This window comes from Streptomyces sp. NPDC001787 (assembly GCF_040297465.1).
GTDB lineage: Bacteria > Actinomycetota > Actinomycetes > Streptomycetales > Streptomycetaceae > Streptomyces.
Map to the genome: position 1 here is coordinate 1 of NZ_JBEOZE010000033.1, position 91238 is coordinate 91238.

Genomic DNA, 91238 nt, shown 5'->3' on the forward strand with positions numbered 1-91238 from the left:
TGCGCCCCGCGCGGTTCTATCTGTTGGCGGGGGCGCGGGTGGCGGCGGTGCGCCCCGCGCCAATCGTGGGGGCCGCGCTTTCTGTTTTCCCGACCCCGCGGGGGGGGGGGGGCCCCCGCGCCCCCCCCCGCCCCCGGGCGTGTGGTGGTTTTCCCGGCCGGACGTTCCCTCGGACCGAGGGAACGTCCGGCTCCGGGCCGATCAGGTCGGGTTGAGTCCGTGGCTGCGGAGCCACGCCAGCGGGTCGATCGCCGAGCCGCCGCCGGGCCGGACCTCGAAGTGCAGGTGCGCCCCGGTCGAGTTGCCCGAGTCCCCGGCGTACCCGATGACGTCACCGGCCTTCACCGGGCCCGAGCGGATCCTGGTGCTGCTGAGGTGGCAGTACCAGGTCTCGGTGCCATCGGCCATGGTCACGATCACCATGTTGCCGTAGGCGCTGTTCAACTGGGTGCGCACGGTGCCGTCGGTCGCGGCCATCACCGGAGTGCCGTACCCGACGGGGAAGTCGATGCCCGTGTGGACGGACATCCAGTTGACGCCCGCCTGGCCGTAGTAGGCGCTGAGTCCGTGCTGCTTGACCGGCAGGACGAACTTGGGGCGCAGCGCCTCACGGCGTGCCGCCTCCTCCGCGCGTTTCTTCTTCTCGGCGGCCTGCCGCTCCTTCAGGTCGATGCGTTCCTGGGTGCGGCTGGCGCGGTCCCGGAAGTCGTCGGCATCGGCGCTGAGCCGGGCGAGCTGGGTGTCCAGCTTGTTGTTCGCGGCGACGGGCTTGACGGTGCTGGGGTCGGCGACCGCCATCGAGATGGTGTCGTCCTGCCGCTCCTCGGTCTCGCCGAGTCCGCCGACGGAGGCGGCCGCGATGCCCGCGACGCTCATCACGCAGGCGGAGGGGACGGCGACGGTGAGGAGCGCGGACCGCTTGGCGGGGGAACGGCGCCGCGCGCGGCTGCGCGAAGCGGAGCGGGCCACCGGCCGGGGGGAGTCGACGGCGCGCTCCATGGTGACGGTGCCGAGCTTGTCGATGCCGGGACCGGGGTCGGGGGCGTCCGCCCGGTACTCGTCCGGCCCGTACTCGGCCGCCTCGTACTCCTCCGCCCGGTATCCGCCGGTGCCGGACCCGCCGGCCGCGGACTCCGGCGCCTCGGACTCCAGGACGGCGAACTCCGCCGTCGCCGGCGCCTCGGTCGGTGCCTCCGGCGGCGCTCCGGCCGTCTCGGTGGAGGCCGTCCGCTGTTCGTACAGGGGGTAGGACGTCTGTTCCGGCTCGTACGGCGCGCTCCCGGGCGTGGCGCCGGAGTTCCAGGCGGTGGCGTCGTAGGCGCCGGAGTCGTACGTCCCGGTGCCGTAGGCCGTCGTCGTCGCGTAGGAACCCGTGTCGTAGGTCCCGGTGTCGTAGGAACCCGTGCCGTACGAAGCGGTCGCGTAGGCGCCCGTGTCGTGCGTGCCCGTGTCGTGCGCGCGGAGGTCGTAGGAACCCGTCTCGTACGACGCGGTGCTGAAGGTCGTGGTGGGGAACGCGCCCGTGTCGGTCGCGGCCCACTGGCCGGTCTGCTGCCCGCCGGTCTGCTGCCAGGCGGTGCTGTCCCACTGGCCCGAGACATCCGGGGCACCCGCCTGCGCCGGGATTCCCGGCTCGGAGGTCCAGGAGGCCGAAGCGTCGTACGGCTGCTGGGGCTGCGCCTGGGGGGGGTAGGCGTCGTACGGAGCGGTCTGCTGCGCGCCCGTGGCCCACTGGGTGGCGTCGTACTGGCCGCTGTGCCCCGGTGCCCCGGTGGCGTACGCGGTGTCGTAGCCGCTGTACCCGGTCGCGTAGCCCGTCTGGTAACTGCTGTCTTGACCGTCGGGAAGTACACCGAAGAGCGGATCGGTGTCGAAGCTGCCGGTTGACTCACCGTCGTGTCCGACGTGTCCGGCGTGGGGGTGCTGGTCGTTCACCAACTTCTCTCTCGCCTCGGCAGCAGGGCCTGCTCGGGGTCAGGTGGAGAGACCCCAGGGGGAAAGCAGTGGCCGCGACTGTACCCGGCGGTACGTGACGACGACAATCTTCGGCAGGTTTTGGGCCCCAGGAAACGGGCAATCAGCCGCCTTTCGGTGGACCGCCTACGGAGCCTTGGCGCTTTGTTCGAGGAGTGTTCTATTCGGCGGAGTGCGAGCACGGGCGGCCGTGCCGCGCGAGGGTCCGGCGCGGGGGTGCGAGGGGGGTGTGGTGGTGCGAGGACGGCGCGGGGGCGGCGCCGGCTGCGCCGGAGGGTACGAGAGGGCGCGGTGATGACGCGGGCGGTGCGGAGATGAGGCGGGCGGCGCGGCGGGGGCAGTGGCTGCCGATGGGCCGTACCACCGTGCCGCGCGGCTGGCGGCGCGGTGGTACGGCGACCTCGTAGCGGCACCACTCGCGTCCGTACCCGTGCGGTGGGGGTGTCCAGGGGTGCGGGGAACGGCGCGTGACGAACATGTCTCCCATGTGATTTCCCCCTCCCCGTCCACCGCGAAACGGCGGCTTGCGGGATGCTGTGGATAACGTTCGTTCACATCCCCGGCCCTTCAGGCGCGGGAGACCATGTGGAGGCAGTGATGGGTGTGACCGGTCCGATTCGTGTGGTGGTGGCCAAGCCGGGACTCGACGGCCACGACCGTGGAGCCAAGGTGATCGCGCGGGCGCTGCGGGATGCCGGTATGGAGGTCATCTATACCGGGCTGCACCAGACCCCCGAGCAGATCGTGGACACGGCGATCCAGGAGGACGCCGACGCGATCGGTCTCTCGATCCTTTCCGGGGCGCACAACACGCTCTTCGCGAAGGTGATCGAACTGTTGAAGGAGCGCGAAGCGGAGGACATCAAGGTGTTCGGCGGCGGCATCATCCCCGAGGCGGACATCGCGCCGCTGAAGGAGCAGGGCGTCGCGGAGATCTTCACTCCCGGCGCGACGACGGCCTCGATCGTCACCTGGGTGAACGCCAACGTCCGTCAGCCCGCGGAAGCCTGAACCGGCCCGGCGGACGCCCGCCGGACTGGCTGCTCAGGCCAGTTCGGCATCCATCGCGGCCCGCAGGCGCAGCGTGGAGACCAGCCGCTGGAAGGCCTCCGACCAGTAGCCGCCCGCCCCCGGTGACGCGCCTTCCGGCTCGTCCTGGGTGGCCGTGAGGACCTCCAGGCGATCCGCCTCCACCGGGTCCAGACAGCGCTCGGCGAGCCCCATCACTCCGCTGAAGCTCCAGGGGTAACTCCCGGCGTCCCGGGCGATGTCGAGCGCGTCGACCACCGAACGGCCGAGGGGCCCGGCCCAGGGCACCGCGCAGACCCCGAGCAGCTGGAAGGCCTCGGACAGTCCGTGCGCGGCGATGAAATCCGCGACCCATCCCGCGCGTTCGGCGCCGGGCAGGGTGACCAGGAGCTTCGAGCGCTCGGCGAGCGAGGCCGTCCCGGGAGCGTTGGACGGGGGTGTCGAGGGGGCGCCGAGCAGCGCTCGGGCCCACTCCGCGTTCCTCTGCCGCACCGCTGCCCGGCACCAGGCCGCGTGCAGTTCCCCGGCCCAGTCGTCGGCGACGGGCAGGGCCACGATCTCGTGCGCCGTACGCCCCGCGAACTGCTGGTGCCAGACAGCCAGCGGGGCCGCCTCCACCAGCTGGCCGAGCCACCAGGACCGTTCCCCGCGGCCGGCCGGCGGGACCGGCACCACACCGTCGCGCTGCATCCCGCTGTCGCACTCGTGCGGGGCCTCCACGGCGATGGAGGCCCCGCCGCCCGTACGGTCGGGATTCACGCACGAGGTCGCTCGGGCAGCCATCCGCCCGGCCAGCGCGGAAGCGGGCAGCGCGGACAGGAGTTCGGCGGCGGTCGAGCGGACATTGCGGCCGCGGTCGGACAGCGCCTGTTCCAGGAAGGGTTCGTCCGCGCCGGACAGGCCCGTCCGCAGCGAGTCGAGGAACATCAGCCGGTCCTCGGCCCGCTCGGTGGACCAGGTGGTGGCCAGCAGGGTGAGCCCGGCGCCGGGGTCCTGCGCCCGTACGGCGTCCAGCAGCGCGACCCGCTCCGCGAACAGGCCCTCCTCCCACAGCCGGCGCACCGCCCGCGGGTCCGTGGTGTCGGGGCGCGGAGAGCCGCCGGAGGAGCTGCGCAGGGCGAACTTCCACTCCGGATTCAGCCCGGCCAGCCACAGGCCGAGGGGCCCGGCGAAGGTGAGCGCCTGCGGGCGCAGGTCCGTGCGGGCCCGCGCCGCGTCCAGCAACGGCGGCAGCAGCGCGGCCGGGGCCCGGAAACCGCGCAGATTGGCAATGGCCAGCCACTGCGGGATGAGTTCGGTGAGGTCGGGCGTCGTGCCGCGCCGTCCGCCGCCGGACGGTGCGGCACGGTCGGCGAGCAGCTGGGCGAGCCTGCGCCGGGCCGCCGCGGGCAGCGGCGGACGCGTGTCGCCGGCCGCGGGGACGGGCCGGGCGCCCGGACGCGCGGGCAGCAGTCCGGCCCTGCGTCGCACGGTGTGCAGCGCGGCGGCGTCCAGCAGCGCGGCCGGAGCGGTCGCCGCGCTGTCCGCCGGAGCGGGGCCGCCCCCGGGGAAGGCCGGGGGCCGGCGGTCGGTCCCCAGCAGTGCCGAGGTGACCAGGTCCTCCCACGCCGTGTGCGCGGCTGCGGACGCGGTCGTGTCCGCCGGCGCGGACCTGTCCGTGTCCGGGTCCGTACTCATGTCGGTGCCGGTGTCGGTGTTCGTACGGGGCATCGGTCCCCCTCCGTGTTCGGTGGTCGCAGGAGTGCAAGAACGCGCGGGCGGCGAGAGGTTCACTGAGGCGGGGCGGGGGCGGGGTGGCCCGGGGGCGGGGGCGGGGGCGGGTTGGGGGAGGGGGCCGTGGACCGGGTCAGATGAGCGGTACGGGTTCCTCGCCGCTCCCGCTCCCGCCTCCGACGCCCGGGGTCCAGGCCGCGAGCGGGTCGAAGCCCCGGTGGCCGACCTCACCGAACACGGTGACCGGGCCGCCGCCGGAGAGCGCGACCAGCTTCCACAGGCCGGGCCGGGACAGCGCGGCCGGTGCCACGGGCACGGCGGACTCGGCCCGCGCGTCGGCCAGCTGCCAACCGTCCCCCGACGGCACGGGTATGACATCGCGCAGGGTGACGGGGCAGGCCTCCAGCCAGGGATCGTGCCGCAGGGCGTCCCCGTACGCGGCGAGCGCGGCGGCCGTGCCGGCGCCCGGCGGAGGGGTCCCCGACGGTGTCGGTGCGCCGAACTGACGGCCCAGCTCCGCCCTCGGCTGCCCGGACCCCGGATACGGCGTGAGCTCCGCCTCCAGCGTGACGCCCACGGGCAGGGCCTGGCCGGGAGGGCGCCCCGGTGCCCCGAAGGAGAGCAGCAGCGCGGTGCGGCCCGACTCCCGCCCGTACAGCCAGATCCGGCGGGCGACGATCTTGCCGTCCGGGATGTCGTGCTGCGCCAGGACCAGCCAGTGGTCACGGACCGGGGGACCCTCGGCGGCGGCGGGCAGCCCCACTCTCGTCCGCACGGTCGCGGCCAGGCCGTCGGGCAGCCGGTCCAGGCCCAGCCAGGCCGTGTCCAGCAGATGGAGCAGCGCGCACTCCTCCAGCAGCCGTACCGGCCAGCCGGGACCGGACGCGGGGATCGCCCCCAACTCCCGCACCCGGGCCGCCAGTCCCGGGGCCTGGGCGTCGACCATGCGGGCCGCGGTCTCCTCCCAGAGCCCGTACCCCGCCCGGTCGGCCGACGCGAGGCCCCCTCGCAGCACATCGGCGAGGCGCTGCTCCAACTCCTCGGCGCCGCCGGTTATCCGCTCGGCCCGGCGCTCCGCACGCTTCCTGACGGCCTCCGGATCGGCCGGTCCCGGTGCCGCGTCCGACGCCGAAGGGCCCTTCTCCGCCGCGCGCACGCGACGTCCCTGGAGCCACTCACCGGCCCACTCGGCGGCCTCCCCCGGCCCGATCGCCGCATCGCCGCCCGCCCAGAGCAGCAGCAGCCCCAGCGCGTGCTTGCACGGGAACTTGCGGCTCGGGCAACTGCATCTGTACGCCGGGCCGGTGGTGTCGACCACCGTCCGATACGGCTTGCCCCCGCTCCCCTTGCACAGCCCCCACACCGCACCCGAACCGTCGAAACCGCCGTCCGACCACGGCCCCGCCGAACCGAGCCTGCTCCCCGCCTTGCGCGAGGCGTCGTCAGGAGCCAGGGCCAATACCTGCTCCACCGTCCAGCGCGCCACCGGGCCGTCGGCGCGCGAGGGTTCTCCCCCGTGAGATCGCAGCATGGGAACGACGGTAGGGCGCCCCACTGACAATCGCCCGTGACCTGCGAACTTGGCGGGACTGGCTCAACTTGACTTTGCTTTTCCTTTGCGTTTCTCTGCGAGCTCCGGCATTCGGACATCCGATCCAGGGGGGATCCCAGAATGAACCGCTCCATCAGCACCACCCGTATGTCCCGCACCGCCCGTACCGCAGCCGGCGCGGTCGCGGTCGCCGGTCTCGTGTTCGGTCTCGGCGCCTGCTCCTCCGAGACGGTCGACAAGGCCGTCGACAAGGCGGTCGACAAGACCGTGACCGAGAAGTACGAGGTCACCTACGAGGTCACCGGCACGGGCGTCGACGAGATCCAGTTCCACGGCGGCGAGGGCGAGGCCATGGAGCCGAAGCTCGAAACGGTCAAGGCGCCCACGCTGCCGTGGAAGAAGACCGTGACGCTGACCGGCATCATGCCGCCCGCCGTCATGCCGTTCGCGCTGGAGGCCGGGGGCGCCGACGTCACCTGCACCATCACGTACAAGGGCAAGGTCATCAAGGAGGCCAAGGGCGAGGGCATGCTCACGGCCGGCGGCTGCGTCGCCGTGTCCCCGATCGTCGGCTGACCCTTCCTCAACTGCCGTCATATCGGCCCCGACCCGCGGTCGGGGCCGATTGTCAGTGGCATGGTGCACGGTGGGAACCACATCAGGTCGACCGATCTGGAGGGGGAGCCATGACCGTGCCCGAGAACACCGGAACCACCGCGGCCGAGGTCCTGCGGCCGCACGCCGAGGACGCGTTCGCCGACGAGCTCAAGGCCCTGGCCGCTGCCGACGACCGGCCCCGGCCCGTCCGCTGGCGCCTCTCGCCGTGGGCCGTCGCCACCTATCTGCTGGGCGGGACACTGCCCGACGGGACGGTGATCACGCCGAAGTACGTGGGCCCGCGCCGCCTCGTGGAAGTCGCCGTGACCACGCTCGCCACCGACCGTGCCCTGCTGCTGCTCGGTGTCCCCGGCACCGCCAAGACCTGGGTGTCCGAGCACCTGGCCGCAGCCGTCAGCGGCGATTCGACCCTGCTCGTCCAGGGCACCGCCGGGACACCCGAGGAAGCCGTCCGCTACGGCTGGAACTACGCGCAGTTGCTCGCCCACGGCCCCAGCCGGGAGGCGCTGGTGCCCAGCCCGCTCATGCGGGCCATGTCCACGGGCATGACCGCCCGGGTCGAGGAGCTGACCCGTATCCCCGCCGATGTGCAGGACGCGCTCATCACGATCCTGTCCGAGAAGACCCTCCCCGTCCCCGAACTGGGCCAGGAGGTACAGGCGGTCCGGGGCTTCAACCTCATCGCCACGGCCAACGACCGGGACCGCGGGGTCAACGAGCTCTCCAGCGCGCTGCGCCGCCGGTTCAACACCGTCGTCCTGCCCCTGCCCGCGACACCCGACGCCGAGGTCGACATCGTGTCCCGCCGCGTCGACCAGATCGGCCGCTCGCTCGACCTTCCGGCGGCTCCCGAGGGCATGGCCGAGATCCGGCGTGTGGTGACGGTCTTCCGCGAACTGCGCGACGGCGTCACCACCGATGGGCGCACCAAGGTCAAGTCCCCCTCCGGGACGCTCTCCACGGCCGAGGCCATCTCCGTCGTGACGAACGGTCTCGCCCTCGCCGCCCACTTCGGCGACGGCATCCTGCGCCCCGGCGACGTCGCCTCCGGAATCCTCGGCGCGGTCGTCCGGGACCCGGCGGCCGACCGCGTGGTCTGGCAGGAGTATCTGGAGACCGTGGTCCGCGAGCGGGACGGCTGGAAGGACTTCTACCGCGCCTGCCGCGAGGTCTCCGTATGACCGCGCGTACCGCGGCCACCGGGCCGCTGCTGCTGGGGGTGCGCCATCACGGCCCCGGATCGGCCCGCGCGGTTCTCGCCGCGCTGGACGCGGCCCGGCCGGGTGCCGTGCTCATCGAAGGGCCGCCGGAGGGCGACGCTCTGCTGCCGCTCGCCGCCGATCCGCAGACGCGTCCGCCGGTCGCGCTGCTCGCCCACGCCGTGGACGACCCGGGGCTGGCGGCGTTCTGGCCGATGGCGGAGTTCTCGCCCGAGTGGGTGGCGATCCGCTGGGCGCTGGCCCACGACGTCCCGGTGCGCTTCATCGACCTGCCCGCGGCGCACTCGCTGGCACTGAAGGAGACCGCGGCGGGTCCCCCCGGCCCCGGCCCCGGTCCCGCCGCCGACCACTCCGACCACGCCGGGGACACCGGGGACACCGTGCGCGGTGAGGACGGCGACAGCCGCGACGGCGACGGCGACGGCGCGGGGGACCTCCTGGGGCCGCTCCCGCCCGCCGTCGACCCGATCGGTGTCCTCGCCCGGACCGCCGGATACGACGACCCGGAGCGCTGGTGGGAGGACGTCGTCGAGCACCGCGCGTCGGACGGCGCCCCCGCCGATCCACGGGCCCCGTTCGCCGTGCTCGCCGAGGCCATGACCGCGCTGCGCGAGGTGTACGGGGACGGTGGCCACCCCCGCGACGCCGTACGCGAAGCCTGCATGCGGATCCAGCTGCGCGCCGCCCGCAAGGAGTTCGGGGACGACATCGCGGTCGTCTGCGGCGCCTGGCACGTGCCCGCGCTCGCCGCCCGGTCCACCGTCACCGCCGACCGGGCCCTGCTCAAGGGACTCCCGAAGGTCAAGGTCGAACTGACCTGGGTGCCCTGGACCCACCGCCGGCTCGCCCGGCACAGCGGATACGGGGCCGGAATCGACTCACCCGGCTGGTACGGCCATCTCTTCGGCGCGGCCGACCGGCCGGTCGAGCGCTGGATGACCAAGGTCGCCGGGCTGCTGCGCGACGAGGACCGGTTCGTCTCGACCGCCCATGTCATCGAGGCGGTCAGACTCGCCGAGACCCTCGCGGCCATGCGGGGCCGGCCGCTCCCCGGGCTCGGCGAGGTCACCGACGCCGTCCGGGCCGTGATGTGCGAGGGCTCCGATGTGCCGCTCGCTCTCGTGCGGGACCGGCTCATCGTCGGCGAGACCCTCGGCGAAGTCCCCGACAGCGCCCCCGCCGTCCCGCTGCAACGCGACCTGACACGACAGCGGCGCACCCTCCGGCTCAAACCGGAAGCGGTGGAACGGGAGGTGGACCTCGACCTCCGCAAGGACACGGACGCCGCCCGCAGCCGGCTGCTGCACCGCCTCCGCCTGCTCGCCGTCGGATGGGGCGAGACGACCACCGGCCGGGGCAGCACCGGTACGTTCCGGGAGAGCTGGCGGCTGCGCTGGGAGCCCGAGCTGCATGTCCGGGTCGCGGAGGCCGGGGTGTGGGGCACCACCGTGCTCTCCGCGGCCACGGCGAAGGCCGAGTCCGAAGCCCTGTCGGCCACCGCGCTGTCGGAGGTGACCGCCCTCGCCGAGCGCTGCCTGCTGGCCGGGCTGCCCGAGGCACTGCCCGTCGTGATGAGGGCCCTCGCCGACCGGGCCGCACTCGACGCGGACGTCGGCCACCTCGCCGACGCGCTGCCCGCACTCGCCCGTTCCCTGCGGTACGGGGACGTCCGGTCCACGGACACGGCCGCGCTCGGCGAGGTCGCCGCCGGGCTCGCCGAGCGGATCTGTGTCGGCCTGCCGCCCGCCTGCACAGGACTCGACGCGGACGGTGCCGAAGCGCTGCGCCGGCAGATGGACGGGGTGCACACCGCGATCGGGCTGCTCGCCGGTGCCGTGCCCGCCGGGGGACTGCGGGAGCGCTGGTCCGCCGTGCTGCGCAAGCTGGCCGGCCGGGACACCGTCGCCGGTGTCATCCGCGGACGCGCCACCCGCCTGCTGCTCGACGAGGGACGGCTGGCCGAGGACGAGGCGGCGCTCCTCATGGGCCTCGCCCTCTCGCCCGGCACCCCGCCGCCCGACGCGGCGGCCTGGATCGAGGGCTTCGTCGGCGGAGCGGCGGGCGGCGGCATGCTGCTCGTCCATGACGAGCGGCTGCTCGGCCTGGTCGACGCCTGGCTCACCGGTGTCCCCGCGGACACCTTCACCGATGTGCTGCCGCTGCTGCGCCGCACGTTCTCCGCCTATGAGCCGGGCGTACGGCGCACCCTGGGCGAGCTGGTCCGCCGGGGGCCGACAGCCCCCGAAGGGCACCGGCAAGGCGGCGCGGACCCCGCCGCGCCGGGCTTCGGCCCCGGCCTCGACGGGACCAGAGCGGACGCGGTGGTTCCGGTGCTGCGGCTGCTGCTCGGCCTCGCCGCCGGGCCCGCCGTACCGGACGGGACGAACGCCGGAGAGCTGGAGGCGAGCGCATGACGGCGGACACGACAGGGGCGGGCACGACCGGGGCGGACACGACAGGGGCGGGCACCGTGCGGGAAACGGAAGGGGCGAGCGGGATGACGGCGCGGACGGCGGAGGTCCCTGCCGACGGCGAACGGCTGCGCCGCTGGCGGATGGTGCTCGGCGCGGACAGCGCCGAGAGCACCGGGTGCACGCTCACCGGCAGGGACGCCGCGATGGACAGCGCGCTGGGCGCGCTCTACGGCGGCGGGGAGAAGAAGCCCGGCAGCCGCGGCGGGAGCGAGCGCTCGGCGGGACTCGGCGCCTCCGCCCCGTCCGTCGCCCGCTGGCTCGGTGACATCCGTACGTACTTCCCCAGCTCCGTCGTCCAGGTCATGCAGCGGGACGCGATCGACCGCCTCGGCCTGTCGGCGCTGCTGCTGGAGCCGGAGATGCTGGAGGCCGTCGAGGCCGACGTCCACCTCGTCGGCACCCTGCTCTCGCTCCACAAGGCCATGCCGGAGACGACGAAGGAGACCGCGCGGGCCGTCGTACGGAAAGTCGTCGAGGACCTGGAGAAGCGCCTCGCGGGGCGTACCCGGACCACCCTCACCGGAGCGCTGGACCGTTCGGCGAGGATCAGCCGGCCGCGTCACCGGGACATCGACTGGGACCGCACCATCCGGGCCAATCTCAAGAACTACCTCACCGTTCCGGGCACGGACGGGGCCGGCACCGTCGTACCCGAACGCCTCATCGGCTACGGACGCGCCGCCCGGTCCGTGGAGAAGGACGTCATCCTGTGCGTCGACCAGTCGGGTTCGATGGCCGCGTCCGTCGTCCACGCCTCCGTGTTCGGCGCCGTCCTCGCCTCCATGCGCACCCTGGCGACCCGGCTCGTCGTCTTCGACACGGCGGTGGTCGACCTCACCGACCAGCTCGACGACCCGGTCGACGTCCTCTTCGGCACCCAGCTCGGCGGCGGTACGGACATCAACCGGGCGCTCGCCTACTGCCAGTCCCGGATCACCCGCCCCGCCGACACGGTCGTCGTCCTCATCAGCGACCTCTACGAAGGCGGGATACGGGACGAGATGCTCAAGCGGGTCGCCGCGATGAAGGCGTCGGGGGTGCAGTTCGTGACGCTGCTCGCACTCTCCGACGAGGGCGCGCCCGCGTACGACAGGGAGCACGCGGCGGCGCTCGGTGCGCTCGGCACGCCCGCGTTCGCCTGCACGCCGGATCTGTTCCCGGACATCATGGCGGCGGCGATCGAGAAGAGGCCGCTGCCCGTACCGGACAGGGAAAACCCTCGGTGACCCCTGCCGACGTGCGGTTTCGCCCCCGGCGACGCGGCCACCGGCGCGACCTGTGACCGTAATCACCGCTCAGGTGTGATCTGCGATTTAGGGTCCTGTGGAGCGCGGGGATAACCTGCCGGATGGACATGCCGCGTACTCGGACACCGTGTGCGCATTCCTGGTGACAGCGCAGTCACGATGCCCTTCGCGGCACGCCCACGCAGAAAACCAACCGCGAGACCACTAAAAGGGACGGACGCGCGTGGACCTGTTCGAGTACCAGGCGAGGGACCTCTTCGCCAAGCACGGTGTACCGGTGCTGGCCGGTGAAGTCATTGACACGCCTGAGGCAGCCCGCGAGGCGACCGAGCGGCTGGGCGGCAAGTCTGTCGTCAAGGCGCAGGTGAAGGTCGGTGGCCGAGGCAAGGCCGGCGGCGTCAAGCTGGCCGCCACCCCCGACGAGGCGGTCGCGCGTGCGACCGACATTCTCGGCATGGACATCAAGGGCCACACGGTCCACAAGGTGATGATCGCCGAGACCGCGCCGGAGATCCTTGAGGAGTACTACGTCTCGTACCTCCTCGACCGCACCAACCGCACCTTCCTGGCCATGGCCTCGGTGCAGGGCGGCATGGACATCGAGGAGGTCGCGGAGAAGACCCCCGAGGCCCTCGCGAAGGTCCCGGTCGACTCCAACTCCGGCGTCACCATCGAGAAGGCCCGCGAGATCGTGGCCCAGGCGAAGTTCCCGGCCGAGGTGGCCGAGAAGGTCGCCGAGGTCCTGGTCACGCTCTGGGACACCTTCGTCGCCGAGGACGCGCTCCTCGTCGAGGTGAACCCGCTGGCCAAGGTCGCCTCCGGCGACATCATCGCGCTGGACGGCAAGGTCTCGCTCGACGAGAACGCCGACTTCCGCCAGCCCGGCCACGAGGCCCTGGAGGACAAGGCCGCGGCCAACCCGCTCGAGGCCGCCGCCAAGGCCAAGAACCTCAACTACGTCAAGCTCGACGGCGAGGTCGGCATCATCGGGAACGGTGCCGGTCTGGTCATGTCGACCCTGGACGTCGTCGCGTACGCCGGTGAGAACCACGGCAACGTGAAGCCCGCCAACTTCCTCGACATCGGTGGCGGCGCCTCCGCAGAGGTCATGGCGAACGGCCTGGAGATCATCCTCGGCGACTCGGACGTCAAGTCCGTCTTCGTCAACGTCTTCGGCGGCATCACCGCCTGCGACGAGGTCGCCAACGGCATCGTCCAGGCTCTGGCGCTGCTCGAGTCCAAGGGCGAGAAGGTCGAGAAGCCGCTGGTCGTGCGTCTCGACGGCAACAACGCGGAGCTGGGTCGCAAGATCCTTTCCGACGCCAACCACCCGCTCGTGCAGCGTGTGGACACCATGGACGGCGCGGCCGACAAGGCCGCCGAGCTCGCCGCGGCTGCGAAGTAAGGGACGAGGGACTCCAACACCATGGCTATCTTCCTCACCAAGGACAGCAAGGTCATCGTCCAGGGGATGACCGGCGCCACGGGCATGAAGCACACCAAGCTCATGCTGGCTGACGGCACCAACATCGTCGGCGGCGTGAACCCGCGCAAGGCCGGCACGACCGTCGACTTCGACGGCACCGAGGTCCCGGTCTTCGGTTCCGTCAAGGAAGCGATGGAGAAGACGGGCGCGGACGTCTCCGTCCTCTTCGTGCCGCCGGCCTTCGCCAAGGCCGCCGTCGTCGAGGCGATCGACGCCGAGATCCCCCTCGCGGTCGTCATCACCGAGGGCATCGCCGTCCACGACTCCGCCGCCTTCTGGGCGCACGCGGGCGCCAAGGGCAACAAGACCCGGATCATCGGCCCGAACTGCCCGGGTCTCATCACCCCCGGCCAGTCCAACGCCGGCATCATCCCGGGCGACATCACCAAGCCCGGCCGCATCGGTCTCGTGTCCAAGTCCGGCACGCTGACCTACCAGATGATGTACGAGCTCCGTGACATCGGCTTCTCCTCCGCCGTCGGCATCGGTGGCGACCCGGTCATCGGTACGACGCACATCGACGCCCTCGCGGCGTTCGAGGCCGACCCCGAGACCGACCTCATCGTGATGATCGGCGAGATCGGTGGCGACGCCGAGGAGCGTGCCGCCGACTTCATCGCGAAGAACGTCAAGAAGCCGGTCGTCGGTTACGTCGCGGGCTTCACCGCCCCCGAGGGCAAGACCATGGGCCACGCGGGCGCCATCGTCTCCGGCTCCTCCGGCACCGCCCAGGCGAAGAAGGAGGCCCTTGAGGCCGCCGGCGTGAAGGTCGGCAAGACGCCGACCGAGACCGCCAAGCTGGCGCGCGAGATCCTCGGCGCCTGATCGCGTGCCGCGGCGGCCCGGCCGCCCCGGCACCGCGTCGCACCGCACGGACGGCGCGGGCCCGTACCCCGGACAAGGGGTACGGGCCCGCGCCGTTTCCGTTCCGCCCGGTCGGGTAGATGCGCGCGGTCCGCGAATCCGCGCTCGCCGGGAATCCGCCGGTCAGGGAATCCGCCGGTCAGGGAATCCGCGGCACCAGCCGTTCCGGGCCGTTGGCGAACTGCTCGCGCAGGGTCCTCTGGAGTTCCAGGTCCTGGGAGGTGAGCTTCTGAGGGCCGCCGCGCGGTGGAACGCCGCCGACCCGTTCCGGGGGCGCCAGCGGTTGCTCGTACCGCGTGGGGGCCGTGTGCAGGGTGAAGCCCGTCGCGCCGATGAGCAGCGCGGCGAAGGCGATGGCCGCCCGGGTCCAGAGCTGGGCCTTGCGTTCGCTTCCGGTGCGCACGGTACGTGCGGGCGGCAGGGCGGGCAGCTGCCCGGCGAGGGCGAGCGCCCCCAGTCTCTCGTGCAGCAGCGCGGACTGCTCCGTCGGTGACGCGGAGCCCGCCAGCTCGGGCAGCCGTTCGGCGACGGCGGCCCGCGCGTTCATCAGCCGGCCCGCCGCCGCCGGGGTGCTGGCCTCGGTCTCGGCCGCGGTCTCCGGCAGATCCAGGCCCACGCCGTCGTAGAGCAGCAGCGTGCGGCGGTACGAGGGGGGCAGGTCGAGCAGCGCGTCGCGCAGGGCCCGCCGGTCCGGCTCGGCGGGTGGTGGGTCGGGGTGACGGTGGGCGCGCCGCAGCCGGTGCCAGGGCGACATCGCGTACTCGTACGCGGCGGCCCGCACCCAGCCCGCCGGGTCACGGTCCACGGCGACCTCGGGCCAGCGGTGCCAGGCCAGCTGGAACGCGCGCTCGACGGACTCGACGGAGAGGTTGCGGCGGCCCGTCAGCAGATACGTCTGGCGGACGAGCCCCTGGGCGCAGCCGCTGTACAGGGCATCGAACGCCTCGGTCGGCGAGAGCCCGGTCAGGGCGGGCGCGGGAGGCGAGGGGGAGGCGGGGGGCGCGGGGGGCGTACTGGATGCGGCGGGGGCGGCGGGCGCGGGGGACTCCGGACGGAGGGCCGGGGCGGCGGGCGTAGGCCGGGAAGCGCCCGGCTCCGACGGCTCGGCGGTCCCCGCCGGCCCTGACGCCGCCGTAGCCTCCACGGGCCCCGAAGCCGCCGTAGCCGCTGAAGCCTCCGGGGCCGCCGGGGCCTTCGGGGCCGGCGAGGTTGACGGCGGTCGGGTCCCGCCCTCGGCGGCTGGATTCGCCCCGGTGTTCGAGGTGGTCAATGTGGGGCGGGGGGCCCGAGCGGTCGGTGCGGCGTTCTCGGCGGAGGAGCCGATGAGCCTGGCGTAGACCGTGCGCTTGCGCCCGCGCGGGCTCGTGCGCCCCGTCTCCCAGGAGCGGACGGTGGCACGCGTGACGCCGACCGCCGCCGCGACCTGCTCCTCGGTCAGCGATTTCGCCTCACGCAGCCTGCGGCGCTCCTTGGGGGAGGGCAGGGGGTCGGCAGCGGCCGTGTCGGTCGTGCTCCGAGTCATGGGTGACCCCCGGCGGTGCTGCGCTGGGTGAAAAAGTACATAAACGTATATTGAGCGACACAGCGGCCGTTCGCCCGTTACACGGAATAAGCGCGTGTCGTTGGCAGCATGGCGGCGTGACCCAAGTGACCGAGCGCAGCCCGATGTTGTCGGCCGAGCGGGGCAGGCCCGCCGCGCTGGCCTCCGCTTTTCTGCGCGGGGTGATCGCGGCGGGGCTCGGGCTCGGCTCGCTCGCCGTGCTTGTCATGGTGCTGTGGATCAGCTCTCCGTACCCGGACAGCGGACCCGGCGGAGCCCTCCAGGTCGCGGCGGGGCTCTGGCTGCTCGCGCATGGCGCCGAACTCGTCAGAACCGACACCCTCAGCGGCATCCCGGCCCCCGTGGCGACCGTTCCGCTGCTGCTCTCCCTGCTGCCGGTCTGGCTGGCGCACCGGGCCGCCCGGGGCGCGGCGGACCCCGACGAGGGGCGCCCCAGACCGTCCCCGGCCGGTGCCTTCGGCGCGGTCACGACCGGGTATCTGCTGGTCGCGGCTGCTGCCGTGGCCTATGCGCGGGACGGTTCGCTGAGCGCGGACCCGGACACACTGGCGTTCCCGCTCGCCGTTGTGGTGGCCGGTGCCGCGGCGGCCGGGGTGTGGACGGCGGGCGGGCGGGCGCTGGGCTCGCTGCCGTTCTGGGCGCCGCTGTGGATTCAGGAGGCGGTCGCGCGCACCCTGTTCCGGACCCGGGCCGAGGCGGTGTGCCGGTCCGCCGCGGCCGGGGTGATGGTGCTGCTCGGCGGTGGCGCGCTGGTGGTCGCCGCAGGGCTGGTGTGGCACGTGGAGGAGGCCCAGCGGACCTTCCTCGCGCTCTCGGGCGACTGGGCGGGGCGGTTCGCCGTGCTCCTGCTGGCCCTGGCGCTCGTGCCGAACGCCGCGCTGTGGGGTGCCTCGTACGGGCTGGGGCCGGGGTTCGCGCTCGGTACGGGGGCCACGGTCACCCCGATGGCCTTCGGCGGGAGCCCGGCCCTGCCCGAGTTCCCGCTGCTGGCGGCGCTGCCGGACCAGGGGCCGGGTTCGCCCGCCAACTGGGCGGCCGGGGCCGTGCCCCTCGCGGCCGGGCTGGCGGTCGCCTGGTTCACCGTACGCAGGGCGGTGCCCGAACCGGCGGTACGGGACGGGGCCTGGAGCGCGGGGGAGACGGTGCTGGTGACGGGGCTCGCCGCAGGGGGGTGCGGGGCCGGTACGGCGGTGCTCACGGCGATGGCCGGGGGGCCGCTCGGCACCGGGGCACTGGCGGAGTTCGGGCCCGTGTGGTGGCTGACGGGCCCGGCCGCCCTGGCGTGGACGGCCGTCATCGGCGTACCGCTGGTGCTGCTGCTCCGGATGTGGCGGCTGCGGGAGCCCGGGTGGGCATGGCGACGTCGGAGCGGGCCGGAGGCGGCGGAGGAGCGGACCGGCGCGGTGGCGCCCGGCGCACGACAGCCGACGCCTGCCCCCGGGAGCGAGGGCGGCCGGAGCGGCGTGCGCGACGGCGCACGCGGCACCGTGCGCGACGCGAACGGCGGGAGCGACGAGGCCGCTCCGGAGGCCACCGGGCGGCGCCGGTGGCGGCGGAGGCGCAGGGCCGGGGACGGGGCGGAGGGGACGGGAGGAGCCGGCGGCGCGGCCCCGCCCGGTCCCGTGTCCGCGTCCGGCCCGGCGGACCCCGCACCCGGGGCGGACGCGGGGTTCGAGCCGTACGACTTCCTGCCGACCGATCCCTGGCACGACGGGAAGGAGGCCGGACAGGCCCGGTGGGCTTCCCTCCGGCAGGGCCCCGGAGGGCTCATGGCCGACTTCCGGCCGGAGCTTCCCGCGGACCGGCCGGAGCTTCCCGCGGGCCCGCCGGAGCTCCTGGCTGACCCGCCGGAGCCTCCGGCGCCGCCGCGGGCGCCCTCGGCGGCCCCGGAGTCCGGCCGAGGGGTTACTTCTTGACGCCGAAGAAGGGCTCCAGCGGCTTCGGCAGCAGATCGTTGCAGGCCAGCGCGCCGGACTTGGTCAGGGCGTCGTTCACGCACGTGTAGTAGTCGCGGTAGACCAGCTGGACCGTGAACGACGTCGCGACGATCGAGAGTGCGAGCAGGGCGGTCACCAGGCCGCTGACCGCCGCCGTGGTCTGCGGCCGGTTGCCGCCGCTCCGGCCGGCCGTCGCGGGCGGCGTGGCCCCGTCGCCCGCGCCCGCCCCTGCCCCCGCCGGGCCGGTCGCCGCAGGGGCGCCCGCGCCGGTCGCCGCCGCCGTGCCCTCCGTCGCGGACGGGCTCCGGGGCTTGGCGCGCAGGGCGCTGATGGCCCAGTAGACGGAGAGCGCGCCCAGGAGCAGGGCGATCTCCGGGAAGTCGAAGAGGGCGAAGAAGAACGCCCACATGCCGCCGAGCACCGCGTAGCGGGCGCGCCGCTGGGCGGGGTCGGTCGGGTCCCAGCGCAGTCCGCCCGGGTTGCCCTCGGGGCCGCCCTTGCCACCGCCCGCGCCGCTGCCGGGGCGGCTGCCGAAGCCGCCGGTGCCCCGGCCGGGCTGCTGGTCGCTCCACTGACTGCCCCAGGCCGGGCGGTCGCCGGACCCGCCGTTGCCGGAGCCGTCACCCTTGCCGTCGCCGTCGCCGTCGCCGTTCGTGGGCGAGGACGGATGGCGCGGCTGCCAGGGCTGGTCGGGCCGGTCCGCCGGCGGCGGCGCGAACGGATTGTCGTCGGTGGGCCCGGCCGGACCCGGACCGCCGGAGGAACCCGGCGTACCCGAGGGGCCGGACGGCCCGGAGGAACCCGGCGTACCGGAGGAACGAGAGAGGCGGAAGGCGGTGCGGCGGCGTCGGTCCGGCATGTGGTGAACGTCTTCCCCATCTCGTCATGTCCGCCCCGAGGACGGTTCGTCCGCCCGGTGGGCGGTTCGCTGTCCCCTGACGCTACCTCCCGGTCACGCCCCCGTCCCGTGGGGGCCGCCGGGTGTGCCGGTATCGTTGCTGACGGTCGGCTCGTTCGTAGAGTTCCCCGTATCGAGGGGCGAGATTCTTTCGTACGACCGTACAAAGAGCACCGCACGCACATCGCACCTGCCTTACCACGCGAGAAAGGGCCCAGCTGTGGCCTCCCCGCCCCCCTCCGCCGCTCCGGCCCGCCTGGTCGTGCTGGTCTCCGGCTCCGGTACGAATCTCCAGGCCCTGCTCGACGCCATCGGTGACGATCCCGAGGGCTACGGCGCCCAGGTCGTCGCGGTCGGCGCGGACCGTGACGACATCGTCGGTCTGGAGCGTGCCGAGCGTGCCGGACTGCCCACTTTCGTGTGCAAGGTCAAGGACCATGCCACCCGTGAGGAGTGGGACGCGGCGCTCACGGCCGCCACGGCCGCGCACCGCCCGGACCTCGTCGTCTCCGCGGGATTCATGAAGATCGTGGGCAGGACGTTCCTCGCCGCGTTCGGCGGCCGGTTCATCAACACGCACCCCGCCCTGCTCCCCAGCTTTCCCGGTGCCCATGGGGTGCGTGACGCGCTCGCGTACGGCGTGAAGGTCACCGGCTGCACCGTCCACTTCGTCGACGACGGCGTCGACACCGGTCCGATCATCGCGCAGGGCGTGGTCGAGGTGACCGAAGAGGACACGCCGGAGGGCGAAGCCGCTCTCCATGAACGCATCAAGGAAGTCGAGCGCAAGCTGCTCGTCGAGGCCGTGGGGCGACTCGCCCGTGACGGCCATCGCATTGAGGGACGAAAGGTTCATCTCGGTCATGTCGGTGAATAAGCCCATCCGCCGCGCCCTGGTCAGTGTCTACGACAAGACGGGGCTCGAAGACCTCGCCCGCGGTCTGCACGAGGCGGGCGTCGAGCTCGTCTCCACCGGCTCCACCGCCGGGAGGATCGCCGCCGCCGGAGTGCCGGTCACCAAGGTCGAGGAGCTCACCGGTTTCCCCGAGTGCCTCGACGGCCGCGTGAAGACACTGCACCCCCGCGTGCACGCCGGCATCCTGGCCGACCTGCGCCTGGACACCCACCGTGAGCAGCTCGCCGAGCTCGGCGTGGAGCCGTTCGATCTCGTGGTCGTCAACCTGTACCCGTTCAAGGAGACCGTCGCCTCCGGCGCCTCGGACGACGAGTGCGTGGAGCAGATCGACATCGGCGGCCCCTCGATGGTCCGCGCCGCCGCCAAGAACCACCCGTCCGTGGCCGTCGTGACGAGCCCCGAGCGGTACGCCGACGTCCTCGCCGCCGTCGCGGCGGGCGGCTTCGACCTGAGCGCCCGCAAGCGCCTGGCCGCGGAGGCCTTCCAGCACACCGCCGCGTACGACGTGGCCGTGGCCTCCTGGTTCGCGGCCGACTACGCCGCCGCCGACGACTCGGGCTTCCCCGACTTCTTCGGCACGACGTACGAGCGCGGCAACGTCCTGCGCTACGGCGAGAACCCGCACCAGCCCGCCGCCCTCTACACCTCGGGCGCCGGCGGCCTGGCCGAGGCGGAGCAGCTGCACGGCAAGGAGATGTCGTACAACAACTACACGGACACCGACGCCGCGCGCCGGGCCGCGTACGACCACGCCGAGCCCTGTGTCGCGATCATCAAGCACGCCAACCCGTGCGGGATCGCGATCGCCGACGATGTCGCGCAGGCGCACCGCAACGCGCACGCCTGTGACCCGCTGTCCGCCTTCGGCGGGGTCATCGCCGTCAACCGGCCGGTGACCGTCGCCATGGCCGAGCAGGTCGCGGAGATCTTCACCGAGGTCATCGTCGCCCCGGCGTACGAGGACGGCGCCGTCGAGGTGCTGGCCCGCAAGAAGAACATCCGCGTGCTGCGCTGCCCCGACGGCCCGGCCGCCCCGGTCGAGGTCAAGCCCATCGACGGCGGCGCGCTGCTCCAGGTCACCGACCGGCTCCAGGCCGAGGGCGACGACCCGGCCAACTGGACCCTCGCCACCGGTGAGGCCCTCTCCGCCGACGAGCTGAAGGAGCTCGCCTTCGCGTGGAAGGCCTGTCGCGCGGTCAAGTCCAACGCGATCCTGCTCGCCAAGGACGGCGCCTCGGTCGGCGTCGGCATGGGCCAGGTCAACCGCGTCGACTCCGCCAAGCTCGCCGTCGAGCGGGCGGGCGAGGAGCGGGCGCGCGGGGCGTACGCCGCCTCCGACGCGTTCTTCCCGTTCCCCGACGGCCTGGAGATCCTCACCGCGGCCGGCATCAGGGCCGTGGCCCAGCCCGGTGGGTCGGTCCGCGACGAACTGGTCATCGAGGCCGCGAAGAAGGCGGGCGTGACCATGTACTTCACCGGTACGCGCCACTTCTTCCACTGAGCCGCCGCCGAGCCCCGGCCGCACCCCGCTCCCGGGGTGCGGCCCCCGGCCCGCGCCGTGTCCGGGAAATCCCGGAATTCAGGTCTTGGTCGCGCCTCTGTTCTAATAAACCGCCGTGGAAATCCGTTGCGGGGGCGTCGTGCTTGATCTGAACAAGAGGAAGACGGGCCGGTCCGCCGTACCGGCACCGGGCGGTCCGCCGGACGAGGTCCCGGCCTCCGCCACGGACCGGGTCCCCCTGCGCCCGTATCTGATCGCCGCCGCGGTGCTGTGCGGGCTGTACTTCCTGTACTCGCACCTCCAGTACAGCCACTTCGGCTCGCCCTCCTGGGACCTGGGGATCTTCGAGCAGGAGGTACGGGCGTACGCCGGCCTGAACGCTCCCGTCGTCGACATCAAGGGCCCCGGCTATCTGATACTCGGCGACCACTTCAGCCCCGTCGTGGCCCTGCTCGCCCCGCTGTACTGGATCTGGCCGTCCGCCGAGGCCCTGCTGTTCGCGCAGGCCGCGCTCTTCGCCGCCTCCGCCGTCGTCGTCGGCCGCACCGCGCAGCAGATCCTGGGCGGCCGTTCGGGCATGTGCGTCACCGTCGCGTACGGGCTGTCCTGGGGACTCCAGGAAGCGGTGAAGTCCGACTTCCACGAAATCGCCTTCGCCGTACCGCTGCTCGCGCTCGTCTGCCGGGCCCTGCTCACCCGGCGGTGGACGGCCGCCGTCCTGTGGGCCCTGCCGCTGGTCCTGGTCAAGGAGGACCTGGGCGCCACGGTCGCCGTCGTCGGCCTTCTGCTCTTCCTGTACGGCCGCCGCCTCCAGGGCGCACTGCTGGCGGCCTTCGGCGTGCTGGCCTTCGCCGTCACCGTCCTCGTCCTGATACCGGCGGCCAGCAGCGAGGGAACGTACGACTACTGGACGAAGATCGACAAGAACGGGGAGCAGGACGTCTCCCTGTTCGACTCCGTCCTCGGCGTCCTCAACTCCTCGGTCAAGATCGAGATGCTGGTCTTCCTGGTCGGCATCACCGCCTTCATGGCGCTGCGCTCGCCCCTGATCCTGCTCGTCCTGCCCACGCTCGGCTGGCGCCTGCTGTCCCAGGACTCCCACCACTGGGGCATGGTCTGGCACTACAGCGCCATCCTCATGCCCGTGGTGTTCCTGGCCATGACCGACGGAATCCGTCGCAGCCGCGACTCCGCGCGGCCGTGGCTCGCCTCGTACGCGAAGGTCGCCGTACCCGTCGCCACCGCGATCGCCGTGGCCCTCACCCAGCATCTGCCGCTGCGCGACGTGCTGCGTCCGGAGACCTACCGCACCGACGCCCGCGTCCACGCGGCCCGGGAGGCGCTGGAGGCCATTCCCGCCGGGGCGCGGGTCGAGACGGACATCACGCTGATGGCGCACCTCACGGGCGACCGCACCGTCTACTGGATCGGCGGGGCCCCGGGCACGGCCCCCGACATCGTCGCCGTCAACCTGGACTTCGGCTGGTCGCGGCCGATCACCGACCCGGTGGCGTACGCCGAGCAGCTCCACCCCGAGGCGCAGTACCGGCTCAAGCACCGGGCCGGGAGCTTCGTGGTCATGGAGCGCACGACACCGGCCCCGTCGGACATCCCCGGCCGCTGAGCCCGGCCGGCCACCGTCGGCTCCGGCCGCTCCCGTCCGGGACGGCCGTTCCCGTGGGACGACCGCTCCTGCCGCTCGTGCCGACAGGGCACGGGAAACGCGCGGAGGCCGCGACCCGTTGAACGGGTCGCGGCCTCCGGTGCGAGCGGGTCGGGGCGGGGTCAGCCGGCCTTGACGACCACCGACGAGCAGACTTTGTCCGCGAACGTCTGCTTCTTCGAGTCCCACAGCGGCCACAGCCAGCCGATGTAGCAGGCGGCGCTGTCCAGGAAGTGGGCCAGGCGGCGCACGAAGGCCATGCCGAAGCCGAGCGGACGGCCGTCGGCCTCGCGCAGCAGGCGGATGCCCACGGCCTTCTTGCCGATGGTCTGGCCGGTGGAGCCCTCCAGGTACAGCAGCCAGATGGCGACGCCTATCAGGCCGAGGAAGCCGATGATGGCCAGGATGCCCCCCGCGCCGTCGCCCATGGCGCCGCCCACGGCCACCACGGCGTACGGGATCGCGAGGATCAGCCCGTCGATGATGAGCCCGCCCAGGCGCAGGCCCCAGTGGGCCAGCTCGGGCATGCCGCCGTAGCCGGCCTGCTGCGGGTAACCGCCGCCGTAGGGCTGGCCGGGCTGCTGCTGGGGGTAGCCGTAACCCTGCTGCGGGACACCCTGGGGAGCCTGCTGCGGGTAGCCGTAACCGGGCTGCTGGCCCTGGGGCGGCTGGCCGGGCTGCTGCCCGTACGGGTTGTTCGGGTCTCCGAAGCTCATGGGGTGTTCCTTCAACAGACGTGCGGGGACGGATACGGCCACACGGAGGAAGGAACAGGTCAGCGGTCCGCCCCCCGTACTACCGCGGCACTGCGAATATCATCGTTATAAGCCGCACGTAAGTTTGTCCAGTCCGGCCCTTCAGGTGTTGTGCAAGTGCAACCTTGTGTCCATGGGGGACCCGCAATTGGTATGCGGGCGGGGTCATCCGCGAGGATGGGAACATGACTGCCCAGATTCTCGATGGCAAGGCCACCGCTGCCGCGATCAAATCCGATCTGACCGTCCGTGTGGCGGCCCTCAAGGCGCAGGGCATCGTCCCCGGCCTGGGAACCCTGCTCGTCGGGGACGACCCGGGCAGCCGCTGGTACGTGAACGGCAAGCACCGCGACTGCGCGCAGGTCGGCATCGGCTCCATCCAGCGCGAACTCCCCGACACCGCCACCCAGGAGGAGATCGAGGCGGTCGTACGGGAGCTCAACGCCAACCCCGAATGCACGGGCTACATCGTTCAGCTCCCGCTCCCCAAGGGCATCGACACCAACCGGGTCCTGGAACTGATGGACCCGGCCAAGGACGCCGACGGCCTGCACCCGATGAGCCTCGGCCGGCTGGTCCTCAACGAGACCGGCCCGCTGCCCTGCACCCCGCAGGGTGTCGTCCAGCTGCTCCGTGCCCACGGTGTGGAGATCAACGGCGCGCATGTCGTGGTCGTCGGACGCGGTGTCACCATCGGCCGCTCGATCCCGCTGCTGCTGACCCGTAAGACCGAGAACGCCACCGTCACCCAGTGCCACACCGGTACGCGTGATCTCTCCGCCCACCTCCGGCAGGCCGACATCATCGTGGCCGCCGCCGGGGTGCCCCACCTGATCAAGCCCGAGGACGTGAAGCCGGGCGCCGCCGTGCTCGACGTCGGCGTCAGCCGCGACGAGAACGGCAAGATCGTCGGCGATGTGCACCCCGGAGTCGCCGAGGTGGCCGCCTGGGTCGCCCCGAACCCCGGTGGTGTCGGCCCGATGACCCGCGCCCAGCTGCTGGTCAACGTGGTCGAGGCAGCCGAGCGGACGGCCGCCGAGGCCGCCGACGCCGCCGCGACCGCGGGCTGACCCGAACCGGAAGGAACCCCATGGGTGCTGGTACGAGTCCGGCCGGGGCCGATCCGGCTCCCGCTCCCGACACCGCCTCCGCGTCCGTCCCCGGGGACGGGGGCCCCGGGGAGCGGGGCGAGCAGCTGCGCGAGCCCGGAGAGCAGGGCCGGCCGGGAGAGCGGAACGAGTCGGGAGAGCGGAAAGAGTCCGGAGGGCCGATCGAATCGGGAGAGCCGGGCGAATCGGGCGGTGCGGCGGCCGAGGAGTCCGGTGCGGGGAGCACCGCCCCCCGCCGGACGCGGCGCTTTCCGTCGCTGACCCGCGACACCGCGCGTCCCGAGGGCGGTGGCCGGGCGGCATCGGGCGACGCGCCCGCCCCGGCCCGGCAGTGGCCGCTGCTCACCGTGCTCTGCACGGCCGGGGCCGGGCTGCTGATCGTCGCCGCCGACCCGTTCGCCGAGGCGTTCCGGATCGGCACGATACTGATCGGCGCCGCGCTCCTCACAGGGGCCGCGCTGCGCTGGGCGGTCCCCTCGGTCGGCATGCTCGCCGTACGGTCCCGGTTCACCGACCTGGTGACGTACGGGCTGATGGGCACCCTGATCGTGCTGCTCGCGCTGATGGCCCAGCCCAAGCCGTGGCTGGACATTCCGGTGCTGGAGGACGCGGTCCACTTCACGATCCGCTGAGGTGCGGTGACGGTCCGGCCCGCGTGGTGACGGGGTGTCCGTCCCTTCCCCCGTGAAGGGACGGACACCCCCCGGACGGGACTCCTGCGGAAGTCGGGAAACTCCGGTATGCGGTGGCTTGAGCGGCCTTGCCCCGTCCTGCCTCCAGCGTCATTGACGGCGGACGCGGGTTCAAGGGATCACTGGGGCCTGTGGCACGGAAGTGACCATTCCGGCACGGTGTGATCGTTGCGCAACGGCGGCGGACCGGCCCGGCGCGTGGGGGCGGCGCGGGTACGGCATGGGTACGGCGTTGGGCAGGGCACGAGTGCGGGGCGGGGCGCCCGTGCCTGCGGTGCGTGACCGGTTGTGTGCCGTGCCACAGGGGGGCGGGCGGCCGGGGCGGCCCGGGTCGGATAGCCTGATCGCTGGATATCTCTTCACATCAAGATTCAGAGGTGTCCAGCACCAGGGGCCCGGCACCAGGGGTCGGGGACCGCCACCGCCAGCTGTCTAACGGAGATCGCCATGACCCGCACTCCCGTGAATGTCACCGTGACCGGCGCAGCCGGCCAGATCGGCTACGCGCTGCTCTTCCGCATCGCTTCCGGCCACCTGCTCGGCCCGGACGTGCCGGTCAACCTGCGCCTCCTGGAGATCCCGCAGGGCCTCAAGGCCGCCGAGGGCACCGCGATGGAGCTCGACGACTGCGCCTTCCCGCTGCTGCGCAACATCGAGATCACCGACGACGCCAACGTCGGCTTCGCCGGTGCGAACGTCGCCCTGCTCGTCGGCGCCCGCCCGCGCACCAAGGGCATGGAGCGCGGCGACCTGCTCTCCGCCAACGGCGGCATCTTCAAGCCGCAGGGCAAGGCCATCAACGACAACGCCGCGGACGACATCAAGGTCCTCGTCGTGGGCAACCCGGCCAACACCAACGCGCTCATCGCGCAGGCCGCGGCCCCGGACGTACCGGCCGAGCGCTTCACCGCGATGACCCGCCTGGACCACAACCGCGCGATCTCGCAGCTGGCCGCCAAGACCGGTGCCGCCGTCTCCGACATCAAGAAGCTGACGATCTGGGGCAACCACTCGGCGACCCAGTACCCCGACATCTTCCACGCGGAGGTGGCCGGCAAGAACGCCGCCGACGTCGTCAACGACGAGAAGTGGCTGGCCGACACCTTCATCCCGACCGTCGCCAAGCGCGGCGCCGCGATCATCGAGGCCCGTGGCGCGTCCTCCGCCGCCTCGGCCGCCAACGCCGCCATCGACCACGTGCACACCTGGATCAACGGCACCGCCGAGGGCGACTGGACCTCGATGGGTATCCCGTCGGACGGCTCCTACGGCGTGCCCGAGGGCATCATCTCGTCCTTCCCGGTCACCACGAGGAACGGCACGTACGAGATCGTCCAGGGCCTGGACATCAACGAGTTCTCCCGCGCGCGCATCGACGCCTCGGTGAAGGAGCTCACCGAGGAGCGCGACGCGGTGCGCGAGCTCGGCCTGATCTGAGGTCCCGGTCCCGGCCCCGCCGGAACCGCCGCCGTACGCCGAAGCGCCCCCGCAGCATTCCGCTGCCGGGGCGCTTCGGCGTTCCGCCGGTCCCGCACCCGATGGACGCACGACCGGGCGAAGATCACCCGTGGTGATGCCATGGCCTCAAAAAGTCTCCACGAGGCTGCGGAGTGCGGGTATGGTGTCCCCTTTCCATCACCAACGCACGCCGCCGGAGCGTGAGTTGTGGTCAGCTAGGGGGAACCGGTGACCGGGATTACCGTGCCGCAACCGTCGCGGAACCAGGACGACCTGCTCGGGAAACCGCCCGTGCACCCGGCCACGAGCGAGGCCTGCAGACTGCTCTGCGCCGGGGTCTATCTGCACGACGGCTACCGCGACGCCGTGATCGACCAGCTGTACGTGCAGGAGGAGCGGATCGCCGCCCCGTCGACGGGCTTCGACGCCGCCCGGGTGCTGGCCCACGCCCTGCGGGCACGCCGCTCCGAACTCCGGTGGGCCGCGGGCATCCTGGTCACCTGGCTGCTGGGCGCCGTGCTCACCCGCGGCGCCGTCGCGGTCCTCGTGATGCCGTGCGTCCTGCTCGCCCTCGCGCCCTTGATCAGGGGGTCGGCGCGCAACCCACCGGTCTACCGCCGGATCCCGGCGTTCCTGATGCGCTGGTACGGGCGGATCCTCCTGTTCCTCGCGGTGCTCTGGACGGTCGGCAGCGCCTTCGCCGGTCTCTTCGACGACGGCGACGATTCCGGGAGTTACGACTCCTCGTACGACTCCTCCTACGGCTCCTCGTACGACTCCTCCGACGGGCTGTCCGACGCGATCCCGGACGGGGCCGACCTCGGTCTCGCCGTGCTGAACCGAGGCTTCTCCTCGGGCGGGGCCGGCTCGGGCGCGGCCTGGGGAGCGATCGCCTTCTTCGCCCTGATCGCCACCCTGGTGGGGCTCCGGCGCGGCCAGTTCGCCCGGGTCATGGCCGGTGAACTGGCCAGGAAGAACTTCCCCGACCTGACCGCCGACCCGGCCGAACGGACCGTCAGCCGCCGCTTCCATCGGCTCCAGCAGCGGATCAGGCTGGAGCAGCACGCTCCGCTGATCATGTACAGCGCGGGCGATCCGTTCTGCGGCTCCGGGCTCCCCTACCACCCGTGGAACCTGGCCGTCGAGCTCCGGCCGAGCGAGGACGGCCCGACGGAACCGATCGACAACGCGCGGATCCTCCGCCGGATCGTGCCGCTGCTCCAGGAGCTTCGGGTGCCGTCTCCGCACGGCTCGCCGGCGGCGGCCGCCGCCGTACGGGACCGGTTGCGCGAGCTCCAGATCGACGAGTGCGTGTTCCTGCCGGTGCTCGGCATGCGGCGCCGCGAGGACGCCCCGTACGGCCGCGAGGGGTTCGAGACCCACCGGCTGGGCGCCGTCGAGGAGGGCGGGGAGAGCCGCAGGCACTTCCTGCGCATCCGTGTCGGCGGATGGAGCGAGGAGGTCGTCGTCACCGTCTTCGTCCGGGTCCACACCCAGGGCGGGATGCTGATGCTGGAGCTCGCGCCGCACGTCCTGATGCCGGTGCACCCGTTGTTCCAGGAGGCCGACCGCATCGCCCACCGGCACCGCAACAACAACTGGTTCGGGAAGACCGCCTGGGCGGTGGCCCGCACCCCGGGTTCGCTGGTGCGCTCGGTCGTCACCCTGGGACGCGGCGCGGTCAGCGGGTGGACGGTTCTCACCGCCGGGAACAGCGGTGCGCTGACGGACGGACCGGCGATGTCCGTCCGGCAGCTGGGCGCGGACGACGAGGCCTCGCTCTTCCAGGACATGGACATCAACCGGTATCTGAAGAGCATCCAGGACCGGGTGACGGGTGGTGTGCGGCTGGCTCTGCGCGAAGCGGGCTGGCAGACCGACGAGTTCGAGCAGAAGATCGTGAACATCGGCGCGGGCGGGGTCTTCATCGAGTCCGCGAAGGACAGCGCGATCGGCATCGGGGACCACAACAACATCTCGTACGGAAACGCCGGCCACCGGTCCACCGCGGACCCGAAGCGGGCCCCGGGGGCGAAACAGGGGCCCGGCGCGCAGAAGCCCCCGCCGAAACCGTCCGGCCCCGGCACCGCGCCGCGGCCGGACCAGCACCCGAACACCGGAGGTAAGTGACCATGGAGACGCCCGACGGACAGCAGCCGGTACAGCGGACCGTCCACGTGGGGTCGGTGACCGGCAGCGCCTTCGCCATCGGCGACCACAACACCGTCACACAGCACCAGCACGCCGCTCCCGCCGACGAGACCCAGGCCGAACTGCTCCGTGCCGTGCGGGAGCTGCGCGCCGACCTCGAACGGTTCGTCGCCTCGGACGCCACGGAGATCCTCGACGCCGAACTGGTCTCGGTGACGGAGGAGATCGAGGGCACCGGTGCGGCGACTCCCGGAAGGCTGGCCCGGCTCCGGGACGCGCTGACGGCGGCCGGTGCCCTCACCGGGACGCTGGCCTCCGGCGTCGCCGTGGGGCAGGCGCTCGCCGCGCTGCTGGGGAGCTGAGCGGTGAACGGGGGCGGCGGAGCGCGCTGGAACGACGAGACACAGAGCTGGGAGACCGAGGAGCGGCGCGGCTACACCCCGCCGCCCCCGCCGCCGCCCTCGGTACCGCCGGTGGTTCCGGTGGCCCCCGTGGCACAGGAGCCGCCGGGGCCGCAGGGGCCCTGGGGTCCGGCCGGTCCGCCGGGCCCGGCGGGGCCGCCCGCGCCGCCGGGGACGTACAACAACATCACCGGGACCTTCGAGACCACCGGGACCGGCGGGGCGGGCGGCGGCAGGTCCTTCCGGGAGCGGGTCACCCCGCTGACCGCCGGGGTCGCGGTGGGCGTGCTCGCGGTGGGTGCGGCGGCGCTGTGGTTCACGCTCGGCGGCGACAACGGCGACGGTCACGACGGCGCGCGGGGGGCGAGCGCCACCTCCACCGCGCCGGAGAACCCGGCCGACGGGGCGAGTGGCAGTGAGGACACCGGGGGGACCGACGGGGCCCTTCCCGATGCCTCCACGTCGGAGACCGCCCCGGAATCCGCGTCGCCGTCCGGTGCGCTGCCTCCCGAATACGCCGATACGGACGACCGCGAAGGCTTCCGGATCGCCGTCCCCCGGGAGTGGGACGTCCGCACCGAGGACAAGGGCGCGGTGTTCTACAAGTCGGCCGACGGCGTGGAACTGATCCAGATCTTCCGGATCGCCGAGTCCATCACCGCCGTGGACGCCGTCGGCCGTGCGTCCGAGGAGCTCAGCTCCAACCCGGGCTTCGAGGAGATCAGCCGCGGCCCCGTGGAGAACCCCGGGGGCGGCGAGGCGGCCGAGCTGGTCTACGCGTACGACAGCGAGGAGACCGGCGGCCGGCGCCAGGTCATCGAGCGCGTCTTCACGGCCTCGGACGGCCGGCTGTACGCGGTGCTGGTCGGCGCCTCCGACAGCGAGTGGCCACGGCAGCAGGAGGTCCTGGACGTGGCCGTGACGCACTTCGACCCGTACGGCAGTCCGTTCTGACCGCCCGTTCCGCCCCCCCGGTGGCCTCGCCCCCGAAGCGGTTCAGTGCCTGACGCCGTTCAGCGCTTGACGCTGTTCAGTGCTTGATGTCGCCGGGGGTGTAGTGACCGGGGACCTGGCGGGTGGACACGCCGAAGCGGTTCCAGGCGTTGATGACCGTGATGGCGGAGATCAGCTGCGCGAGCTCCGCCTCCTCGAAGTGCTCGGCGGCCCTCGCGTACACCTCGTCCGGGACGAAGCCGTCGGTCAGCACGGTGATGGCCTCGGTCAGCTCGATCGCCGCCACCTCCTTCTCCGTGTAGAAGTGCCGCGACTCGTCCCAGGCGCTGAGCTGGATGATCCGCTCGGCGGACTCGCCCGCCGCGAGCGCGTCCTTGGAGTGCATGTCCAGGCAGAAGGCGCAGCGGTTGAGCTGCGAGGCCCGCACCTTCACCAGTTCGACCAGGACCGGGTCCAGACCCTTCCTGGAGGCGGCGTCCAGCCGGACCATCGCCTTGTAGACATCGGGGGCGAGCTGGGACCAAGCCAGGCGGGCCGGGTGCTCGGGGGCGTACGCGGAAGTGGTGTGGTCGTGCGTGTGTGTCGTCATGCCTACGACGCTACGGCCTGGGTGGCGCAGCGGTATGGTCCATTCCCATGACGGATTCCTGGGCCACTTTCGGTGCCGATCTGCATATCGAACCGCACGGCGGGGGGCTGCGCAGCGGACTGATGGAGGCCCTGCGGGAGGCTGTGCGCACCGGGCGGCTGACTCCTGGGACCCGGCTGCCGTCCTCCCGCACGCTCGCCGCCGACCTGGGCGTCGCCCGGAACACCGTGGCCGACGCCTACGCCGAACTGGTCGCCGAGGGCTGGCTCACCGCCCGGCAGGGTTCGGGGACCCGGGTCGCGCCGAGGTCCGTGCCGCGCCGGGCGGACCCGGCCGCGCCACCGTCCCCCGCGGTGCGGTCCGGGCCCGTCCACAATCTGAAGCCCGGTTCGCCGGATCTGGCCGCCTTCCCGCGCGCGGAGTGGCTCAAGGCGTCCCGCAGGGCGCTGACCGCCGCCCCCAACGAGGCGTTCGGGTACGGCGATCCGCGCGGACGGGTCGAACTGCGCGCCGTACTGGCCGAGTATCTGGCGCGGGCCCGCGGGGTGTACGCGGCACCGGAGCGGATCGTGATCTGTGCCGGCTTCGTCCACGGGCTGATGCTGCTGGCCAAGGTGCTCCGGGCACGGCGGGTGCGGGAGACCGCCGTCGAGTCGTACGGGCTCGACGCGCACCGGAACCTGCTGAGGGAGGCCGGACTGCGTACCCCGTGCCTGCCGTTGGACGGCCTCGGGTCCCGTACGGGGGAGCTGGCCGGGATGCGCGGCGTCGGGGCGGTCCTGATGACGCCCGCGCACCAGTTCCCCACGGGCGTCCCGCTGCACCCCGACCGGCGGGCCGCCGCGGTCGACTGGGCCCGGTCCACGGCGGGGCTGATCCTGGAGGACGACTACGACGGGGAGTTCCGGTACGACAGACAGCCGGTGGGGGCGCTCCAGGGGCTCGATCCGGAGCGCGTCGTCTACCTGGGAACCGCCAGCAAGTCCCTCGCGCCCGGTCTGCGCCTCGCCTGGATGGTGCTGCCGCGGGAGCTGGTGACGGAGGTGGGGCGGGCCAAGGGGGAGTTCGACTGGACACCGGGGGCGCCGGATCAGCTGACGCTCGCGGAGTTCATCGACTCGGGGGCGTACGACCGCCATGTGCGCTCGATGCGGCTGCGCTACCGGCGCCGCCGCGACCAGCTCGTCGCCGCGCTCGCCGAACGCGCGCCGGACATCAGGGTCGGCGGGATCGCGGCCGGGCTGCACGCGGTCCTCGAACTCCCCGAAGGCACCGAGCGCGCGGTGATCCAGGCCGCCGCCTGGCAGGGGCTGGCCCTGGAGGGCCTCGCGCGCTTCCGGCACCGCGACGCGCCGCCCGGCCGTGACGCGCTGGTGATCGGCTACGGCTCCCCGCCCGACAGCGCCTGGGCGGGGGCGCTGGACGCACTGTGCCGGGTGCTGCCGTAGGGCGCGGAGCGCGGGGGCGGCCGGCCGCGGAACCGGGCACGCAGATCATCCCGAAGAACGCATAGGGACTCTACTGGCGCGTGGTTGACGCACCGGGTTCCGATCGAGTGGTCCGGCCATCTAATCTGACGAGCGGTCTGAAGGTGGACCGAACAGGACAGGACGCGACAGCGCAGGACAACGGGGGAGCGGAAAATGGCCAAGCGCAGACTGAGATCGAGCACTGTGGTGCTCGGCGGTATGGGAGTGCTCGCGGCGACGATCACCTCCTGCGGTTCGGATCCGGACCGGCGGTGCGTCGACCCGCTGACCCAGGACAAGCTGCCGAGCTACGAGTGCGCGGGCGGCAGCGGCAGCAGCAGCGGCGGCAGCGGCTCGTACTACTACGGTGGCACCAGCAGGAACGGCAAGGTGACCGGAGGCAGCTTCGACAAGGCGGCGGTCGACCGCGGCGGGTTCGGCTGCTCCGGGACGGGCGGCGGCTGACGCGCATGCGACGCCGCACGATCGAACCGCGCCCCGGCTGGCAGGCGACCGTCGAGGAACAGGGCCTGGTCTACCCGCTCACCCGCTACCCGGACGGCTCGCTGCGCCCCTACTGGGACGAGAGCGCCTACTACGTCTTCACGCTGCCCGAGGTCGAGGCGCTCGAAGAGGTCGTCGAGGAGCTGCACACGATGTGCCTGGCCGCGGCGGCGCACATCGTCGAGCGGGACCGGTTCGCCGATCTCGGCATCACCGACCGCCGGCTGGCCGCGCTGATCGCCGACTCCTGGCGGCGCCGCGCCGAACTGCCCTCCCTGTACGGCAGGTTCGACCTCCGATACGACGGCACCGGCCCGGCGAAGATGCTGGAGTACAACGCCGACACCCCGACCTCGCTGGTGGAGGCCGCGAGCCCGCAGTGGTTCTGGATGGAGGACCGGTTCCCCGGCGCGGACCAGTGGAACTCCCTCCACGAGCGCCTCGTCGACGCCTGGAAGCGGCAGGCGCCCCTGCTGCCGCCGGGGCCGCTGCACTTCGCGCATTCGGAGGGCGACGAGCTCGGCGAGGACCTGATGACGGTCGCGTATCTGCGCGAGACCGCCCAGCAGGCCGGGATCGACACCGAGGCGCTGTCCGTCGAACAGATCGGCTGGGACCGGCTGAGCGGGCGCTTCGTCGACGAGCGGCTCCGCTTCATCCGGAGCTGCTTCAAGCTCTACCCCTGGGAGTGGCTGGCGACGGACCGCTTCGGACCGCATGTGCTGGACACGCTCGACAACGGCGGCGGCACCGGCACCACCTGCTGGATCGAACCCGCCTGGAAGATGCTCCTCTCCAACAAGGCGCTGCTGGCGATCCTGTGGGAGCTGTACCCGGGGCATCCGAACCTTCTGCCGTCCTACCTCGACGGCCCCCGCGGCCTCGCCGGACCCGGCGGCGCCGGATACGCCGCCAAGCCCCTGCTCGGCCGCGAGGGCGCCGGGGTCACCCTCCACGGGCCGGGAAGCGCGGCGGAGGTACGGGACGAGCCCTGCTGCTACCAGGAGCTCGCCCCGCTGCCCGACTTCGACGGCAACCGGGTGGTGCTGGGCGCGTGGGTCGTCGAGGACGAGGCCGCCGGACTCGGCATCAGGGAATCGGCGGGTCCTGTCACGGACGAGTACGCCCGCTTCCTGCCCCACGTCATCCTCTAGCCGGCCCCAGCCCGCGGGCCGGGGCCGCGCACCCGCGCGCCCGGCCCGCTCGCCCGGACGCCCGCCCGTGCGCCGTTTCCGGCCGTGCGCCCGCGCCGCCGGGGCACCCGCCCGTACGCCGTTCCCGCCCGCGCCCGCGCCGCCCGGGCACCCGCCCGCGCGCCCGCGCCGCCCGGCCGTGTCAGGCGCCGAGCACCGCCCGCAGCTGGTGCAGGCCCCAGTCGAGGTCCTCCTTGGAGATCACCAGCGGCGGCGCGATCCGGATCGTCGAGCCGTGGGTGTCCTTGACCAGCACCCCGCGGCCCATCAGCCGCTCGGAGATCTCCCGGCCCGTGCCCAGGGCCGGGGCGATGTCGACGCCCGCCCACAGCCCGCGCCCCCGGACGGCCTCCACCGAGCCGCCGCCCGTCAGCAGCCCCAGCTCCCGGTGCAGGTGGTCGCCCAGTTCCGCCGCCCGCTGCTGGTACTCGCCCGTCCGCAGCATCGCGATCACCTCCAGCGCGACCGCGCACGCCAGCGGATTCCCCCCGAAGGTCGAGCCGTGCTCACCCGGCCGGTACACACCCAGTACCGCGGCCGACGAGACCACGGCGGACACCGGTACGATCCCGCCGCCCAGCGCCTTGCCGAGCAGATACACGTCGGGCACGACACCCTCGTGCTCACAGGCGAAGGTCTTCCCCGTCCTGCCCAGGCCCGACTGGATCTCATCCGCGATGAACAGCACGTTCCGCTCGCGGGTCAGCTCCCGGACCCCGGGCAGATAGCCGGGCGGCGGCATCAGCACCCCGGCCTCGCCCTGGATGGGCTCCATCAGCACCGCCACGGTGTTCTCCGTCATCGCCGCACGGAGCGCGGTCAGGTCCCCGTACGGCACGATCTCGAACCCCGGGGTGTACGGGCCGAAGTCGTCCCGTGCCTCGTGGTCCGTGGAGAAGCTGATGATCGTGGTCGTCCTGCCGTGGAAGTTGTCCGCGGCGACGATGATCTTCGCCATGCCGTCCGGGACGCCCTTGACCCGGTAGCCCCACTTGCGGGCCGTCTTCACCGCGGTCTCCACCGCCTCGGCACCGGTGTTCATGGGCAGGACCATCTCCATGCCGCACAGCTCGGCGAGCTCCGTACAGAACGCGGCGAAGCGGTCGTGATGGAAGGCCCGGGAGGTGAGGGTCACCCGTTCCAGCTGAGCCTTGGCCGCCTCGATCAGGCGACGGTTGCCGTGACCGAAGTTCAGCGCGGAGTAGGCGGCGAGCATGTCCAGATAGCGCCGCCCCTCGACATCGGTCACCCAGGCGCCTTCCGCCGAGGCGACCACGAGCGGCAACGGGTGGTAGTTGTGCGCGCTGTGCGCCTCGGCGGAGGCGATGGCAGTTTCCGTGGTCGACACGGGATCTCCGTTCGTCGTGCGGCGTGGGCGGGGGTCGTGCCCACTTTGTATCGTCGGTCCGATCCGGCGCGAGGAAACCTTCACGGCGCGGCGCGCCTCGCGCGCCGGTCCGTGCGGGGCGCGTCCTCGTGTGCGCGGGGGCGCGGTACCGCACGTGCGGGGGCACGGTGCCGCACATGAGGGGGCGCGCCGATTTGCGCCGTACACCGGCTGCCGGAGAACGGTTCCGCACCTGAGACAATGGATCCCATGGCCTCTGATCGTCCTCGCGTGCTCTCCGGAATCCAGCCCACCGCAGGCTCGTTCCACCTCGGCAACTACCTCGGTGCGGTCCGCCAGTGGGTGGCGTTGCAGGAGTCCCACGACGCCTTTTACATGATCGTGGACCTGCATGCGATCACCGTTCCGCAGGACCCCGCGGAGCTGCGCGCGAACACCCGGCTCGCCGCCGCCCAGCTGCTGGCGGCCGGCCTGGACCCCGACCGCTGCACGCTCTTCGTGCAGAGCCATGTCCCCGAGCACGCCCAGCTCGGCTGGGTCATGAACTGCCTCACCGGCTTCGGCGAGGCGTCGCGGATGACGCAGTTCAAGGACAAGTCCGCCAAGCAGGGTGCCGACCGGGCGACCGTGGGCCTTTTCACCTACCCGGTCCTCCAGGTCGCGGACATCCTGCTCTACCAGGCCAACCAGGTCCCGGTCGGCGAGGACCAGCGCCAGCACATCGAGCTCACCCGTGACCTCGCCGAGCGGTTCAACGGCCGGTTCGGGCAGACGTTCACCATTCCGGAGCCGTACATCCTCAAGGAGACGGGGAAGATCTACGACCTCCAGGACCCGTCGGTCAAGATGAGCAAGTCGGCGTCCACGCCGAAGGGCCTCATCAACCTGCTGGACGAGCCGAAGGTCACGGCGAAGAAGGTCAGGAGCGCCGTCACCGACACCGACACGGTCATCCGCTACGACACGGAGAACAAGCCGGGCGTCAGCAACCTCCTGAGCGTGTACTCCACCCTCACCGGAACCGGAATCGCGGATCTGGAGCAGAAGTACGAGGGCAAGGGCTACGGTGCGCTCAAGACCGACCTCGCCGAGGTCATGGTGGAGTTCGTCACCCCGTTCCGGAGCCGTACGCAGGAATATCTGGACGACCCGGAGACGCTGGACTCCATCCTGGCCAAGGGTGCGGAGAAGGCCAGGACCGTCGCCGCGGAGACCCTGGCGCAGACCTACGACCGCATGGGCCTTCTGCCCGCCAAGCACTGAGCCCAACGGCCCTGGCGAGAACGCCGCCGCAGGCTGCACACTTGCGGCGGCGGGACCGAGAACCAGCCATCGGCGGACCGACCGACGACTATTGAGGAGAACGACGTGGGGACCGTAACGCTCGGCGTTTCGATCGCGGTCCCGGAGCCCTACGGCAGCCTGCTCCAGGAGCGGCGCGCGAGCTTCGGGGACCCTGCCGCCTACGGCATTCCCACCCACGTCACCCTGCTTCCGCCGACCGCGGCGGAGGCGGCCGACCTGCCGGCGGTCGAGGCGCATCTCGCCCGGATCGCCACGGCAGGCCGGCCCTTCCCGATGCGGCTGTCCGGCACCGGGACCTTCCGGCCGCTCTCACCGGTCGTCTTCGTCCAGGTCGTCGAGGGCGCCTCGGCCTGCTCCTGGCTGCAGAAGCGGGTCCGGGACGCGTCCGGTCCCCTGGTGCGCGATCTCCAGTTCCCGTACCACCCGCATGTCACCGTGGCGCACGACATCTCCGAAGAGGCGATGGACCGGGCCTACGAGGAGCTCTCCTCCTACGAGGCGGCCTGGACCTGCGGTTCCTTCGCGCTCTACGAACAGGGCGCGGACGCCGTCTGGCGCAAGATCAACGAATTCCCGTTCGGGGGCGGCATCGCGCCCGCCGTGCCCGCGCAGGGCGGCTCCTCCGTGCACGAGCCGTCGCTGCACCCCTGAGCGGCGGGCCGCCGGACAGCCCTCAGAGGGGCAGCCGCCGGAACAGCGGGCGCGGTACGTGGCGCAGCGCCGACATCACCACCCGTAGCGCCCCGGGCACCCACACCGTCCCGGTGCCCCGCCTCAGCCCGGTCACGACCGCTTCCGCGACGGCCTCGGGGGTGGTCATGAGCCGTCGGCGCACGAGCTCCGCGGGATCCACGACACCTGTCACCTCCGCCGCCCTGGCCGCCCCGTCCGCCCCGTCCGTGCCGTCCGTCCCGGTCCCGTCGCCGCGCACGGAGCCCGAGTGCGCGGGACCCGGGTGTACGGGACCGGGGCGGACGATCATCACCCGCACCCCCGTGCCGTGCAGCGCGTCTCCCAGCCCCTGCGCGAACGCGTCCAGGCCCGCCTTGCTCGACCCGTAGATGAAGTCCGCGCGGCGTACGCGCTCGCCGGACACGGAGGAGAGCACGACCAGCGACCCATGACCCTGCGCCTGGAGCGCGCCCGCGCACACCAGCCCGGCGGAGACCGCCCCCGTGTAGTTGGTCCGGGCGACCCGGACCGCCCGCAGCGGCTCCTCCTCGTCGCGCGTCTGGTCGCCGGGGATGCCGAACGCCATGAGCACCAGGTCGATGTCGCCCTCCGCGAAGACCTTTCCGAGCACCGTCTCGTGGGACTCCGGGTCGAGGGCGTCGAAGGCGACGGTACGGACCTCGGCTCCGCGCGCGCGGAGCCCGGCGGCGGCGGTGTCCAGGGCGGGGGAGGGGCGGCCGGCCAGCCACACCGTGCGGGTGCGCAGCGCGATCAGCCGGCGCGCGGTGGCCAGCGCGATCTGTGAGGTGCCGCCGAGGACGAGCAGGGACTGCGGGGCACCGAAGGCGTCCTTCACGAAATCACTCCTGGTGGGAACGGGATACGGACGGGAGGCTCACAGCGAGAGCCGGCGGGAGAGGTCGGACCGGAACGCTCCGTCCGGGTCCAGCTCCGCCCGCAGCGCCCGGAACTCGGGCAGTCGCGGATACATCGCGGCCAGCACCCCGGGCCGCATCCGGGCGTCCTTCGCCAGGCAGACCCGGCCGCCGGCCGCCGCCACCTCCTCGTCGAGCCCGTCCAGGAACCGCCCCAGACCGGGCAGGCCGGCGGGCAGATCGAGCGCGAGGGACCAGCCGGGAGCCGGGAACGACAGCCAGCCCGGGTCGGCCCGGCCGAACCGTTTGAGCACGGCGAGGAACGAGGGACAGCGGCGCGTGGAGAGGCGCCGCACGATGCGGTGCAGCGTCTCCTCCTGTCCGTACGGGACGACGAACTGGTACCGCACGAAGCCGCCGCGGCCGTGCAGCCTGTTCCAGTGCGGTACGCCGTCCAGGGCGTGGAAGAACGTCGGGATCCGCTGGAGCTCACCGGTGCGGGACCTGGGGGCGCCGCGGTAGCGGAGTTCGTTGTACAGAGCGGCCGAGGTCCGGCCGAGCAGCCCCTCCGGGACGAAGGAGGGGGCGGCCGGCAACTGCGCCGGGCGGAACGCGAGCGGGGTGCGCCGCGCGCGTGCCGGGAGCGTGTGCAGGGGCGCGTGCTCCCCACGGGTGATGACACCGCGCCCTGTCGCGCCGCCCCGTGCCAGCAGATCGAGCCAGGCGGACGCGTAGCGATGGCGGTCCCCACCGGCCGTGAACCGGGCCAGCAGGTCGTCCAGACCGGTCGCCCGCTCCGTGTCGACCGACATCAGCGAGGAGGCGACCGGCTGGAACCGCAGTGTGGCGGCGAGCACGACGCCGGTCAGCCCCAGTCCGCCGGCGGTCGCGTCGAAGAGCGCCGTGCCGGGCAGCACCGTACGCACCTCGCCGTCCGCGGTGAGCAGTTCCAGTGAGCCGACATGCCGGGAGAAGGAACCGGAGAGGCGGTGGTCGCGGCCCTGGACGTCGGAGCCGATCGCGCCGCCGACCGTGATGTGGCGGGTCGAGGGGGTGACCGGAACGAACCGCCCCAGCGGCAGCAGCACCTCCATCAGCTGGTGCAGACTCACCCCCGCGTCGCACACCACGGTGCCCGTACGGGTGTCGATGGTGTGGACGCGGTTCAGCGCGGTCATGTCGAGGACGGAGCCGCCCGCGTTCTGCGCCGCGTCGCCGTGCGCGCGGCCGAGCCCGCGGGCGAGGACACCGCGGGGGCCACGCCCGCGCACGACGGCCGCCGCCTCCTCGTGACTGCGGGGGCGGAACCGCAGCGCGGTCGTCGGGGCGGTGCGGCCCCAGCCGGTCAAGGACACCGTGTCGACAGACATGACGGTGACCGTATCGCCAGACAAAACCCCTTTGCGGCATTTGTTACGGTGCTCACCGGAATGGGTGATTGATTGGGCGTCAGAGGGCCGCCCGCGCCGGTTCTTCCGGGCCTGGAGGGTACGCGTACGTCATGGACTGGCTGAAGAAACTCCCCGTCGTCGGGCCGCTCGTGTCCCGGCTGATGGAGACGCACGCCTGGCGCTCCTACGAGACGCTGGACCGGGTCCACTGGGCCAGGCTGGCCGCCGCCATCACCTTCATCAGCTTCCTGGCGCTCTTCCCGCTGATCGCGGTCGGCGCGGCGATCGGTGCCGCGCTGCTCTCCGACAAGCAGCTGGACAAGATCGAGGACTGGCTCGCCGATCAGGTGCCGGGCATCTCCGACCAGCTCGGCATCGACAATCTGGTGGCCCACGCGGGCACGGTCGGTGTGGTGGCCGGTGCGCTGCTGCTGTTCACCGGTATCGGCTGGGTCGGCTCGCTGCGGGACTGTCTGCGCGCGGTCTGGGAGATGGACGGCGTCGAGGAGGGCAACCCGGTCGTCCGCAAGCTCAAGGACGCCGGGCTGCTGCTGGGCCTGGGCGGCGCGGCGCTCGCGACGCTGGCGGTCTCCGCGGCCGGTTCGACGGCCGTCGGCCGGACCGCCGATCTGCTGGGCCTCACCGAGCACGGTGCGGGTGGTGTGCTGTTGCAGGTGGCCGCACTGGTGGTGGCCGTTCTCGCCGACTTCCTGCTGCTGCTCTATCTGCTGACGCTGCTGCCCGGGGTGGAGCCGCCGAGGCGCCGGCTGCTGGTCGCCGGGCTGCTCGGCGCGGTCGGCTTCGAACTGCTCAAGCTGCTGCTCGGCAGCTATATGAAGGGCGTCGCCTCCAAGAGCATGTACGGCGCCTTCGGCGTGCCCGTCGCCCTGCTCCTGTGGATCAACTTCACCGCGAAGCTGCTGCTGTTCTGCGCCGCCTGGACGGCGACGCGGAGCAAGGGCGAGATCGCGGCGGAGACAGAGACAGCAGAGGCAGAGACAGAGGCAGAGGGAGAGAAGGAGGCAGAGGGAGAGAAGGAGGCAGAGGGAGAGAAGGAGCGGGCGGAGGGCGACGGGACCCGGGGGGCGGTCAGCGACGGGGAAGGCGGCGGACCAGGTCGGGCAGCGGCCAGCGCCGGTTGACCAGGAACACCCCGGCCGCCAGCACGACGAGCACTCCGCCGATGATCGCCAGCGCGATCCCGACCCCGCTGGAGCCCTCGGAGGCGACCGCGGTCTTCTTCTTCGCGGACGTCTCCCCGTCCTGCCCGGACTTGTTCGCCCCGGCGGCCGGCTCGGCGCCCTTGCCGGTCCCGGTCTCCGCGGACTTCGGCGGCACCAGCTCGCCGACCGGCGTCACCTTGCCGCTCGCGCTGAAGCCCCAGTCGAGCAGGCTCGCGGCCTCCTTGTACACGGCGTGGCTCTCGTCGGAGGACGGGTTCATGACGGTGACCAGCAGCACCCGGCCGTCGCGCTCGGCGACACCGGTGAAGGTGTTGCCCGCGTGGGTGGTGTAGCCGTTCTTGACCCCCGCGATGCCCTTGTAGGGCTCCACACCGATGTCCCCGGTGATCAGCCGGTTGGTGTTCTGGATCTCGAAGCTCTCGCGCTTCTTGCCCTTCTTCTCCTCGCCGGGGAAGTCGGCCGAGGCCGTCGCGCAGTACTCGCGGAAGTCCTTCTTCTGCAGCCCGCTGCGGGCGAACAGGGTGAGGTCGTACGCGCTGGAGACCTGGTTCGGCGCGTCGTACCCGTCCGGCGAGACCACCGTCGTATCGAGGGCCTGCAACTCCTCGGCGTGGCTCTGCATCGCCTCGACCGTCTTGGGCACGCCGCCGAACATCGAGGCCAGCACGTGCACCGCGTCGTTGCCGGAGCGCAGGAACACCCCGAGCCACAGGTCGTGGACCGTATAGGTGTGGTCCTCCTTGACGCCCACCAGGCTGCTGCCCGCGCCGACACCGGCGAGCTCGGCGTCCGTCACCTTGTGGGTGAGGCTCTTGGGCTGGAGCGCCGGCAGGACCGTGTCCGCGAAGAGCATCTTCAGGGTGGAGGCCGGCGGCAGCCGCCAGTGGGAGTTGTGCGCCGCCAGCACCTGGCCGTTCTCCGCGTCCGCGACGATCCACGACCGGCCCGTGAGGTCCTTGGGCAGGACCGGGGCGCCGGGCCCCAGATTGACCTGGGTCCCGACCTTGGCGAGCTGCTCACCGCCGACGTTCGACATGGGGTGCGTCGGCTTCGGCTGCTTGTCGTCGGTCTTGTCCTTGTCGGCCGCAGAGGCGGGACTGAGGACAAAACCGGACAGCAACGCGGCGGAGAGGACCGTCAACACGGTCTTTTTCAGAGCATGCACGGTCGGAAACGTACAGGGCGAAGATGTGCTTGGGGACCCGGACCGCCGGACCCGCCGCAGGTAACGCCAGGACAGCCCACCCCGCACCCCGCCGTACCCCCCACCCCGGGCGATCCGGCCGGAGGCGGGCGGTGATACTGAATCCATGAAGCTCAGCCGCCCCGTCTCCTGGTTCCTGCTCGCGTTCGGGGTGTGGAGCTGGTTCATCTGGATCACTTTCGTCAAGAACCTGTGGAAGGACGGCAGCGGGCTCGCGTTCGACGACGCGGGCGACCCGACCGCCTACTTCTGGGTGCACCTGCTGCTCGCCATCACGTCCTTTCTTCTGGGGACGGCGGTCGGGGTGATCGGGTTCCGTGGTGTCAGGGCTTTGCGCCGTGAGCGCACCTGATCCTCGTGGTACGAACCGGCAGGGGGAGCGGTCCGGCGGCCGGTCCGAGCACAGGCAAACGGGGGTGCGCACATGGCAGTGGTCTTCGTCCTGGTGGCGGTCGGGGTGCTGGCGCTGCTCGCCGCCGTGCACCGCTACGTATGGCGGCGTCTGGTCGGTGACACGACGGCGCCGGGCAGCGCGATGCGCCGGGCGGGCACGGCCGCCGCGTTCGTCCTGCCCCTCCTGAGCGTCGGCGCCCTCGTCTCCGGCCGCGCAGGATTCCCCTTCCGGCTCCAGCAGGTGCTCGCCTGGCCGGGCTATCTGTGGCTGGCCGCACTCCTGTATCTGACGCTGGCCCTGCTCGTCGGCGAGGTCGTACGCCCGCTCCTGCGCCGGGTGCTCGCCCGCCGGGACACCCCGGCGGAGGCGGGCGCCCACCCGCGTGACGAGGCGATGGCCCTGTCCGGAGCACCTGCCGATCCCACCACGCCCTCCGCCGGCTCTTCGTCCACGCCGGACGCGCGGGACGCGAAGGGCGCCGCGCCCGCGCCCGACGCCAAGGCGGCGGATGCGGCGGACACGGCGGACACGCCCGCGCCCGGAGCGCCCCCGGCCGCGGCGGCCGGGCCCTCGCGGCGGCTGTTCGTCGCCAGGGCTGTCGGTGGTGCCGCCGCCGTAGCCGGGCTCGGCACCGTCGGGTACGGCACCCACGGGGTGCTGCGCGGCCCCCGTACGAAGCGGATCACCGTTCCCCTCACTCGACTGCCCCGCTCGGCGCACGGGTTCCGGATCGCCGTCGTCAGCGATGTCCACCTCGGCCCCATCCTCGGCCGCGCCCACACCCGGCGCATCGTCGACGCGGTGAACGCGACCCGGCCCGATCTGATCGCCGTCGTCGGCGACCTCGTCGACGGGTCCGTCGCGGACCTGGGCACGGCCGCGGAGCCGCTGGCCGGGCTCGAAGCACGGCACGGCAGCTTCTTCGTCACCGGGAACCACGAGTACTTCTCCGGCGCGGCGGCATGGGTCGACCACGTACGGGAGCTGGGACTGCACCCGCTGGAGAACGCCCGTGTGGAGATCGACGGCTTCGACCTCGCCGGGGTCAACGACGTCGCCGGGGAGAGTGAGGGCCAGGGCCCCGACTTCGTACGGGCCCTCGGCGACCGGGACCGCTCCCGCGCCGCCGTCCTGCTGGCACATCAGCCCGTCGTGATCCACGACGCCGTCGAGCACGGGGTCGACCTCCAGCTCTCCGGCCACACCCACGGCGGACAGCTCTGGCCCGGCAGTCTCATCGCCGGACTGGCCAACCCCACCGTCGCCGGACTCGAACGCTACGGGGACACCCAGCTCTACGTCTCGCGCGGCGCGGGAGCCTGGGGGCCGCCCGTGCGGGTGGGGGCGCCGTCGGACATCACGGTGGTGGAGCTGGCCTCCCGGCAGGCCTGAGCGCCGCCCCGCGGACCGCCTTCCGCGGCGATCGCGATGCTCCCGGAATCCGGACCGAAGCGTCACCGTCTGCTACGAAAAAAGACCAAGTGGAAGGCGTAAACGCGCTTATCGGACGTGTCGTGTTTCAGGCGGCGAACAAATCGCTGTGAGTCCCCTATTTACTCTTCCAGTTGTGAAAATCGTGTGATTGGGTAAGCGCGAGCATGCGGCAATGTGCGTGTCTGAGCACATAGTCGAGGTGGGGCTGGTAAGGGAGAGCACGGCAATGCGGTCGATCCGGATACGGATTCTCGCGATTTTCGCGGTACTGATCATCGCGGGCGTCGGCGCCTGGCAACTACTTCCCTCGGACGGGAAGAAGACTGATCCGGTCACAGTGGGCACGACCGACGCCGTGACCTCGCTGGACCCCGCCGGTGCGTACGACGCCGGTTCCTGGGCGATCTACAGCAATCTCTACCAGTCGCTCATGACGTTCAGGGCCGGGGCGATCGTGCCCGAACCGGACGCCGCCGAGAGCTGCGGATTCATCGGGCAGAAGCTCCAGACGTACCAGTGCAAGCTGCGGAACGACCTCACCTTCTCCAACGGCCGCAAGATCACCGCCGCCGATGTCGAGTACTCCTTCGAGCGGATGCTCAGGATCAAGACCGACGTCGGCCCCTCGGTGCTGTTCCCGAGCCTGAAGAACGTCGTGACCGAAGGCCGCACCATCACCTTCAACCTGTCCTCGCGCGACGCGACCTTCCCGCAGAAGCTCGCCACCGGCGCGGGCTCGATCGTGGACTCCACCCAGTACCCGGAGGGCAAGCTCCGCAGCGGGAACAAGGTCGACGGTTCCGGACCGTACGTCCTCAAGTCCTACGAGCCGGGCGTCCGCGCCGAACTGGTGCCCAACCTCAAGTACCGGGGCGCGCTCAAGAAGACCGGCGAAGCGGTCGAGATCCGCTACTACAAGGGCTCCGAGGACCTTCTGACGGGCTGGAAGAGCGGTGACCTCGATGTCACGCACCGTCAGCTGCCGCCCGCCCGGCTCGCCGAGCTGAACCCGGGCGACCCGGACCTGCGCGTCACCGAGGCGGAGAGCGCCGAGATCCGCAACCTCGTCTTCAACGTCCGCGAGGGCTCCCCGTTCGCGGACAAGAAGGTCCGCCAGGCCGTCGCGGCGGTCATCGACCGCGGTCCGCTGGTGGGCGAGGTCTACCGGAGCACGGTCGAACCTCTCTACTCGCTGATCCCGCAGGGCTACATCGGCCACAGCACCCCGTTCTTCGACAAGTACCCCTCGCCCGACCCCGACCGCGCCAAGAAGCTGATGGAAGAAGCCGGCGTGGAGACTCCGCTGCGCATCAACTTCGCCTACAAGGCCGACGAGGCGTACACGGCGGAGACGGCCGAGCTGCGGCGCCAGCTGGAGAAGGACGGACTGTTCAAGGTCTCGGTGAAGGCCGTGAAGTGGACGGACTTCCAGAAGGGCTACGCGGAGGGCGCGTACGACGCGTACACCGTCGGCTGGCTCCCCGACTACCCGGACCCCGACACCTTCAGCCAGCCGCTCGTCGGCCGCGACAACAGCCTCCACAACGGCTACGAGAGCAAGCAGATGGACGAGCTGATCACGGCCACGCTCCAGTACAGCGACCGCGGCAGGACCTCGGCCGACTTCAAGAAGCTCCAGCAGCTGGTCGGCGAGGACGTTCCGCTGGTCCCGCTGTGGCAGAAGAAGGACTACGTCGTCGCCAAGACGGACATCTCCGGATCGCAGTACCTCTCCAACGGCACCGGCATCTGGCGCCTGTGGGAGCTCGGCCGGATCTGACGCCGCCGGACCTCCTCACCCCGACGTCCCGCCACGCCCACCCGGGCGTACGGCGGGACTTCGCGGTTCCCGCGCGAGCCCTCAGCCCCGTGCCATCAGGCCCTCTTGCGGGCGGTGGCCGTCTCGGCCATCCCCGGCAGGAAGTCGGTGAACAGCTCGTGCACCTCGTGGACGAGCGGACGCAGCACGCGGAAACGGGCGAGCGCCACGCCCCGGGTGGTGAGCCGGGCGCCGCGCCCCGCGAGCCGGCGGCTGCGCTCGCGCTCCGGCGAACGGTCGAACACCCAGTACAGGACGAGTCCCATCTGGGAGAGCCACATCAGCTCGGGCAGGATGTCCACGAGCTCCGCGGGGATCTTGGCCTTGGAGCCCGCCAGTACCTCACGGTGGATGGCGATGGACGCCTCGCGGGCGGGCTCCGACTCGACGGAGAAGGGGCTGAGCGGGCTCTCCGGGTCGGCGGCGTTCTTGAAGAACTGGGCCGCGAACTCGTGGTACGGCGCGGCGATGTCCAGCCAGCACGTCAGGACCCCGGCCAGCCGGGTCTCCAGATCCGTCTCCTTGTCCAGGACCTCCCGGACCGCCGCGGCGTGTTCGGCGCCGATCCGGTCGTAGAAGCCCTGGACGAGGTGCTCCTTGCTGGCGAAGTAGTAGTAGGCGTTGCCGACGGAGACCCCGGCCTCCTGGGCGATGGCTCGCATGGTCGTCTTGTCGAAACCGCGCTCCTGGAAGAGCCGGAGCGCGGTTTCGAGGATGAGCGTGCGGGTCTGCTCGCTCTTGGGGGCCTTGGCCGGCTTGACATCCTTCACGCCCGGATCGCCCTTCACACCTTGCTCGTCCTGCTTGTCGCTCGCCACGGTCCCCAGGCTATCCGCCCGTTTCGGCACCCATGACCGGGACTTCGCAGGCCCCGCCGCCCCCGCCGCACGAGGGTGCGGTCACCGAGCGGTACTTCGCCGCGGCCAGTACGGTCGCACGGGCGAACGGGCGGCCCGCCGGGGTGGTCAGCCAGTGGGCCTTGGGCCGGTGCTCGGACAGTGCCCAGAGGCAGACGATCCAGGCGGCGGTCCCCTGGTAGATCTGCCCCCGGTCGCCGATCACCGTGATCTCGTCGAGCGTCTTCGCGTGGTCGAGGCCGGGGAAGCGCCGGCGCGCCTCCTCGGAGGCGGCCGGCACGAAGTCCAGCGGGATGAGCTGATGCTGCCTCATCAGCCAGTGCCGCACATGGACGCAGAGCGAGCACTGCGCGTCGTAGAGCACGGTGAGCCGTGCGACCGGGGTACGGGGTCCGGAGTGGGCCATCCGGTTCACCGTCCGGCGGCGGGGGCGGTCCACGGGCCCTGCGGGGTGGGACCGGCCCAGCCCTGCGGCGGCACCGGCGGGGTCTGCTCGCGCTCCATCATGCCGCGCCGCCGGATCTTGTTCAGTACGTAGACGTTTCCGAGGTGCATGCCGCCGAGCACCAGCAGCACCACGCCGACCTTGGTCGACAGGGCGTCGAAGAGCTCGCGGGCGTTGGCCACGCTGTCGGCGTTCTTCAGATAGAGGGTCACGAAGCCGAGGTTGACCAGGTAGAAGCCGACCACCAGCAGATGGTTCACGGCGTCGGCGAGCTTCTCGTTCCCGTGCAGCACATCCGCGAGGAACACCTTGCCGTTGCGGCTGAGGGTACGGGCCACCCAGACGGTGAGAGCGACGCTGATCAGCAGATAGATGACGTACGCGACAACTGTGAGGTCCATGCCCCGAGACTCCCTTGAACGTGTTCAAAAGCTCTTGTCATGGACTGTAGACCTGTTCTTGAACATGTTCAAGACGGGTTCGGGTGGCGCTGGGTGCGGGAGTGAGGGTGCGTCAAGAGAAGTGCCGGTCAACCGGCTCGGCCGCCGCGCACGAGGGCGCCACCGGCGCCGCGCGGGCATCGAGGTGCCTCGCGCGCGGGGGCGGTGCGTGGGGGCGCGGTGCCGGAAGGGGAGGGCGCCGGGCACAGAGGGGGCGCCGGGCGGGCCCTACCGTCAACGGGAGCGCGAGCCGGCCGGGGGCGGGAGCCGGCCGGGGGTGACAGCGGGCCGGGGGCGGGAGCCGGCGAGGGGAACGAGGCTCAGCCGGGGGCGGGACCGGGCTCCCGGGGGTGAGAGCCTGCCGGGACGAGGCCAAGCCAGGGGCGACAGCCGGCCGGGCCGAGGCTCAGCCGTGGGTGGGGGACGGCCGGCAGGGGGGACCGGGCAACCGGACGTGGGAGACGACGGCCGGGAGTGAGCCGGACGCCACAGCGGCCGGCCACCCGCGCGGTCTCAGGCGCTCATCGAGCGGGCCGTGTTGAGCTGGGCCATGACCATCGGGAAGGTCTCGGGGCCCATCGCCGGGATCATCGTCGAGTGGTGCCGGCCCCCGCTGGTGACCGTGACCTGGATGAAGCCGGTGGTCTTTTTCTCCTTCATCAGGAGGAAGAGCAGACCGATCAGGCACAGCAGGGCGAAGACGATCGCCAGCACGATCGCGACCGGCGGGATCTTCTCCTCCGTGCGCGACATGTCGGTCGCCGTCCACACGGCGCCCTTGAGGGGCATCGTCCCGGACGGGGTCACGATCGAGTCGTTCATGACGGTGATGTCGCCGAAGGACAGCATCGGCACCCCGCCGCCCGGCATGCCCTGCTGCGCGGGGAGGTTGTAGCCGGGCGCCGGCTGTCCGGGCCCCGGATACCCGTATCCCGGGCCCGGCTGGGTCGCCGAGTCCGGCAGCGGCTGCGGATAGCCGTACGCGGGAGCGGCGCCCGGCGCCGGGTAGCCGTAACCCTGCCCGTCCGCCACGGTGGGCGGGTGGCCCGGCTGCTGGGGCGGGCCCCACTTGTATGAGTCGTCCGCGTACGGATTGGGCTCGGTCACAAGATCCCCGTTCTCTTCGGTCTTCAGCTCCGCATGACCGTACCGCCCGTGCCCGCGGGGCGCAGCAAGAGGCCCCGCTTCCCACAGCAAGGCTGCGGGAAGCGGGGCCTCTTGACGTGCGCCCGGCGTACCGGAGGGTCAGAAACGGCGCGTGATCAGCGCGCGCTTCACTTCCTGGATGGCCTTGGTGACCTCGATGCCACGCGGGCAGGCGTCCGTGCAGTTGAACGTGGTGCGGCAACGCCACACACCGTCACGGTCGTTGAGGATCTCCAGCCGCTGCTCGCCGCCCTCGTCGCGCGAGTCGAAGATGAAGCGGTGCGCGTTGACGATCGCGGCCGGGCCGAAGTACTGCCCGTCGTTCCAGAACACGGGGCAGGACGACGTGCACGCCGCGCACAGGATGCACTTGGTGGTGTCGTCGAAGCGCTCGCGGTCCTCGGCGGACTGAAGACGCTCGCGGGTCGGCTCGTTCCCCTTGGTGATGAGGAAGGGCATGACATCGCGGAACGCCTGGAAGAACGGCTCCATGTCGACCACGAGGTCCTTGAGGACCGTGAGGCCCTTGATGGCCTCGACCGTGATCGGCTTCTCCGGGTTGATGTCCTTGATCAGCGTCTTGCAGGCGAGCCTGTTCTTGCCGTTGATCCGCATCGCGTCGGAGCCGCAGATGCCGTGCGCGCAGGAGCGCCGGAAGGTCAGCGTGCCGTCGACATCCCACTTGATCTTGTGAAGGGCGTCGAGCACACGCTCCTTCGGGTCGATCTCGATCTGGAAGTCCTGCCACTGCGCCTCGTCCGACACCTCGGGGTTGAAGCGGCGGATCCGGAAGGTGGCCGTGATGTACGGGGAGTCGGCGAAGCCCGCCTCGGGCTTGTCGGCCGGGCCGGTCTTTTCCAGTGTCGGGGTAGCCATCAGTACTTACGCTCCATCGGCTGGTAGCGGGTCGTCACGACGGGCTTGTAGTCGAGCCGGATCGACTCGGTGCCGTCGTCCGCGACCTCGCGGTACGCCATGGTGTGGCGCATGAAGTTGACGTCGTCGCGGTTCGGGTAGTCCTCGCGGTAGTGGCCGCCGCGGGATTCCTTGCGGGCCAGCGCGGAGGTCGCCATGACCTCGGCCAGGTCGAGCAGGTTGCCCAGCTCGATGGCCTCCAGCAGGTCGGTGTTGAACCGCTTGCCCTTGTCCTGGATGGACACGTTCAGATAGCGCTCGCGCAGCTCGGCGATCTTGTCGACCGCCGTCTTGATCGTCTGCTCGGTGCGGAACACCATCACGTTGGCGTCCATGCACTCCTGCAGCTCCAGGCGGAGCACGGACACCCGCTCGGTGCCGTTGGAGTTGCGCAGCCGCTCGACCTGGTCGACGACCTGCTGGGCCGGGTTCTCGGGAAGCTCGACGAAGTCGTTCTTCGCGGAGTACTCGGCGGCGGCGATGCCCGACCGGCGTCCGAAGACGTTGATGTCGAGCAGCGAGTTGGTGCCCAGGCGGTTGGCGCCGTGCACGGAGACACAGGCGACCTCGCCGGCGGCGTACAGGCCCGGGACGACGGTGGTGTTGTCGGCCAGCACCTCGCCCTCGACGTTGGTCGGGATGCCGCCCATGGCGTAGTGCGCGGTCGGCTGGATCGGGATCGGGTCCGTGTAGGGCTCGATGCCCAGGTACGTACGCGCGAACTCGGTGATGTCCGGGAGCTTCGCGTCCAGCTGCTCCGGCGGCAGGTGGGTGAGGTCCAGGTAGACGTGGTCGCCCGCCGGACCGCAGCCGCGGCCTTCGCGGATCTCCGTGTAGATGGAGCGGGACACGACGTCACGGGACGCGAGGTCCTTCATGACGGGCGCGTACTTCTCCATGAAGCGCTCGCCGTCCTTGTTGCGGAGGATGCCGCCCTCACCGCGGGCGCCCTCCGTCAGCAGGATGCCCATGCGCCAGATGCCCGTCGGGTGGAACTGGAAGAACTCCATGTCCTCCAGCGGCAGACCGCGGCGGTACGCGGCGGCCTGGCCGTCACCGGTGAGGGTGTGGGCGTTCGACGTCACCTTGAAGAACTTGCCGGTGCCGCCGGAGGCGAAGATGACGGACTTCGCCTGGAAGACGTGGATCTCGCCGGTGGCCAGCTCGTAGGCGACGACACCCGCGGACTTCTTGACCCCGTCCACGTCCTGGAGCAGCAGGTCCAGGACGTAGAACTCGTTGAAGAACTCCACACCCTCCTTGACGCAGTTCTGGTACAGCGTCTGGAGGATCATGTGGCCGGTGCGGTCCGAGGCGTAGCAGGACCGGCGGACGGGGGCCTCGCCGTGGTTGCGGCTGTGACCGCCGAAGCGGCGCTGGTCGATCCGGCCCTCGGGCGTGCGGTTGAACGGCAGGCCCATCTTCTCCAGGTCGAGGACCGAGTCGATGGCCTCCTTCGCCAGGATCTCGGCGGCGTCCTGGTCGACCAGGTAGTCGCCGCCCTTGATCGTGTCGAAGGTGTGCCACTCCCAGTTGTCCTCCTCCACGTTGGCGAGCGCGGCGGCCATGCCGCCCTGCGCCGCGCCCGTGTGGGAGCGGGTCGGGTAGAGCTTCGTCAGCACGGCGGTACGGCTGCGCTTGGTCGACTCGATGGCCGCGCGCATGCCGGCGCCGCCGGCGCCGACGATGACGGTGTCGTACTTGTGGATCTGCATGGTTTTCCTCTGGTCCCTCTGTCCCGGCGCCTAGCGGATGTTCGGGTCGAAGGTGAAGATCACCAGCGTGCCCAGCAGGACGGTGAACACCGTGGCGGTGTACAGCAGCATCTTCAGCCAGAAGCGGGTGTTGTCCCGTTCGGCGTAGTCGTTGATGACCGTACGGAGGCCGTTGGCGCCGTGGAGCATGGCGAGCCACAGCATCGTGAGGTCCCAGACCTGCCAGAACGGCGAGGCCCAGCGGCCCGCCACGAAGGCGAATCCGATCTTGGAGACACCGCCGTCGAGCACCAGCTGGATCAGCAGGTGGCCGATGACCAGGACGACCAGGACGATGCCCGACAGGCGCATGAAGAGCCAGGCGTACATCTCGAAATTGGTGCGCGAGCCCTTGGGCGTCTTGCCCGTCCGCTTGCGCGGGGGCTCGATCACGGGGGCCGGGTGGTCGACGTCGTAGAGGCTCACGCCTTCGACGTCCCCGATCGCGGAAGAGGTCTCGGTGGACATGGGCCTCAGCTCCCGAAGATGTCGCGTACGGCGTGGCCGAGGACGGGGTACAGGGCCCCGACCATCAGCACGATCCAGATGCCCAGAACGGTCCAGAGCATCTGCTTCTGGAAGCGCGGGCCCTTGGCCCAGAAGTCCACGGCGACGATACGGAGACCGTTCAGCGCATGAAAGAGAATGGCGGCCACGAGGCCGTATTCGAGCAGCGCGACAGGCCATGTCTTGTACGTGGCCACGACCTCGTCGTAGGCCTCGGGGGAGACGCGGACGAGAGCGGTGTCCAGGACGTGTACGAACAGGAAGAAGAAAATGAGGACACCGGTGACTCGATGAGCCACCCAGGACCACATGCCTTCCCGGCCGCGGTACAGCGTTCCAGCCGGCACGGAAGAACCCTCCGGGAGCGGGGATTGGGGTCGGCCGGCTTGACTGTCGGTCTGACCCGGCCGGGTACGGTCCACCGGCCCCGGCCATCGTAGCGACGCTTTGTCGGTTCGCTCGCGCCGGGGCCTCTGGTGTGATCAAAGTGGCAATCAAACAGGCACGGACGGGCTAGAGCGGGCGAAAGGTCCCTTATCCCGTATCGGGCCGCCGGGCACCGGCCCGAGCGGGGCTCCGGCACCGGTACGGGCCCGGAAGCGGCCGACGGGAGAGCCGCCGGAACGGACCCCTGCGGGTCGGCCCCTCAGCGCGGATCCTGGAGCGGGCCGCCGTCCGGGCCGGCGGCCGTCACCAGTTCGACGATGCGGACCCGGGCGAGTCGTCGCATCTCCTCCGCCGTGACGGCCCGCTCCTCGTCCCGGTCGTGGGCCAGCCGGGTCCGGAGGCCGGCCAGCACCTGGTCCACCTGCTGCGAGGGCCGGGTCGCGTCCAGGCAGATCACGAACACATGGCCGAAGCGGCTCTCGTACTCGGCGTGCGCGGCCCGGAGCGCGAGGTGGGCGGCGTACGGCGCGTCATGGCGCAGTCGGGGTGCGCTCTCCCCGGCGAGCGCCTCGGCGATGTCCGCGGGGGCCAGGTCGTACCCCGCCTCGTCGGAGGCGGCGAGCAGCGCGCCGAGATCCGGGAACGGGCGGTGGGCGGCCATCCGCCGGGCCCAGCGGACGCTGGCACAGCACTCCAGCAGGGCCGCTTCGGCGGCGGCGCGCGGCGCGGCGTTGAGCCGGGCGAGACCGGCCGGCCGGCCACCCGGCGCGGCCGGTGCGGGTACGGGTGCCCCGGCGCGTCCGCGGCACTGGACGGGTACGGCCGTCAGCCCCGCCGGCTGCGGTGATCGCTTCGGCAGGCCGGCGTGGGACTCGCTGGACCTGGACAGCGTGGACTCCTCGAATCAATGACTTCTGTGCCCCTGGATAGAGGGAGCTGAGAGCAACGAGGTTGCACGGAGTAGGAGTGAAAGGAGCGACGGATGTGTCGTCACGCTAGCGAGATCGGGCTACGGCCGTCCGGAAGACGCCGGAAAGATCACCCGGACGGGAGAGTTTCGGAACGTGTGATGGACGACGGGCCGCTGCCCGCCCGGCCGTCTTTCGATGCACTATGAGCGATGAGCGCATAGTTGAGAGAAATGCCCTCATTGTGACCGTCCCGTATCGGTCCGCTCCCGACGGGCCTGCCTGCCCCCCACCCCCGATCCGGAGGATTCTGACCGATGTCGCCCTCACGCGGTGCCCTCGTGGCCGGTGCGGCCGTCACGGCCGCCGCCGCCGTCGCTCTCACCGTCGCGGTCTGGCCGGACGGCTCCGGCTCCGGGCCCACCGGCGGCGCGGCATCGTCACGCGCCCCCTCCTCGCCCTCGGCCGCGCCGACGCCCACCCGCAGCTACCCGCTGTCCAGCGCACCCCGCACCATCCCCGCCGTACGCGAGCACACCCCCGCCCGGGGACCCGGCTGGCAGCCGGGACGCGACAGCACGGTCGTCGTCGCCAAGGGCGGCGAACGGCTGGCCGACGAGGCGCGGCTGCTCGCCGGGGAGCTGAAGATCCGCTACCGGGGCGTCGCGGCGGCCCGTGCCGGGGACGTCGAGCTGGCACTCGGCACGGCGGGGGGCGCCCCCGAGTCGTACACCCTCACCACCCGGGACCGGCGGGTCAGGATCAGCGGGCCCGACGAGGCCGGGGTCTTCTACGGGACCCGCACCCTGAAACAGTCGCTGCGCGCCGCCGGCACCATGCCGGAGGGCGTCGTGAAGGACACCCCCGACCGGCCGCAGCGCGGACTCAACCTCGACATCGCGCGCAAGCACTACACCGCGTCGTGGATCGAGGACCGGGTACGCGAGATGGCCGACCTCAAGCTCAACCAGCTCGGCCTGCACTTCTCCGACGACCAGGCCTTCCGGATCGAGTCCGAGTCCCACCCCGAGGTCGTCTCGCCCGAACATCTGACCCGGGCCGAGGTCCGCCGTATCGTCGGCCTCGCCACGAGCCTGCACATCGAGGTCGTCCCGGAGATCGACTCCCCGGGCCACCTGGGTGCCGTACTGCGCGCCCACCCGGACCTCCAGTTGCGCAACGCGCAGGGCACGGCGTCGACCGGGTCCCTCGACATCTCCGAGCCGGGTTCGGCGGAACTCATCGACGAACTGCTCGACGAGTACACCGAGCTGTTCCCCGGCGCCTACTGGCACCTGGGCGCGGACGAGTACCGCGCGCTGACGGTGCGCGACCCCGCGGCCTCGTACCCCCAGCTGCTCCGGGCCGCCCGGGAGAAGTACGGCGAACGGGCCACGATCGAGGACCTGGCCACCGGGTGGCTCAACGACCGCGCGGCGGTGGTCCAGGCCGAGGGCCGTACGGCCAAGGCGTGGAACGACGGCTTCTTCCGCGGCGGCACCGTTCACGCACGGAAGGACATCGAGGTCGAGTACTGGACGGGCAAGGAGATCGGCGCCCGGCCGCCGCAGGAGTATCTGAGCGAGGGGCGCCGGGTGGTCAACCTCAACGACGAGTTCCTCTATTACGTACTCGGTCAGCCCAACGAGTTCGTCTATCCGACCGGCAAACGGATCTACGAGCAGTGGACCCCGCTCGTCCTGCGGGGCACCCAGCCGGTTCCCTCGCGCTACTCGAAGCAGATCCTGGGCGGCCGGTTCGCGGTCTGGGGCGACCTCCCGCAGGCGCAGACCGCGCAGCAGGTGGCCCAGGGGATCCGGATGCCGCTGAAGGCGACGGCCCAGAAGCTCTGGGTCCCGGGGAAGCCCGCGCTGACCTGGGCACAGTTCCAGCAGCTGGCCGGCCGGATCGACGCGACGGGCTGAGCGTCCGGGCCACCCTCGTCGTGGCGTCCGGCGTCCTGGGCAGCGTGGCCGCGGTGCTCGCCGTCGTCTTCGTGCGCAAGCTGACCCGGATGCAGGGCGAACGGGCCCCGCCCGGCACCGAGCCGATGTCCGCGTCGATGGCGAGGGGTGGCGCACACCTGGCCTGAGGTCCCCCGTACTGTGTCGCCGCAACTGACGATTTTCAGCCACCCGGCGCAGTACGCGGTACGACCGAGGGAGACGTCGAATGAGTCTGCTGGAACTGATCGCCGTTGCCGACGAAAGGGCGCTGGCCGCCGGCGCGCTCGCCTGCCTGGACCGCTGTCTGCCGCCGCTCGGCGGGGCCGCGGAACCGGAACCGCTGCGCCCGCTCTGGGCGAGCTGCGAGGACGGGCGGGAATGGGCCACCCGGCTCACGGCCGCCCGCACGGCGCCGACCGGCGAGGGCCTCGCCGACGGCCCGGCCGCACCACTGCGCGGGCTGCTCGCCGCCGCCCCCTCGGACTTCGCCGCGGCTCCGCTGCGGGAATGGGCCGACGCCTGCTCGCTCGCCGCCCTGGAGGTCCACCTGCGCCACGACGCGTACGGGGACCGGGAGGCGCTGCGGCGCTGCCGCACCGGCGAGGAGAACGGCATCGGCCCGCTCGTCGCCGGGGAGCTGCGCCGCCAGACGCAGATCCTGGAGATCCTCGCGGAGAGCGCCGGTACGCCGGGCAGCGGCGCCGGACTGCGACGGGCGCTCGACCTGTCGACGGAGGGCCGGCGGGTACTGCGCGCGGTGATGTCACGGCAGGCCCGGGGGCAGAGCTGAGGGACCGCCACCCGGGCGGCACCTGGGCCGTCACCGGGCGGCGGTACGGGAATCGCCGGGACGGAGGTCCGGCCGAGGGACGACGACCGGGGCCGCCACCCCCCACAGGAGAGGCCCCGGTCGTCTTCCACGGGGTCGCAGCACGACCCCGTACTCCTCTCAGCGCCGCGGCCGCGTTTTCTGTCACACCGCGCTGTGTCAGTGAACTGTTGCGGGTTGTACAAGCCATGGACGCGACACCCGCCGAGCACGTAGCGTGCTGAGTCGCGCAGAGTGGCGCAGCAGTGGTGACCAGCTGCGATTCAGGACATCAGGGCGGGTTGAGGGAGTGCTGGGGGACGACGCGGAGCTGACTGCCGCGGTGCTCGCGGCACAGGACGGGGACGAGGACGCCTTCCGTGCTGTGTACCGCGCGGTGCAGCCGCGGCTGTTGGGCTACATACGGACACTGGTGGGGGAGCCGGACGCGGAGGACGTGGCGTCCGAGTCGTGGCTGCAGATAGCCAGGGACCTCGGCCGGTTCAGCGGTGACGCCGACCGGTTCCGCGGATGGGCGGCCCGGATCGCGCGCAACCGCTCCCTGGACCATCTGCGGATGCGCAGCAGGCGCCCCGCCATCGGCGGCGACGAGTCCGAACTGACCGGCAGACCGGGCGACTCGGACACCGCGGGCGATGCCATCGAGGCGCTGGACACCGACCGCACCATGTCGCTCATCGCCCAGCTGCCGCAGGACCAGGCCGAGGCCGTCGTGCTGCGGGTGGTGGTCGGCCTGGACGCGAAGAGCGCGGCGCAGACCCTGGGCAAGCGGCCCGGTGCCGTACGTACCGCCGCGCACCGTGGCCTGAAACGGCTGGCGGAGCTGCTCGGCGCGGACCCGTCGCAGGAGCCGGGGGACCGGACACCGGAACCGGACGGGACCCTCGGCCGGGCGGCGGAGCAGGGGCCGGACGACGGCGCAGGTCAGGGCGGAGCCGGGGGAGCGGAACTGAGCGCTCTGCCCGCGCAGCGCCCCGGACGCCATGGTTCGGCGGCACCCGCCGGTGTTACTCCCGGTGTGACGCATTCACGCCCGTGGACGCAGAAGGACATGTGATGGCCGACGAGCACTACGAGTGGCTTGACAAGGACGCGGCGGAGAAATTGCTCCGCGGCGAACCGGTCGTACCCGTCGGCGATCACGCCCGCACCGACGCCCTGCGGCTCACCCGGGCGCTGGGCGAGGCCCGGTCCGCCGCCCGCCCGCGCGGCGGTGAACTGCCGGGTGAGGACAGGGTGCTCGCCGCCTTCCGGCAGGCGGGCCACGGGGCCGGGACGAACGCCCGCGCCGCGAGGAGACCCGCCGCCGCGGCGTACGGACAGCCCGGACTGCTGGACTCCGTACGGATCGGGGGCGCGGGCCCCGTACCGCCCCGCCGCCCGCGCTGGAGCCGCCCCGTGCGGTTCGGCCTGGTCGTCTCGCTCGCGGGCTGTGCGCTCGGCGGGGTGGCAGTCGCGGCCGGAACCGGAATCATCACCGGGCCGTTCGGCGGCCGGGACACCCCGGCGCCGGCGGCCTCCGTCTCGGCCGCCGCCTCGCCCGGGGAAGTGGGCTCCGGGCTGCCGGACGACGACGGACCGTCCGTCGGCACGTCCGCTCCCGCCGACCCCGGCGCCACACCCGACGCCTCCCACTCGCCCGGGGACGGGCGGACCGGGGTGGACGGCACCGACCGCAGACGCACCGACGACGGCACGGGGACCGGGACCGCCACGGGCAGCGGCGGCGGCACGCACCGGCCGGACGGCGCCGGACCCACCGGTGGATCGGGGGACGACGCCGACGCCGAGGACCTGCCCGACGGCTCCGGCGACGCCGCGTCCGGCAAGTGGTACGAGAAGTCGGTCAAGGCCTGCCGGGACTACCGCGACGGCAAGCTCGACGAGACCAGCAGGCGCCGCCTCATCCGGCTGGCGAAGGGTGAGAAGAACCTGGAACGGTTCTGCGAGCGGCTCCTGGACGAGGCCGACGGGGACGGCCAGGGCGGCGACGGCGGGAACGGCGACGGCGAACCGGGGGAGGGCGGCGGCAACGGCGGTTCGCTCCCGGCGATCTCCTTCCGCACGCAGCCCGCGGGAGCCGGTACGGGCCCGGGTGCCGGAGCGGCCCCGGGCGCGGGGACGGGCTCGTTCGCCGGGCCGGCCGGTGGTCAGGAAGGCGCCGCCGCCTCGTCGGCGGCCCCGCAGTCCCTGGCACCGAACGCCTCGGCCACCCGCTGACCTGCGCTTTTCGCTTCGCCCGGAAGGGCCCTGCCCACAAGGTGTGACGTTTTTCGGCGGCGGGGCGCAGTACAGAGTGAGCCGACTGGTCATCGGCGGCGCCATGAGCCGGGGTTCCCCCCGTACCTACGGCTCGGCGCATCGGCGCGGGCGGGACATGTTCCCCCGGTCCCGTCCGCGCCCCCTTTCCCCCGGCCGCCGGCGGCGCCCGCTACCAGTAGATGACGACCTTGTCGCCGTTCTTCACCTGCGCGTACAGCGCGGCGATCTTCCCCTCGTCCCGGACGTTCACACAGCCGTGCGACGCGCCGCTGTAGCCGCGGGCCGCGAAGTCCGAGGAGTAGTGCACCGCCTGACCGCCGCTGAAGAACATCGCGTACGGCATCGGCGAGTCGTAGAGCGTCGAGACATGGTGCCGGGACTTCCAGTACACGGCGAACGTCCCCTCGCGGGTGGGTGTGTACTGCGAGCCGAAGCGCACATCCATCGAGGAGACGACCCGGCCGTCGATCATCCATGACAGGGTCCGGCTGTTCTTGCTGATGCACAGGACCCGCCCCGTCATGCACCGCTCGTCCGGCTCGGTCGCCGGCCGCTCGGTCGGCGGGTCCAGCTCCGCGGCCGTCGGCGTCCGGGTCATGCCGAGCAGTTTCTGCCAGGTGACGGCGTCGGTGCTGCCGGTGCGGTCGAGACCCCGCTTGCCCTGGAAGGACTGGACGGCCGTGACGGTGACGCTGCCGTAGTAGCCGGTGGGGGTGCGGTCGAAGTGGCCGATCTGGCGGAGCCGGGCCTGGAGTTCCCGTACCTGCTTGCCCTGTGACCCGGTCTTCATCAGGGCCGCCGGCCGCGGCGTGGGCGGCGCGGTGCTCGGCTGCGGCACGGGTGCGGTCGCCGAGGGCGTCGCGGTGGGGCCGCCGCCCGGCTCGGCGTCGTCGGAGGGAGTGGCGAAGGGGCGCGGGGTGGGGCTCGCCGTCGGGCCGCCGGAGGCCGGGGCCGGCGGTGGCACCGGCTCCGTACCCTGGGCGGCCTGGGCCCTGCAACCCGCCGCCAGCGCGGTGACGGCGAGCACACCGACCGCCGCCCGCGTCGCGGAGGAGCGCCTCCCGCGGCGCCGTCGCCCGCCCGGACCGACGCCGCTCACCCCGCTCACCCCGCCCGTACCGCCGTCGCGGATCGCGCCGCTTCCCCTGCTTCCACCGTCTGCGCTGCCTGTCATCCTCGGTCCCCCTGCTCGCCCGGTGTTCCGGTGTCCCGCCCGGTGGTTCCGGTGTCTCCTTGGACGGATTCCCGCCCTGCCCGGTTGCCGAATCCTGCGCATGATGGGAACGGCGCGTCCAGACCGGTACGGGGTCCTGTGAGCAAGGTCCCAGCCGGTGGCCCTCCACCGGTCGCGCGGGCGCCGCTACAGTCCGTCGCGAGATTTGTTACCAATAGGTAGCTTGAAGGGGAGGCACATCAGATGACGCGAGAGTCCGAGTCGGGACTGCCCATCGAGCCGGTGTACGGGCCGGACGCGCTCGACGGCTGGCGGGCGGACCGGAAGCTCGGCGAGCCCGGCGCGTACCCCTTCACCCGCGGTGTCTACCCGACGATGTACACCGGGCGGCCCTGGACGATGCGCCAGTACGCCGGTTTCGGCACCGCCACCGAGTCGAACGCCCGCTATCAGCAGCTCATCGCCAACGGCACCATGGGCCTGTCGGTCGCCTTCGACCTGCCCACCCAGATGGGCCACGACTCCGACGCCCCGATCGCCTCGGGCGAGGTCGGCAAGGTCGGGGTGGCGATCGACTCGCTCGACGACATGCGCGTCCTGTTCGGCGGGATTCCGCTGGACAAGGTCTCCACCTCCATGACCATCAACGCCCCCGCCGCACTCCTGCTGCTGCTCTACCAACTGGTCGGCGAGGAGCAGGGCGTCCCCGCGGACCGGCTCACCGGAACCATCCAGAACGATGTGCTCAAGGAGTACATCGCCCGCGGCACCTACATCTTCCCGCCGTCGCCCTCGCTCCGGCTGATCGCGGACATCTTCAAGTACTGCCAGGCCGAGATCCCCAGGTGGAACACCATCTCCATCTCCGGCTACCACATGGCCGAGGCCGGGGCCTCGCCCGCGCAGGAGATCGCCTTCACCCTCGCGGACGGCATCGAGTACGTCCGTACGGCGGTGGCGGCGGGCATGGACGTCGACGACTTCGCCCCACGCCTCTCCTTCTTCTTCGTCGCCCGCACCACGATCCTCGAAGAGGTCGCCAAATTCCGGGCCGCCCGCCGGATCTGGGCCCGGGTGATGAAGGAGGAGTTCGGCGCGAAGAACCCCAAGTCGCTGATGCTGCGCTTCCACACCCAGACCGCGGGCGTCCAGCTCACCGCCCAGCAGCCCGAGGTCAACCTCGTCCGCGTCGCCGTGCAGGGCCTGGGCGCGGTCCTCGGCGGCACCCAGTCGCTGCACACCAACTCCTTCGACGAGGCCATCGCCCTGCCCACCGACAAGTCCGCCCGCCTCGCGCTGCGCACCCAGCAGGTCCTCGCGTACGAGACGGACGTCACGGCCACCGTCGACCCGTTCGCCGGGTCGTACGTCGTCGAGAGCATGACGGACGACGTGGAGGAGGCCGCCCTCGGGCTGATGCGCAAGGTCGAGGACATGGGCGGTGCGGTCAGCGCGATCGAGCGCGGTTTCCAGAAGGGCGAGATCGAGCGCAGCGCGTACCGCATCGCGCAGGAGACCGACAGCGGCGAGCGCGTCGTCGTCGGCGTCAACCGCTTCCGGCTCGACGAGGAGGAGCCGTACGAGCCGCTGCGCGTGGACCCGGAGATCGAGGCCCAGCAGGCCCGGCGGCTGGCCGCGCTGCGTGCCGGACGGGACCAGGAGGCGGTCGACGCCGCGCTGGCACGGCTGAAGACGGCGGCGGGGGGAACGGACAACGTGCTGTACCCGATGAAGGACGCGCTCAAGGCACGGGCGACGGTGGGCGAGGTCTGCGACGCGCTGCGGGAGGTCTGGGGGACGTACGTGCCCACGGACGCCTTCTGACGTCTCCCCGGCGTCTGGGGGTCACTTCCCGGCGTCTGCCGGCGGCTGCCGGTCTCTTCCCGGCGTCTGCCGGCGGGTTGCCGGTGTCCCCCGGCGCGCCCCCTGCTGTCTCCCGCTGTCTCCCGCAGTGAAACGCCTGGACGGAGTGTCGTACCTCCGTGCGACACTCCGTCCATGCTGGGTGTCACCGATCTTCCGACCTATCTCGCCGGCCTGGTGCTGATCGTCCTTCTGCCGGGGCCGAATTCGCTGTACGTGCTCTCCGTCGCCGCCCGGCGCGGTGTACGGACCGGCTATGTGGCCGCAGCCGGTGTCTGGACCGGGGACACGGTCCTGATGACGCTCTCCGCGCTGGGCGCCGCCTCCCTGCTCCAGACCACTCCGCTGCTGTTCACGCTCGTCAAGTACGCGGGAGCGGGTTATCTGACCTGGCTGGCCATCGGGATGCTGAGGGCGGCGGTGTCGCTGTGGCGCGAGCGGCACCGGCGGGTGGCCGAGCTGACGGACGAGGCCGGGGCGCCGCAGGCGGCGGCCGAGATGGAGCGGCCCTACCGGCGGGCGCTGGTGGTCAGCCTGTTCAACCCGAAGGCGATCCTGTTCGTGATCTCCTTCTTCGTGCAGTTCGTCGATCCCGGCTACGCCTATCCGGCCCTGTCCTTCCTCCTGCTGGGCACGCTGCTCCAGTTCGCCAGCTTCCTGTACCTCTCGATGCTCATATTCGGGGGCACCCGCCTGGCCTCCGCGTTCCGCCGCCGCAAGCGGCTCTCGGCGGGGGCCACTTCGGCGGCGGGCGTGCTGTTCCTCGGATTCGCGGCGAAGCTCTCGATCAGCAGCGTCTGACCGGCGGGTCCCGGCAGTCCGGCGGTATCCGGCAGTCCGGCGGTATCCGGCCGACGGGACCGGCCGGATACCGGCCGTCCGCCGGTTTCAGTGGTGCCAGGCCTGCCCGCCGACGTTGTGGATCATCCGCTGGAGGACCTTGAGCGCGGCCACGAACTCCTCGGGCGGGATGCCGTCGTGGATGTCCGCGCCGGCCCGCGTCACGCCGGCCAGCGCCCGTTCGCGCAGTGCGTGCCCCTCGGCGGTCAGCCGCAGCCGGGTGTCCGGTGCCTGGGTGACCAGACCCTGCGCGATCAGGGCGTCGACCTCGGGCTCCAGGCTGTCCCCGACGTCCAGGTAGCCCTTCAGCATCGTCACCAGCTCCTCGCGGACCCGGCCCTCCCCGTCCGCTTCGCCGAGCTGGTTGAGGACCCACCACGGGGGCTGGGTCAGACCGTGCTCCGCGAGCGCGGCCCGGATGTGTGTCACGGCCGCCTTGTGCGCGGCCCAGGCCCAGTAACCGATCGGCTGGCGGGCAAGACCCGCGTCATCGTGTGAGTAGTCCATGGCCCGAACGTAGGACCTCAACCATTCTTGAGGTCAAGGGGTGTCCGGGAGAGGGCGCCCCGCAGCAGCGGGGTGAACCGCCGCTCCACGAACCGGTGCAGCAGCCAGGCCAGCGCCAGCATCGCCGCCACCGTCAGCGCGAACGTCCCCCAGGCCGGTACGCCCAGGCCCCGGTGCAGGGCTCCCACGACCACCCAGCCGAGGTGCTCGTGCACCAGGTAGAAGGGGTACGTCAGCGCCCCGGCGACCGTCAGCCACTGCCAGTCGATCCGGTTCGGGGCCCCCAGAGCGATGGCCGCGACCGCGACGAAGCCCGCCGTCACGACCAGGACGATCACCGTGGACGAACGGTAGGAGAAGGCGTCCGGGCCGGCCGGGTGCCACAGGTCCGCCACCGCGTAGTGCTGGCCCAGCAGCCAGCTCACCCCGACGATGCCCCAGGCCGGCGCGTCCCGGCGGTCCCGGTGCACGAGATAGAGCCCGATACCGCCGATGAAGTACGGGGCGTACTCCGGCATCAGCAGCACATCGAGGAACGGCTCGCCCGAGGCCTTCGCCAGTGCCGCCGCCAGCGTCCACACGGCGCAGAACAGCACCACCCGCCGCCGGTTCGCCCCGGGCAGCACGACGCACAGCGCGAACAGGGCGTAGAACCGCACCTCCGCCCAGAGCGTCCAGCACACCCCCAGCACCCGGTCCACGCCCAACGGCTGCTGGAGCAGCGTCATGTTGACCAGCGCGTCACTGGGCGACACCGCCTCGTACGCCACCCAGGGCAGCGCGAAGACGAGGGTCACCAGGACGAGCGCCACCCAGTACGCGGGCATCAGCCGGGAGACCCGCGAGGCGAAGAACGCGTTCAGCGAACGGCCCCAGCCGCTCATGCAGATCACGAAACCGCTGATCACGAAGAAGATCTGCACCCCGAGACAGCCATAGGCGAACCAGCTGTGGGCGGTCGGGAACTGCACCGCCGCGGAACTGCCCCACGCCTCGGTGATGTCGCCGCCCCGGCCGCCGTAGTGGTAGCCCGCGACCATCAGCGCGGCCAGCAGCCGCAGTCCGTCCAGGGCGCGCATCCGGACCTTCGGCCGCGCGGGCGACGGGTCCCGCGGCAGGGCTCCGGACGATGTCTCCGGGGTGCCGCGCGGGGTGCTCAGGGGATCGGAGAGCGGGAGCGTGGCGGCGCGGGCCGCCGTGCCCGCGTCCTGCGGTGTGATGGTCAAGGCCACTCCATTTCAGCCGGTGCGCCGCGTCAGCGTAGGGCGCGGAGAGGGGCCAAAACGCCCGGGAAGCAGGCAGTTTCCCGGGTCGACAGGGCGAGTTCATCCAAGGGCCGTCCAGGTTTCCTACGGTGACGCGAAACCGAAACCCGCTCTGCGGACTCCCGCCCCGCTCCGTTCCTCCGGAGACGGGCGGCACGGACGTCCGTGACCGCCGTACGCAACCCACGCCCCCATTCCCCCACGGGCACAGACGCTTGGAGCGCCATGACGAAAGCCCGCACCCGCCGGTTACGGCAACGTGACGCGGAGGTCCCGGCCCGTCCCGAGGGCGATACGTCAGCGGCAGCCGACGTCACCCCCACCGATCTGGAGACCTGCCTGCGCGCCTGTGCCGCGCACAGCGGCAAGCTGGTCGCGGGTCTGGACCGGCGCCGTACGGCACTCGCGGAGGCGCTGCGTCAGCTGCTCGCCGCCCACGCCGCCTCGGCCCCGGTCGCTCCGGCACCCGCGCTGTCACTGCTCCGGCGGCCCGGCAAGGAGCCGGCGGGCGCGGGTGCCGTCCTCGGCGACCATCTGATCGACCCGCTGCTCGCCGTCGGCAACAAGGCGCTGGACTGCGAGTACGAGGACGAGACCAAGCTCGCCCTCCTCGTCGCGGACACCCTGCTCACCCAGCGCAGGCGCTCCCGGGGCGGCTGGCGGCTGCGGGCCCGCATCCTGGAGTCGATGGGCGCGGAGAGCGCCGCCGTCGCCGCGTACGAGCGCTACCTCGCGCTCACCGAGGACGACGGGTTCGGTGTGGCCGCCAAGGTCGCCGGACTGCGGGAGGGCGCCCGGCTCCAGGCCGAACTGCTGTACCGGCTGGCCGAAGGCTGCCCCGAGGCCCGGGAGTTCGCCGAGCGGCCCGTCACCGAGTCCTGGGCCGAGGGCCTGGAGCGGCGGGCGCGCGGCGACCGGCCCGGCGCCAGGGCCCGGCTGATCGGCGCGCTGCTGGCCCAGAGCCGTGACGGCACGCCCGTCACCGAGGTGCAGGAGACGGTGTCGCAGTACCTCGGCCTGGCGCGCGAGGCCGCCGGGATGCCCGGCAGCGGTGGCGGTACGTACGCGGGGACCTGCGGTCCCGGCGCCGCAAGGCGGACCGACCCCGCCGACCCCGCCGCTCCCTCCGAACTCGCCGCTCTCTCCGAACTCACCGCCCTGTACGCCGAACAGCGCAGGATCCGGATGCGCGGCCCGCTGGACGACCCCTCCTTCGGCGGCGTCCAGTGGCTCACGCTCGGTGAGTTCCGCAACCGCATCGCGGGCAAGTCGATCTGTCTGATCGCCAACTCGCAGCGGGTCGGCATGAGTTCGCTCGGGGACGAGATCGACGCCTACGACTTGGTCGTCCGCTTCAACTCGTACCGGATCGACCCCGTGGCCACCGGCCGGCGCACCGACATCCACGCCGGCATCCACAAGCACGGGTTCAACTGGGACCAGCGGGTGGACACCCGGCTGATCTTCGGCGGCGTCTCCGGCGACTGGAAGCACTCGCTGCGCAACCGGCTGGTGCCCGGCGCGCAGACCTGCCTGGGCGACGAGACGCTGCGCTGGCCGATGCGCGACATCGGACGGGTCGGCACGGAGGACTGGCCGGCGATACCCACCACCGGGTTCAACATGCTGTGGCTGCTGGACTTCCTGGACGTCAGCCCGCGACTGGACCTGATCGGCTTCGACTTCTACGAGAGCGGCGCCTACCGGCTGCCCGGGGCGATGAAGATGCCCATCACCGCCGTGCACGAGTACACCAGCGAGAAGGCGTGGGTCATGGAACGCGCCCAGAGCGTCACCGATACGAGGATACGACTGCGATGACGGCTCCCACCCCCGCGAACGCGCTCCCCGGGTCCCCCGCGAACGCGCTCGGCGGAACCCCCGCCAACGCGCTCACCGGCAAGCGCCGCGTCGCCTTCGCGAGCTTCGTCGACGAGAACTACCTGCCCGGCTTCCTGACCCTGCTCCGCAGCCTCGCCCTTTCCAACCCGCAGGTCTGCGAGGACTTCCTCGTCCTGCACGACGGGCTGCGCCCCGCCTCGGTCGCGAAGATCCGCGCCCTGCACCCGCGCGTCGACTTCCGGCGCGTGGACGCCGACCACTACGACACGTACGCCAAGGGCGACCAGGACAACTACCTGGTGCGCAAGGCCTACTTCATCCTCGATGTGTTCCGGGTGCGTGACTACGACACCGTGATCACGCTGGACACCGACATGGTGGTCCTGGACGACCTGGGCGAACTGCTCCAGCTGCGCGACGGCCTCGCCGCCGTCCCGCAGTTCTTCTACGGGCAGCACAAGCTCAACAGCGGGCTGCTGGTCATCCAGCGCGAGTATCTGAGCGACGCGTTCTGCGCCGAGCTGGACGAGGTCGGCCGGGCCGGTACGTACGAGCTGGACAAGCACGACCAGGGCATCCTGAACGCCGTGCTGGACGGTGACTTCCTCCACCTCGACGCCCGCTACAACTTCGTCAAGCGGCGGCTCTCGGGCGACCTCCCGGTCCCCGAGGGCACCGCGATCCTGCACTTCACGGGGCGGCACAAGCCCTGGCAGGGCGGCGAGGCGGGGTACGGGGAGGCCGAGGCCCGCTGGCACGCGTACGAGCTGTCCGATGCCGACTTCCACGCCGCGTACCTGGCCGCCAACACGCCCAAGCACCACGACCTGCTGGTCCACTACGGCACCCCGCACGTCCTGCGCACCGGCGATGTGGAGAGCGCCCGCAGGGTCGCCGCCGCCCATATCGGCGCGGGGGAGTACCAGGAGGCCGCCGACCTGCTGGGCCGGGTCCGTATCCCGGTCGACGAGGCCTGGCCGCACGAGGTGCTCGGGCACGCCCTGATGAGCGTCTCCCGCTGCGAGGAGGCCCGTGCCCAGCTGCTGCTGGCCACCGCCGCGCCGAACCGGGCCGCGACCGCCTTCGGCCGGCTCGCCCAGATCGCCTGGATCCACGGCGACGACGAGGGTGCGGCGGGCTATGCCCGACAGGGGCTCGGTGTCGACCCGACGCACCGGGCGAACCGGCTGATGCACCTGCGCACCACCGGCCTCGTCCCGCCCGCCGAGGGTCCCGCCTCCGGCCAGCTCGCCCATGTCGCCTTCTACATGGAGCACCAGGGCAACGCGGGGGACAAACTGCTGCCCGAGAGCGTACGGCTGGCCTTCGGCCAGGACACCGGGCCCGGACGCTGGCACTCCGTCCACGCCCACCGCCTCTTCGACGAGGCGGCCCTGGAACGGGTCAACGACCGTCGCGGCCTGGTCATCGGCGGCGGCGGGCTCTTCATCCCGGACACCGCGCCGAACGGCAACAGCGGCTGGCAGTGGAACGTGCCGGACGGGCTGCTGGAGCGGATCGACGTCCCCGTCATGGTGTACGCGGTCGGCTTCAACGCCTTCGACGGCCAGGCGTACGGGCACGGCCGCGACCGTTTCCTGTCCAGCCTGCGCACCCTCGTGGAGCGCTCCGCGTTCTTCGGGCTGCGCAACCACGGCTCGATCGGGAAGGTCCGCGACCTGCTGCCGCCCGAGCTGCACCACAAGGTGCGCTTCCAGCCCTGCCCGACCACGGTCACCCGGCAGCTGGTCGACGGCTGGCAGGACCCGGCCACCCGCGAGGACACCATCCTGGTCAACGCCGCGTACGACCGGGCGGGACTCCGCTTCGGCCACGACTACGGGCACTTCCTCGGCGAGATGGCCACCGCCGTCACCGCCCTGGGGAAGCTGGCCGAGGTGAAGTGTGTCGCGCACTCGCTGGACGACGAGCGGATCGCGTTCGACCTGCGGCGCGAGTACGGCATCTCGCTGCCGGTCATCCCGATGTACGACTTCGACAACGACGCGATCCGGGACACCTACGCGCGTACGAAGCTGGTCATCGGCATGCGCGGCCACGCGGGCATGATCCCGTTCGGCTGCGGGACGCCGGTCGTCAGCCTGATCTCGCACCCCAAGATGGCGTACTTCCTGGCGGACATCGAGCGGCCCGAGTGGGGCGTCTCCGTCCATGACCGGCACCTGGGTGCCCGTCTCACCGAACGGGCGGCCGGGCTGCTGGCCGACCACGCGGCGGCGGTGGCCGATGTGCACGGCCGGCAGCAGGAGCTGTGGAAGGTCACCGAGGCGAACGCGGCGGACCTGCGCGTGATCCTGGGGCGGTAGGCAGGGCCGACGGGAGACAGGGGCGGCGGTAAGCAGGGCCGGTGGTTACGCAGCGCCGGTGGGAGACAGGGCGCGGCGGGAGACAGGGGCCGGCCGGCGGGATTCGTCGTACGAACGGCCGCGGGGCGGGACCGGACCACCGGACCCGCCCCGCCGGACGCCGGCCCCCGCCGGACGCCGGCCCCCGCCGACACGCGCGACGGCCAGCCGCGCGACGGCTACCCGCGCACCGCGCGCCGCAGCGACCGCGCCCGCTTCGCCACCCTGCGTACCGTCGCGTTGCGCGGCAGGAACGCGAACTGGGACGGCACCGCCCCCGGCAGCGCCAGCGCGGTGAGCCGGCGCCGCTTGAAGTACCGCCAGGTCACCGGCGTCAGCCGGTCGGAGAGATACCGCTCCGCCTCCGGCCGCAGTTGCGGGTATATCCGGGGCTGCATGGCGAACCCGACCGCCCGGACCAGCGCGGACACCTCCGGCTCGGCACCGTCCGAAGGCCGCTGCGCCAGCACCGCCGCCCGGTCCCCCAGTTCCGGCAGCAACGCGTCCACCAGGGTGACCGGCATCCGGTTGCTGTTCTCGTACGGGGCGAGCCGGTCCAGCAGCAGCTCCGTGCCGACCCGGGCGACCGGCAGCCCGTAGAACGCGGACGCGGTGAGCAGCGCCGTGGAGAAACAGCCGACGACCAGCGCGGGCCGCATCCGCTCGTAGAGGACCTCCGCGAGGACCGGCGCGGTCAGGATCCCGGCGTCCAGCACGGTCAGTTCGGCACCCAGGCGCTCCGCCTCCGCCTCCATCGCCCTCGACCACTGGGCCGGAGCAGTCGGATGCGGCTTGAACACCAGACGGGTGTGGCCGAGCGCCACCGCGCCCCGCATCATCCGCAGGTGCAGGTTCTCCTCCTCGGCGGCGGAGATGAGCCCCAGAGCGGAGAGGTACTGGCCCAGCAGCAGCGCGGGCGCCTCCACCGCCGGCAGGCCGGCCGGCACACCGGCCAGTTCGGCCAGCACCGCGCGGAAGGCCTCGGTCCGCACGATCTGCGGCACCACGCCGAACTCGGTGAGCAGCAGCGGCTCCAGACCCGGCACCAGATCCAGATGCAGCAGCCGCCCCACCCGCGTCCCGACCAGCGGGTCGATCTTGTTGCGGGTCGGCCCGTAGCTCATCAGCCCGTCGGCGTACACATCGACCGGCGCGCCGGAGAAGATCTGGGCGATCGCCATGGCCGGGTTGACCTGGATCGACTCGACGGCCAGCTCGACCTCGTCCTCGCCGAGGCCCCAGGCGAGCCGCAGATACCGCTCCCACAGGGGTACGTCGTCGGGGCGCGGCGCCCAGCCGCTCGGGTGGAAGGGGGCGATGGTCCCGTTCCAGGACACCACGTCGTCGAATCGGCCGCGCAGCCGCTCGAAGCCCGGCATCGCGTCGAGGGACGGGGTGGTCTCCGGGATCGCGGCGTTGTTGCAGACGAGCAGGATGCGGCGGTCGGCCGGTGCGAAACAGCCGGTGTCCAGGGCGGCGGCGAGCGTGGCCGCGCCGTAGAGGGTGGAGGCGGCGAAGATCTGGGTGGTGCGGCGGTGCGACGGGGACAGATTCATGCTGCCGCGGCCTCCTTCGCGGCGACGGGCCGCCGGCGCAGCCGGCGCAGCAGGGTCGCGCGCTGGACGTCCATGGAGTCGAGCGCGTCGTCCAGCACCGGCTGGGGCATGCGCTTGAGCGCCGCCGCGCTGAGCGATTTCAGGGTGCGGGCCACGGGCGGTTCGAACCTCTCGATCGAGCTCATGTGATGGGAAATGATCGCGCAGTACGTGCGTACCGCCTTCGGCAGCAGCACTTCCGCGTCGCGGTCCTCCGCGGTTTCCCGCACGACCTGGTCGAAGGAGCGAATGAAATCGAGCTGACGCACATCACCGATCTGTGTCAGAGAGGAAGCCACCCCGCGCCGGTAGAAAATTCCCAGCATTCCGAGTACCGCGAAGGACTCCGCGCTGCGGTGCAGCCGCCAGATCCACGGCCGATCCTCGGCCGTGCGCAGCCCGTCGGTGAAATGCAGCAGCCCGCGGTCCAGCAGCCGGCGGTGGTAGAGGCCCGCCCAGGCGTACGGATAGTCCACCGACGTCGACCGGTCGGCGGGCAGGATCGCCTCGCGCGGGTCCATCACCCGCTCGCGCCCGCCGTGCGGGACGCGGTGCACCGTACGGCTCGTGCCCTCCACCTGGACATGGTCGGTGCGCACGAAGTCACAGCCCAACGCCTCGGTACGGGCCAGGAGTTCGGCGTAGTGGCCGGGCGCCAGCCAGTCGTCGCCGTCCAGGAAGGCGAGGTACTGGCCGCGCGCCGCGTCCAGGCCCGTATTGCGGGCGGTGGCCAGCCCTCCGTTCCGCTCGTGTCTGAGCAGGACCACCCCCGGGATGTCGTCCTGGGCCCGGCGCAGGATGTCCGCCGTCCCGTCGGTCGAACAGTCGTCGACAAGGATGAACTCGAAGTCCTCACGGGCATTGGCCCGTAGGCTTCTGAGCGTGTCGGGCGCGTATGTCTGCACGTTGTAGAACGGCACGATGACGGAGAGCTTAACCACCCGCATCACGCTAGGGCGGTGCCCGGCATTTGCCTTGTCCCCAGGGGGGATGATCGGTGAACGGCGAATGTCGGAATGATGAACCAGGGCGAATCCCGGGCCGATTCGCCAAGCGTCGGCGGGCTGTTAACCATTTGTTGCCGCTCCGTTGGGCCGCCCCTTCACCTGCTTTCCTAACTTCTACGTCGTGCCCCCACGTACCAGCAATACGGCCGATCCGGCCGAAACCGCCGCCGCGGACACCGCGGCGCTGCGGGTGGCCGTCCTCGCAGACTCCGACACCCGGTGGAAATGGGGCGCGCTCACCGCGCGCCGTCTGACCGCCGCGGCCGGCGCCGCCGCACGCCCCGTACAGATGAGCGGACTGCTGCTGCGCGGCCGGGCCACCCCCACCCCCCGGCAGCTCGCCGAGGTCGGCGAGGTCGGCATCGACGCCGGCCGGGTGCGCGAGGTGACCGCCGTCGAGTTCCTGCACACGGTGCGCGAGGAGGCGTACGACCTCGTCGTGCTCTCCCTCGTCGGCGGCGGGGTCCAGGCCATGCTGCACGGCCTCGCCGCCCTCGCGCTGCCCCGCAGACCCGTGATCGTCACCGGCTATGTGGGCGTCGTCTACGAGAAGCTGGCCGACGGGCTCCTGCTGCGGCACGGCGCCGATGTCGTCCTCGCCAACTCCCGCCACGACGCGGAGCGGTTCCGCGCGGTGTACGAGGGAGTGGGCGCCGACGCCTCGGCCGTCACGGAGGCGGCGCTGCCCTTCCTCGGCGGCGAGCCGCACCGGCCCCAGGAGGGCCGCGACACCGTCGTGTTCGCCGCCCAGCCCTCCGTACCGGCCTCCCGCGCCGACCGCACGTACCTGCTGCGCAGGCTCGTCGAGCACGCCCGGCTGCACCCGCGCCGCGAGGTGCTGCTGAAGCTGCGCTCCAAGCCGGGCGAGCACACCACGCACATCGAGGAGCTGCCCTACCAGCGCCTCGCGGAGAGGCTGCCCGGCGGGCTGCCGCCCAACTTCCGCCTGGTGTACGGGCACATGGGCGAGGTCCTGGACCGCACCGACCTGCTGGTCACGGTCTCCTCGACGGCCGCGCTGGAGTCCCTGCACCGGCGCATCCCGACCGCCGTCCTCACCGACCTCGGCGTCCGCGAGACCCTCGGCAACCACCACTTCGTCGGCTCCGGGCTGCTCACCTCCTGGGACCGGCTCGACGGCGGCTTCCGTCCGCGGCCCGACGAGGAGTGGCTGGCCGGCCAGGGAGTCGCCGCCGACGGCTCGTACGAGGGCGCCTACGACCGGGCCCGCGCCACGGTCGGCGCGCTGCTGGAACGCGGCGACCGGCTCCCGGCCCTGTCCCCCTACTACACGCCCGCCACCGCCCCCGGCTATCTGCCCGGCATCCTCGCCCGCCACCACCTGGCCCCCGACGGTCACCCGCTGCCCGGCGCGGCGGCCCCCCAGGGGACCGGCCGGGTACGGGGCGCGGTGCGCGAGACCGTACGCAACGCGGCACGCGGCGCCTACCGCCAGGGCGTCCAGCGGGTGGCCCCCGTGATCCGCCGGATGGGCGAGCTGTGACCACCACCTCAGGAGCATCCATGACGCCGCCACAGACCTCCCCGACGACCCAGGACCCCGCGCGGACACCGGCCCGGAACCCCTCGAAGCCCACCGTGCTCGCGGTGATCCCCGCCCGCGGCGGGTCCAAGGGGGTTCCCGCCAAGAACCTCGCCCAGGTCGGCGGCGTACCGCTGGTCGCCCGCGCGGTCCGCGCCTGCCTCGGCGCCCCGGAGGTCAGCGACGTCGTCGTCACGACCGACGACGCGGCCATCGCCGAGGCGGCCCGGACGGCGGCCGAGACGTACGGCGCCGCCCACCGGCTGCACTGCGTCCAGCGCCCCGAAGCCATCGCCGGGGACACCGCCACCAGCGAGGCGGCCGTCCTGCACGCCCTCGACGCGTACGAGGCCATGCACGGCCGGAGCGTGGACGTGGTGCTGCTGGTCCAGTGCACCAGCCCGTTCGTCACCCGCGAGGACATCGACGGCGTCGCCGTCGCCGTCGCCCGCGAGGGCGCCGACACGGCGGTCACCGTCGCCCCGTTCCACGGCTTCGTGTGGCGCGACGGCGCCGCGGTGGAGGAGGGCAGCTACGGCGTCAACCACGACAAGGCCGTCCGCCCCATGCGCCAGGCCCGCCCCCAGGACCTGCTGGAGACCGGCGCCGCCTACGCCATGGACGTGGCGGGCTTCCGTGCCCACCGCCACCGCTTCTTCGGCCACACCGCGCTGGTCCGCACGGACCCGGCACGGGTGCTGGAGATCGACGACCCGCACGACCTCGACCGCGCCCGCGCGCTCGCCCCGCTCCTGGACCCGGCCCCGCTGCCCACCCGCGCGGACATCGACGCCGTCGTCCTGGACTTCGACGGCACCCAGACCGACGACCGGGTCATGATCGACTCCGAGGGCCGCGAGACCGTCTCCGTACACCGGGGCGACGGCCTGGGCATCGCCGCGATGCGCCGGGCGGGCCTCCCGCTGCTGATCCTCTCCACGGAGCGCAACCCGGTCGTCGCCGCCCGCGCCCGCAAGCTCAAGGTCCCCGTCCTGCACGGCATCGACCGCAAGGACGAGGCGCTCAAGCAGTGGTGCGACGAACAGTCCATCGCCCCCGAACGCGTCCTCTACGTCGGCAACGACGTCAACGACCTGCCCTGCTTCGACCTCGCGGGCTGGCCCGTCGCGGTCGCCAGCGCCCATGACTCGGTACGCGCCGCGGCGCGCGCCGTCACGACCACCCCCGGCGGGTTCGGCGCCATCCGCGAGATCGCGGCCTGGCTGCTGGGCCCCACCCTCACCACCACGGCTCCCACCCTCACCACCACGGTCCCGGCCGTTCCCACGGTCCCCACCGTCCCCACCAAGTAAGGAACGCACCACCATGAACACCTCCCGCCTGCGCACCTTCGGCACCCGCACCGCCGGCCCCGGCCGCCCCGTCTACATCACCGGCGAGATCGGCATCAACCACAACGGCGACCTCGACAACGCCCTCGCGCTGATCGACGTGGCCGCCGAAGCCGGCTGCGACGCCGTCAAGTTCCAGAAGCGCACCCCGGAGATCTGCACCCCGCGCGACCAGTGGGACATCGAGCGCGACACCCCCTGGGGCCGGATGACGTACATCGACTACCGCCACCGCGTCGAGTTCGGCGAGGACGAGTACCGCACCATCGCCGAGCACTGCGCCAAGCGCGGCATCGACTGGTTCGCCTCCCCGTGGGACACCGAGGCCGTCGCGTTCCTGGAGAAGTTCGACGTCCCCGCGCACAAGGTGGCCTCGGCCTCCCTCACCGACGACGAGCTGCTGCGCGCCCTGCGCGCCACCGGCCGCACCGTCATCCTCTCCACCGGCATGTCGACCCCGCGCCAGATCCGCCACGCGGTGGAGGTCCTCGGCTCGGACAACATCCTGCTCTGCCACGCCACGTCGACGTACCCGGCGAAGGCGGAGGAGCTGAACCTGCGGGTCATCAACACCCTCCAGCAGGAGTACCCCAACGTCCCGATCGGCTACAGCGGCCACGAGACCGGACTGCAGACCACGCTGGCCGCCGTCGCGCTCGGCGCCACGTTCGTCGAGCGCCACATCACCCTGGACCGCGCCATGTGGGGCTCCGACCAGGCCGCCTCCGTCGAGCCGCAGGGCCTGACCCGCCTGGTCCGCGACATCCGCACCATCGAGGCCTCCCTCGGCGACGGCGTCAAGAAGGTGTACGAGTCGGAGCTCGGCCCGATGAAGAAGCTCCGCCGCGTCGCGGGCGTCGTCGCCGAGAGCGACGCGGCCCCCGAGCCGGTCGCGGTCTGAGCGCCGACCGGTGAACCTCGCCTTCGTCGAGAGCCCGGTCCAGCTCCTGAACGTCCTGGAGTGGGCCCACGCCATGGGGGGAGGGGACCCGGCCGCCACCACGGTCGTCGTCCTCCCCCCGGTCGACCCGATGTCGCGCGGCCAGCTGCGCAGGATGGCGGAGCTGGCCCGCGACGAGGGCATCACCGTCCGCTGGCAGGAGGCGCGCGGCGAGTCCGGCGCGCCTCTCAAGGCCCTGCGCGCCCTGACCGGGCTGGTCAGGCGGGCGGACCACATCGTGATCGGTGACCCGTTCTCCCGGTACGTACAACTCCTGCTCACCCTGGTCCGCGCCCCGCGCCTCACGGTGGTCGACGACGGCACGGCCACCATGGAGTTCGTCGCCCAACTGGCCCGCGGCGAGCGCCTGGTGCGCTGGCACCGCCGGGGCAGCAAGGGGCCGCGCGAACTGGTCCTGGCCCCGGTCACCGCGACCGCCCGCCGCCGCTTCACCCCGACGGCGAACCGCACGGTCGAGGTGTTCACCGCCATGCCGGTCCAGGCCCCGCCCGGCATCACGGTCACCGCCAACGACTTCTCCTGGACCCGCACCCGCTTCGGCCCGCCCCGCATCAGCAAGGGCGCGGACCTGGTCGGCACCTCCCTGGTGGAAACCGGCGTCGTGGACCCGGTCCCGTACCAGGAAGCCGTCGCCGCACTGGCCCGCGCCCACGGCGCGACCCGCTACTTCGCGCACCGCCGCGAGTCCGCCGAGAAGCTCCACGCCCTGGAGGCCGCCACCGGCCTGGAGATCGTCCGCCCGGACCTCCCCCTGGAACTCATCGCCCGCCGGGGCCCCATCGGCCGCACGGTCCTGAGCTTCCCCTCCACCGTCGTCCACACCCTCCCCCTGGCCCTGGCCGGCACGGGCGTCAAGGTCGCGGTCTGCGACATCGCCCCGGAATGGCTCCGCGACACGGCCTCCCCGCGCGCCCAGGGCTTCCTGAGCGGCGTCACGGAAACCGCCCGCGACGTACAGCGCCTCGCCCCGTGGCGGGCCACGGCGGTGACGGCGGAGGGGTGAGGGCGGGACGTCGAGCGGTGCGCCGCGTCACTTCTCGCGGCGGGGCTCCAGCATCCGGGTCAGCAGATTACGGGTGGCCCACGACGCCTGGACCGCCACTGATGACTGCGCGGCAGCGCCCCCGACCACAGCGGTCATCGGCGGCCCGGACCCGTACTGGACCACGTACACCTAAGATGCCGTCGGCAACCGCAAGACCGAGACCCCGCAGCGGGTGAAACCGTAGCCCTGCGCAAGGGCGGGAAGCTCAGCTTCCTGATCAACGACCACCACGGCACCAGCACCACTCAGGTCTCCGCGGACGCGGCCCAGACCGTCACCCGTCGTCAGAGCACCATCTTCGGCGCGCCCCGTGGTTCCCAGCCCACAACATGGGCCGGGGACAAGGGATTCGTCGGCGGAACGAAGGACCCCGACACCGAACTCACCCACCTCGGCGCCCGCGAATACGACCCGGTCAACGGCCGCTTCATCAGCGTTGATCCGATCCTGGACCTCGCTGATCCCCAGCAGGCACACGGCTACACCTACGCGAACAACAACCCCGTCTCCTTCAGCGATCCCAGCGGACTGCGGCCCGACGGCCCGGTCGGTGGCAACGACTACAACGATGTCCGCAGTACGACTGATGGTTCGAACAACGGGAAGGCCGGCAGCGGATGGTTCCGCGACAGCCAAGGAGGCTGGAGCTACCGACACCAGCAGTACTGGCCCGGGCACCTCGGTAGCAAGGTAAGCGGCGTCACCACCGTCTCCTACTCCTGGTCCTCGCGCGTGAGGGCGAAGGGGAAGCCCGTCAGCGGCTATGTGATCCCGCACCCGAAGGTCGCCCCGAAGAACTTCTGCACGAAGTGGGTCGCACCGATCGCGGTATCCGTCCTGCTGCCGGATGTGCAGGCATGGCAGGACTGCGGCGGCGGTGACCTGAGCCAGTGCGGCTGGTCGGCCACGGACCTTCCGCTGCTGAAGCCCCTGAAGGCGATCAAGGGTGCCAAGAAGGCCATTGACGCCGCCTCGACTGCGGCCAAGAAGTGCCACAGCTTCCTGCCGGGCACCCGAGTTCTGCTGGCAGATGGCACAAGTAAGAAGATCGAGGACGTCGAGAAGGGGGACGTCGTACTCGCCACGGACCCGGATACCGGTGAGAAACGGTCCAAGGAAGTCATCGAGACCATCCTGACCAAGGATGACAAGGACTTCACCGAGCTCAGCGTCACCACGGAGACCGGCGAGGCCAGCATCGTCGCCACGGACACCCATCCCTTCTGGTCGGTGAACCAGAAGAAGTGGCTCGACGCGGGGGAAGTGCAGCCGGGGACGAAGCTGCTCACGTCTGACGGTCGCGATGTCGAGGTCATTTCGGCGCGGCACTATACGAAGCGGCAGCAGACGCACGACCTCACTGTTGAGGGAATCCACACGTACTATGTGCTGGCCGGGGCCACGCCGGTCCTCGTTCACAACTGCGGGACTGGGGCTGTCTCGGATAAGGTGATGGATGAACATATCCTCCCGAGGCATGACGCGAATCACGCGGACTCCTGGAAATGGGCGGAGAAGTCAAAATTCGAGGACTGGGTTACGCCAGACCATATCCGCAACTGGTCCAAGCTGGCGATGAGAAAGCCGATGGATAATATGAACCTCGGCACCGGTTCCGCCCGCCGCCACATTCTCGACATTAGAAGCCGTCACCCGATCGGCTACGACGCGGACGGGAACGATCTGTTCTCGGTTGCGGTATGGGTGCGGAACGGTGCGGTCGAGAGCGTTCACCCGAACTGACGAGGTGGTGGCTGATGATCAATGCCCAGGTGCGCACGGAGAGCGGCGAAATTGTGCTACGCGGATCTTGCAGACTGGATTGGATGGAAACCGTCCAGTGCATTGATGAAGACAGATTTCCGTTCTTGAGCAGCCTGCTGCCTTACGCGGATACCATGTTCAATTCGCGACAGGTCGAGAGGCTTCGACGGGAAATCGCTCACCAGTCTGTCCGCGAGATTATTGGGCAGGATTCAGCAGCGGAGATCGAAAGGCTCTGTCTGCAGGTGGAGAATGGATCACATCTCTATCTGTGGTTTCTGGGAGACTAGTGCGTGAGTGTTGTAGCTATGTGTAGCTGCAGCAAACTGGAAGCCCCGTCGGGTGTGTCCCGGCGGGGCTTCTGCGTGGGGTGACGGCAGTAGTTGACGGCAACGTCAGCGGACGAGGTCGGCCAGTGCTGGCGGGTCGCCGTCGCCGCTGGCTGTTGCGGTGGTTCCTGGGCTGCCGAGCGCGGTGCCGAGGGTGTCGATGGCGTCTCGCTGAAGGCGGAGCCGGACGTGGGCGTAGACGGTGGCGGTGACGCCAATGTGGGCGTGGCCGAGGAGCTCCTTGATGACGACGAGTTCGACGCCCTGTTCCAGGAGGAGGGTGGCCGTCGAGTGGCGGAGGTCGTGGAAACGGATGCGGCGGAGGCCGGCCTTGCGGAGGAGCGTGATGAAGGCGCGGGTGAGGTTGGTCGGGTCGCTCGGTCGGCCCTGCGCGGTCGTGAACACGTGCCCGTCGGCCTGCCATGTGGTGCCCGCGACCTCACGTTCGCGCTTCTGCTGTTCGTGGTGGAGCTTCAGCGAGTGGACGCAGCGAGTGGGGAGGGCGATGCGGCGTTCGGAGGCCCGGGTCTTGGTGGGCAGCGTGGTGAGCCCGCCTGTGCTGGTGCGCTGCAAAGTTCGGCGGATCGCGGCCGTGCCCGCATCGAGGTCGAGGTATTCCCAGCACAGCCCGAGGAGTTCGCCCTTGCGGAGTCCGGTGTGGAGGGCGAGTTCGTACAGCGCGTGGAGCCGGTCGCCTCGGGCTGCGTCGAGGAACCGGCGGGCTTCTGTCGCAGTGAGGGGCCGGAAGCGCCTGGGCCAGGTGCGGTGGTCTTGACGTTTCGGGCGACGTTGCGGGGCAGGTCGTCTTCGCGGACGGCGTGCTCAAGTGCGGACTTGAGGACCGGGTGGACGTAGGTCACGGTCAGTGGCGAGAGCCGCTTGTCGCAGCATTGGCCGATGGCGCAGCAGGAGTGCCGGGCGGTGTCCCGTCCATGTATGCAGCACTGGCAGGTGACGCGGAGGTGGTCGAGGAAGGAGCGGACGTCGCGGGCGGTGAGCCGGGCGAGCTTCTTCGCGCCGAGGCCGGGGATGAGGTGGAGACGGATGCAGGTGGCGTAGCGGGTGTGGGTGTTCTCCCGGACCTGGTGAACGGCGATGCTGTTCAGCCAGTACGTCAGGTAGTCGCTCACGGTGCAGTCGGATACTGCGACGGGCAGCCCGAGGTTGCTCGCGGCGATCTTCTTGGTGAGCTTGCCCAGGGCTTCCTTCCGGCTTGTGCCGTAGACGCGGACGCGCTTGCGAGTGTTACCGGGGGCGAGGACGTATCCGGAGGCTTCCCAGCGGCCGTCCGTGCGCTGGTAGATGGTGCCGTCTCCGTTGGCGCGGGAACGGGTGCGGCGGGAGGCGGCGGGGCGCGGCGTGGTCATCAGGCAGCTTCCTGTTCGAGGCGGGTGCGGAGCAGGCCGTAGACGGCGGAGCGGCCGAGTTGGAGGCGGGCCATCACCTGGGGCACCGTCAGCAGATCTAGCGCCGGTGCCGCCTCTGCGTGGAGAACGGTGGGCGGGAGCGAGGCCATCAACAGCTCCCTTCGGCCATGAACTGCTGTTCCAGTTCCTTGCGATGCCAGACGTCGGCCGCGAGGAGGGCTGCGCCGGGGCTGTAGCCCGAGCCGAGGTAGTCCCAGTGGCCGACGACGAGGGTGCTCGTCGGGTCGTGCTCAGGCAGGTTGGCGTGGGCCTGTTCGGTGTGCCAGGCGCGGCGGGCGTCGCCCAGCGCGCCGAGGGTGGTGGAGTAGGCGCGGGATTTGGTGGAGAAGTGGCCTCGGAAGCCGAGCATGTGGGCCCACTTCCAGAGCTTGAGATGGGCGAACTCCGGCAGGCGGCCGAGCTCCCAGCAGGTGCGGATTATCTGCCGGACGTGTCGGGCGACGGCGAGGCGGGGCAGCGGCTGGGCCTGTCCGGTGCCGTCGCAGGCTGTGCAGGGGAGCAGGGTGCCGTGGGGCAGGAGGATGGCTCCGCGCCCGTGGCAGGTGCGGCAGTACAGGGCGTGGTCGAGGGTGCCGGAGGCGTCGGCGGATTTGGTTGCGTGCTTGGCGACGTAGGCGGCCACGGCCTGGTCGGTGAGTTCGGTGTCGGTGCCGAAGGCGGCGATCTCGCGTACGTCGAGCTGTTGGCCCCAGCCAACTTCGCGTTCCCCGACCGCGTCCGACTCGACCGTGATGTGGGCGCGGGGTGCGGCGACCCGGATGGCGTCGGTGAGCACGGCGACGGTGGCATACGGCGGCGGGGGCTGGCTGGTGCCGTCCAGGCCGTCGAGCCGGATGACGGCGTGGAAGTGGACCAGGCCGCGCTGCTGGTATTCGGCGACCTTGGCGAAGGAGACCCGAATTGCCGTGTGGGCGGCTTTCTGGGTCATGCCGAGTCGGGCGGCGAGTTCGCGGCGCAGGTAGGTGGTGAAGCGGCCCACAAGGCTCCGGCGTACGCGTTGAACAGGACCGCGCCCGCGTAGTCGTACGTTGCCGGGTTCAGCGGCGTCCCGATCAGGGGGTCCGTGGGTTCGTGGAGCTTGCGGCAGCGGCAGGGCCGGATGTCGCCGCCGGGAGTGGTGAGGCGGTTGTGGACGGGGCCGAAGGACGGCGGGGTGAGGGTGACGAAGACGCGGGGATGGGTGCGGACGGTGTCGGGCACGGTCTTGCCGCCGGAGAGGCCGACGCGGATGAGGTGGTAGGTGTCAGCGGCGTAGAGGCGGGAGCAGGCCGGGCAGCGGGAGGCGCGGCGGTTGCCGCACGCGGTGAGCACGCTGCCCGTGGGCTCCTCCGTCGTGGTGTAGGAGCGCAGTACCTCACCGGTCATGGTGCCGACGGTGGCAGTGTGGCCGGTCAGCCGGACGGGTTCGGTGCAGCCGCCGAGGCGTTCGATCTGCTGCTGTGCGCGGTCGAAGTCGGGGTGGTTGACGAGGCGGAGCAGGTCCCGTACGGCGGGGCTTGCCACGTGGCGCAGGTCCAGAGTGACCATGTCGGGGCGGTGTCCCTTCTGTCGGGTAGGTGGCCCCGAGCAGCAACCAGCAGGGCGAGGAGGCGTGTTGGTGCTGCTCGGGGCATGACGAACCAGGCCCATGGGCGGGCGTGGGGTTGAGCGAGGGTTGTGTGGCTCGCGAGGGCCGGGGCTCAGAGCTGAGCGAGGGCGGCGGTGGCCACGGGCAGGGCGATGCCCATGCGGGTTCCCAGGTGGGTGGCGGTGATCGGGGTTCCGTGCTCGGCACGGTGGGTGTCCGCGATGCGCCGGGCCGCGTCCAGCAGGGCGGCAGGCAGGGCCGGGCCGGAGGCGGATCGGGTCGTCTTGGAGACAGCGACCGGCAGAACTGTGACCGGAAACGTAGCGGGCTGCGGTTCCTCGGCCGAAGAGGTGGCGACGGTCGGGGCGGGCGTCGAGGGTTCTGGCGCGGGTGCTTCGTCGGGCACCGGTTCGGAGATAGCAGCGGGAGTGTCCTCCAGGTGCGTGGCGGGGTGGGTGAGGGTGTGGAACTGGGCGAGGAAGGCGGGGCCGACGTGGCCCCAGCCGAGGAGCAGGAGCGGGGCGACGGTGTCCAGGCAGGCCCGTCCGTAGCGTCCGGCCAGCTGCGGTTCGGCGGTGTTCAGCGCGAGGGTGAGCAGCCCGCACAGGTGCAGCAGCCAGGTACCGGCCCGCAACTCGCCATTGGGACGCCGCGCAGGGCCAGGAACCGCAGGGCGACCAGGAGCCCGACGACCGACAGGTCCACCATCGGGGCGATCAGTGGCGCGATCGGGTGGGGGACGCCGAGGCGCAGGGCGAGCGCCCAGACGTTGCCGAAGGAGAAGACGAAGGCCAGGGCCGCGATGACCGCCATGACCACGGTCACGGTGCGCCGGGTGAACCGTTCCTCCGCCATGTCCCCAACCGCCTTTCTGGTGTGGGCTGTTCGGGATCACTTGGTGAGTGATGGCGCGGGCGTTGTCGTCCGGTCGGCCGAGCGGAGCAGAGAGTCCAGGCACAGGTCCGGGTCGGCGGTCAGATGCGAGGTGGCTTCGGCGATGCGGGCGGCGTCGGCGTCGGAGACGTAGGGGGTGCGGATGCGGGTGTAGCCGGGGCGGCCCTGCATAGCCATGACCGCGACGCCGACGTAGGCGGGGTCCTGCAAAGTGACCGGGCTGGCATCGGGCCAGTTGCGGATGTCCTCGCCCAGCGCGGCCACCGCGGCTTCGACGGTCTTCTGCGCGAAGGACAGGCCGAAGGCCGGTGGGTGGTCGGCGTGGTCAACGGGTCGGAGCGCACGCCCCGGAACACCACCCTGCCGGGGCCGTCCGGCAGCACAGACACCCGCGTGCACCGCCACGCGTCCGCCAGGAACCGCGCCGCCTTCTGGTACTCCTCCAACCTGACCTGCGGCAGCGTCCGAGCCCGCACGATCACCCCGTACGGGTCGGGCTTGACCTTGATCTTCGGAGTCAGCACCCGGGGCGCGGGGGTAGCGCCGTCCTTCTGCGCGGTGATCTGCGCCAGCAGGCCCGGTGTCTTGTCGGTGACCGTCAGCCCCGCCATCCGCGCGAGCCGTACCCAGCCCCAGCGCACCCGGACGGCCTGCCGCATGCTGACCCGCGTGCCCCGGTCGGCCCGCACGTAGCGCACCGCCGTTGTCAGCAGCCACGCACCGACCAGCACGGTCGCGATCGGCAGCGCGTATGGCGCATAGTCCGTCACGGCCTGCATGTCAGACCCCCTCTTCGCGTATCAGGCGGAGCGCGTCGCCGAGGTCCAGGCGTGCCGCCTGCTCCGAGATGGTCGGCGTCTCCACGCTTACCTGCGTGCTGACCAGGCAGGGACGGCTGGCCGACGCGGAGCGGATCGCCGTCGCCACGGCCGAACGTGTGGAACCCACCTTCCGCTCACGGCCCGTCGAGCTGTCTCTCTGGGGCATCCTCCTGCTGCGCGCCGCGACCGCCGCCGTCCGCGCGGGCCGGCACGACACCGTGCGGGACCTGATCGGCCTGGCGGGCGCCGCCGCGACCCGTATCGGTACGGACCGTCTCGACTACGCGACTCCGTTCGGTCCGACGAACGTGGGTGTGGCCAAGGTCAACTTCCTGGTGGAGATGGAGGAGCACGCCGAGGCGCTGAGCGCCGCGCGTGTCGTCCCCGATCTGCGGTCGCTGCCGCCCACCTGGCTCGCCCGCTTCCATGTGGACCGGGCGCAGGCATGTGTGGAACTGGACAGGGCCGATGGGGCCACCCAGGCCCTGCTCGTGGCCGAGCACATCGCGCCGGAGTGGATGCGGTACCACTCGACGAGCCGCCGGCTCGTCGCCGACCTGCGGGGCAGGGAACGACGCCGTACGTCCCCCATTGCGGAGCTTGCCGAGCGGATCAACCTCGACGGGCAGGCTTGCGACTAGGACGGGCTGTCCCAGTCGTCCCGCGGAGTCGCACGGGACGTCACTGGGCGGGCCCGGTGGCCGCGCCTGGCGTGAGGGAGCCGTCAGAAGAGGACGCTTCGCACGAATGAGGATCCATGCCGAACCCTGATGTCCGCCTGCTGCCGTGGTCCGACGCACAAGGCAAGGGGTGTCTTCTGATCACGGACAACGACGCGCCCGGACCCGTCTCGCGTGTCACCGATCAGGTCGAAGCCGTACAGCTCGGCATGGGCCAGGAGCTGATGGGGCACGCGGAGGAGATCCTGGCCGACGCGCACGCCGATCCCGGGCAGGTCCGCTACCTGGCCGCCCGGATGACCGAGGCCCTGGGGGACGCCGTGAGGGTGGCGGTGAGCAGGGGCGCGCGGGGCCGGGCGTGGGTGAGGAGAAATGGGCACGAGGGGCCCTCCCGCAACCCGCACCGGTACCTGGGCCCCGCACCCGTCCCGGGCCCCGCAGCCGGCACCGCTCCGGCTCCGCGCCCGGCGCGCCTGCCGCAGGTGCCCGCGCGTCGGCCCGCACGCGTCGGCCCCCGCCCTCGGCCCGCACGCGCCGGACCCCCGCGCCACGCCCCCGTCACGCCCCGGCCCCGCCCCCGCCCCGTGCCCGACTTGCCGAAGAAGCGGCGGAGTGTACCCACCACGCACCCCCCTCACACGCCCCCTCTCCCAAAAATGTTCGCCTGAGCGGCTGAAGTTTTGTTGATATGTGGCCAGTTGAGGGTGTGAGGGGCCTACTCTTCAACAGGTGAACCAGTTGAAGTCCCGCACCGATGCCCTTGCCGAGCTGCCCGGGGAAGCCGCTCTGCCCGGCACGCTGTCCGAGGAGCTCCGCGCCGAGCTGATCGCCTTCCGCCGTGATCTGCACATGCACCCCGAGCTCGGCAACCAGGAGTTCCGTACCACCGCGGCCATCAAGGACCGGCTGGAGAAGGCCGGGCTGCGGCCGCGGGTGCTCTCCATCGGGACCGGGCTGGTGTGTGACGTGGGGGAGTGGGACGGGGTGACGCCCATGCTGGCGTTGCGGGCCGACATCGACGCGCTGCCGATCCCGGACACCAAGGCGGGGGTCTCCTACCGGTCCACCGTGCCCGAGCGGGCGCACGCCTGCGGGCACGACGTGCACACCACCACCGTGCTGGGCGCCGGGCTCGTGCTGGCCGGGCTGGCGCGGCAGGGGCTGCTGCCCAGGGCCGTGCGGCTGATCTTCCAGCCCGCCGAGGAGGTGCTGCCCGGCGGGGCCACCGACGCGATCGAGGCCGGGGTGCTGGAGGGCGTCGGGCGGATCATCGGGGTGCACTGCGACCCGAAGGTGGACGTCGGGCGCATCGGGCTGCGGGCCGGAGCCATCACCTCCGCCTGCGACCGGCTGGAGGTGTCCATGGACGGGCCCGGCGGGCACACCGCCCGGCCGTACCTGACCACCGACCTGGTCACCGCCGCCGCCCGGGTGGCCACCGACGTACCCGCGCTGCTGGCCCGCCGGACCGACGCCCGCTCGGGGCTCGCCGTCACCTGGGGGCGGCTGGAGACCGGGCACGCGTGCAACGTCATCCCGCAGCACGCCGAACTGTCCGGGACCGTTCGCTGCCTGGACCTGGACGCCTGGCGGGAGGCGCCCGATCTCGTGCACACCGCCATCGACGAGGTGGCGGGCATGCACCGGGCCAAGACCGTGATCAATTACGTGCGCGGGGTGCCGCCCGTGGTGAACGACGTCGAGACGGTCGCCCTGCTCGACGCCGCGATGACCGAGCGGCGCGGTTCGTACGCGATCGAGGACACCCAACAGAGTCTCGGGGGCGAGGACTTCTCCTGGTACCTGGAGCACGTACCGGGCGCCATGGCGCGCCTCGGGGTGCGTACCCCCGGGGACACCCGCGGGCTCGACCTGCACCGGGGGAACTTCGACGTGGACGAGGAGGCGATCACCGTGGGCGTGGAGCTGTTCACGGCGGCCGCGCTGCTGAGCACCTGACGTACGGGGCATCGCGGGGGGCATCACGAGGCAGCACGAGGCAGCACGAGCCATCGTGAGGCATCGCGGAAGGATCGGTGCGGTTCCCCGCAGGTCAGTGGCCCCCGTGGGCCTGCCCGCCCCTCGCCGTGGGCCCGCCCGGCCGCTTCCCGTGTGGGCCCGCCCGGCCGCTTCCCGCGGACCGGCCGCCCCCTCCCGCTCGGACCGGTCCCGCCCTCCCCCGCGGACCGGGCCCGCCCCGTGGACCTGCCGCCCCTCCCCCTCGGGCCGGGCCCGGCGCCGCGGGCCGGGCAGGCGGCCGGGGTGCACGTCGTGGGGCGGCTCGAAGTAGGCTGCACGGGCGGCGGGTCGTCGCGGTCCTCCTGTGGTGCCCCGGAAGCAACCGCCTGTCGGGAGCGGCCTCGCACTTCGATCTGGTAACGACTCGTGAACTGGGGCTTAACAGATATCTACGCGCGTTACGATCGCCGCGAAACCAGCGCCGAAAGAGGCGCTTTCGGCCAGTCTGAAGGGACCCTCCTCGTGCGCCGGGTATCCAAGATCACCGCCTCGTGTGTCCTCGCCGCGGCACTCGCGCTCACCGCCACCGCGTGCGGCGAGTCGTCCACGGAGTCCACCGACTCCGAAGGCAAGCTCAAGGTCGGAATGGCCTATGACGTCGGCGGCCGTGGCGACAACTCCTTCAATGACTCCGCGGCTCGTGGCCTGGACAAGGCCAAGGCCGAGTTCGGCGCCGAGACCAAGGAGCTCACCGCCAAGACCGGGGAGACCCCGGCCGACCGTGAGCAGCGTCTCGCCTCGCTGGCCGAGGGCGGCTACAACCCGGTCATCGGTGTCGGCTTCGCCTACCAGGCGGCGATCGACAAGGTGGCCAAGGAGCACCCGGACACCACGTTCGGCCTGATCGACTCGGTCTCCGACGTCAAGAACGTGGCCTCCATCGTCTTCACCGAGGAGCAGGGCTCCTACCTCGCCGGTGTCGCGGCGGCGCTGAAGTCCAAGGACGGCCAGGTCGGATTCATCGGCGGCGTCGACCTCCCGCTGATCAAGAAGTTCGCCGCCGGTTTCCAGCAGGGCGTCCTGGAGACGAACCCGAAGGCCAAGGTGCAGATCCAGTACCTGTCCACCGGTTCGGACCTGTCCGGCTTCGGCAGCCCCGACAAGGGCAAGGAAGCCGCCAAGGGCATGCTCGACAAGGGCGCCGACGTGATCTTCGCCGCCGCGGGCGGCTCCGGTGCCGGTTCGATCGAGGCCGTGGCCGGCAAGAAGGGCGCCTGGTCCATCGGCGTCGACTCCGACCAGGCCAAGGACCCGGCCCTGTCGAAGTACGCCGACACGATCATGACCTCCGTCGTGAAGAACGTCGACGCCGGTGTCTTCGACCTGATCAAGTCGGTCAAGGACGACAAGCCGCTGACCGGTACGCAGACGTACTCGCTGGCCGAGGACGGCGTCAGCCTGACCACCACGGGTGACCACCTCAAGGACATCCAGGGCAAGCTGGACGAGGCGAAGAAGAAGATCGTCGACGGCACCATCAAGGTCAAGACCACAACCTGACCGGTCCTTTGACATCGGGGTCCGGAAGCGCGGCTTCGGCCGCGGCTCCGGGCCCCGATTCATGTACGCGTGGTTCCGCCCGCCGGGTGCATGTGTCCCGCCGGGCGGTGTCCGTGGCTCCGCCCCCGGGTGAGCGCAGCCCGCCCGACGGGTGCGCGTGGCTCCGCCGGGCGGGTACGCGTCAGCCGCCCGATCACCGGGTGGCCAACGAATCGGTAGCGCTACGCGCGTAGCGTTCCGCGGGCACGGTATTTTCGCCAGGCCCGCCCACCATCGATCATGGCGACGCCGCTTCCTCCGCCCCGTCCGCCACTCTCGCCCCTCCCGCCCTCCGCTCCTGTCAAGGAGAGTGCGTCATCAAAGCGTCCAGCAGTCCTCATGCCGTAGAGCTCCGCGGCATCACCAAACGATTCCCCGGGGTCGTGGCCAACCACGACATCGACATCACCGTGAACCGCGGCACCGTGCACGCCCTCGTCGGCGAGAACGGTGCCGGCAAGTCCACCTTGATGAAGATCCTTTACGGCATGCAGAAGCCGGACGAGGGCACCATCTCGGTGGACGGCGAGCAGGTCTCGTTCGGCAACCCCGGTGACGCCATCGACCGCGGCATCGGCATGGTCCACCAGCACTTCATGCTCGCCGACTACCTCACCGTCCTTGAGAACGTCGTCCTCGGCTCCGAGAAGCTGCACGGCATCGGGGACCGGGCCCGCGCCAGGATCAAGGAGATCTCCGACGCGTACGGCCTCGGCGTCCGCCCGGACGCCATGGTCGAGGACCTCGGGGTCGCCGACCGCCAGCGGGTGGAGATCCTCAAGGTCCTCTACCGCGGCGCGCGCACGCTGATCCTCGACGAGCCGACCGCCGTCCTCGTGCCGCAGGAGGTCGACGCGCTCTTCGACAACCTCCGCGAGCTCAAGGCCGAGGGCCTCACCGTCATCTTCATCTCGCACAAGCTGGGTGAGGTGCTCTCCGTCGCCGACGAGATCACCGTGATCCGGCGCGGTACGACGGTGGGCACCGCGGACCCCGCGAGCACCACCGCCAAGCAGCTCGCCGAGCTGATGGTCGGCAGCGAGCTCCCCTCGCCGGAGACCCGCGAGTCGACCGTCACCGATGTCCCGATGCTGACCGTCGAGGACCTGCGGCTGACCGCCACCGATCCGGACGGCGCGGTGCGTGCCGTGCTCGACGGGATCGCCTTCACCATCCGCAAGGGCGAGGTGCTCGGCATCGCGGGTGTCGAGGGCAACGGGCAGTCCGAACTGGTCGACGCCATCATGGGCATGCGCCACCTCGACAGCGGCGTCCTCACCCTCGACGGCACCGACATCTCGCGCCTCGCCACCCGCAAGCGGCGCGAGGACGGCATGGCCGTCATCCCCGAGGACCGCCACCGGCACGGCCTGCTGCTGGACGCGCCCCTCTGGGAGAACCGCATCCTCGGCCATGTCACCGAGCGGCCCAACAGCAAGGGCGCCTTCCTCGACCTGAAGGCGGCCCGCGCCGACACCGAGCGGATCGTGCGCGAGTACGACGTCCGTACCCCCGGTATCGAGGTGACCGCGGCCTCGCTCTCCGGCGGCAACCAGCAGAAGCTGATCGTCGGCCGCGAGATGAGCCACAACCCCAAGCTGCTGATCGCCGCGCACCCCACCCGGGGTGTGGACGTCGGCGCCCAGGCCCAGATCTGGGACCAGATCCGTGAGGCGCGCCGGGAGGGCCTGGCGGTGCTGCTCATCTCCGCCGACCTCGACGAGCTGATCGGGCTGTCCGACACCCTGCGTGTCATGTTCCGCGGCCGGCTGGTCGCGGACGCCGACCCGGCGACCGTCACCCCGGAAGAGCTCGGCTCGGCGATGACGGGTGCGGCCTCCGGCCACCTCGAACACACCGGCGACGACACCACCGGCAACGGCACCACCACCGGCACCAGCGCCACCGGCACCACCGGCAACGGCACCACCGGCACCGCCGGCGACGACGCCACCGACCCCCGGGACGGGGGAGAGGACCGATGAAGAAGTTCGACAAGGAGCGGCTGCTCCTGGGCATCGCGGCACCGGCACTCGCGATCGTGGTCGCGTTCCTGGTGACCGCCCTCGTGCTGGCGGCCACCGGCAAGGAACCGTTCAGCGCCTTCGGCATCATGTTCGACTACGGGCTGAAGTCGGACAGCCAGGTCTACATCCTCAACAAGGCGACGACCTACTACCTCGCGGGTCTCGCGGTGGCCGTCGGCTTCCGCATGAACCTCTTCAACATCGGCGTCGACGGCCAGTACCGCCTGGCCGCGTTCTTCGCCGCCGCCCTCGGCGGAGCCCTGACCCTGCCGGGCGTCCTGCAGATCCCGCTGATCATCCTCACCGCGATGATCGTCGGCGCGATGTGGGCCGGTATCGCGGGTGTCCTCAAGGTCACCCGGGGCGTCAGCGAGGTCGTCTCGACGATCATGCTGAACGCCATCGCGACGGCGATCATCGGATACCTGCTCCAGCAGGGCCGCCTCGGTCACCTCGACAAGGCCGGCACGAAGGTCTCCACCACGCCGATCCCGGAGTCCTCGCACTTCTTCACCTTCCCGACCCAGCCGACCCCGATCTGGGGCTTCATCGTGGTCGCGGTCGTCGCGGGCGTCGTCTACTGGTTCGCGCTCTCGCGCACCCGGTTCGGCTTCGACCTGCGTACGGTCGGCCAGTCCGGCTCGGCGGCCGAGGCCAGCGGCGTCAACGTCAAGAAGATGGTCGTCACCTCGATGCTCATCTCCGGCGGGGTGGCCGGTCTGATCGGCATGCCGACGCTGCTGAACGACAGTTACGAGTACAGCGGCGACTTCCCGGTCGGCATCGGCTTCACCGGCATCGCCATCGCGCTCCTGGGCCGCAACCACCCCATCGGCATCGCGCTCGGCGCGCTCCTGTGGGGCTTCCTGGAACGCGGCACCGGAAAGCTTGAGTTCGAGGGGTACGACAAGGAGATCGTCGGCGTCATCCAGGGCGTCATCGTCCTGTGCGTCGTCATCGCCTACGAAGTCGTCCGCCGCTACGGCCTCAAGCGCCAGCAGAGCAAGGTCGGCGCGGAACTCGCCGCCCAGGCCCGTAACTCCGACCAGCAGGAGGTGTCGGCGTGACCGCCACGGCGACTTCCACCCCGCCGCCCGCGGCCCCCAGGGTCTCCGGCGGCAAGGGCGGCCGAACCCGGTTCACCCTTCCCGTCATCCTGCTGATCATCGCGGGCGCCCTGCTCGCGTTGTCCGCGGTGCGTGCCATCACCGGCGCCCAGGACGTGACCTCGGCGGGCCAGATCAGCGCCGCGCTCGCCATGGCCGTCCCGATCGGTCTCGCCGGTCTCGGCGGGCTGTGGTCCGAACGTGCCGGTGTGGTCAACATCGGTCTCGAAGGAATGATGATCCTCGGCACCTTCTTCGGTGCCTGGGCGGGCTGGCAGACCAACCCCTGGCTCGGCGTGCTCGCCGGTGTCATCGGCGGCATGCTCGGCGGTCTGCTGCACGCCTTCGCCACCGTCACCTTCGGCGTTGACCACATCATCTCCGGTATCGCCATCAACATCCTGGCGCTCGGATTCACCACCTACTTCGCCAAGCTCTGGTTCAACACCGGTGACGCGGCGGCGAAGGGCGGCAGCCCCAAGCAGTCGCCACCGGCCGACGACATCACCTCCGTGACGATCCCCGGCCTCTCCGACTGGCTCCATTCGGTGGAGAAGCACCACTGGTTCTTCGTCTCGGACGTGGCCGGCATCATCGGCGGGCTGATCACCAACGTCTCCCTGCTGACGCTGGTCGCCGTGCTGCTGTTCGTGGCCACCTTCTTCATCCTGTGGAAGACCGCGTTCGGTCTGCGTCTGCGCTCGGCCGGTGAGAACCCGGTGGCCGCCGAGTCCCTCGGCGTGAACGTCTACCGCTACAAGTACATCGCCGTGATGGTCTCCGGCGGTCTCGCCGGACTGGGCGGGGCCTTCCTCTCCCTGGTCACCTCGCACATCTACAACGAGGGCCAGACCGGCGGCCGGGGATACATCGGCCTCGCGGCGATGATCTTCGGTAACTGGCGGCCCGGCGGACTCGCCATGGGCGCGGGCCTGTTCGGCTTCGCGGACGCGCTCCAGCTGCGCAACGGCGGCGACTCCGTCCACGCGCTGCTCCTGCTGCTGGTGGTCATCCTGGCCGTCCTGGCGGCCTGGAAGCTCTACCGCAAGGCGTACGTCCCCGCCGTCATCAGCGGGGCCATCGCCGCCGTCGTGCTGGTCTGGTACCTCGCCACGGACACGGTGCCCACCGAGTTCGTCAGCGCCACCCCGTACATCGTCACGCTGCTCGTCCTGTCGCTCTCCGCACAGCGGCTGCGCATGCCGAAGGCGGACGGGATGCGCTACCGCAAGGGGCAGGGCAAGTGACGGCTCCGGCCGCGGCAGAGGCCGACTGGGACCGGCTGAGGACCGCCGCCCGGGACGCGATGTCCCGGGCGTACGTCCCCTACTCGGGCTACCCGGTCGGCGTCGCGGCCCTGGTCGACGACGGACGCGTGATCGTCGGCTGCAACGTCGAGAACGCCTCGTACGGCCTCTCGCTGTGCGCCGAGTGCGGCCTCGTCTCCCAGCTGCACGCCACCGGCGGCGGCCGGCTGACCCACTTCACGTGCGTGGACGGAACCGGGGCGATCCTGGTGCCGTGCGGCAGGTGCAGGCAGCTGCTGTACGAGTTCGGGGGGCCGGAGCTCGTCCTGGAGACCCCGGACGGCCTCCGTACGCTGGACGAGATGCTGCCGCAGGCGTTCGGCCCGCAGCACCTCGGCTGAGGGCCCGAAGGACCGCTCCTGGGGCATGTCGAACAGCAAGGGTCTAGCTCCTCTTCAGGGTGAGGTTGAGGGTCCCGCCGTGGTGCGCGGCGGTGTCGGCGGTGATC

Annotated in this window: 76 protein-coding genes and 4 pseudogenes; 48 read left to right on the forward strand and 32 right to left on the reverse strand. The window is 71.7% G+C overall.

All coding sequences use genetic code 11. The features are described from left to right. Positions 1–201 precede the first annotated feature (201 nt). Positions 202–1935: a M23 family metallopeptidase gene (locus ABT170_RS32720; protein WP_351873451.1), complete on the reverse strand. Its 1734-nt coding sequence runs from the start codon at positions 1933–1935 to the stop codon at positions 202–204. A gap of 636 nt (positions 1936–2571) precedes the next feature. Here ABT170_RS32720 and icmB point away from each other — a divergent pair. Beyond that, positions 2572–2985: a coenzyme B12-dependent isobutyryl CoA mutase small subunit gene (gene icmB / locus ABT170_RS32725; protein WP_329946479.1), complete on the forward strand. Its 414-nt coding sequence runs from the start codon at positions 2572–2574 to the stop codon at positions 2983–2985. Between the two features lie 33 nt (positions 2986–3018). On the opposite strand, the gene ABT170_RS32730 is transcribed toward icmB, so the two are convergent. Then, positions 3019–4713, reverse strand: a complete 1695-nt coding sequence (locus tag ABT170_RS32730) for a DUF5691 domain-containing protein (RefSeq protein WP_351873455.1) — start codon at positions 4711–4713, stop codon at positions 3019–3021. A gap of 136 nt (positions 4714–4849) precedes the next feature. Further along, positions 4850–6247, reverse strand: a complete 1398-nt coding sequence (locus tag ABT170_RS32735; protein WP_351873458.1) for an SWIM zinc finger family protein — start codon at positions 6245–6247, stop codon at positions 4850–4852. Positions 6248–6388: 141 nt separating this feature from the next. On the opposite strand from ABT170_RS32735, the gene ABT170_RS32740 reads away from it, so the two are divergent. The 6 genes from ABT170_RS32740 to sucD all read left to right on the forward strand — a co-directional run bounded on the left by ABT170_RS32740 (position 6389) and on the right by sucD (position 14138). Continuing rightward, entirely contained in the window at positions 6389–6844 is a 456-nt protein-coding gene (locus ABT170_RS32740; RefSeq protein ID WP_329946476.1) for an MmpS family transport accessory protein, read from the forward strand. Positions 6845–6954: 110 nt separating this feature from the next. Then, positions 6955–8067 carry an ATP-binding protein gene (locus ABT170_RS32745; RefSeq protein ID WP_329946475.1) on the forward strand — a complete coding sequence of 371 codons (1113 nt, stop codon included), beginning with the start codon at positions 6955–6957 and terminating at the stop codon, positions 8065–8067. Continuing rightward, complete coding sequence (locus tag ABT170_RS32750; protein ID WP_351873462.1) at positions 8064–10520, forward strand: DUF5682 family protein; 2457 nt, start codon at positions 8064–8066, stop codon at positions 10518–10520. Before ABT170_RS32745 ends, ABT170_RS32750 begins: the two co-directional genes overlap by 4 nt. Further along, the gene (locus ABT170_RS32755; RefSeq protein ID WP_502970599.1) at positions 10517–11806 is read left to right on the forward strand and encodes a VWA domain-containing protein; all 1290 of its coding nucleotides are present in this window, start codon (positions 10517–10519) and stop codon (positions 11804–11806) included. The genes ABT170_RS32750 and ABT170_RS32755 overlap by 4 nt, the downstream gene beginning before the upstream one ends. Before the next feature lie 244 nt (positions 11807–12050). After that, positions 12051–13232: an ADP-forming succinate--CoA ligase subunit beta gene (gene sucC, locus ABT170_RS32760; RefSeq protein ID WP_266923033.1), complete on the forward strand. Its 1182-nt coding sequence runs from the start codon at positions 12051–12053 to the stop codon at positions 13230–13232. Between the two features lie 21 nt (positions 13233–13253). Then, positions 13254–14138: a succinate--CoA ligase subunit alpha gene (sucD, locus tag ABT170_RS32765; RefSeq protein ID WP_329946473.1), complete on the forward strand. Its 885-nt coding sequence runs from the start codon at positions 13254–13256 to the stop codon at positions 14136–14138. Positions 14139–14316: 178 nt separating this feature from the next. Here the strand turns inward: sucD and ABT170_RS32770 are convergent, their stop codons facing one another. Further along, on the reverse strand, positions 14317–15699 hold the full coding sequence (locus ABT170_RS32770; RefSeq protein WP_351873466.1) for a helix-turn-helix domain-containing protein: 1383 nt from the start codon (positions 15697–15699) through the stop codon (positions 14317–14319). Positions 15700–15824: 125 nt separating this feature from the next. On the opposite strand from ABT170_RS32770, the gene ABT170_RS32775 reads away from it, so the two are divergent. Next, on the forward strand, positions 15825–17654 hold the full coding sequence (locus ABT170_RS32775; protein WP_351873577.1) for a cell division protein PerM: 1830 nt from the start codon (positions 15825–15827) through the stop codon (positions 17652–17654). Here the strand turns inward: ABT170_RS32775 and ABT170_RS32780 are convergent. Beyond that, positions 17644–18534, reverse strand: coding sequence for a hypothetical protein (locus ABT170_RS32780; RefSeq protein ID WP_351873469.1), 891 nt, complete (start codon positions 18532–18534; stop codon positions 17644–17646). The genes ABT170_RS32775 and ABT170_RS32780 overlap by 11 nt on opposite strands. Positions 18535–18793: 259 nt before the next feature. Between ABT170_RS32780 and purN the strand changes: the two genes are divergently transcribed. From purN to ABT170_RS32795, 3 genes are all read left to right on the forward strand, one after another. Then, complete coding sequence (gene purN / locus ABT170_RS32785) at positions 18794–19450, forward strand: phosphoribosylglycinamide formyltransferase (RefSeq protein ID WP_266923037.1); 657 nt, start codon at positions 18794–18796, stop codon at positions 19448–19450. After that, entirely contained in the window at positions 19437–20990 is a 1554-nt protein-coding gene (gene purH, locus ABT170_RS32790) for a bifunctional phosphoribosylaminoimidazolecarboxamide formyltransferase/IMP cyclohydrolase (protein WP_351873472.1), read from the forward strand. Before purN ends, purH begins: the two co-directional genes overlap by 14 nt. Before the next feature lie 139 nt (positions 20991–21129). Further along, positions 21130–22614: a DUF2079 domain-containing protein gene (locus ABT170_RS32795; RefSeq protein WP_351873475.1), complete on the forward strand. Its 1485-nt coding sequence runs from the start codon at positions 21130–21132 to the stop codon at positions 22612–22614. A gap of 161 nt (positions 22615–22775) precedes the next feature. Here ABT170_RS32795 and ABT170_RS32800 read toward each other — a convergent pair whose 3' ends face one another. Further along, positions 22776–23369, reverse strand: coding sequence for an RDD family protein (locus ABT170_RS32800; RefSeq protein ID WP_329946467.1), 594 nt, complete (start codon positions 23367–23369; stop codon positions 22776–22778). 224 nt (positions 23370–23593) lie between these two features. Here ABT170_RS32800 and ABT170_RS32805 point away from each other — a divergent pair, with 224 nt between their 5' ends. From ABT170_RS32805 to ABT170_RS32830, 6 genes are all read left to right on the forward strand, one after another. Beyond that, positions 23594–24478, forward strand: a complete 885-nt coding sequence (locus ABT170_RS32805; protein WP_329946466.1) for a bifunctional methylenetetrahydrofolate dehydrogenase/methenyltetrahydrofolate cyclohydrolase — start codon at positions 23594–23596, stop codon at positions 24476–24478. A gap of 20 nt (positions 24479–24498) precedes the next feature. Then, the gene (locus tag ABT170_RS32810) at positions 24499–25149 is read left to right on the forward strand and encodes a DUF3017 domain-containing protein (protein WP_351873479.1); all 651 of its coding nucleotides are present in this window, start codon (positions 24499–24501) and stop codon (positions 25147–25149) included. A gap of 507 nt (positions 25150–25656) precedes the next feature. Then, positions 25657–26646, forward strand: coding sequence for a malate dehydrogenase (locus tag ABT170_RS32815; RefSeq protein ID WP_329946464.1), 990 nt, complete (start codon positions 25657–25659; stop codon positions 26644–26646). Positions 26647–26910: 264 nt separating this feature from the next. Continuing rightward, positions 26911–28797, forward strand: a complete 1887-nt coding sequence (locus ABT170_RS32820) for an AbeC-like domain-containing protein (protein ID WP_351873484.1) — start codon at positions 26911–26913, stop codon at positions 28795–28797. A 2-nt stretch (positions 28798–28799) separates the two neighbouring features. Beyond that, complete coding sequence (locus ABT170_RS32825) at positions 28800–29180, forward strand: hypothetical protein (protein ID WP_351873487.1); 381 nt, start codon at positions 28800–28802, stop codon at positions 29178–29180. Positions 29181–29183: 3 nt separating this feature from the next. Further along, positions 29184–30173, forward strand: coding sequence for a serine/threonine kinase C-terminal domain-containing protein (locus tag ABT170_RS32830; RefSeq protein ID WP_351873490.1), 990 nt, complete (start codon positions 29184–29186; stop codon positions 30171–30173). Positions 30174–30249: 76 nt separating this feature from the next. Here ABT170_RS32830 and ABT170_RS32835 read toward each other — a convergent pair whose 3' ends face one another. Continuing rightward, a complete protein-coding gene (locus ABT170_RS32835; RefSeq protein WP_329946460.1) occupies positions 30250–30762 on the reverse strand; it encodes a carboxymuconolactone decarboxylase family protein in 513 nt (170 codons plus the stop codon). 47 nt (positions 30763–30809) lie between these two features. Here ABT170_RS32835 and pdxR point away from each other — a divergent pair, with 47 nt between their 5' ends. The 3 genes from pdxR to ABT170_RS32850 all read left to right on the forward strand — a co-directional run bounded on the left by pdxR (position 30810) and on the right by ABT170_RS32850 (position 33889). Further along, complete coding sequence (pdxR, locus tag ABT170_RS32840; RefSeq protein ID WP_351873493.1) at positions 30810–32210, forward strand: MocR-like pyridoxine biosynthesis transcription factor PdxR; 1401 nt, start codon at positions 30810–30812, stop codon at positions 32208–32210. Between the two features lie 195 nt (positions 32211–32405). After that, positions 32406–32696 carry a hypothetical protein gene (locus ABT170_RS32845; RefSeq protein ID WP_329946458.1) on the forward strand — a complete coding sequence of 97 codons (291 nt, stop codon included), beginning with the start codon at positions 32406–32408 and terminating at the stop codon, positions 32694–32696. A 5-nt stretch (positions 32697–32701) separates the two neighbouring features. Beyond that, positions 32702–33889, forward strand: coding sequence for a glutathionylspermidine synthase family protein (locus ABT170_RS32850; protein WP_351873497.1), 1188 nt, complete (start codon positions 32702–32704; stop codon positions 33887–33889). Between the two features lie 181 nt (positions 33890–34070). Here ABT170_RS32850 and rocD read toward each other — a convergent pair whose 3' ends face one another. Then, complete coding sequence (gene rocD / locus ABT170_RS32855) at positions 34071–35276, reverse strand: ornithine--oxo-acid transaminase (protein ID WP_329946456.1); 1206 nt, start codon at positions 35274–35276, stop codon at positions 34071–34073. 249 nt (positions 35277–35525) lie between these two features. Here rocD and trpS point away from each other — a divergent pair, with 249 nt between their 5' ends. Next, complete coding sequence (gene trpS / locus ABT170_RS32860; RefSeq protein ID WP_329946455.1) at positions 35526–36539, forward strand: tryptophan--tRNA ligase; 1014 nt, start codon at positions 35526–35528, stop codon at positions 36537–36539. Positions 36540–36644: 105 nt separating this feature from the next. Beyond that, entirely contained in the window at positions 36645–37232 is a 588-nt protein-coding gene (locus ABT170_RS32865; protein WP_329946454.1) for a 2'-5' RNA ligase family protein, read from the forward strand. 22 nt (positions 37233–37254) lie between these two features. Here the strand turns inward: ABT170_RS32865 and dprE2 are convergent, their stop codons facing one another. Together dprE2 and dprE1 are read right to left on the reverse strand one after the other, a co-directional pair. Next, the gene (dprE2, locus tag ABT170_RS32870) at positions 37255–38109 is read right to left on the reverse strand and encodes a decaprenylphospho-beta-D-erythro-pentofuranosid-2-ulose 2-reductase (protein ID WP_351873501.1); all 855 of its coding nucleotides are present in this window, start codon (positions 38107–38109) and stop codon (positions 37255–37257) included. A 39-nt stretch (positions 38110–38148) separates the two neighbouring features. Further along, positions 38149–39498 (reverse strand): decaprenylphosphoryl-beta-D-ribose oxidase, encoded by a 1350-nt coding sequence (gene dprE1 / locus ABT170_RS32875; RefSeq protein WP_351873504.1) that lies wholly within the window; start codon positions 39496–39498, stop codon positions 38149–38151. Positions 39499–39629: 131 nt separating this feature from the next. Here dprE1 and ABT170_RS32880 point away from each other — a divergent pair, with 131 nt between their 5' ends. After that, entirely contained in the window at positions 39630–40661 is a 1032-nt protein-coding gene (locus tag ABT170_RS32880) for a YihY/virulence factor BrkB family protein (protein ID WP_351873506.1), read from the forward strand. Here the strand turns inward: ABT170_RS32880 and ABT170_RS32885 are convergent. Continuing rightward, the gene (locus tag ABT170_RS32885) at positions 40609–41868 is read right to left on the reverse strand and encodes a D-alanyl-D-alanine carboxypeptidase family protein (protein WP_329946450.1); all 1260 of its coding nucleotides are present in this window, start codon (positions 41866–41868) and stop codon (positions 40609–40611) included. The genes ABT170_RS32880 and ABT170_RS32885 overlap by 53 nt on opposite strands. A gap of 145 nt (positions 41869–42013) precedes the next feature. Between ABT170_RS32885 and ABT170_RS32890 the strand changes: the two genes are divergently transcribed. From ABT170_RS32890 to ABT170_RS32900, 3 genes are all read left to right on the forward strand, one after another. Next, complete coding sequence (locus ABT170_RS32890) at positions 42014–42259, forward strand: SCO4848 family membrane protein (protein WP_351873509.1); 246 nt, start codon at positions 42014–42016, stop codon at positions 42257–42259. Positions 42260–42331: 72 nt separating this feature from the next. Further along, positions 42332–43693, forward strand: coding sequence for a metallophosphoesterase (locus ABT170_RS32895; RefSeq protein ID WP_351873512.1), 1362 nt, complete (start codon positions 42332–42334; stop codon positions 43691–43693). Between the two features lie 268 nt (positions 43694–43961). After that, entirely contained in the window at positions 43962–45515 is a 1554-nt protein-coding gene (locus tag ABT170_RS32900) for an ABC transporter substrate-binding protein (protein WP_351873580.1), read from the forward strand. A gap of 95 nt (positions 45516–45610) precedes the next feature. On the opposite strand, the gene ABT170_RS32905 is transcribed toward ABT170_RS32900, so the two are convergent. From ABT170_RS32905 to ABT170_RS32945, 9 genes are all read right to left on the reverse strand, one after another. Then, positions 45611–46342 (reverse strand): TetR/AcrR family transcriptional regulator, encoded by a 732-nt coding sequence (locus ABT170_RS32905; RefSeq protein ID WP_329946572.1) that lies wholly within the window; start codon positions 46340–46342, stop codon positions 45611–45613. Between the two features lie 40 nt (positions 46343–46382). Then, on the reverse strand, positions 46383–46817 hold the full coding sequence (locus ABT170_RS32910; protein WP_351873515.1) for a thiol-disulfide oxidoreductase DCC family protein: 435 nt from the start codon (positions 46815–46817) through the stop codon (positions 46383–46385). Positions 46818–46822: 5 nt separating this feature from the next. Further along, on the reverse strand, positions 46823–47257 hold the full coding sequence (locus ABT170_RS32915; protein ID WP_329946446.1) for a hypothetical protein: 435 nt from the start codon (positions 47255–47257) through the stop codon (positions 46823–46825). A gap of 552 nt (positions 47258–47809) precedes the next feature. Continuing rightward, positions 47810–48403 (reverse strand): hypothetical protein, encoded by a 594-nt coding sequence (locus tag ABT170_RS32920; RefSeq protein ID WP_329946445.1) that lies wholly within the window; start codon positions 48401–48403, stop codon positions 47810–47812. A gap of 138 nt (positions 48404–48541) precedes the next feature. After that, positions 48542–49318 (reverse strand): succinate dehydrogenase iron-sulfur subunit, encoded by a 777-nt coding sequence (locus ABT170_RS32925; protein WP_329946444.1) that lies wholly within the window; start codon positions 49316–49318, stop codon positions 48542–48544. Next, positions 49318–51072, reverse strand: coding sequence for a succinate dehydrogenase flavoprotein subunit (sdhA, locus tag ABT170_RS32930; protein ID WP_329946443.1), 1755 nt, complete (start codon positions 51070–51072; stop codon positions 49318–49320). Before sdhA ends, ABT170_RS32925 begins: the two co-directional genes overlap by 1 nt. Positions 51073–51102: 30 nt before the next feature. After that, on the reverse strand, positions 51103–51579 hold the full coding sequence (locus ABT170_RS32935) for a succinate dehydrogenase hydrophobic membrane anchor subunit (protein WP_073718236.1): 477 nt from the start codon (positions 51577–51579) through the stop codon (positions 51103–51105). Between the two features lie 5 nt (positions 51580–51584). Next, the gene (gene sdhC / locus ABT170_RS32940) at positions 51585–51965 is read right to left on the reverse strand and encodes a succinate dehydrogenase, cytochrome b556 subunit (protein WP_266923090.1); all 381 of its coding nucleotides are present in this window, start codon (positions 51963–51965) and stop codon (positions 51585–51587) included. Positions 51966–52264: 299 nt separating this feature from the next. Next, positions 52265–52834 (reverse strand): 2-oxo-4-hydroxy-4-carboxy-5-ureidoimidazoline decarboxylase, encoded by a 570-nt coding sequence (locus ABT170_RS32945; protein ID WP_443034390.1) that lies wholly within the window; start codon positions 52832–52834, stop codon positions 52265–52267. A gap of 396 nt (positions 52835–53230) precedes the next feature. Between ABT170_RS32945 and ABT170_RS32950 the strand changes: the two genes are divergently transcribed. The 5 genes from ABT170_RS32950 (at position 53231) to ABT170_RS32970 (ending at position 57908) form a co-directional block, all read left to right on the forward strand. Beyond that, the gene (locus ABT170_RS32950) at positions 53231–54838 is read left to right on the forward strand and encodes a beta-N-acetylhexosaminidase (RefSeq protein WP_351873522.1); all 1608 of its coding nucleotides are present in this window, start codon (positions 53231–53233) and stop codon (positions 54836–54838) included. Positions 54839–54858: 20 nt separating this feature from the next. Further along, positions 54859–55005, forward strand: coding sequence for a hypothetical protein (locus ABT170_RS32955; RefSeq protein ID WP_351873525.1), 147 nt, complete (start codon positions 54859–54861; stop codon positions 55003–55005). An 80-nt stretch (positions 55006–55085) separates the two neighbouring features. Continuing rightward, a complete protein-coding gene (locus ABT170_RS32960) occupies positions 55086–55649 on the forward strand; it encodes a hypothetical protein (protein WP_351873528.1) in 564 nt (187 codons plus the stop codon). A 328-nt stretch (positions 55650–55977) separates the two neighbouring features. Continuing rightward, a complete protein-coding gene (locus tag ABT170_RS32965; RefSeq protein ID WP_329946438.1) occupies positions 55978–56745 on the forward strand; it encodes an RNA polymerase sigma factor in 768 nt (255 codons plus the stop codon). Then, on the forward strand, positions 56745–57908 hold the full coding sequence (locus ABT170_RS32970) for a hypothetical protein (RefSeq protein ID WP_329946437.1): 1164 nt from the start codon (positions 56745–56747) through the stop codon (positions 57906–57908). Before ABT170_RS32965 ends, ABT170_RS32970 begins: the two co-directional genes overlap by 1 nt. Positions 57909–58119: 211 nt before the next feature. Here ABT170_RS32970 and ABT170_RS32975 read toward each other — a convergent pair whose 3' ends face one another. Then, entirely contained in the window at positions 58120–59124 is a 1005-nt protein-coding gene (locus ABT170_RS32975) for a L,D-transpeptidase family protein (RefSeq protein ID WP_351873532.1), read from the reverse strand. A 243-nt stretch (positions 59125–59367) separates the two neighbouring features. Between ABT170_RS32975 and ABT170_RS32980 the strand changes: the two genes are divergently transcribed. Together ABT170_RS32980 and leuE are read left to right on the forward strand one after the other, a co-directional pair. After that, on the forward strand, positions 59368–60948 hold the full coding sequence (locus ABT170_RS32980) for an acyl-CoA mutase large subunit family protein (protein ID WP_329946435.1): 1581 nt from the start codon (positions 59368–59370) through the stop codon (positions 60946–60948). Positions 60949–61122: 174 nt separating this feature from the next. Further along, positions 61123–61788 (forward strand): leucine efflux protein LeuE, encoded by a 666-nt coding sequence (gene leuE, locus ABT170_RS32985; protein ID WP_329946434.1) that lies wholly within the window; start codon positions 61123–61125, stop codon positions 61786–61788. 87 nt (positions 61789–61875) lie between these two features. Here leuE and ABT170_RS32990 read toward each other — a convergent pair whose 3' ends face one another. Both ABT170_RS32990 and ABT170_RS32995 read right to left on the reverse strand, forming a co-directional pair. Then, positions 61876–62334 (reverse strand): MarR family winged helix-turn-helix transcriptional regulator, encoded by a 459-nt coding sequence (locus tag ABT170_RS32990; protein ID WP_329946433.1) that lies wholly within the window; start codon positions 62332–62334, stop codon positions 61876–61878. Positions 62335–62351: 17 nt separating this feature from the next. Next, positions 62352–63452, reverse strand: coding sequence for an acyltransferase family protein (locus ABT170_RS32995; protein ID WP_351873584.1), 1101 nt, complete (start codon positions 63450–63452; stop codon positions 62352–62354). A gap of 372 nt (positions 63453–63824) precedes the next feature. Between ABT170_RS32995 and ABT170_RS33000 the strand changes: the two genes are divergently transcribed. Both ABT170_RS33000 and ABT170_RS33005 read left to right on the forward strand, forming a co-directional pair. Further along, positions 63825–65420 carry a hypothetical protein gene (locus tag ABT170_RS33000; protein ID WP_351873537.1) on the forward strand — a complete coding sequence of 532 codons (1596 nt, stop codon included), beginning with the start codon at positions 63825–63827 and terminating at the stop codon, positions 65418–65420. After that, positions 65417–67768, forward strand: coding sequence for a glycosyltransferase (locus tag ABT170_RS33005; RefSeq protein WP_351873539.1), 2352 nt, complete (start codon positions 65417–65419; stop codon positions 67766–67768). The genes ABT170_RS33000 and ABT170_RS33005 overlap by 4 nt, the downstream gene beginning before the upstream one ends. 218 nt (positions 67769–67986) lie before the next feature. On the opposite strand, the gene ABT170_RS33010 is transcribed toward ABT170_RS33005, so the two are convergent. Further along, positions 67987–69363: a polysialyltransferase family glycosyltransferase gene (locus ABT170_RS33010; protein ID WP_351873542.1), complete on the reverse strand. Its 1377-nt coding sequence runs from the start codon at positions 69361–69363 to the stop codon at positions 67987–67989. Beyond that, the gene (locus ABT170_RS33015) at positions 69360–70343 is read right to left on the reverse strand and encodes a glycosyltransferase family 2 protein (protein ID WP_329946429.1); all 984 of its coding nucleotides are present in this window, start codon (positions 70341–70343) and stop codon (positions 69360–69362) included. The genes ABT170_RS33010 and ABT170_RS33015 overlap by 4 nt, the downstream gene beginning before the upstream one ends. A gap of 187 nt (positions 70344–70530) precedes the next feature. Here ABT170_RS33015 and ABT170_RS33020 point away from each other — a divergent pair, with 187 nt between their 5' ends. From ABT170_RS33020 to ABT170_RS33050, 6 genes are all read left to right on the forward strand, one after another. Then, positions 70531–71913: a DUF6716 putative glycosyltransferase gene (locus tag ABT170_RS33020; protein ID WP_329946428.1), complete on the forward strand. Its 1383-nt coding sequence runs from the start codon at positions 70531–70533 to the stop codon at positions 71911–71913. A 20-nt stretch (positions 71914–71933) separates the two neighbouring features. Then, entirely contained in the window at positions 71934–73265 is a 1332-nt protein-coding gene (locus ABT170_RS33025) for a cytidylyltransferase domain-containing protein (protein ID WP_329946427.1), read from the forward strand. Positions 73266–73278: 13 nt separating this feature from the next. Then, complete coding sequence (locus ABT170_RS33030; protein ID WP_326679269.1) at positions 73279–74205, forward strand: N-acetylneuraminate synthase family protein; 927 nt, start codon at positions 73279–73281, stop codon at positions 74203–74205. Positions 74206–74215: 10 nt separating this feature from the next. Next, on the forward strand, positions 74216–75268 hold the full coding sequence (locus ABT170_RS33035; RefSeq protein WP_351873548.1) for a hypothetical protein: 1053 nt from the start codon (positions 74216–74218) through the stop codon (positions 75266–75268). A 228-nt stretch (positions 75269–75496) separates the two neighbouring features. After that, complete coding sequence (locus ABT170_RS40710; protein ID WP_502970600.1) at positions 75497–77053, forward strand: polymorphic toxin-type HINT domain-containing protein; 1557 nt, start codon at positions 75497–75499, stop codon at positions 77051–77053. A gap of 14 nt (positions 77054–77067) precedes the next feature. Beyond that, the gene (locus tag ABT170_RS33050; RefSeq protein WP_351873554.1) at positions 77068–77364 is read left to right on the forward strand and encodes a hypothetical protein; all 297 of its coding nucleotides are present in this window, start codon (positions 77068–77070) and stop codon (positions 77362–77364) included. Positions 77365–77469: 105 nt separating this feature from the next. Here the strand turns inward: ABT170_RS33050 and ABT170_RS33055 are convergent. From ABT170_RS33055 to ABT170_RS40715, 7 genes and pseudogenes are all read right to left on the reverse strand, one after another. Next, positions 77470–78770: pseudogene (locus ABT170_RS33055) on the reverse strand (tyrosine-type recombinase/integrase). 20 nt (positions 78771–78790) lie between these two features. Further along, a pseudogene (locus tag ABT170_RS33060) lies at positions 78791–78919 on the reverse strand (helix-turn-helix domain-containing protein); the annotation flags it as partial. Continuing rightward, positions 78919–80357 (reverse strand): annotated as a pseudogene (locus ABT170_RS33065) (replication initiator). The pseudogenes ABT170_RS33060 and ABT170_RS33065, both read right to left, overlap by 1 nt. Before the next feature lie 152 nt (positions 80358–80509). Further along, positions 80510–81031 (reverse strand): hypothetical protein, encoded by a 522-nt coding sequence (locus tag ABT170_RS33070; protein ID WP_351873556.1) that lies wholly within the window; start codon positions 81029–81031, stop codon positions 80510–80512. Then, positions 80977–81252 (reverse strand): DUF2637 domain-containing protein, encoded by a 276-nt coding sequence (locus tag ABT170_RS33075; RefSeq protein WP_351873559.1) that lies wholly within the window; start codon positions 81250–81252, stop codon positions 80977–80979. The genes ABT170_RS33070 and ABT170_RS33075 overlap by 55 nt, the downstream gene beginning before the upstream one ends. A 36-nt stretch (positions 81253–81288) precedes the next feature. Further along, a complete protein-coding gene (locus ABT170_RS33080; RefSeq protein WP_351873562.1) occupies positions 81289–81696 on the reverse strand; it encodes a hypothetical protein in 408 nt (135 codons plus the stop codon). A gap of 2 nt (positions 81697–81698) precedes the next feature. Then, positions 81699–82070 (reverse strand): annotated as a pseudogene (locus ABT170_RS40715) (helix-turn-helix domain-containing protein); the annotation flags it as partial. A 95-nt stretch (positions 82071–82165) separates the two neighbouring features. Here ABT170_RS40715 and ABT170_RS33085 point away from each other — a divergent pair. The 7 genes from ABT170_RS33085 (at position 82166) to ABT170_RS33115 (ending at position 91131) form a co-directional block, all read left to right on the forward strand. Continuing rightward, complete coding sequence (locus tag ABT170_RS33085) at positions 82166–82753, forward strand: hypothetical protein (protein ID WP_351873564.1); 588 nt, start codon at positions 82166–82168, stop codon at positions 82751–82753. A 768-nt stretch (positions 82754–83521) separates the two neighbouring features. After that, positions 83522–84751, forward strand: a complete 1230-nt coding sequence (locus ABT170_RS33090; protein WP_351873567.1) for an amidohydrolase — start codon at positions 83522–83524, stop codon at positions 84749–84751. A 522-nt stretch (positions 84752–85273) separates the two neighbouring features. After that, complete coding sequence (locus tag ABT170_RS33095; RefSeq protein WP_351873569.1) at positions 85274–86311, forward strand: BMP family lipoprotein; 1038 nt, start codon at positions 85274–85276, stop codon at positions 86309–86311. Between the two features lie 356 nt (positions 86312–86667). Continuing rightward, a complete protein-coding gene (locus ABT170_RS33100) occupies positions 86668–88335 on the forward strand; it encodes an ABC transporter ATP-binding protein (protein ID WP_351873587.1) in 1668 nt (555 codons plus the stop codon). Next, positions 88332–89444 (forward strand): ABC transporter permease, encoded by a 1113-nt coding sequence (locus tag ABT170_RS33105; RefSeq protein ID WP_329946419.1) that lies wholly within the window; start codon positions 88332–88334, stop codon positions 89442–89444. Before ABT170_RS33100 ends, ABT170_RS33105 begins: the two co-directional genes overlap by 4 nt. Then, positions 89441–90730 carry an ABC transporter permease gene (locus ABT170_RS33110; protein WP_329946418.1) on the forward strand — a complete coding sequence of 430 codons (1290 nt, stop codon included), beginning with the start codon at positions 89441–89443 and terminating at the stop codon, positions 90728–90730. Before ABT170_RS33105 ends, ABT170_RS33110 begins: the two co-directional genes overlap by 4 nt. Then, complete coding sequence (locus ABT170_RS33115; protein ID WP_329946417.1) at positions 90727–91131, forward strand: cytidine deaminase; 405 nt, start codon at positions 90727–90729, stop codon at positions 91129–91131. Before ABT170_RS33110 ends, ABT170_RS33115 begins: the two co-directional genes overlap by 4 nt. Positions 91132–91238 lie beyond the last annotated feature (107 nt).

Bases quoted from the DNA above. Each gene is read 5' to 3' on its own strand.
- icmB (WP_329946479.1), top strand. From the start codon at position 2,572: ATGGGTGTGACCGGTCCGATTCGTGTGGTGGTGGCCAAGCCGGGACTC.
- ABT170_RS32730 (WP_351873455.1), bottom strand. From the start codon at position 4,713: ATGCCCCGTACGAACACCGACACCGGCACCGACATGAGTACGGACCCG.
- ABT170_RS32735 (WP_351873458.1), bottom strand. From the start codon at position 6,247: ATGCTGCGATCTCACGGGGGAGAACCCTCGCGCGCCGACGGCCCGGTG.
- ABT170_RS32740 (WP_329946476.1), top strand. From the start codon at position 6,389: ATGAACCGCTCCATCAGCACCACCCGTATGTCCCGCACCGCCCGTACC.
- ABT170_RS32745 (WP_329946475.1), top strand. From the start codon at position 6,955: ATGACCGTGCCCGAGAACACCGGAACCACCGCGGCCGAGGTCCTGCGG.
- ABT170_RS32750 (WP_351873462.1), top strand. From the start codon at position 8,064: ATGACCGCGCGTACCGCGGCCACCGGGCCGCTGCTGCTGGGGGTGCGC.
- ABT170_RS32755 (WP_502970599.1), top strand. From the start codon at position 10,517: ATGACGGCGGACACGACAGGGGCGGGCACGACCGGGGCGGACACGACA.
- sucD (WP_329946473.1), top strand. From the start codon at position 13,254: ATGGCTATCTTCCTCACCAAGGACAGCAAGGTCATCGTCCAGGGGATG.
- ABT170_RS32770 (WP_351873466.1), bottom strand. From the start codon at position 15,699: ATGACTCGGAGCACGACCGACACGGCCGCTGCCGACCCCCTGCCCTCC.
- ABT170_RS32780 (WP_351873469.1), bottom strand. From the start codon at position 18,534: ATGCCGGACCGACGCCGCCGCACCGCCTTCCGCCTCTCTCGTTCCTCC.
- purH (WP_351873472.1), top strand. From the start codon at position 19,437: ATGTCGGTGAATAAGCCCATCCGCCGCGCCCTGGTCAGTGTCTACGAC.
- ABT170_RS32800 (WP_329946467.1), bottom strand. From the start codon at position 23,369: ATGAGCTTCGGAGACCCGAACAACCCGTACGGGCAGCAGCCCGGCCAG.
- ABT170_RS32805 (WP_329946466.1), top strand. From the start codon at position 23,594: ATGACTGCCCAGATTCTCGATGGCAAGGCCACCGCTGCCGCGATCAAA.
- ABT170_RS32810 (WP_351873479.1), top strand. From the start codon at position 24,499: ATGGGTGCTGGTACGAGTCCGGCCGGGGCCGATCCGGCTCCCGCTCCC.
- ABT170_RS32815 (WP_329946464.1), top strand. From the start codon at position 25,657: ATGACCCGCACTCCCGTGAATGTCACCGTGACCGGCGCAGCCGGCCAG.
- ABT170_RS32825 (WP_351873487.1), top strand. From the start codon at position 28,800: ATGGAGACGCCCGACGGACAGCAGCCGGTACAGCGGACCGTCCACGTG.
- ABT170_RS32835 (WP_329946460.1), bottom strand. From the start codon at position 30,762: ATGACGACACACACGCACGACCACACCACTTCCGCGTACGCCCCCGAG.
- pdxR (WP_351873493.1), top strand. From the start codon at position 30,810: ATGACGGATTCCTGGGCCACTTTCGGTGCCGATCTGCATATCGAACCG.
- ABT170_RS32845 (WP_329946458.1), top strand. From the start codon at position 32,406: ATGGCCAAGCGCAGACTGAGATCGAGCACTGTGGTGCTCGGCGGTATG.
- ABT170_RS32850 (WP_351873497.1), top strand. From the start codon at position 32,702: ATGCGACGCCGCACGATCGAACCGCGCCCCGGCTGGCAGGCGACCGTC.
- trpS (WP_329946455.1), top strand. From the start codon at position 35,526: ATGGCCTCTGATCGTCCTCGCGTGCTCTCCGGAATCCAGCCCACCGCA.
- dprE1 (WP_351873504.1), bottom strand. From the start codon at position 39,498: ATGTCTGTCGACACGGTGTCCTTGACCGGCTGGGGCCGCACCGCCCCG.
- ABT170_RS32880 (WP_351873506.1), top strand. From the start codon at position 39,630: ATGGACTGGCTGAAGAAACTCCCCGTCGTCGGGCCGCTCGTGTCCCGG.
- ABT170_RS32890 (WP_351873509.1), top strand. From the start codon at position 42,014: ATGAAGCTCAGCCGCCCCGTCTCCTGGTTCCTGCTCGCGTTCGGGGTG.
- ABT170_RS32895 (WP_351873512.1), top strand. From the start codon at position 42,332: ATGGCAGTGGTCTTCGTCCTGGTGGCGGTCGGGGTGCTGGCGCTGCTC.
- ABT170_RS32900 (WP_351873580.1), top strand. From the start codon at position 43,962: ATGCGGTCGATCCGGATACGGATTCTCGCGATTTTCGCGGTACTGATC.
- ABT170_RS32910 (WP_351873515.1), bottom strand. From the start codon at position 46,817: ATGGCCCACTCCGGACCCCGTACCCCGGTCGCACGGCTCACCGTGCTC.
- ABT170_RS32915 (WP_329946446.1), bottom strand. From the start codon at position 47,257: ATGGACCTCACAGTTGTCGCGTACGTCATCTATCTGCTGATCAGCGTC.
- ABT170_RS32925 (WP_329946444.1), bottom strand. From the start codon at position 49,318: ATGGCTACCCCGACACTGGAAAAGACCGGCCCGGCCGACAAGCCCGAG.
- sdhA (WP_329946443.1), bottom strand. From the start codon at position 51,072: ATGCAGATCCACAAGTACGACACCGTCATCGTCGGCGCCGGCGGCGCC.
- ABT170_RS32935 (WP_073718236.1), bottom strand. From the start codon at position 51,579: ATGTCCACCGAGACCTCTTCCGCGATCGGGGACGTCGAAGGCGTGAGC.
- ABT170_RS32950 (WP_351873522.1), top strand. From the start codon at position 53,231: ATGTCGCCCTCACGCGGTGCCCTCGTGGCCGGTGCGGCCGTCACGGCC.
- ABT170_RS32960 (WP_351873528.1), top strand. From the start codon at position 55,086: ATGAGTCTGCTGGAACTGATCGCCGTTGCCGACGAAAGGGCGCTGGCC.
- ABT170_RS32970 (WP_329946437.1), top strand. From the start codon at position 56,745: ATGGCCGACGAGCACTACGAGTGGCTTGACAAGGACGCGGCGGAGAAA.
- ABT170_RS32975 (WP_351873532.1), bottom strand. From the start codon at position 59,124: ATGACAGGCAGCGCAGACGGTGGAAGCAGGGGAAGCGGCGCGATCCGC.
- ABT170_RS32980 (WP_329946435.1), top strand. From the start codon at position 59,368: ATGACGCGAGAGTCCGAGTCGGGACTGCCCATCGAGCCGGTGTACGGG.
- leuE (WP_329946434.1), top strand. From the start codon at position 61,123: ATGCTGGGTGTCACCGATCTTCCGACCTATCTCGCCGGCCTGGTGCTG.
- ABT170_RS32990 (WP_329946433.1), bottom strand. From the start codon at position 62,334: ATGGACTACTCACACGATGACGCGGGTCTTGCCCGCCAGCCGATCGGT.
- ABT170_RS33000 (WP_351873537.1), top strand. From the start codon at position 63,825: ATGACGAAAGCCCGCACCCGCCGGTTACGGCAACGTGACGCGGAGGTC.
- ABT170_RS33005 (WP_351873539.1), top strand. From the start codon at position 65,417: ATGACGGCTCCCACCCCCGCGAACGCGCTCCCCGGGTCCCCCGCGAAC.
- ABT170_RS33010 (WP_351873542.1), bottom strand. From the start codon at position 69,363: ATGAATCTGTCCCCGTCGCACCGCCGCACCACCCAGATCTTCGCCGCC.
- ABT170_RS33025 (WP_329946427.1), top strand. From the start codon at position 71,934: ATGACGCCGCCACAGACCTCCCCGACGACCCAGGACCCCGCGCGGACA.
- ABT170_RS33030 (WP_326679269.1), top strand. From the start codon at position 73,279: ATGAACACCTCCCGCCTGCGCACCTTCGGCACCCGCACCGCCGGCCCC.
- ABT170_RS33050 (WP_351873554.1), top strand. From the start codon at position 77,068: ATGATCAATGCCCAGGTGCGCACGGAGAGCGGCGAAATTGTGCTACGC.
- ABT170_RS33075 (WP_351873559.1), bottom strand. From the start codon at position 81,252: ATGGCGGAGGAACGGTTCACCCGGCGCACCGTGACCGTGGTCATGGCG.
- ABT170_RS33105 (WP_329946419.1), top strand. From the start codon at position 88,332: ATGAAGAAGTTCGACAAGGAGCGGCTGCTCCTGGGCATCGCGGCACCG.